At 62.6% G+C, this 110,964-nt stretch carries 113 protein-coding genes, 4 tRNA genes, 1 other RNA gene and 1 pseudogene (1 of these 119 only partly in view); 68 read left to right on the forward strand and 51 right to left on the reverse strand.

The features are described 5' to 3' along the window. Positions 1-1,235 (forward strand): sensor histidine kinase (locus ACJ0G7_RS02655; protein WP_407395110.1); only part of this gene is annotated, 1,235 nt, incomplete at its 5' end. Here ACJ0G7_RS02655 and ACJ0G7_RS02660 read toward each other — a convergent pair. Together ACJ0G7_RS02660 and ACJ0G7_RS02665 are read right to left on the reverse strand one after the other, a co-directional pair. Then, positions 1,184-1,315 (reverse strand): hypothetical protein, encoded by a 132-nt coding sequence (locus ACJ0G7_RS02660; RefSeq protein WP_256381020.1) that lies wholly within the window; start codon positions 1,313-1,315, stop codon positions 1,184-1,186. The genes ACJ0G7_RS02655 and ACJ0G7_RS02660 overlap by 52 nt on opposite strands. An 89-nt stretch (positions 1,316-1,404) precedes the next feature. Continuing rightward, complete coding sequence (locus tag ACJ0G7_RS02665; protein WP_407395111.1) at positions 1,405-2,127, reverse strand: response regulator transcription factor; 723 nt, start codon at positions 2,125-2,127, stop codon at positions 1,405-1,407. A gap of 125 nt (positions 2,128-2,252) precedes the next feature. On the opposite strand from ACJ0G7_RS02665, the gene ACJ0G7_RS02670 reads away from it, so the two are divergent. From ACJ0G7_RS02670 to ACJ0G7_RS02685, 4 genes are read left to right on the forward strand one after another with little or no spacing between them, the layout of a single operon-like run. Then, on the forward strand, positions 2,253-2,648 hold the full coding sequence (locus ACJ0G7_RS02670) for a hypothetical protein (protein ID WP_407395112.1): 396 nt from the start codon (positions 2,253-2,255) through the stop codon (positions 2,646-2,648). Continuing rightward, positions 2,648-3,043, forward strand: coding sequence for a hypothetical protein (locus tag ACJ0G7_RS02675; protein ID WP_407395113.1), 396 nt, complete (start codon positions 2,648-2,650; stop codon positions 3,041-3,043). The genes ACJ0G7_RS02670 and ACJ0G7_RS02675 overlap by 1 nt, the downstream gene beginning before the upstream one ends. Beyond that, positions 3,040-3,495 carry a Tfp pilus assembly protein FimT/FimU gene (locus ACJ0G7_RS02680; RefSeq protein ID WP_407395114.1) on the forward strand — a complete coding sequence of 152 codons (456 nt, stop codon included), beginning with the start codon at positions 3,040-3,042 and terminating at the stop codon, positions 3,493-3,495. Before ACJ0G7_RS02675 ends, ACJ0G7_RS02680 begins: the two co-directional genes overlap by 4 nt. A 35-nt stretch (positions 3,496-3,530) precedes the next feature. Beyond that, positions 3,531-4,079 (forward strand): prepilin-type cleavage/methylation domain-containing protein, encoded by a 549-nt coding sequence (locus ACJ0G7_RS02685; protein WP_407395115.1) that lies wholly within the window; start codon positions 3,531-3,533, stop codon positions 4,077-4,079. Here the strand turns inward: ACJ0G7_RS02685 and ACJ0G7_RS02690 are convergent. The 3 genes from ACJ0G7_RS02690 to ACJ0G7_RS02700 are packed head-to-tail and all read right to left on the reverse strand — an operon-like array spanning position 4,049 to position 5,929. Next, complete coding sequence (locus ACJ0G7_RS02690) at positions 4,049-4,405, reverse strand: hypothetical protein (protein ID WP_407395116.1); 357 nt, start codon at positions 4,403-4,405, stop codon at positions 4,049-4,051. The two genes, ACJ0G7_RS02685 and ACJ0G7_RS02690, sit on opposite strands and share 31 nt — an antisense overlap. Further along, positions 4,402-5,058, reverse strand: coding sequence for a sensor histidine kinase (locus ACJ0G7_RS02695; RefSeq protein ID WP_407395117.1), 657 nt, complete (start codon positions 5,056-5,058; stop codon positions 4,402-4,404). The genes ACJ0G7_RS02690 and ACJ0G7_RS02695 overlap by 4 nt, the downstream gene beginning before the upstream one ends. Beyond that, positions 5,039-5,929 carry a hypothetical protein gene (locus ACJ0G7_RS02700; protein WP_407395118.1) on the reverse strand — a complete coding sequence of 297 codons (891 nt, stop codon included), beginning with the start codon at positions 5,927-5,929 and terminating at the stop codon, positions 5,039-5,041. Before ACJ0G7_RS02700 ends, ACJ0G7_RS02695 begins: the two co-directional genes overlap by 20 nt. On the opposite strand from ACJ0G7_RS02700, the gene ACJ0G7_RS02705 reads away from it, so the two are divergent. Continuing rightward, positions 5,898-6,719 carry an ABC transporter permease gene (locus tag ACJ0G7_RS02705; protein WP_043695917.1) on the forward strand — a complete coding sequence of 274 codons (822 nt, stop codon included), beginning with the start codon at positions 5,898-5,900 and terminating at the stop codon, positions 6,717-6,719. The genes ACJ0G7_RS02700 and ACJ0G7_RS02705 overlap by 32 nt on opposite strands. 23 nt (positions 6,720-6,742) lie before the next feature. Continuing rightward, the gene (locus tag ACJ0G7_RS02710; RefSeq protein WP_052378258.1) at positions 6,743-7,003 is read left to right on the forward strand and encodes a hypothetical protein; all 261 of its coding nucleotides are present in this window, start codon (positions 6,743-6,745) and stop codon (positions 7,001-7,003) included. Between the two features lie 22 nt (positions 7,004-7,025). Here ACJ0G7_RS02710 and ACJ0G7_RS02715 read toward each other — a convergent pair whose 3' ends face one another. From ACJ0G7_RS02715 to ACJ0G7_RS02725, 3 genes are all read right to left on the reverse strand, one after another. After that, entirely contained in the window at positions 7,026-7,199 is a 174-nt protein-coding gene (locus tag ACJ0G7_RS02715; protein WP_173402154.1) for a hypothetical protein, read from the reverse strand. Between the two features lie 64 nt (positions 7,200-7,263). Then, complete coding sequence (trmH, locus tag ACJ0G7_RS02720) at positions 7,264-7,953, reverse strand: tRNA (guanosine(18)-2'-O)-methyltransferase TrmH (RefSeq protein ID WP_407395119.1); 690 nt, start codon at positions 7,951-7,953, stop codon at positions 7,264-7,266. A 58-nt stretch (positions 7,954-8,011) separates the two neighbouring features. Beyond that, positions 8,012-9,718 carry an alpha/beta hydrolase family esterase gene (locus tag ACJ0G7_RS02725; protein WP_407395120.1) on the reverse strand — a complete coding sequence of 569 codons (1,707 nt, stop codon included), beginning with the start codon at positions 9,716-9,718 and terminating at the stop codon, positions 8,012-8,014. Positions 9,719-9,939: 221 nt separating this feature from the next. Between ACJ0G7_RS02725 and ACJ0G7_RS02730 the strand changes: the two genes are divergently transcribed. Then, complete coding sequence (locus tag ACJ0G7_RS02730) at positions 9,940-10,302, forward strand: MGMT family protein (protein WP_407395121.1); 363 nt, start codon at positions 9,940-9,942, stop codon at positions 10,300-10,302. Positions 10,303-10,314: 12 nt separating this feature from the next. Further along, positions 10,315-11,643: a 16S rRNA (cytosine(967)-C(5))-methyltransferase gene (locus ACJ0G7_RS02735; RefSeq protein ID WP_407395122.1), complete on the forward strand. Its 1,329-nt coding sequence runs from the start codon at positions 10,315-10,317 to the stop codon at positions 11,641-11,643. Here ACJ0G7_RS02735 and ACJ0G7_RS02740 read toward each other — a convergent pair whose 3' ends face one another. From ACJ0G7_RS02740 to ACJ0G7_RS02750, 3 genes are read right to left on the reverse strand one after another with little or no spacing between them, the layout of a single operon-like run. After that, entirely contained in the window at positions 11,644-13,785 is a 2,142-nt protein-coding gene (locus ACJ0G7_RS02740) for a transglycosylase domain-containing protein (RefSeq protein WP_407395123.1), read from the reverse strand. Then, on the reverse strand, positions 13,782-14,735 hold the full coding sequence (gene chlG / locus ACJ0G7_RS02745) for a chlorophyll synthase ChlG (protein WP_043695934.1): 954 nt from the start codon (positions 14,733-14,735) through the stop codon (positions 13,782-13,784). Before chlG ends, ACJ0G7_RS02740 begins: the two co-directional genes overlap by 4 nt. Before the next feature lie 11 nt (positions 14,736-14,746). Next, positions 14,747-14,962, reverse strand: coding sequence for a DUF2862 domain-containing protein (locus tag ACJ0G7_RS02750; RefSeq protein WP_043697518.1), 216 nt, complete (start codon positions 14,960-14,962; stop codon positions 14,747-14,749). A 56-nt stretch (positions 14,963-15,018) separates the two neighbouring features. On the opposite strand from ACJ0G7_RS02750, the gene hisF reads away from it, so the two are divergent. From hisF to glyQ, 6 genes are all read left to right on the forward strand, one after another. Continuing rightward, positions 15,019-15,789, forward strand: coding sequence for an imidazole glycerol phosphate synthase subunit HisF (gene hisF, locus ACJ0G7_RS02755; RefSeq protein ID WP_043695937.1), 771 nt, complete (start codon positions 15,019-15,021; stop codon positions 15,787-15,789). Positions 15,790-15,815: 26 nt separating this feature from the next. Further along, positions 15,816-16,037, forward strand: a complete 222-nt coding sequence (locus tag ACJ0G7_RS02760) for a hypothetical protein (protein ID WP_043695940.1) — start codon at positions 15,816-15,818, stop codon at positions 16,035-16,037. Continuing rightward, positions 16,034-16,735: a bifunctional demethylmenaquinone methyltransferase/2-methoxy-6-polyprenyl-1,4-benzoquinol methylase UbiE gene (gene ubiE, locus ACJ0G7_RS02765; protein WP_043695942.1), complete on the forward strand. Its 702-nt coding sequence runs from the start codon at positions 16,034-16,036 to the stop codon at positions 16,733-16,735. The genes ACJ0G7_RS02760 and ubiE overlap by 4 nt, the downstream gene beginning before the upstream one ends. A gap of 83 nt (positions 16,736-16,818) precedes the next feature. Continuing rightward, positions 16,819-17,169 (forward strand): hypothetical protein, encoded by a 351-nt coding sequence (locus ACJ0G7_RS02770; protein ID WP_043695945.1) that lies wholly within the window; start codon positions 16,819-16,821, stop codon positions 17,167-17,169. Between the two features lie 152 nt (positions 17,170-17,321). Continuing rightward, positions 17,322-19,961, forward strand: coding sequence for an Ig-like domain-containing protein (locus tag ACJ0G7_RS02775; RefSeq protein WP_407395124.1), 2,640 nt, complete (start codon positions 17,322-17,324; stop codon positions 19,959-19,961). A gap of 69 nt (positions 19,962-20,030) precedes the next feature. Continuing rightward, on the forward strand, positions 20,031-20,939 hold the full coding sequence (gene glyQ, locus ACJ0G7_RS02780; protein WP_407395190.1) for a glycine--tRNA ligase subunit alpha: 909 nt from the start codon (positions 20,031-20,033) through the stop codon (positions 20,937-20,939). On the opposite strand, the gene ACJ0G7_RS02785 is transcribed toward glyQ, so the two are convergent. Beyond that, positions 20,899-21,852: a hypothetical protein gene (locus ACJ0G7_RS02785; protein ID WP_407395125.1), complete on the reverse strand. Its 954-nt coding sequence runs from the start codon at positions 21,850-21,852 to the stop codon at positions 20,899-20,901. The two genes, glyQ and ACJ0G7_RS02785, sit on opposite strands and share 41 nt — an antisense overlap. A 46-nt stretch (positions 21,853-21,898) precedes the next feature. Between ACJ0G7_RS02785 and ACJ0G7_RS02790 the strand changes: the two genes are divergently transcribed. Next, positions 21,899-23,788, forward strand: coding sequence for a ComEC/Rec2 family competence protein (locus ACJ0G7_RS02790; RefSeq protein WP_407395191.1), 1,890 nt, complete (start codon positions 21,899-21,901; stop codon positions 23,786-23,788). A gap of 25 nt (positions 23,789-23,813) precedes the next feature. Next, positions 23,814-23,900 (forward strand) — tRNA-Ser (locus ACJ0G7_RS02795). A 6-nt stretch (positions 23,901-23,906) separates the two neighbouring features. On the opposite strand, the gene ACJ0G7_RS02800 is transcribed toward ACJ0G7_RS02795, so the two are convergent. Continuing rightward, positions 23,907-24,176: a hypothetical protein gene (locus ACJ0G7_RS02800; RefSeq protein WP_043697541.1), complete on the reverse strand. Its 270-nt coding sequence runs from the start codon at positions 24,174-24,176 to the stop codon at positions 23,907-23,909. A gap of 62 nt (positions 24,177-24,238) precedes the next feature. Between ACJ0G7_RS02800 and ACJ0G7_RS02805 the strand changes: the two genes are divergently transcribed. Both ACJ0G7_RS02805 and ACJ0G7_RS02810 read left to right on the forward strand, forming a co-directional pair. Beyond that, a complete protein-coding gene (locus ACJ0G7_RS02805) occupies positions 24,239-25,468 on the forward strand; it encodes a glycosyltransferase (RefSeq protein ID WP_407395126.1) in 1,230 nt (409 codons plus the stop codon). A gap of 30 nt (positions 25,469-25,498) precedes the next feature. Next, on the forward strand, positions 25,499-26,257 hold the full coding sequence (locus ACJ0G7_RS02810) for a sugar transferase (protein WP_043696086.1): 759 nt from the start codon (positions 25,499-25,501) through the stop codon (positions 26,255-26,257). On the opposite strand, the gene cbiB is transcribed toward ACJ0G7_RS02810, so the two are convergent. From cbiB to ACJ0G7_RS02835, 5 genes are read right to left on the reverse strand one after another with little or no spacing between them, the layout of a single operon-like run. Next, the gene (cbiB, locus tag ACJ0G7_RS02815) at positions 26,251-27,258 is read right to left on the reverse strand and encodes an adenosylcobinamide-phosphate synthase CbiB (protein ID WP_407395127.1); all 1,008 of its coding nucleotides are present in this window, start codon (positions 27,256-27,258) and stop codon (positions 26,251-26,253) included. The two genes, ACJ0G7_RS02810 and cbiB, sit on opposite strands and share 7 nt — an antisense overlap. A gap of 4 nt (positions 27,259-27,262) precedes the next feature. Then, a complete protein-coding gene (ilvC, locus tag ACJ0G7_RS02820) occupies positions 27,263-28,258 on the reverse strand; it encodes a ketol-acid reductoisomerase (protein WP_043696093.1) in 996 nt (331 codons plus the stop codon). Positions 28,259-28,294: 36 nt separating this feature from the next. Next, positions 28,295-28,897 (reverse strand): ATP-dependent Clp protease proteolytic subunit, encoded by a 603-nt coding sequence (locus tag ACJ0G7_RS02825; RefSeq protein ID WP_407395128.1) that lies wholly within the window; start codon positions 28,895-28,897, stop codon positions 28,295-28,297. A 41-nt stretch (positions 28,898-28,938) separates the two neighbouring features. Continuing rightward, a complete protein-coding gene (locus ACJ0G7_RS02830; protein ID WP_043696100.1) occupies positions 28,939-29,607 on the reverse strand; it encodes an ATP-dependent Clp protease proteolytic subunit in 669 nt (222 codons plus the stop codon). A gap of 31 nt (positions 29,608-29,638) precedes the next feature. Further along, the gene (locus ACJ0G7_RS02835) at positions 29,639-30,787 is read right to left on the reverse strand and encodes a PIN/TRAM domain-containing protein (protein ID WP_043696104.1); all 1,149 of its coding nucleotides are present in this window, start codon (positions 30,785-30,787) and stop codon (positions 29,639-29,641) included. A gap of 39 nt (positions 30,788-30,826) precedes the next feature. Between ACJ0G7_RS02835 and hemW the strand changes: the two are divergent. Continuing rightward, a pseudogene (hemW, locus tag ACJ0G7_RS02840) lies at positions 30,827-32,059 on the forward strand (radical SAM family heme chaperone HemW); the annotation flags it as partial. Here the strand turns inward: hemW and panB are convergent. Then, positions 31,956-32,771, reverse strand: coding sequence for a 3-methyl-2-oxobutanoate hydroxymethyltransferase (gene panB / locus ACJ0G7_RS02845; RefSeq protein ID WP_071839751.1), 816 nt, complete (start codon positions 32,769-32,771; stop codon positions 31,956-31,958). The pseudogene hemW and the gene panB overlap by 104 nt on opposite strands. A 43-nt stretch (positions 32,772-32,814) precedes the next feature. Here panB and ffs point away from each other — a divergent pair. After that, positions 32,815-32,911: signal recognition particle sRNA small type (gene ffs, locus ACJ0G7_RS02850), an RNA gene on the forward strand. Positions 32,912-32,916: 5 nt separating this feature from the next. On the opposite strand, the gene ftsZ is transcribed toward ffs, so the two are convergent. The 5 genes from ftsZ to miaB form a co-directional block, all read right to left on the reverse strand. After that, positions 32,917-34,035 carry a cell division protein FtsZ gene (gene ftsZ / locus ACJ0G7_RS02855; protein WP_255475575.1) on the reverse strand — a complete coding sequence of 373 codons (1,119 nt, stop codon included), beginning with the start codon at positions 34,033-34,035 and terminating at the stop codon, positions 32,917-32,919. 113 nt (positions 34,036-34,148) lie between these two features. Further along, on the reverse strand, positions 34,149-35,009 hold the full coding sequence (locus tag ACJ0G7_RS02860; protein ID WP_407395129.1) for a cell division protein FtsQ/DivIB: 861 nt from the start codon (positions 35,007-35,009) through the stop codon (positions 34,149-34,151). Further along, positions 34,997-35,407 carry a hypothetical protein gene (locus tag ACJ0G7_RS02865; RefSeq protein WP_043696115.1) on the reverse strand — a complete coding sequence of 137 codons (411 nt, stop codon included), beginning with the start codon at positions 35,405-35,407 and terminating at the stop codon, positions 34,997-34,999. The genes ACJ0G7_RS02860 and ACJ0G7_RS02865 overlap by 13 nt, the downstream gene beginning before the upstream one ends. A 32-nt stretch (positions 35,408-35,439) precedes the next feature. Continuing rightward, positions 35,440-36,498 carry a D-alanine--D-alanine ligase family protein gene (locus ACJ0G7_RS02870; protein WP_043696118.1) on the reverse strand — a complete coding sequence of 353 codons (1,059 nt, stop codon included), beginning with the start codon at positions 36,496-36,498 and terminating at the stop codon, positions 35,440-35,442. Positions 36,499-36,535: 37 nt separating this feature from the next. Beyond that, on the reverse strand, positions 36,536-37,939 hold the full coding sequence (gene miaB, locus ACJ0G7_RS02875; protein WP_407395130.1) for a tRNA (N6-isopentenyl adenosine(37)-C2)-methylthiotransferase MiaB: 1,404 nt from the start codon (positions 37,937-37,939) through the stop codon (positions 36,536-36,538). An 83-nt stretch (positions 37,940-38,022) separates the two neighbouring features. On the opposite strand from miaB, the gene ACJ0G7_RS02880 reads away from it, so the two are divergent. Further along, positions 38,023-39,099, forward strand: a complete 1,077-nt coding sequence (locus ACJ0G7_RS02880; protein WP_407395131.1) for a dipeptide epimerase — start codon at positions 38,023-38,025, stop codon at positions 39,097-39,099. After that, positions 39,099-40,169 (forward strand): DUF1611 domain-containing protein, encoded by a 1,071-nt coding sequence (locus tag ACJ0G7_RS02885; protein WP_407395132.1) that lies wholly within the window; start codon positions 39,099-39,101, stop codon positions 40,167-40,169. The genes ACJ0G7_RS02880 and ACJ0G7_RS02885 overlap by 1 nt, the downstream gene beginning before the upstream one ends. 4 nt (positions 40,170-40,173) lie before the next feature. Here ACJ0G7_RS02885 and ACJ0G7_RS02890 read toward each other — a convergent pair. Further along, positions 40,174-40,246: transfer RNA gene (locus ACJ0G7_RS02890), tRNA-His, on the reverse strand. Positions 40,247-40,288: 42 nt separating this feature from the next. Between ACJ0G7_RS02890 and ACJ0G7_RS02895 the strand changes: the two genes are divergently transcribed. The 3 genes from ACJ0G7_RS02895 to ACJ0G7_RS02905 are packed head-to-tail and all read left to right on the forward strand — an operon-like array spanning position 40,289 to position 43,345. Beyond that, complete coding sequence (locus ACJ0G7_RS02895; RefSeq protein ID WP_407395133.1) at positions 40,289-40,720, forward strand: DUF4359 domain-containing protein; 432 nt, start codon at positions 40,289-40,291, stop codon at positions 40,718-40,720. After that, positions 40,717-41,970: an amidohydrolase family protein gene (locus ACJ0G7_RS02900; RefSeq protein ID WP_407395134.1), complete on the forward strand. Its 1,254-nt coding sequence runs from the start codon at positions 40,717-40,719 to the stop codon at positions 41,968-41,970. The genes ACJ0G7_RS02895 and ACJ0G7_RS02900 overlap by 4 nt, the downstream gene beginning before the upstream one ends. A 25-nt stretch (positions 41,971-41,995) precedes the next feature. Continuing rightward, positions 41,996-43,345, forward strand: coding sequence for an FAD-binding oxidoreductase (locus ACJ0G7_RS02905; protein WP_407395135.1), 1,350 nt, complete (start codon positions 41,996-41,998; stop codon positions 43,343-43,345). A gap of 35 nt (positions 43,346-43,380) precedes the next feature. Here the strand turns inward: ACJ0G7_RS02905 and ACJ0G7_RS02910 are convergent, their stop codons facing one another. From ACJ0G7_RS02910 to murA, 5 genes are all read right to left on the reverse strand, one after another. Then, positions 43,381-43,875, reverse strand: a complete 495-nt coding sequence (locus tag ACJ0G7_RS02910) for a pentapeptide repeat-containing protein (RefSeq protein WP_253912880.1) — start codon at positions 43,873-43,875, stop codon at positions 43,381-43,383. A 44-nt stretch (positions 43,876-43,919) separates the two neighbouring features. Then, entirely contained in the window at positions 43,920-45,143 is a 1,224-nt protein-coding gene (locus tag ACJ0G7_RS02915; RefSeq protein WP_407395136.1) for a bifunctional folylpolyglutamate synthase/dihydrofolate synthase, read from the reverse strand. A gap of 16 nt (positions 45,144-45,159) precedes the next feature. Continuing rightward, the gene (locus ACJ0G7_RS02920) at positions 45,160-46,341 is read right to left on the reverse strand and encodes an aspartate aminotransferase family protein (protein ID WP_043696139.1); all 1,182 of its coding nucleotides are present in this window, start codon (positions 46,339-46,341) and stop codon (positions 45,160-45,162) included. Positions 46,342-46,354: 13 nt separating this feature from the next. Beyond that, positions 46,355-46,437, reverse strand: a tRNA-Leu gene (locus ACJ0G7_RS02925). Positions 46,438-46,480: 43 nt separating this feature from the next. Next, positions 46,481-47,782, reverse strand: coding sequence for a UDP-N-acetylglucosamine 1-carboxyvinyltransferase (murA, locus tag ACJ0G7_RS02930; protein WP_407395137.1), 1,302 nt, complete (start codon positions 47,780-47,782; stop codon positions 46,481-46,483). A gap of 159 nt (positions 47,783-47,941) precedes the next feature. Here murA and ACJ0G7_RS02935 point away from each other — a divergent pair. The 6 genes from ACJ0G7_RS02935 to ACJ0G7_RS02960 all read left to right on the forward strand — a co-directional run bounded on the left by ACJ0G7_RS02935 (position 47,942) and on the right by ACJ0G7_RS02960 (position 52,254). Next, positions 47,942-48,025 (forward strand) — tRNA-Leu (locus tag ACJ0G7_RS02935). Positions 48,026-48,059: 34 nt separating this feature from the next. Further along, the gene (locus ACJ0G7_RS02940) at positions 48,060-48,308 is read left to right on the forward strand and encodes a hypothetical protein (RefSeq protein WP_043696145.1); all 249 of its coding nucleotides are present in this window, start codon (positions 48,060-48,062) and stop codon (positions 48,306-48,308) included. Between the two features lie 74 nt (positions 48,309-48,382). Then, entirely contained in the window at positions 48,383-49,195 is an 813-nt protein-coding gene (locus tag ACJ0G7_RS02945) for a TrmH family RNA methyltransferase (RefSeq protein WP_407395138.1), read from the forward strand. Then, entirely contained in the window at positions 49,192-50,634 is a 1,443-nt protein-coding gene (gene lpdA / locus ACJ0G7_RS02950) for a dihydrolipoyl dehydrogenase (protein WP_407395139.1), read from the forward strand. Before ACJ0G7_RS02945 ends, lpdA begins: the two co-directional genes overlap by 4 nt. A 24-nt stretch (positions 50,635-50,658) precedes the next feature. Beyond that, positions 50,659-51,543 (forward strand): indole-3-glycerol phosphate synthase TrpC, encoded by an 885-nt coding sequence (gene trpC / locus ACJ0G7_RS02955; RefSeq protein ID WP_186485165.1) that lies wholly within the window; start codon positions 50,659-50,661, stop codon positions 51,541-51,543. Between the two features lie 42 nt (positions 51,544-51,585). Beyond that, positions 51,586-52,254: a hypothetical protein gene (locus ACJ0G7_RS02960; RefSeq protein ID WP_043696153.1), complete on the forward strand. Its 669-nt coding sequence runs from the start codon at positions 51,586-51,588 to the stop codon at positions 52,252-52,254. 24 nt (positions 52,255-52,278) lie between these two features. Here ACJ0G7_RS02960 and sodX read toward each other — a convergent pair whose 3' ends face one another. Genes sodX through ACJ0G7_RS02980 form a run of 4 tightly spaced genes read right to left on the reverse strand, consistent with a single transcriptional unit; the run spans position 52,279 to position 54,137 of the window. Further along, positions 52,279-52,668 carry a nickel-type superoxide dismutase maturation protease gene (sodX, locus tag ACJ0G7_RS02965; protein WP_407395140.1) on the reverse strand — a complete coding sequence of 130 codons (390 nt, stop codon included), beginning with the start codon at positions 52,666-52,668 and terminating at the stop codon, positions 52,279-52,281. Then, entirely contained in the window at positions 52,646-53,119 is a 474-nt protein-coding gene (sodN, locus tag ACJ0G7_RS02970) for a superoxide dismutase, Ni (protein ID WP_043696156.1), read from the reverse strand. Before sodN ends, sodX begins: the two co-directional genes overlap by 23 nt. A 42-nt stretch (positions 53,120-53,161) precedes the next feature. Further along, complete coding sequence (locus ACJ0G7_RS02975) at positions 53,162-53,770, reverse strand: FKBP-type peptidyl-prolyl cis-trans isomerase (RefSeq protein ID WP_407395141.1); 609 nt, start codon at positions 53,768-53,770, stop codon at positions 53,162-53,164. Between the two features lie 37 nt (positions 53,771-53,807). After that, positions 53,808-54,137: a phasin family protein gene (locus tag ACJ0G7_RS02980; protein WP_407395142.1), complete on the reverse strand. Its 330-nt coding sequence runs from the start codon at positions 54,135-54,137 to the stop codon at positions 53,808-53,810. A 53-nt stretch (positions 54,138-54,190) separates the two neighbouring features. On the opposite strand from ACJ0G7_RS02980, the gene ACJ0G7_RS02985 reads away from it, so the two are divergent. Continuing rightward, a complete protein-coding gene (locus ACJ0G7_RS02985) occupies positions 54,191-55,627 on the forward strand; it encodes a nitrilase-related carbon-nitrogen hydrolase (protein ID WP_407395143.1) in 1,437 nt (478 codons plus the stop codon). On the opposite strand, the gene mnmA is transcribed toward ACJ0G7_RS02985, so the two are convergent. Beyond that, positions 55,552-56,766 (reverse strand): tRNA 2-thiouridine(34) synthase MnmA, encoded by a 1,215-nt coding sequence (gene mnmA / locus ACJ0G7_RS02990; RefSeq protein ID WP_407395144.1) that lies wholly within the window; start codon positions 56,764-56,766, stop codon positions 55,552-55,554. The two genes, ACJ0G7_RS02985 and mnmA, sit on opposite strands and share 76 nt — an antisense overlap. Before the next feature lie 327 nt (positions 56,767-57,093). Here mnmA and ACJ0G7_RS02995 point away from each other — a divergent pair, with 327 nt between their 5' ends. Further along, the gene (locus ACJ0G7_RS02995; protein WP_043696170.1) at positions 57,094-58,035 is read left to right on the forward strand and encodes an RpoD/SigA family RNA polymerase sigma factor; all 942 of its coding nucleotides are present in this window, start codon (positions 57,094-57,096) and stop codon (positions 58,033-58,035) included. 30 nt (positions 58,036-58,065) lie between these two features. On the opposite strand, the gene pdhA is transcribed toward ACJ0G7_RS02995, so the two are convergent. After that, positions 58,066-59,151: a pyruvate dehydrogenase (acetyl-transferring) E1 component subunit alpha gene (gene pdhA, locus ACJ0G7_RS03000; RefSeq protein WP_043696173.1), complete on the reverse strand. Its 1,086-nt coding sequence runs from the start codon at positions 59,149-59,151 to the stop codon at positions 58,066-58,068. Between the two features lie 101 nt (positions 59,152-59,252). Between pdhA and ACJ0G7_RS03005 the strand changes: the two genes are divergently transcribed. The 5 genes from ACJ0G7_RS03005 (at position 59,253) to ACJ0G7_RS03025 (ending at position 65,047) form a co-directional block, all read left to right on the forward strand. Continuing rightward, the gene (locus ACJ0G7_RS03005; protein WP_407395145.1) at positions 59,253-61,196 is read left to right on the forward strand and encodes an IMS domain-containing protein; all 1,944 of its coding nucleotides are present in this window, start codon (positions 59,253-59,255) and stop codon (positions 61,194-61,196) included. 54 nt (positions 61,197-61,250) lie between these two features. Then, the gene (ffh, locus tag ACJ0G7_RS03010; protein ID WP_407395146.1) at positions 61,251-62,753 is read left to right on the forward strand and encodes a signal recognition particle protein; all 1,503 of its coding nucleotides are present in this window, start codon (positions 61,251-61,253) and stop codon (positions 62,751-62,753) included. An 81-nt stretch (positions 62,754-62,834) separates the two neighbouring features. After that, the gene (rpsP, locus tag ACJ0G7_RS03015) at positions 62,835-63,245 is read left to right on the forward strand and encodes a 30S ribosomal protein S16 (RefSeq protein WP_043697562.1); all 411 of its coding nucleotides are present in this window, start codon (positions 62,835-62,837) and stop codon (positions 63,243-63,245) included. 7 nt (positions 63,246-63,252) lie between these two features. Further along, positions 63,253-64,248, forward strand: a complete 996-nt coding sequence (locus tag ACJ0G7_RS03020) for a PhoH family protein (protein WP_043696179.1) — start codon at positions 63,253-63,255, stop codon at positions 64,246-64,248. Positions 64,249-64,315: 67 nt separating this feature from the next. Then, on the forward strand, positions 64,316-65,047 hold the full coding sequence (locus ACJ0G7_RS03025) for a Bax inhibitor-1 family protein (RefSeq protein WP_043696182.1): 732 nt from the start codon (positions 64,316-64,318) through the stop codon (positions 65,045-65,047). Between the two features lie 57 nt (positions 65,048-65,104). Here ACJ0G7_RS03025 and ACJ0G7_RS03030 read toward each other — a convergent pair whose 3' ends face one another. Further along, positions 65,105-65,626 (reverse strand): hypothetical protein, encoded by a 522-nt coding sequence (locus ACJ0G7_RS03030; RefSeq protein ID WP_043696185.1) that lies wholly within the window; start codon positions 65,624-65,626, stop codon positions 65,105-65,107. Positions 65,627-65,683: 57 nt separating this feature from the next. On the opposite strand from ACJ0G7_RS03030, the gene era reads away from it, so the two are divergent. The 6 genes from era to larB are packed head-to-tail and all read left to right on the forward strand — an operon-like array spanning position 65,684 to position 70,330. Further along, a complete protein-coding gene (era, locus tag ACJ0G7_RS03035) occupies positions 65,684-66,619 on the forward strand; it encodes a GTPase Era (protein ID WP_043696187.1) in 936 nt (311 codons plus the stop codon). Between the two features lie 31 nt (positions 66,620-66,650). Continuing rightward, entirely contained in the window at positions 66,651-67,553 is a 903-nt protein-coding gene (locus tag ACJ0G7_RS03040) for a phytanoyl-CoA dioxygenase family protein (protein WP_407395147.1), read from the forward strand. 22 nt (positions 67,554-67,575) lie between these two features. Further along, positions 67,576-68,037, forward strand: coding sequence for a phycobiliprotein lyase (locus ACJ0G7_RS03045; RefSeq protein WP_043696194.1), 462 nt, complete (start codon positions 67,576-67,578; stop codon positions 68,035-68,037). A 6-nt stretch (positions 68,038-68,043) separates the two neighbouring features. Continuing rightward, positions 68,044-69,249, forward strand: a complete 1,206-nt coding sequence (gene trmD / locus ACJ0G7_RS03050; protein ID WP_084188053.1) for a tRNA (guanosine(37)-N1)-methyltransferase TrmD — start codon at positions 68,044-68,046, stop codon at positions 69,247-69,249. Beyond that, a complete protein-coding gene (locus ACJ0G7_RS03055; protein WP_253912772.1) occupies positions 69,246-69,659 on the forward strand; it encodes a TIGR03792 family protein in 414 nt (137 codons plus the stop codon). Before trmD ends, ACJ0G7_RS03055 begins: the two co-directional genes overlap by 4 nt. Beyond that, positions 69,656-70,330, forward strand: a complete 675-nt coding sequence (gene larB, locus ACJ0G7_RS03060; protein WP_407395148.1) for a nickel pincer cofactor biosynthesis protein LarB — start codon at positions 69,656-69,658, stop codon at positions 70,328-70,330. Before ACJ0G7_RS03055 ends, larB begins: the two co-directional genes overlap by 4 nt. Here the strand turns inward: larB and ACJ0G7_RS03065 are convergent. The 5 genes from ACJ0G7_RS03065 to ACJ0G7_RS03085 all read right to left on the reverse strand — a co-directional run bounded on the left by ACJ0G7_RS03065 (position 70,303) and on the right by ACJ0G7_RS03085 (position 73,888). Then, positions 70,303-70,440, reverse strand: coding sequence for a hypothetical protein (locus tag ACJ0G7_RS03065; protein ID WP_407395149.1), 138 nt, complete (start codon positions 70,438-70,440; stop codon positions 70,303-70,305). The genes larB and ACJ0G7_RS03065 overlap by 28 nt on opposite strands. A 119-nt stretch (positions 70,441-70,559) precedes the next feature. Next, positions 70,560-71,438: a DUF1517 domain-containing protein gene (locus ACJ0G7_RS03070; protein WP_407395192.1), complete on the reverse strand. Its 879-nt coding sequence runs from the start codon at positions 71,436-71,438 to the stop codon at positions 70,560-70,562. A gap of 98 nt (positions 71,439-71,536) precedes the next feature. Continuing rightward, the gene (thiS, locus tag ACJ0G7_RS03075) at positions 71,537-71,755 is read right to left on the reverse strand and encodes a sulfur carrier protein ThiS (protein WP_043696206.1); all 219 of its coding nucleotides are present in this window, start codon (positions 71,753-71,755) and stop codon (positions 71,537-71,539) included. A gap of 4 nt (positions 71,756-71,759) precedes the next feature. Further along, complete coding sequence (locus tag ACJ0G7_RS03080; protein WP_407395150.1) at positions 71,760-72,809, reverse strand: thiamine phosphate synthase; 1,050 nt, start codon at positions 72,807-72,809, stop codon at positions 71,760-71,762. Between the two features lie 143 nt (positions 72,810-72,952). Beyond that, entirely contained in the window at positions 72,953-73,888 is a 936-nt protein-coding gene (locus ACJ0G7_RS03085) for a bifunctional riboflavin kinase/FAD synthetase (protein ID WP_043696218.1), read from the reverse strand. 56 nt (positions 73,889-73,944) lie between these two features. On the opposite strand from ACJ0G7_RS03085, the gene ACJ0G7_RS03090 reads away from it, so the two are divergent. Next, a complete protein-coding gene (locus ACJ0G7_RS03090) occupies positions 73,945-74,505 on the forward strand; it encodes a DUF3611 family protein (RefSeq protein WP_043696222.1) in 561 nt (186 codons plus the stop codon). Here the strand turns inward: ACJ0G7_RS03090 and surE are convergent. Continuing rightward, on the reverse strand, positions 74,490-75,299 hold the full coding sequence (surE, locus tag ACJ0G7_RS03095) for a 5'/3'-nucleotidase SurE (protein WP_407395151.1): 810 nt from the start codon (positions 75,297-75,299) through the stop codon (positions 74,490-74,492). The genes ACJ0G7_RS03090 and surE overlap by 16 nt on opposite strands. A 72-nt stretch (positions 75,300-75,371) precedes the next feature. On the opposite strand from surE, the gene pheS reads away from it, so the two are divergent. The 3 genes from pheS (at position 75,372) to ACJ0G7_RS03110 (ending at position 79,756) form a co-directional block, all read left to right on the forward strand. Further along, on the forward strand, positions 75,372-76,379 hold the full coding sequence (gene pheS / locus ACJ0G7_RS03100; RefSeq protein ID WP_043696230.1) for a phenylalanine--tRNA ligase subunit alpha: 1,008 nt from the start codon (positions 75,372-75,374) through the stop codon (positions 76,377-76,379). Positions 76,380-76,496: 117 nt separating this feature from the next. Then, positions 76,497-78,899 (forward strand): arylsulfatase, encoded by a 2,403-nt coding sequence (locus ACJ0G7_RS03105; protein WP_407395152.1) that lies wholly within the window; start codon positions 76,497-76,499, stop codon positions 78,897-78,899. Between the two features lie 29 nt (positions 78,900-78,928). Further along, positions 78,929-79,756 carry a formylglycine-generating enzyme family protein gene (locus ACJ0G7_RS03110; protein WP_407395153.1) on the forward strand — a complete coding sequence of 276 codons (828 nt, stop codon included), beginning with the start codon at positions 78,929-78,931 and terminating at the stop codon, positions 79,754-79,756. On the opposite strand, the gene ACJ0G7_RS03115 is transcribed toward ACJ0G7_RS03110, so the two are convergent. The 3 genes from ACJ0G7_RS03115 to ACJ0G7_RS03125 form a co-directional block, all read right to left on the reverse strand. After that, positions 79,720-80,115, reverse strand: a complete 396-nt coding sequence (locus ACJ0G7_RS03115; RefSeq protein WP_407395154.1) for a hypothetical protein — start codon at positions 80,113-80,115, stop codon at positions 79,720-79,722. The two genes, ACJ0G7_RS03110 and ACJ0G7_RS03115, sit on opposite strands and share 37 nt — an antisense overlap. A gap of 8 nt (positions 80,116-80,123) precedes the next feature. Further along, positions 80,124-81,242 (reverse strand): hypothetical protein, encoded by a 1,119-nt coding sequence (locus ACJ0G7_RS03120; RefSeq protein WP_407395155.1) that lies wholly within the window; start codon positions 81,240-81,242, stop codon positions 80,124-80,126. 329 nt (positions 81,243-81,571) lie between these two features. Beyond that, the gene (locus tag ACJ0G7_RS03125; RefSeq protein WP_407395156.1) at positions 81,572-81,964 is read right to left on the reverse strand and encodes a hypothetical protein; all 393 of its coding nucleotides are present in this window, start codon (positions 81,962-81,964) and stop codon (positions 81,572-81,574) included. A 115-nt stretch (positions 81,965-82,079) separates the two neighbouring features. Between ACJ0G7_RS03125 and ACJ0G7_RS03130 the strand changes: the two genes are divergently transcribed. The 6 genes from ACJ0G7_RS03130 to ACJ0G7_RS03155 all read left to right on the forward strand — a co-directional run bounded on the left by ACJ0G7_RS03130 (position 82,080) and on the right by ACJ0G7_RS03155 (position 89,680). Further along, the gene (locus ACJ0G7_RS03130) at positions 82,080-82,397 is read left to right on the forward strand and encodes a hypothetical protein (protein ID WP_407395157.1); all 318 of its coding nucleotides are present in this window, start codon (positions 82,080-82,082) and stop codon (positions 82,395-82,397) included. A 109-nt stretch (positions 82,398-82,506) separates the two neighbouring features. Further along, positions 82,507-83,742, forward strand: a complete 1,236-nt coding sequence (locus ACJ0G7_RS03135) for a DUF1254 domain-containing protein (RefSeq protein ID WP_407395158.1) — start codon at positions 82,507-82,509, stop codon at positions 83,740-83,742. Between the two features lie 127 nt (positions 83,743-83,869). Continuing rightward, the gene (locus ACJ0G7_RS03140) at positions 83,870-84,916 is read left to right on the forward strand and encodes a DUF1254 domain-containing protein (RefSeq protein ID WP_407395193.1); all 1,047 of its coding nucleotides are present in this window, start codon (positions 83,870-83,872) and stop codon (positions 84,914-84,916) included. Between the two features lie 182 nt (positions 84,917-85,098). Beyond that, complete coding sequence (locus tag ACJ0G7_RS03145) at positions 85,099-86,691, forward strand: DUF1254 domain-containing protein (RefSeq protein WP_407395159.1); 1,593 nt, start codon at positions 85,099-85,101, stop codon at positions 86,689-86,691. A gap of 41 nt (positions 86,692-86,732) precedes the next feature. Beyond that, complete coding sequence (locus tag ACJ0G7_RS03150) at positions 86,733-88,286, forward strand: DUF1254 domain-containing protein (RefSeq protein ID WP_407395160.1); 1,554 nt, start codon at positions 86,733-86,735, stop codon at positions 88,284-88,286. Between the two features lie 86 nt (positions 88,287-88,372). Beyond that, positions 88,373-89,680, forward strand: a complete 1,308-nt coding sequence (locus tag ACJ0G7_RS03155) for a flavin monoamine oxidase family protein (protein ID WP_407395161.1) — start codon at positions 88,373-88,375, stop codon at positions 89,678-89,680. A 5-nt stretch (positions 89,681-89,685) separates the two neighbouring features. Here the strand turns inward: ACJ0G7_RS03155 and ACJ0G7_RS03160 are convergent, their stop codons facing one another. After that, positions 89,686-90,654, reverse strand: a complete 969-nt coding sequence (locus ACJ0G7_RS03160; RefSeq protein ID WP_407395162.1) for a hypothetical protein — start codon at positions 90,652-90,654, stop codon at positions 89,686-89,688. A 41-nt stretch (positions 90,655-90,695) separates the two neighbouring features. Next, the gene (locus tag ACJ0G7_RS03165) at positions 90,696-92,441 is read right to left on the reverse strand and encodes a hypothetical protein (RefSeq protein WP_407395163.1); all 1,746 of its coding nucleotides are present in this window, start codon (positions 92,439-92,441) and stop codon (positions 90,696-90,698) included. A gap of 31 nt (positions 92,442-92,472) precedes the next feature. On the opposite strand from ACJ0G7_RS03165, the gene ACJ0G7_RS03170 reads away from it, so the two are divergent. The 4 genes from ACJ0G7_RS03170 (at position 92,473) to ACJ0G7_RS03185 (ending at position 94,840) form a co-directional block, all read left to right on the forward strand. Continuing rightward, positions 92,473-92,622, forward strand: coding sequence for a hypothetical protein (locus tag ACJ0G7_RS03170; RefSeq protein WP_407395164.1), 150 nt, complete (start codon positions 92,473-92,475; stop codon positions 92,620-92,622). Between the two features lie 222 nt (positions 92,623-92,844). Further along, positions 92,845-93,753, forward strand: a complete 909-nt coding sequence (locus ACJ0G7_RS03175; protein ID WP_407395165.1) for an NAD(+) kinase — start codon at positions 92,845-92,847, stop codon at positions 93,751-93,753. Beyond that, a complete protein-coding gene (locus tag ACJ0G7_RS03180) occupies positions 93,750-94,430 on the forward strand; it encodes a winged helix-turn-helix domain-containing protein (protein ID WP_407395166.1) in 681 nt (226 codons plus the stop codon). The genes ACJ0G7_RS03175 and ACJ0G7_RS03180 overlap by 4 nt, the downstream gene beginning before the upstream one ends. After that, positions 94,427-94,840: a DUF192 domain-containing protein gene (locus ACJ0G7_RS03185; protein WP_407395194.1), complete on the forward strand. Its 414-nt coding sequence runs from the start codon at positions 94,427-94,429 to the stop codon at positions 94,838-94,840. The genes ACJ0G7_RS03180 and ACJ0G7_RS03185 overlap by 4 nt, the downstream gene beginning before the upstream one ends. A gap of 13 nt (positions 94,841-94,853) precedes the next feature. Here the strand turns inward: ACJ0G7_RS03185 and cbiE are convergent, their stop codons facing one another. Continuing rightward, positions 94,854-96,140 carry a precorrin-6y C5,15-methyltransferase (decarboxylating) subunit CbiE gene (gene cbiE / locus ACJ0G7_RS03190; protein WP_407395167.1) on the reverse strand — a complete coding sequence of 429 codons (1,287 nt, stop codon included), beginning with the start codon at positions 96,138-96,140 and terminating at the stop codon, positions 94,854-94,856. A 56-nt stretch (positions 96,141-96,196) separates the two neighbouring features. On the opposite strand from cbiE, the gene ACJ0G7_RS03195 reads away from it, so the two are divergent. The 3 genes from ACJ0G7_RS03195 to ACJ0G7_RS03205 are packed head-to-tail and all read left to right on the forward strand — an operon-like array spanning position 96,197 to position 100,041. After that, positions 96,197-97,276, forward strand: coding sequence for a sulfotransferase family protein (locus ACJ0G7_RS03195; protein ID WP_407395168.1), 1,080 nt, complete (start codon positions 96,197-96,199; stop codon positions 97,274-97,276). After that, positions 97,273-97,497, forward strand: coding sequence for a hypothetical protein (locus ACJ0G7_RS03200; protein WP_407395169.1), 225 nt, complete (start codon positions 97,273-97,275; stop codon positions 97,495-97,497). The genes ACJ0G7_RS03195 and ACJ0G7_RS03200 overlap by 4 nt, the downstream gene beginning before the upstream one ends. Before the next feature lie 42 nt (positions 97,498-97,539). Beyond that, entirely contained in the window at positions 97,540-100,041 is a 2,502-nt protein-coding gene (locus tag ACJ0G7_RS03205; RefSeq protein WP_407395170.1) for a GH116 family glycosyl hydrolase, read from the forward strand. Here ACJ0G7_RS03205 and ACJ0G7_RS03210 read toward each other — a convergent pair. After that, the gene (locus ACJ0G7_RS03210; protein WP_407395171.1) at positions 100,038-100,760 is read right to left on the reverse strand and encodes a helix-turn-helix transcriptional regulator; all 723 of its coding nucleotides are present in this window, start codon (positions 100,758-100,760) and stop codon (positions 100,038-100,040) included. The genes ACJ0G7_RS03205 and ACJ0G7_RS03210 overlap by 4 nt on opposite strands. Before the next feature lie 347 nt (positions 100,761-101,107). Here ACJ0G7_RS03210 and ACJ0G7_RS03215 point away from each other — a divergent pair, with 347 nt between their 5' ends. Together ACJ0G7_RS03215 and ribD are read left to right on the forward strand one after the other, a co-directional pair. Continuing rightward, a complete protein-coding gene (locus tag ACJ0G7_RS03215) occupies positions 101,108-101,596 on the forward strand; it encodes a DUF3122 domain-containing protein (protein ID WP_043696270.1) in 489 nt (162 codons plus the stop codon). 14 nt (positions 101,597-101,610) lie between these two features. Continuing rightward, positions 101,611-102,657: a bifunctional diaminohydroxyphosphoribosylaminopyrimidine deaminase/5-amino-6-(5-phosphoribosylamino)uracil reductase RibD gene (ribD, locus tag ACJ0G7_RS03220; RefSeq protein WP_407395172.1), complete on the forward strand. Its 1,047-nt coding sequence runs from the start codon at positions 101,611-101,613 to the stop codon at positions 102,655-102,657. A 9-nt stretch (positions 102,658-102,666) separates the two neighbouring features. Here ribD and ACJ0G7_RS03225 read toward each other — a convergent pair whose 3' ends face one another. Beyond that, complete coding sequence (locus tag ACJ0G7_RS03225; RefSeq protein ID WP_407395173.1) at positions 102,667-106,509, reverse strand: tandem-95 repeat protein; 3,843 nt, start codon at positions 106,507-106,509, stop codon at positions 102,667-102,669. 291 nt (positions 106,510-106,800) lie between these two features. Here ACJ0G7_RS03225 and ACJ0G7_RS03230 point away from each other — a divergent pair, with 291 nt between their 5' ends. The 4 genes from ACJ0G7_RS03230 to ACJ0G7_RS03245 form a co-directional block, all read left to right on the forward strand. Then, positions 106,801-108,588 carry a glycosyltransferase family 9 protein gene (locus tag ACJ0G7_RS03230; RefSeq protein ID WP_407395174.1) on the forward strand — a complete coding sequence of 596 codons (1,788 nt, stop codon included), beginning with the start codon at positions 106,801-106,803 and terminating at the stop codon, positions 108,586-108,588. A 606-nt stretch (positions 108,589-109,194) separates the two neighbouring features. After that, positions 109,195-109,911: a hypothetical protein gene (locus ACJ0G7_RS03235; protein WP_052378269.1), complete on the forward strand. Its 717-nt coding sequence runs from the start codon at positions 109,195-109,197 to the stop codon at positions 109,909-109,911. Positions 109,912-109,935: 24 nt separating this feature from the next. Next, the gene (locus ACJ0G7_RS03240; protein ID WP_407395175.1) at positions 109,936-110,436 is read left to right on the forward strand and encodes a hypothetical protein; all 501 of its coding nucleotides are present in this window, start codon (positions 109,936-109,938) and stop codon (positions 110,434-110,436) included. Positions 110,437-110,603: 167 nt separating this feature from the next. Then, positions 110,604-110,964, forward strand: the 5' portion of a protein-coding gene (locus tag ACJ0G7_RS03245) for a hypothetical protein (protein WP_407395176.1). 281 nt of this gene lie beyond the right edge of the window; 361 of the gene's 642 nt are visible here — the first part of the coding sequence; its start codon is at positions 110,604-110,606; its stop codon lies beyond the right edge, outside the window.

Raw genomic sequence — 110,964 nt, forward strand, 5'->3', positions numbered from 1 at the left:
GCCTCTTGTTTGTGGTGAGCAGCAACCTGCGTCAGGAGCGGCGACTGCAGGCCCATCAGCAACAAGCCGATGCGTTGATTGAACAACAGCGTCTGATTTCTTCTACAGAGCCTGAACTCTCTGGCCTCGATCTTCAGCTGACGCTGCTGGACAGCGGCACGGAGTCAGCTCCTCAGCTGAAGTTGGATGCGGACGGTTCCGCTTGGATGGTCAGTCGTCAGTGGCTCAACAGGCCTGGTCGTTCTCCCCTGGTGGAGGTGCGCCAGAACATCACAGAGCAGTGGCGACAGGATCGTACGGATCAGTTGCTGTTGGTGGCGGCGGCCGGTGGATCGATGTTGTTCACGGCGCTGTTGCTGCGGCTGGTGTTGCAGCGGGGCTTGATGGTTCCTCTTGCTGCACTGCGCGAACAACTCAACCGGCTGGAGGCGGATTCGTTGAATCAGGCCCCGATCGCCTTGAGCCATCAGCCCCGCGAATTGCAACCGATTGCCGAGGCCTTCAATGCGTTGCAATCACGCCTGGCGAAGGCCTGGCAGCAGGAGCGCTTCTTTGTGGATGGGGTGGCCCATGAACTGCGCACGCCGATCAGTGTGATCTCCGGCCATGCCCAGCAGTTGAGCGACCAGCCCTTGCCGCCCACTCTGCAGCCACCGGTCGCCCTGATCGAAGCAGAAGCCCGGCGCATGGGGCAGCTCCTGCGGGTGTTGCTGGAACTGGCGCGCAACGACAGCGGTCGTCTCAGCCTGGCGATGCAAAAGCTGGATCCGGAGGATCTGCTTTTAGTGGCCTATGAGCGTCTGCTGCCGTTGGCTCCGGATCGTTTACAGCTGGCGGCTCCTTCACCAACGGCGCTGATGCCGATTGATGCCGACCCCGATCGACTGCAGCAATGTCTGGCGGCCTTGGTGGAGAACGCCATCGCCTACGCCTCAGGCCCAATTCAGTTGTTCGTCACCGCGCAGCCTGAGCGGATCGTGCTGCATGTGCAGGATCAGGGGGCTGGAATCTCTGATCAGGAGAAAGCCAAGGTGCTGGAGCGCTTCACCCGCGGCAGCACCGCCACGGGCACCCGCGGCAGTGGCCTGGGTCTATCGCTGGTGCAGCAGTTGATCAGCCTGATGGGAGCCGATCTGGTGATTGCTGATGCGCCGGCAGGTGGCGCTGATGTGCAGCTTCGGTTTCAGCGGCTGGAGACGACAGCCGGAACAGCCATCGCCGCGGGCTCGTCGTAGGGGGGCAGCACCGCCACGGTGAACAACACCACGGCCGGCAGCACCACACCCAGAAGCATGGAGGGGATCAGATCGCGCATCGCGCTGGTTGGTCTTGTTTCACCCTTAGCCATCGTCTACCCCGTTGGCTGGTGGATCAGCTTGGATGTCGATGAGGATTCGCTGATGATCAGACGTTGGCGTCGCCGTTTCGCGCCATGAAGCCAACGCCACGGACGGTGTGCAGCAGCTGCGGCTGCCCCGGTTCTTCGATCTTGCGGCGCAAGTAGCCCATGTACACATCCAGGGTGTTGGGATCGCCCACGAAGGGGCTGCCCCACACCCCCTCGAGAATCGCCTGGCGGCTGTGCACGCACTCCGTCTCCTGCACCAGGAAGCAGAGCAGCTCGAACTCCCGCTGCGACAGGTTCACCTCCCGCTCACCGCGGCGCACGCTGCGGCTGAACAGATCGATGCTCAGATCACCGAGGGTCAGATCGGCCGGCCGGCGGGCATCGGCCTCATAGCGGCGCCGGCGCAGCTGGGCGCGCACCCGGGCGTTCAGCTCCTGCAGCTCGAACGGTTTGGTCAGGTAGTCATCAGCGCCGGCATCCAGCGCCGCGATCCGCTCCTCCAGGGAATCGCGGGCGGTGAGCATCAGCACCGGTGTGTTCAGCGCCGTGCGGCGCATCCGCCGCAGCACCTCCACCCCTTCCAGATCCGGCAGGGTCCAGTCCAGCAGCACCAGTTCGAACTCCCGCTGGCGCAGATGCAGCAGTGCCTGCTGCCCGTCGGCGGCTGGTGTGCACTGGTGCCCCGCCTGCTGCAGCGTGTCGATCAGCAGCTTCAGCAGCTCCGGATCGTCATCGACGATCAGCACCCGATCGGGTTGGTCGTTCAGGGGAGCCGCCATGGCGCGCAGGGTAGAGCTGCCACCGGGGAATGCTCTGAAGCCGTTGACGTTCACCGCTGCCATGGCGCTGCCCACTGCTTCTCCGTACTGCTCGCCCGCCCTGTTGCCGTGGCTTTGTGCTGCCGTTGGCCCTCAGCGGCTCCGCCCTGCTGCTGCTCTCCAGCCTGTCGCTGCAGACCCTGGCGATGCACCAGCTGCAGCGCAGCCGCCACCGCCTCGAGCGGGTCTCCCGCGCAGATGCCTTCCTCTCGGCTGCCATGCAGTTCGCCCAGCGCAGCGGCGCCGCCCAGGCCTGCCTGTTGCCGTGGCCCTCCCAGCAGTGGGATCAGCCGTTGCTCTGCCCCGGCGCGGATCCCCGGCTGCTGCAGGCCGGCAGCGCCGAGGGGCTGCAGTGGAGCCTGGAGGCCTGGCAGCCCCAGGGCCATCGCGGCCAGCTCACCCTGCGCCTGCCGCAGCGGGGTGTCGCAACGCTCCCGTTGGCGATCACGGCCGCAGGCGCGCAGCTGCAGGAGGCCGTCTGATGACCCTCAGCGAAGTGCTTGTGTCTGCGGTGATCCTGGCGATCAGCACCCACACCTCCCTGCACAGCTGGGCGCGCATCACGGCCACCACGCAGCGCCAGACCGCTCTGGAGCAGGCCCTGCAGCAGGCCGATCAGCAGCTGCTGGCGGCGCGCCGGTTGCTGCGCCGCAGCCCTGCGGCTGGCTGTGCCCTCTCACCGGCCCATCTCGACCAGCAGCTCGCTCCACTGCTGCCGCAGACCCCGGGGCTTCAGCGCAGCTGGCAGCAGGATCCGCTCGCCGGCGGCCTCTGGCTTCGGGTGGCTGTGGAGGCCGGCGCTGATCAACCCCCGCTGCAGCGGCGTCTGTTGCTCACCGCCGCCGGGCTTGGTCTCTGTTCGCCGGCGCAGGCATGAATCGAGGCTTCACGCTGGTGGAACTGCTGGTGACCATTGCGGTGCTGGGCCTGCTGGCCGGCACGGCCGTGGCGGGATCCGGCCGCGATCAGGCCCATCTGGAGCTCGAGGTGGCCCTGCGGCGGCTGCGGATCGGCTTGGATCGGGGCCGTTTGGCGGCGGAGCGGCAGCAGCAGCCCTGCGGGCTCCAGCTCAGTGCCCGCGGTTGGCAGGCGCCTGCAGATGCCGCGCTTCCGGCCTGCCCAGCGGTCACCCCTCTTGCCGAGACCGGAGCGTCCGCCATCAGCCTGCACAGCAACCTGCCGCCCCCTGGTGCGTTTCACCGCCAATGGCCTGCTGCTCGATGGCGGCGTGGTGGTGCTGGCCCATCCCCGCCTGCCGCAGCGCCCCTGCCTGGTGATCGGGCTGCCGCTCGGCATCACCCGCAGCGGCACCTATCAGGCGCCACTTGAGGAGCGTCTGAGTGCGACCCATTGCCGCCCGGCCGATGCGGCCTGAGCCTTCCGCCACCGGATTCACCCTGGTGGAACTGCTGCTGGCCGCCGCCCTCGGGGTGCTGGTGTGCGGTGTGGCGTTGCAGCTGCTGATCGGTGATGCCGCCCGCAGCGGGGCCCTGGCCGAAACGCTGCGGCTGCGGCGTCTGCAGGGCCGCACGCTGGCGCTGTTGCAGCTGGATCTGGCCCAGGCCGGCTCCTGGCAGGTGGCTCCCGTTGTTGATCCGGCCTGGCCCTGCTCGATCGGCACACGGCAACCTCTGATCGCCATCACGCCGCAGAACGGCACCGATCCGGTGGTGTACAGCCTTGGAACGGCCCCCTCCGGCCTCTGGCGCGGCCGCGTGCTGATGCGCTGCGGGCCGGCCTTCGATCTGCAGGGACAACCGAGCAGTCACGGGGCCTATCTGAACCGGGTGGTGCTGGATCGCGTTGAGGCCTTTCGGATCGAGCAGGATCCGCAGCTGCCGCTTCTGCACCTGGAACTGGAGCAACGCGGCCGCGGTCGCGATCAGCTGGTGCGGTCTTCCGCGGTGGGCTGAGGTTCCAGCAGGAAGAAGGCCACCACGCTCAGCTCCGACACCGCCAGCAGCACGTGATCGAGCCAGCCGAATTCCACCCCCATGCCCATGGCGGTGATCCAGCTGTTCACCACCACCAGCACCACCGCGAACACCGCCAGCAGCACCGCCGGCAGTTTCACCAGTTGCTGCCGGTCTCCCCACAGCGTCGTCAGCAGCGGAATCAGCAGCACGGTGGAGATGCCGTGCAGGATCCGCATCGAGAGATCGCTGTGCATGTGAGGGGTGATCGCCGCCCAGAGATTCACTGGAATCAACAGGGAGCAGAACACCAAGTAGCTGATCATCGCGGCAGTTGAACGGTGAAACGACTGCCTTCGCCGAGGCGGCTGCAGACGCTGATGCTGCCGCCCATTCCTTCCACCAGCAGCTTCACAACGGACAGTCCCAAGCCTGATCCGGTGCGTTCCGGGGCATTGCTGGCCCTGTGGAAGCGATCGAAGACCGTGTCCAGCTCGTCCTCCGGGATGCCGATGCCCTGATCGATCACATCGATGGCATGGGCTTCCGGCTCCTCGCGCATCACCAGCCGGATCGGTCGATCCGCCGGGGAATACTTGTCGGCGTTCTCGATCAGATCCAGCAGCACCTGACGCAGCCGACCCGGATCGGCCTGGGCGATGGCGTCCCGCTGCTCCACAGCCGCTGGCAGCTCCAGATGCAGCGGCCGCTGAAGCGTGCTGCGGGCCAGATCGGCCACCTGTTCCAGCTGATCCGCCAGCCGCACCGGTTCGCTCTGGATGCTCAATTTGCCGGAGTCACCCCTGGAGAGGTCCAGCAGGTCGTCCATCAGCCTGCGCATGCGGATGCTTTCCTCCTCGGCGGTGCGCAGTCCCCGCACCTGGGCCTCGGTGAGGTTGTCGCCCCGCTTCACCGTGCGGTTCAGGTAGCCCTGCACGATCGTCAGCGGCGTGCGCAGTTCATGGCTCACGGCGCTCACGAACTGCCGCTGCTGGCTCCACGACTGCGACAGACCGCTCCAGCAGGGCGTTGTAGGTGCGGCCCAGCTGCATCACCTCCACCGGACCACGCTCCAGCGGCAGCCGCGCCGAGGCCAGCGTTTCGGCGGTCACCTGAGCGGTGGCGGCATTGAGCTGTTCCAGGGGCTGCACGATCCGTCGCACCAGACTGCTCACCGCCATCAGGGTGATCACCAGGCAGCCGCTCCAGATCAGGATCATCAGGGCCAGGTAGTCGTTCAGGGCCCGCTGGTTCGTGCTCACCTCCTGGCTGATCCACAAACGCGCTCCGTTGGAGAAGCGCTGCACCAGTTCGCTCAGATACAGCTGTTCGCCGAGGCGGATCAGTTCCTGGCGACCCACCACCCGATCCGGGTTGGCGGCCATCGACGACTGGATGGCCTCATCGGAGATCTCCAGGTGGTCGCTCTGGGGCAGCACCAGGGACGCGTCGGAGTTCTCCACCCAGAGGCTGGTGCGCATGCTCGAGTGCAGCAGCAGTTCCTGCTGCACGAAGTCGCGGTCGTCGGCGCCTCCTTTGCGCATGCAGGCCTGGATGGCCTCGGCGCTGCGGCGCAGTTCCTTGGCGTTGTTCTGGATCAGATTGCGCTGGCCGATCCACAGCCCCACCGACGACGCCCCGGTGAAGCCGAGAAACACCGCGAGATAGGTGGCCAGCTGAAGTTGACCCTGAAGACTGCCGAGCAGCTTGGTGCGCCAAGAAGGGGAGAGGGCCATGGCGGCATTCTCCTGGCATTCGGGAGACAATGCAGCGAGCCGCGGCGGGTTCGCCCCCTTGAGCATCAGTCTTTCCACACGCATGGCCCGCTGGGGCCTGGTGATCGTGGCCATCTACGCCCTGGTGGCGCTGCTGACGCCGTTGCTGGTGTCGCTCGGGGTGCTGCCGGATGTGAACACCGGTCTCAGCAACCCGATCTACGACCCTCCCACCTGGAGCCACTGGTGCGGCACCGATCGCCTCGGCCGGGATGTCTGCGTGCGCACCATGGCCGGCAGTGGCGTCGCTCTGCAGGTGGTGCTGCTGGCGGTCGGTGTGGCCCTGCTGGTGGGTGTGCCGCTGGGCATGGTGAGCGGATACCTCGGGGGTGCCGTCGACCGGGTGCTGGTGCTGCTGATGGACACCCTCTACACCCTGCCGGTGCTCCTGCTCTCGGTGGTGCTCGCGTTCCTGCTGGGCAAGGGCATCCCCAATGCCGCCGCCGCCCTCTGCGTTGTGTACGTGCCGCAGTACTTCCGGGTGGTGCGCAACCAGACGGCGCAGGTGAAGAGCGAGCTGTTCATCGAGGCGGCGAAGTCGCTGGGGGCCGGTCCTCTGTGGATCCTGCGCCGTTATCTGTTCCGCAATGTGATCACCTCGGTGCCGGTGCTGCTCACCCTCAACGCCGCCGATGCCGTGCTGGTGCTGGGGGGTCTGGGATTTCTCGGCCTCGGACTGCCGGAGACCGTGCCCGAGTGGGGCGGCGATCTGAACCTCGCCCTGGCGGCCGTGCCCACCGGCGTCTGGTGGACGGCGCTCTATCCCGGCCTGGCGATGTTCATCCTGGTGCTCGGCCTCTCCTTCCTCGGTGAGGGGATCGAAGCCTGGGTCAGCGGCGGTGACGGCCGGCCGGCGTCAGACTGAATCCACTGACGACGACAACGCCCGTGCCCTGGTGGACCAGCTTCAGCCTGATCGGCGTGGCCTGCCTGCTGTGGTTGTCGGGCCGCCGCAATCCCGATGATGTGATCGGCCTGCTGGAGAAGCTGCTGGCCGTCGTCTTCGGGATCGTGGTGGTGCTGGTGAGCCGCAACTACCTGCTGGAGGCTCTCGGGCTGATCCTGGCGTTGCTGCTGGTTCCAGGCGATCGCCGGCGCAGCCTGATCTCGCCCCACGAGGATGACCTCGGGGGGGGCGATCGGTACTGAGTGCAGCCGGTTGCCGCAGCCGTCAGCGGCCGGGGCTGTTCTTCACCTCCCGGATGGAGATCCGGCAGGAGCTCGGGAAGATCGCATGGGCCGCCTCGACGGCATGGCCGAGATCGACGGACTGGAGAATCTCCTCACCCCATTCCTCGCCGCAGTGATAGGTCACCGCGTACTGGTGCAGAGTCGGGTCGTCCATGGCGTCCGCGTCGCTGACGTTGTTATGGCCCAGCGTTCGCTGGGATACAACACTTCGCCGCTGTTCAGCAGCGCAGCTTCACGTTGCGGGGCAACTCCTCCAGCAGTTCCCCCTCCTCACTGAGGGCTGGGTAGGGGCGACCTTCCCGTTGGCACCAGGCCGCCACCTGCGGATAGGACCACTCGAACAGCAGTTGCCGGTAGTGCTCCGGTGTCAGTCCTTCTCCCTGGGTCGGGGCCAGACCGGCCGCCTGGCGCTGGCGCAGGGCCTCGAACAGCAGGGTCGCTGTGGCCACCGAGACGTTCAGGGACTGCACCATGCCTCGCATCGGAATGAACAGGGCTTCATCCATGCCGTCGCGGGCGGCATCCGTCAGTCCCCACTTCTCAGCCCCCAGCACGAAGGCGGTGGGGCCGGTGAAGTCGCAGTCGCGGTAGTCGCGGGCATCGACCCCGAGGTGGGTTCCGTACAGACGGAACCCGCGGTCCTTCAGCTGGCGGATCGCCGTGCCGATGTCGGGGTGATCATGCAGGGCGACCCATTTCTGGCTGCCCTGAGCGGTGCTGTTGAACGTGCGGGGTCGTCCCTGCAGGCTCACCGCATGGGCCTCAAGAGCCCCCACCGCATCGCAGCTGCGCAGGATGGCGGAGAGGTTGTGGGGTTTCTCCACATGCTCGAGCAGCACCGTCAGGTCCGCCATGCGCTGGTTCAGAACGGTTTTCAGCCGCTCGAATCGTCGCGGCAGCAGGGGCATGGGCGATCGCAACTCCTTGAACTCGAGGGTATGGGATGCCCTGGTTCCGCCTCAGGCCTCAGAACCAGCCGGCCGCGTCGATCGCGTCCTGTTGAGCGGCGCTGCTGAGGTTCACGATGCTGGAGGGCTGCGAGAGCGACGCCGCCATCCGATCGCTTGGCAGCGTCTGCCCGGGGAAGGTCCCGAGGGAATCGCGCAACACGGTTTTGGCGTCCTGGATGTCGAGCATGCCGTTGCTGTTGCTGTCCAGTGCCGCGTCCCCGATCCTGCGCTTGATCTGCTCGCGAATGTCGGAGGAGCGCGTGCGTCGTCCGGCGGGATTGATCACGGCATCGATCAAGCGCGGATTGAATCGTGCAGGCTTTTCGATCAGGCCGGCAGCCATTTCAACGGCCATGGACGAGGCCGCAATCAGCAGGCCATCCCGGAAGGGATGCACCCGATCATCGCCATCGAGATCGGAGGGGTCAGTTGGCCTGCTGCCGTTGGGCGTGTGGAAGACTCCGAGACCATCAAATCGCAGCGCCTCACTGCTGCCATCACCGGCCGCATCAGCCAGTTTCTTGGTGCCGTAGAGAGGCGAGGAGCCATCAATCGAAAACGGCTGGGGGATGGTGCTCCAGTCGATGGCGAATCCGCCCATGGGAGCCATCCACGTGTCCCGGGTCACGGGATGGATGAAGGATTCCAGGGCCTGGGTGTACATCCCGTCCGGTCGACGGTTGTCCTTCATCCAGCTCGGCATGTCCTGCGGTGACGTCCAGCCAGGGGTTGAACGATGGATCAACCGTTCCCCATCGCGTGAGACGTCCGACAGGAAAGACCAGATGAGCTGATCCAGGTTCTTTCCATCCACCGAAAGGTCAAACCAGTCGTGACCACCACCGTGGATCACATAACTCTGAACCGGTGTTTCGCCCGTTTCCAACGCATAATCCGATCGTTCGATGGTCAGACCGGATCTCTGCTCGAGGTTCACCGTTTCAGCAAGATCAGCCTCATTCACGTCAGACCAGTAGGCCAGCATGTCGTCCACTGATGCGAGATGGCCATCGACGCCGTCCATGCTTCGCTCGGCGTCTTCCGTGCCGTTGAAATGAATCAGGGCCACGGGATGTCCATCCGAATCTGACCGTGCCAGGTCCTCCGACATCAGGCCGGAAACCGGAGCAATGGCAGCAAATCGTTCGTCCAGGTGGTGGGCCAGGCCGTAGGCCATCCCGGCTCCATTGGAATAGCCAGTGGCGTAAACACGATCGTTGTCCACGGCATACCGCTCGGATAAGTCGTCGATCAAGCTGCTGATGAAGCCAAGGTCATCGCTGCTGCTTTTGTTGTCTGCCGATGCCGGATGAGGATTCCAATGGGGGCTGCCGCTCTCCAGCTCTGAGCCCTGCGGATAAACAACGATGACCCCGTCTTTCTCTGCGATCCGGCGCCAGTCGGAGGTCAGAAGTTGCCCCTCAGCACTGCCTCCGAAACCGTGGAAGTTGAACACCAGAGGCGCTCTGGTGTCACGTTGATAACTCGTCGGTATGTAGAGCAGGTATTCGCGCTGCGCTCCGGCATGGATGAGCGTTTCCCGTGTCAGTTGCTCGTCCTGCTCGACAACCTTCTGGTCGGCCTTGTTGCCGTCAGCACCATCGTCTTTGTCTTTCTCTCCCCAATCAGCTTCTTTGTCTTTCTCGCCCCAATCAGCGTCCTTGTCCCAGGCCCACCAGGCCCAGTCGTCATCCTTTTCGCCCCAGTCTTTGTCGTTGGCCATTGGTATCTCCTACTCCTCAGCGGCTGCTGCGGCAAGATCCGATGTGCTCCCACGAACCTCGGTAGCGCCTCTGTCCGGTTCAAGAGGAAAGACCGCGACCGCTGGTGTGAGACGGTCGCGCTCAGGAGCCAAGATCCCTCAACCCCTGGAGGCTTCTTAACCGAATTTTTACCAGCCGTACTGTGATATCGATCACTTCTCAAGCTGTTTTCCCTGCTCCGATGTGCGCTGTCCCGGACTCCAGGGCCCAAGCCAGAGCTGGGTTCGATCGAAGGGTGTGGGAGCAGGTCAGCCGCATTCCCTGCGGACAGCTGGCGACCTATGGCCAGATCGCTGATCTGATCGGTGCTTACGGCTGTGCCCGACAGGTGGGCTGGGCCCTGCGGCGTCTGAAGTTGCCGTCGCAGGTGCCCTGGCATCGGGTGGTGAATGCTCAGGGGCGCATCGCCATGAGCCTCAGTCGCGAGGGCAGCGACTGGATCCAGCGGGAGCTGCTGATCGCCGAGGGCATTCCTGTGGATGCGGAGGGGCGTCTGCCGCTGCGTCAGTTCCTCTGGCGACCGGGCGCTATGTCTGGTGAATGACGAGAGCGGTGTTTGAGCCAGTCCACAACCACCGGTCTTCCGTCGCGACGCCTGGCCTGGGAGGTGCTGCAGGCGGTGGCGGCGGGAGCCTATGCCGATGTCGCCCTGGAGCGGGCGCTGCGGGATCGGCCTCTGCAGGGGCCTGACCGCGGCCTGGCCACCGAGCTGGCCTATGGCGCCATCCGTCAACGGCGTCGGCTGGACGGCTGGCTCGATCGGGTCGGACGGGTGCCGGCGCAGAAGCAGCCCCCCAAGCTGCGCTGGCTGCTGCACGTGGGGCTGTATCAGCTGTTCTGGATGGAACGGGTTCCCGACTCCGCGGCCGTGAACACCTGCGTCGAGCTGGCGAAAACCCATGGGTTGGCACGGCTGGCGCCGGTGGTGAACGGCATGCTGCGGGCCGCCCTGCGGGCGCGCGATCAGGGCGAGAGCCCGTCCTGCTCCGGGGATGCGGCGGTGCAGTTGGCCTTCGAGCATTCACTGCCCGACTGGTTGGCAGAGCTCTTGCTGCAGTGGCGCGATCAGGAGGGGGCAACGGCGGTGGCCGCCGCCTGCAATCAGGTGCCGCCCCTGGATCTGCGGGTCAATCGTCTGCGGGCGACGCCGGCGGGCGTGGCGGAAGCGCTCGCGGAGGCCGGCCATGCCACGGCACCGATCCCCGGTTGTCCCGATGGACTCACCCTGCTCGGCTCCAGTGGTGATCTGCGCCGTTGGCCCGGATACGACGACGGCCATTGGTGTGTGCAGGACAGGGCGGCTCAGTGGGTGTCCCCGCTGTTGGCCGCACAGCCCGGTGAGCGCATCCTCGATGCCTGCGCAGCGCCGGGCGGCAAGGCCACCCATCTGGCGGAACTGCTGGGGGGTGATGCCGAAATCTGGGCCGTGGACCGTTCGCCGGGACGCCTGAAGCGGGTGGCGGCCAATGCCTCGCGGCTGGGGGTGGATTGTCTGCAGGCTCTTGCCGCGGACGCCACCGATCTGTTGCGCGAGCGCCCGCACTGGAGCGGATATTTCCAGCGCATCCTGATCGATGCCCCTTGCTCCGGCCTGGGAACCCTGGCGCGCCATCCCGATGCCCGCTGGCGCGTCAGCCCAGCGTCCATTCAGGAGCTGTTGCCGCTTCAGCAGGCCTTGCTCGATGGTCTGTTGCCGTTGCTGGCGCCCCATGGGCGGCTCGTCTACGCCACCTGCACGATCCATCCGGCCGAGAACGGCGATCAGATCGCGGCGTTTCTGGAGCGGCATCCGCAGATGACTCTGGTTCAGGAGCAGCAGCGCTGGCCCGATGATCCGCAGGGAGGGGACGGCTTCTATGCCGCGATCCTGCAGAGGCAGTCCTGATCAGCGGTTCTGGATCTGAGGTTTGAGCCAGTTGCGCGGACCCTCCTCGACCTCAGGTTCCGGGGCCGGTGCCGGGGTTGGTGGCGGCTCATCGATGGGTTGTGGTGCGGCCCATTCCGCTGGTGCCGGGTCGTTGTTGGGACGCGGAACGTCCTGACCCCGCTCCGGGCGGTAGGGCTCAGGCTCGAACCGCTGGGGTGGGTAGTAAGGCCGATCGTCCCAGGGTTGATCTCCGTTGTAGGGATCCGGGCGGTAGTCGTAGCCCTGATAGGGAGCTGATCGGGCCTTTTTCTTGGGTTTCTCCTTCCCGGGAGGCTTGAACTCCCGGTTCAGCACAGGCTTGGGTGGGAAGGTCTCCACCGGCAGCCCCCCTTTGATCTTGGTCATGTACTGGTTCCAGGCCCAGGCGGCCTGACCGGAATTGCTCTTCGTCTCGCGATTGTTGTCGTACCCGAACCAGATACCCGTGGTCAGCTGCGGAATCGAGCCGATGAACCAGAGATCACGCGCACCTTCCGACGTCCCTGTTTTGCCGGCGACCGGGCGATCCGCAAGTTTGGCTGCGATCCCCGTACCACCATCAACCACCCGTTGCAGCATCCAGTTCATGGCATCGGCCACATCGCTGTCGAGGGCGCGACGCCCTCGATCACCATCCACTCTCCGGCTCCAGATCACCTCTCCTTCCGGCCCCAGGATTTCCTGGAAGGGAGTCGGTTTGACGTAGACGCCGCGGTTTGTCACAGCGGCATAGGCGGCTGTCATCTCCAGCACCGTCTGCTCGTAAGCACCGATGGCCATTGGATAGAACTTGCCAAGCGGACGTTTGGTTCCAATGTCGAAGCCATTGGCGGTTTCGATGATGGCGTCAAATCCCACCTTGTCCTGCAGCTGAACAGCAACGGTGTTCAGGGAGTTCTTCAGGGCATCAGCCAGTGAGATGGAACCGAAATACTTTCCTCCGAAGTTCTTGGGGCAGTAGCCCTTCCAGCACCGTTGCTTGTCGATGAACGTGTCCTCTGGCTTCACGCCCCGATCCACAGCAGCGGCGTAGGGAAACAGCTTGAACGTTGAGCCCGGAGAACGCAGCGCTTGGGTGCTTCGATTGAACTGACTTTTGTAAAAGTCCGTTCCACCGATCATCACCCGCACCAGACCGGTTCCCGGTTCGATCGACACGATGGAGCCTTCGAGATCCGCATAGGTGTTTGTTTTGATCACCTCGCGTGCCTCCCGCTGCCAGGCGAGATTGAGACTGGTGCGGATCTTCAGCCCGCCGACTTCCAGTTGTTCGGTGCTCAACAGCTTCGGGAGTTCCTGAGCGACCCAGTTGGTGAAGTACGGCGCCAGGCTCAGGAAATATTTGGGCGTCGACGGTTTCAGATTCAGCGGAACCTGTTTGGCGGTGTTGGCTTCGGCTGCGCTGATGAAACCTGACTGCTGCATGCGCTCCAGCACCACGGCGCGTCGCTGCCTGGCCAGCTCTGGATTCACCAGCGGTGAATACACCGACGGTGCAGGCGGCAGGCCGGCGATCAGGGCAGCCTGATCCAGGGTGAGCTCGTTGGGTGTCTTGGAGAAATAGATCCAGGCCGCATCAGCGATGCCGTAAGCGCCCGAACCCAGATACACGTAGTTGAGGTATTGCTCGAGAATCTGTTGCTTGCTCAACTGACGCTCAAGCTTCAAAGCCAGGGCTGCTTCCTTCAGCTTTCGCGTGATGGTGCGGTCCTGACTGAGAAACACGGTTCTCGCCAGTTGCTGCGTGATGGTGCTGGCCCCTTCACGCACTGAACCCTCGCGGATGTTGGTGATCAGGGCCCGGGCAACGCCCCAGCCGTCAACGCCGTCGTGCTGGAAGAACCGCCGGTCTTCCGCGGCGATGAAGGCACGCTGCACCAACAGCGGCATTTCACCGGCTTTCAGTTTCTCCCGGGTCGCCGGTCCAAGCTTCTGGATCACCTGGCCGTCGCTGGCCAGCAATGTGATCGTGCCGGGACGGTTGAAGTTGGAGATGCCTCGGGCGTCGGGCAGGGTGGCGTCCGCCAGATTGGTCAGGACACGCGTGCCGAGTGCCGCGCCTGCGCCGATCGCTGCTGCAGTGGCGCCGATCAGGACCCAACGCAGATGGGAGCGATTCACATCACCTGGGTGAGGGGACTGTGGCCGATGGCCAGAGCGGTCACCAACATGCCGAGAACGAGAAAGGGTTGCGCGCTGGCCTGGTACTTCACATCGAACGCCACGGGATCGCGCAGCAGCCAGATGTCCTGGAAGGTGATCTGGGGCACGATCAGGAGCACGAGAAGAACCGCAGCGAAATGCTGGCCGATGGCGATCAGCACGGCAACCATCGCCAGCTGAAACAGATCGATCATGCCGGCGCTGATCCAGCTCGCCCGTTCAATCCCGAACACGACGGGAAGCGATTGAAGCCCGAGCTCACGGTCGCCTTCCACGCTTTTGAAGTCGTTCACCACAGCGATGCCGAGTCCGGCGAGGCTGTAGGCCAGGGTCAGCAGCGCCGTGCTCCAGGTGAGGGTCCCGAACAGGGCCTGGCCGGCCCACCAGGGCAGGGCGATGTAGCTGGCACCGAGGGCATAGTTCCCCAGCCAGCCGTTCTGCTTGAGCTTCAACGGCGGTGCTGAGTAGATGAAGCTCACCAGAGAACCGCCGAGGGCGAGCAGCAGCAGCACCGGGGTGGTGTGACCGGCCCAAAGATCGAGTCCCCATGACACAGCCAGACCGGCGAGCAGCAGCACCCAGATCTGAACCTTCACCTGTCCGAGGGAGATGGCGCCGGAGGGAATCGGTCGATAAGGCTCGTTGATCGCGTCGATCTCGCGGTCGTAGTAGTCGTTGATCGTCTGCGTGTAGCCCGCCAGCAGCGGACCACTCATCAGCATGCAGGCGAAGGACGCCAGCACGTGGTCGGGTTTCCACTGGAAATTGCCACTGGCCGCGGCACCGCAGACAACACCCCAGATCAGCGGGATCCAGGTGACCGGCTTCATCAGCTGCAGTCGCAGCTTCCAGATGTTGGTGGTGCCGGAGGCACCTTTCATTCCGAGCAGCTGGCGGGCGTCGCTCACAGGGCGTGGCCTCAGGCGGGGGCGATTTCGTCTTCGAAGAACCAGCAGGTGGTGCCGTCGCTCAGCTCAACCACCACGCCGATGCCCTTTCCATCCACGGTGCGGAAGTCCTTCACGGTGCCGCTGGGGTTGGTCTTGAGCAGAGTCACCAGGGACTGAGGGATGCGATCGCGCACGCGGGTGACACGAATGTTCGATCCGATGGTGATCGCAGCAGCCTGGGACATGGCCTGCAAGGCTATGGAAGTGGCGCAACACTAACAGTCGCTTTTGCGCCGGATCGATGGTCGCTCTGCGTCTGATTCCCTGTCTGGATGTCGCCCGCGGTCGTGTGGTGAAAGGGGTGAATTTCGTCGGCCTGAGGGACGCCGGAGATCCTGTGGAGCTCGCCTGCCGCTACAGCGGTGCCGGGGCTGATGAACTGGTGTTTCTCGACATCGCCGCCAGCCATGAAGGTCGCGCCACGCTGGTGGATCTGGTGCGCCGCACGGCTGAGGCCGTGACCATTCCGTTCACGGTGGGCGGCGGTATCTCCACGGTGGAGGGCATCACCGAGCTGCTGCGGGCCGGGGCAGACAAGGTGAGCCTCAACTCCTCGGCCGTTCGCCGCCCGGAGCTGGTGCGTGAGGGTGCGGAGCGCTTCGGCTGTCAGTGCATCGTGGTGGCCATCGATGCCCGGCGACGGGATGCGGGTGGCTGGGACGTCTATGTGAAGGGCGGCCGTGAAAACACGGGCCTGGATGCGGTGGCGTGGGCCCAGCAGGTGGCTGAGCTCGGTGCGGGCGAGATCCTGCTCACCTCAATGGATGGGGATGGCACCCAGGCGGGCTACGACCTGCCACTGACCCGTGCCGTGGCCCAGGCCGTGCCAGTGCCGGTGATCGCCTCTGGAGGCGCCGGCTGTATCGATCACATCGCCCAGGCCCTCGATCACGGGCCTTCCGGCGGTCAGGCTTCTGCAGCCTTGCTGGCCTCGCTGCTGCATGACGGAGTCCTGACCGTGGAGCAGATCAAACGGGATCTGTTGGCCCGAGGACTGGGGATCAGGCCCTAGCTTTCAGGTGTCATCTCGCTTCGGTGATGCCCGTAGCGCACCCACTGCTGAACTCCACCTGGTCCGGACCTGTCGGTGTTCTGACGGTGAGCGTGATCATCGCTCTGGTGACCTGGGCGTTGAAGCTGATGCAGTCGGCTGCGGATCAGCAGGAGTTCTCCCTGATGCTGGCTGGCTGCATGGTGTGTTCAGCGGCTGTGGGTCTCGCCACGGTTCTGGTGATGACCCTTACAGGCATGCCGCTTTGAAACCGGGGGATCCCGCTGCGGTGGAGCAGCTTTTCGATGAGGTAGCGCCGCGTTACGACCAGCTCAATGACCTGCTGAGCTTCGGGCTTCATCGCCTCTGGAAACGTCAGTTGCTGCACTGGCTTCGGCCTGCTTCCGGTGAGATCTGGCTCGATCTGTGCAGCGGAACAGGCGATCTGGCTCTGGAGCTGGCCCGTTGTGTCCGGCCGGGTGGCCGGGTGACCGCTCTGGATGCTTCAGCAGCACCGCTGGCGCTGGCGGCTGGCCGTGCCCGCCGTCAGCCCTGGTTGAGCCTTGACCTGCTGCAGGGGGATGCTCTGGATACCGGGCTCCCCGAGGCGTCGTTTGATGGCGTTGTGATGGCCTACGGCTTGCGAAATCTCGCTGATCCGGCGCGCGGGCTGGTGGAGATCCGACGGCTGCTGAAGCCTGGGGGCCGCGCCGGGATTCTCGATTTCAACCGCGTGGATTCCACAGGAGTGGCCGGGCGGTTTCAGCGCTTCTACCTGCGTCGTCTGGTGGTCCCGGCAGCGGCAGCGGTCGGCCTGGAACAGCATTACGCCTATCTGGAGGCCAGTCTGAAGACCTTTCCGGATGGACCGTCCCAGGAGAGCCTTGCCCTGGCGGCCGGCTTTCAGGAGGCGGTTCATCGCCCCCTGGTGGCCCAGCAGATGGGAGCACTGCTGCTGAAGGCCTGAGGGTGTGAACGTTTGGGTGTGTCGCTTGCGACGGAATGACCTCGCGTCGTAGGACGTGAAGAGAAGATTAAGGATTGGGCCCCTTGGCGTTTCCTCTCCCCACCCTGCTTCCCACGATTGAGGAGCTGCTCCAGGAGGTGCAGTGGCTGGATGGCTTGATCCTGATCACCGATTCACAGCGGGCCACCTTCGTGTCGTTTTCGCAGGTGGATCCCCTGTTGCGTCGGCTGCGTCAGCGCCCCAAGGGACCGGAAGTGGCTGAAAAGCTCTGCATGTCGCTGCTCGAATCCCACGGAAAGGGGGCGGCGAAGCCTGTGCTGGTGTTCCAGGGGGATGGCAGCTTCTGGCTGGGGATGATGGGGCCTGCCGGCGCCAACCCCCATCGGCATCACGCCATTGCCCACCTGCATCGCTGCTTGGCGTTGAAGGACTGAGCTGGAAGGGTTGAACACGCGATCGAGTCGACGCAGCGATGGCCGTCTCCCCACGCATTCGTCTTGAAATCGCTATAAGTTACCTTTCTTAATACTTCACCATGACTGCCTTGGTCGATGAGACCCGGGGTGCCGATCTTGATCGGTCGAGCTTGACATCCGCCACCTCGGATGATCTTTCTGGTCGTGCGTATTACTACTACTCATCTAGCTCGTACGGTTCGAGTCAGACCTCGGATTCCGAATCGGAAACAACTGCATCGGAGGACGCTGAGTCGTCTGATGAGGCTGATGACGACACCATCAAGATCTACGTCAACTCAGGATCATTCCGGGCTCCATACTTCTCCTTCTTCACCGATTCAAGTCGATCGGTCTCGTTCGGAACGAACGAGCTCGATGTCAGTAAAACCTACGAGTTCATCGGAGCTAATTCCACCCACCCCTTCTACATCGGTGACAGCGGCTACCGGCAGGAGAGTTCGACAGCGCTGGTTCTGGATGGGGATGGATCAGCCTCCGGGGGAATCGGTCGTGACCAGTCGTTCACGCTCAGTTTCGCTGCTGATATTGATCTGTCGTTGATCGACAGCATTGATTATTTCTGTACGGCACATTCCTCGATGATCGGCTCCTTCCAGTTGGTGGGTGAGCCTCTGGGTCGTCAGGATGCCAATGACGAAGAGGCCGAGATCGTTGCCCCAACGATCTCGATTTCAACCGATGACACCAGTCTGACGTCGGGCGAGACAGCCCGGATCACGTTCACTCTCTCGGAAGGCTCCACGGATTTCACTGCTGATGACCTGACCGTTTCCGGGGGTGTTGTTTCGGATTTCGAGGCCATCAGTGCCACTGAGTACACGGTTGTGTTCACCCCGGATGTGGAGAGCACCGACAACGGCACGGTGACTGTTGCGGCAGGGAGTTTCTCCAATTCCGCTGGCACAACCAACGACAGCAGTGCATCCCTCTCCATGGGTGTTGACACCCGTGATCAGGTCTCCCCTGTGCTCGAGATCAGCGCGGACGATGAGGAGCTGACGGCGGGCGAAACGGCGACGATCCGGTTCACGTTGTCGGAGGCATCGAGCGATTTCACGGCGGAGGACGTGGAGGTGAGCGGCGGCGAGCTGAGCGGTTTCAGCGGCAGCGGAACGGACTACAGCGCCAGCTTCACGCCGGCGGAGAACAGCACCGATGAGGGTGTGATCACGGTGGTGCGTGGCGCCTTTCGTGATGCGGCCGGGAACATCAATGCGGAGCGGACGTCGATCAGCCTGGAGGTGAACACGGTGCCTCCGGACACCACAGCGCCTGCCCTGGAGATCAGCGCGGACGATGAGGAGCTGACGGCGGGCGAAACGGCGACGATCCGGTTCACGTTGTCGGAGGCATCGAGCGATTTCACGGCGGAGGACGTGGCGGTGAGCGGCGGCGAGCTGAGCGGTTTCAGCGGCAGCGGAACGGACTACAGCGCCAGCTTCACGCCGGCGGAGAACAGCACCGATGAGGGTGTGATCACGGTGGTGCGTGGCGCCTTCCGTGATGCGGCCGGGAACATCAATGCGGAGCGGACGTCGATCAGCCTGGAGGTGAACACGGTGCCTCCGGACACCACAGCGCCTGCCCTGGAGATCAGCGCGGACGATGAGGAGCTGACGGCGGGCGAAACGGCGACGATCCGGTTCACGTTGTCGGAGGCATCGAGCGATTTCACGGCGGAGGACGTGGCGGTGAGCGGCGGCGAGCTGAGCGGTTTCAGCGGCAGCGGAACGGACTACAGCGCCAGCTTCACGCCGGCGGAGAACAGCACCGATGAGGGTGTGATCACGGTGGTGCGTGGCGCCTTCCGTGATGCGGCCGGGAACATCAATGCGGAGCGGACGTCGATCAGCCTGGAGGTGAACACGGTGCCGCCGGTTTCGGTGGCAACGCCACAGAGTGAACCGCCTGTCGAGCTGTTCGTCAGTGCCGGATCATTCGCTGAGCCCTATTACACCTTCTACACCGATGCCGAGGGCAACGAACCTCTGGTGGATCCTGCATTGGATGTTGATTCAACGTATCTGTTCAGACGTCTGGATGATGTGTCGTCTCATCCCTTCTATGTCAGTGATCAGGGTCACAATCAAACCAGTTCATCGGCCCTGATCCTTCAGGGTGATGGCAGCGCCGAACGCGGTATCAAGGGAACAGAGTCTTTTCAGCTCAGTTTTTCGGAAGACATCGATCTCGATGTTGTTGAGACCGTTGACTATTACTGCTCGAGTCATCCTTCGATGATCAGCAGCTTTCGTTTGTTTCGGGGCTCCGATGAGATCCTGGAGTCTGCATCAGATGCCGAAACTGACGATGCCGACGCACCTCTGGGGTTCGCCTTCGCCAGTCAGGATGTCTCGGCCTCCAGCGAGGCAGAGGACGACAGTGATTCAACGGCTGATGTTGCCCTCTCAACGGTTGATGTGCTGACAGGCGATGTCAACAACAACGGCAGTCATGATGTCAGCGACGCGATCTCAGTCTTGAGGAACATCGTTGGTCTGGAGACTGATCTCTCCGAATTCCCGGGGGTTGATCCCGTCACGTTGATGGACATCGATGGCAGTGGCTCCATTGATGTCGGTGATGCGGTGGGCATCCTTCGAGCCATTGTCGGCCTCGAGTCGTTGACCTCGCTCGTGCAGGTTTCACTTCAGGCGCCAGCTGATTTGAGCAACGCCTTGCTGCTGGACCCGCAAGGGTTGCAGGCAGACCCGCTCGCACCCGATCCCTCGGCTCTGCTGCTCTGAATCCGGCGTCGGGCGGCGAGCGGCAGATCAACCTTTCGGCAGAATCCTCAGGCAGGCGCGCGGTTGACAGTGCACTTCCAGGACATCATCAGCACCCTCAACCGCTTCTGGGCAGACCAGGGCTGCCTGTTGCTGCAGCCCTATGACACGGAAAAGGGGGCGGGCACCATGAGTCCGCACACGGTGCTGAGGGCCATCGGTCCTGAACCCTGGGCCGTGGCCTACCCGGAGCCCTGCCGACGTCCCACCGACGGCCGCTACGGCGATAACCCCAACCGCGCCCAGCACTACTTCCAATACCAGGTGCTGATCAAGCCATCTCCCGATGGCATTCAGGAGACCTACCTCGCCTCCCTGGAGGCCCTTGGCATTCAGGCGGCCGATCACGACATTCGTTTCGTCGAGGACAACTGGGAATCCCCCACCCTCGGGGCCTGGGGTGTGGGGTGGGAGGTGTGGCTGGATGGCATGGAGGTCACCCAGTTCACCTATTTCCAGCAATGCGGCGGCATCGACTGCAAACCGGTGTCGATCGAAATCACCTACGGCCTCGAGCGGCTGGCGATGTACCTGCAGGACGTGGAAAGCATCTGGGATCTGAGCTGGAATGCCTCGCGCAGCTATGGCGACATCTGGCTGCCCTTCGAGAAAGGTCAGTGCCAATTCAATTTCGAGGGGTCTGACCCTGAACGGCTCAAGCAGCTCTTCGCCATCTATGAGGCCGAAGCCTCTGATCTGATCGAGCAGCAGCTGCCCGCACCGGCACTGGACTTCGTGCTCAAGTGCAGCCACACCTTCAACCTGCTCGAGGCCCGCGGCGTGATCTCGGTGACCGAACGCACGGCCACCATCGGTCGGATCCGCAACCTGGCACGCAAGGTGGCGGAAGCCTGGTTGGCGGAACGGGAAGCTCTCGGGTTCCCTCTGCTGAGCGAGGTCAAAGCGTCCGAGACGGTGCCTGTGGCCGGAGCGAGTTGAGAATTTGCTTCAGCTCCGAGGGGCTCCTCTGATGAGAGCTGCCCAGAAACAATTCCGACAGGGCTCGTTGATCGCGGCTGGGTTCGCTCCGTTCCACCTGGAAGTGCGACCGCAACCCATGCATTTCCTGATACGTCTGGACCTTCCAGGCAAAGCTCTGATGACGGATCACCCGCTGCACCGGCATCGGCAGGATCAGGGTTGGTATTCCCAGCAGGCAGGCATGGAAAACATGGCTGCTCACCCCTGTGCTGAGCACATAACGGTGCGATCGGAGCAGGTGCAGATGCCGCCAGATGAACAGAGGATCGCAGTGGGAGCCGGCCCCCACCACCTGGAATCCCTCGGCAAGAAAAGGTTCGTATTCGCCCAGATCCCAGTCTCTCCAGTAGGCGCAGATGTGGATCGGATGAAAGCGATCGGGTAGCCCACGGAGGTTTCGGATCAGCTGATCGTCATCCAGCTTCAGTTGGGTGACCCCTGTGGAGTGGCAGCGGAAGAACAGCGATCCTGCAGGCGGCTGAGCCGCTGGCTCGAGGCAGTGGATGGCGTACAGGCTGGCCAGCCCGATCGGAATCACCCGCTTCCCTCCCGTGTTGCGGAAGGCCTCGAGGCAGGCATCCGAACTGGCCAGAACAGTCGGAATCGCATCGATCCGTTCCTGCTCCGGAGCCTGACGCTGGCCATCGATCAGGGGGTAGTTGTGTCCGTGGGGAACGATGGCGTGAATGGATTCCTCCGGCGCGATACCGGCAAAACGCCTGAGGCAGGGCCCGAAGCCGTAGTTGTCGTTCGGTGGATAAACGCGATCGGGATGAGCCGGCCTCCGACGTTGAAACAGCTCCTCCAGATCCGTCTGGTCCGCCCAGGTCTGCGCCAGGGAGATCGGAGGTCCTGGAGTGGTCTCGGGCATCAGCGGCCTTTAGGGGGGAACTCTTCCTGCAGCCTGGCGAATTCTCCTGACCCGTTCATGGCCTGTCTGCAGCATCGCTCTGATGCTGTTTCTGCTGCTTCTGCTGCGCGGTCTGATCTGGGGAGCTCCGCAGCCCGGTGGACACGATCCCTCCGCGGTGATCCGCAGCGGCTCGCGTGAACCCCGGGTCCTCGTCGGGCGGGTGCTGGCGGATGCGCGGCAGTTCGATCCAGGCTGCTCCGTGCTGCTTCAGGTGCAGCGGCTCGATGGCCAGCGCCGGCATGGTCGCACCGAGCTGCAGTGGCGGCAGTGCGGGCTTTCTCTCCAGCAGGGTTGGCGCGTGCGTGCCGTCGGAGACTTGACGCCACCTGCTCCGGGGGCTCATCCCTTCCTCCCGGGAGCAGCGGAGCGGCTGGCATCCCGTGGCAGCTGGAGTCAGCTCAGGGTGTCTCAGCTGGAGGTTCTCGAGCGTCCGTGGACGCCACTGGCGGATGCCCGTCGCTCGATCGCGCGGGGGATGCAGCAGCTGGCCGGCCCCGAACGGGGCGGACTGCTGGCGGCGCTGGTGCTCGGGGGTGCTCAGGTGCAGCTGCCGGAATCCCTGCGTCAGTCCTTTCGGGTGGCTGGCCTGTCTCATGCCCTGGCCGCTTCTGGATTTCACCTGTCCGTTCTGCTCGGGGCAGCACTGTCGCTCGGTCGGTTGTTGCCGCGATCGGGTCGACTCGCTGTAGCGGCCCTGGCGCTGGCGGGCTTCCTGATGCTGGCCGGGCCTCAACCTTCGGTGGTCCGGGCGGTGCTGATGGGAGGGATCGCTCTGCTGATCCGGGAATCCGGGGAACGCAGCCGGGGCTTCGGGGTGCTGTTGCTCACGCTCAACGGGATGCTGCTGTTGCATCCGGCCTGGGCCCGCTCGATCGGCTTTCAGCTCAGTGCAGCGGCCACGGCCGGTCTGATGCTCACGGCGCCTCGACTGGAACAGGCTCTGGTGCGGCGGCTGCCACGGCGATGCCGCTGGCTGGCGCCGGCACTGTCCGTTCCTCTGGCGGCGATGGCCTGGACGCTGCCGCTGCAGTTGCTGCATTTCGGCTCGACCCCGCTGTATGCCCTGCCGGCCAATCTGCTGGCGGCACCATTGCTGGCTCCGCTGACGCTCTCCGCCATCGCCCTGGCCCTGGGAGTGCTGGTGCTTCCAACTGGCTTTCTGCAGCTGCTGTGCTGGCCGGTCCAGCAGCTCGCCGGAGTGCTGATCGTGCTGGTGAGCTGGATCAGCAGCTGGCCCGCCGCTCAGCTGCTCACCGGCCGGCCGCAGCTCTGGCCGGTGCTGCTGCTGGCCGCTGCCTTGCTGCCCTGGTTGATGCCGGCCCCGAACCGGGTCCGACTGGCTGCAGTGCTGCTGTTGCCCGTCGTTGTTGGTTTGCACGCCGGCATGCAGCTGGCGGATGGGCTGGTCTCTGTCCATCGCCATGGCCGGCACTGGCTGCTGGCCCGCCACCGCGGACGAGCTGCGCTGGTGGTCAGCCATGCAGACAAGTCCAGCTGCCGCATGGCCCGCCGCCTCATGGATGGTTACGGCCACCAACGGCTGGACTGGCTGCTTTTGCTGGATCCGGTTCCCTCCGCTGGGGTCAGCTGCTGGCAGGGCCTGGCCCGGCACGTTTCGGCCATGCAGCAGGGCCAGCCAGCTCTGGCTCCGGGGCAACGGCTCATCAGTGCAGGACTGTCGGTGGAGCTGCTCGCGCATCGCGGTGAGCCACTGCTGCTTCGGATCGGCCGTCAGCGCTGGCAGGTGCTGCTCCGCCCTCAGTCCCTCTGGTCGCTGCAGGACGCTGACGTCCTGAGCAGTGGCATCACCGGCACCTGGCTGGGATTCCGCCCTTCATCTCAGCAACGCCGCTGGCTGATGGCCCATGGAGGCAGCCTGAAGGTCGCCGACTAAAGTTCTGAAGCGCCGGATGGCGTCTGGAGAGGTGGCAGAGTCCGGTTGATTGCGCACGACTCGAAATCGTGTAGGGGTCACACCCTCGTGGGTTCGAATCCCACCCTCTCCGTTTTGTTCATGAATGAAACAGCAGCACTAGGCCCTGCTGCACCTGGTGGAATTCACGCTCTTCGCGGCTGAGGTCGAGTCCCACCTTGAGGCCTTCCTGCAACGCATCCTCAAACGGTGGAGTGAGCGGGGGATTGGCATCGATCCACAGGGCAGCGATGCCCACAGCAGTGGCGTGCCACCGGAACCGGCCCGTCGTGCCGATGTCCGGTTCGTTCAGGGCCTCCTCCAGGAGTGCGTTGATCGGCAGGGTTGAGCTGGCCATGACCACCAGCATCGAGACCTGATCCAGCCTCGGCAACGGGCTGAGAGACTTCGTATCGATCGGGTCCGTACACGATGCCGCCGGCTCCAGATGCCCTGCCCCGGCGCATTGCCCTGGTTCACGAGTGGTTCACGCCTCGTTCCAGTGGAGGAGCTGAGCTGGTGGTTCAGGCCATCGATGCTCTGCTCACGGCAGCGGATCGCCAGCCCCAGCTCGCTGCGCTGGTGGATGGCGAGAGCCGACGCCCCGGCAGCTGGCTCGAGCGCCGCTCCGTGCTCACCTCTCCGATCCAGCGGCTGCCCTGGGGCGTCAGCCATGTGCAGCAGTACCTGCCGTTGCTGCCGCTAGCGATCGAGCAGATCGATCTCGGCGCTGCCGATCTGGTGATCAGCAGCAGCCATCTGGTGGCCAAGGGGGTACTCACCGCTCCCGATCAGCTGCATATCAGTTATGTGCATACCCCGGTCCGCTACGCCTGGGACCAGATGCATGCCTATCTGCAGCGCTCAGCCCTGGCCCGGCGCGGTTTCGGCCCCCTGATCCGCTGGCAGCTGCATGCCCTGCGCCAATGGGATCAGCTCAGCGCCCAGCGAGTGGATCACCTGATCGCCAATTCGCGTTTCACCGCCCGCCGGATCCGTAAGTTCTGGGGGCGGCAGGCCGAGGTGATCCACCCACCCGTCGATGTGGGCCGATTTCGCTGGGATGCCCCCCGTGATGACGTCTACCTCTGCCTCTGTCGCCTGGTGCCCTACAAGCGGGTTGATCTGGTGGTGGAGGCCTTCAACCGTCTGAAGCTGCCCCTCGTGGTGGTCGGTGATGGTCCGGAGCGGGCACGGTTGCAGGCCCTGGCTGGTCCCACGGTGACCCTGCTGGGACGCCAGTCCCCTCAGCAGGTGGAAGCGTTGATGGCCCGCTGCCGGGCCTACGTGTATGCGGGGCTCGAGGATTTCGGCATCGCACCGGTGGAGGCGATGGCGTCCGGTGCACCGGTGATCGCTCTGGGCCGGGGCGGCCTGCTGGATACGGTGCGTTGCGCGTCCGCCGGCATGCCCAAGGCCACCGGGGTTCTGTTCCCCGATCAGACGCTGGAATCTCTGCAGCAGGCGGTGCAGTGGTTTGAGGAGCAGCGGCTCTGGCGTCAGCTGGATGCCGAGGTGATCCGGCGCTGGGCGGAACGGTTCGGGCCGGATGCTTTCGCTGCCCGGTTCGAGGCGGCGTTGCAGCGGGCCTGGGCGGCGCATCGCCGAAGCTGTGACGTTGCCGCGAGTGACCCTGCAAAGGTGCCAGGCCTGCTCTCGTGACGTTGAGTGTGGCGAGACGCAGTCTGAGCCTTGACGACGGCCACACGGCCTTCCTTGCGTCAGACCGCTCGTCTGGCCTTCGGTCGTGGTACCTATCGGCCTCACCTGGCGGTGACCACAGCCCCACCGGTCGCTGTGCCGACCGGTCTGCTGATCCGCCAGCAGAGTCGTACCGGCCGAGGCCTCAAGCGCGGCGGCGACATTGTTTTTTCCCTGGCGGTGCTCGGTCTTGGTGCTCCGGTGCTGCTCCTGCTGGCGGCCCTGGTGAAGCTGAGCTCGCCCGGGCCTGTGTTCTACGTGCAGCGCCGGGTCGGTCGCGATTACAGCCGTTTCGGTTGCATCAAGTTCCGCACCATGCGAGCCGATGCCGACGCTGTTCTGGCGCGTGTTCTGGATGAGGATCCTGGGCTGAGGAGTGAGTTCGAGCGGGATTTCAAACTCCGGCGCGATCCCCGCATCACCCGGGTCGGTCAGTTCCTGCGTCGTTCGAGCCTCGATGAGCTGCCCCAGTTCCTCAACGTGCTGCGGGGGGAGATGAGTGTGGTGGGACCAAGGCCGATCGTTGATCGGGAGCTCACCCGCTACGGCGACTACATGGATGAAGTGGCGGCGGTGCGCCCCGGTCTCACCGGTCTGTGGCAGGTGAGCGGACGCAACAACCTCAGCTACAAGAAGCGGGTGAAGCTGGATCTGGCCTATGCCCGCGGACGTTCCTTCAGCCTGGATCTGGCGATCATCCTGCGCACGTTCGGCGTGCTGCTTCTGCCCATGGATCGCGGCGCTTACTGACCTGCCATCAGCAGGGCGACCAGCAGAAACAGGAGCAGCCAAAGGCTTTCCAGCCGACTGGTCAGCACCAGGATCCGATTGACGGCGTTGCGGTCGGCTTGTGGCAGATCCGCTGCCAGCACAGGTTTGTCGATCCATCGCTCCCCATAACGGTTGCGTCCACCGAGCTGCACGCCGGCACAGTGGGCGTAGATCGCTTCGGAGCGGCCCGCATTGGGGGAGGGATCGGGAGCCCCATCCCGCTCGGCGGCGCGCACCAGGGCCGGCAGCTCCCGCCAGGGCTGGCTCACCAGCGGCAGCGTGATCATCACCAGCCGGCAGGGCAGCCAGGTGAGCAGGTCATCGAGCCGGGCTCCGGCGGTTCCGAGCCATCGCAGGCGTCCGCGCCGATAGCCGAGCATCGAGTCGAGGGTGCTGCTGGCCTTGAAGGCCCAGGCCAGGGCCAGCGGTCCCGGCAGCTGCGGTGAGAGCGTTTGAAGCACCACGCCGATGATCATCCAGAACAGCGGTGCGAACAGGCCGTCCACAGCATTTTCCGAGGCACTCTCGGCGGCCGCTCTCAAAATCTCCGGCTCCCTCAGCTGCTGCACATCGCGGCCGACGATCCAGCTCAGCCGTTCGCGTGCCGCCGTCAGATCCCCTTGCGGCTGATCCGGCAGAGCACTGAGGATGGCCGCCACGCTGTCGTGCAGGCTGCGGGCCGCCAGGGCGCTGGCCAGGCCGAGCACCAGCAGGGCTGAGCCAACCGGAGAGGCTCTGGCGAGCTGCTCCACCAGCCAGCCGCAGCTCCCGGCTCCCAGAACCAGCACAGCAGTGATCAGGCCACCGCCGAGGCGAAGGGCCTCAGGCCGGTCACCGCTCAGGCGCTCGACCCACAACCGCAGGCGGCTGATCAGCTTGCCCATCAGCACCACCGGGTGGGGGCACCAAAGCGGATCTCCGATCAGGGCATCCAGTCCGGCGGCAGCCAGGACCGCTGCGGCACCGGACTGGAACAGCAAGGGATCAGGCGTCCTTCAGCCAGCTGAACATCGAGCGAAGACCCTTGCCGACGCTTTCGATCGGCAACGCGGCGTCGCGATCCCGGATGCGCTTCATCTCGGGCTTGCCGGCATCGCATTCAGCCACGAACTTCCTGGCGAAGGTGCCGTCCTGGATGTCAGCCAGCACACGCTTCATCTCCGCCTTGGTGTCTGCGGTGATCAGGCGTGGGCCGCTCACGTAGTCGCCGTATTCAGCGGTGTTGGAGATGGAATCGCGCATGGCGGTGAGGCCGCCTTTCACCATCAGATCCACGATCAGCTTCACCTCGTGCAGGCACTCGAAGTAGGCCAGCTCGGGTTGATAGCCCGCTTCCACCAGAGTCTCGAACCCGGCCTTCACCAGCTCGGAGAGCCCGCCGCAGAGCACGGCCTGTTCACCGAACAGATCCGTTTCGGTCTCTTCCTTGAAGTTGGTCTCCAGGATGCCGGCACGGGTGCCGCCGATGCCCTTGGCGTAAGCCATCGCCAGAGCGCGGGCGTTGCCGGAGGCATCCTGTTCGATCGCGAACAGGGCCGGAACGCCCTGGCCGTTCTGATACTCCCAGCGCACGGTGTGGCCGGGACCCTTCGGAGCGATCATCACCACATCCACATCGGCCGGCGGCTTGATCAGCTCGAAACGGATGTTGAAGCCGTGGGCAAAGCTCAACACCTTGCCGGCGCTCAGGTTGGGCGCGATTTCCTTGTCGTAGACGTCCTTCTGGAATTCATCGGGCAACAGCACCATGATCCAGTCCGCTTTGGCAGCGGCATCGGCAACGCTCAGCACCTCAAGACCGTCAGCCTTGGCTTTCTCGGCGGAGCGGCTGCCGTCATAGAGGCCCACCACCACGTTGACACCGCTGTCCTTCAGGTTGAGGGCGTGGGCATGGCCCTGGGAGCCATAGCCGATGATTGCCACGGTCTTGCCGTTCAGCAGACCGAGATCGGCATCGGAGTCATAGAAGAGCTGGGCCATCCGGAGCGCGCTTGCGAGGCGGTGCAAGCAGCGAGCTTACGCTTCGCTGGGATGGGTGATGACCCGATCGATCAGCCCGTAGTCCTTGGCTTCCTCGGCGCTGAGGAAGTAGTCGCGGTCGGTGTCCTTTTCCAGCTTGTCGAAGTCCTGGCCGCTCATGTCTGCCAGGGAGCGGTTGAGCATCTCCTTCATGCGCAGGATCTCGCGGGCTTCGATCTCGATGTCGCTGGCCTGACGGCGGCTGGTGCCGCCGAGAGGCTGGTGGATCATGATCCGGCTGTGGGGCAAAGCCACCCGCTTGCCCTTGGTGCCGGCTGCCAGCAGAAAGGCGCCCATGGAGGCGGCGAGGCCGACGCAGATGGTCACCACATCGCTCTTCACGTACTTGATGGTGTCGTAGATGGCCAGACCGGCCGTCACGGATCCACCGGGGGAGTTGATGTAGAGATAGATCGGCTTGGTGCTGTCCTCGGAATCGAGATACAGCATCTGGGCCACAAGGCTGTTGGCGATGCCGTCATTCACCTCGGAGCCCAGGAAGAGGATGCGCTCCACTCCCAGACGGGTGTAGATGTCGACCCAGCGCTCCATCTGGCTGCCGGGCAGGCGGTAGGGAACGCTGGGGGTACCGATCGGCATGGGTCAGGACGTGAGAGGGCGAAAAAGGTGGAAATCTGGGATCAGTTGGCGCTGTTGCCGGGCAGCTCCTTGCGGCTGCTGAGCACCCGGTCGATCAGCCCGTACTCCATGGCCTGCTCCGGAGTGAGGTAGCTCATCCGGTCGGAGTCCTTGCTCAGTTCCTCGACGCTGCGGCCGGTGTTGCTGGAGAGGATTTCCAGCATGGCCCGCTTGTTGTGGAGCACTTCCTTGGCGCGGATCTGGATGTCGGTGGCCTGGCCCTGGGCCCCGCTGCGGGGCTGGTGCAGCACGATCGATGAATGAGGAAGAGCGGCGCGCTGGCCTTTCGTGCCCGCTGAAAGGATCACAGCAGCCGTTCCCATCGCCTGACCGATGCAGATGGTGTGCACCGGAGGCTTCACATAGCGGAGCGTGTCGCAGATGGCGAAGGCCTCGGTCTCGAAGCCGATCGCATCGCCCGAATACCAGCTGGTTCCGGTGGAGTTGATGTAGAAGTAAATCGGCTTGTCCGGATTGTCGAACTCCAAATAGAGCAGCTGGGCGATGATCAATTCCGTGACATCGATGCCCATCTGACGTTTGGCATCGTCATCGGAGAACAGAGGCAGGCCGAGATAGACGATCCGCTCCTTGAGCAGGAGTGAAGGCAGATCGGGAGGAGGAGTCCTCATCACGGCGCTGTCGCCGTAATAGGGGGCTGAGGTGGTCATCTACCGCGCACCATCACTGTGTGGCAGGAGCCTAGCGGGGGCTTTCAGGCTTGCGCTCGCTGGTGCGGGGCGGTTTGCCCTGCCCCTTGGATTTGGCCTGCGCTTTGGCTTTCCCTTCGGTCTCCAGCCGAGCGAACACCATCCGGCCGGTGGGGGTCTGCAGAGCTCCGGTGACCACCACCGGCTTCCTCTGGCCGATCAGGGAGCGGGCGTCATTGACCACCACCATCGTGCCGTCGTCGAGGTAGCCGACCCCCTGGCTCTCCTCCTTGCCTTCACGAACGATCTTGAGATTGAGCTCGTCGCCGGGTTGCACTTCCGGCCTCAGTGCAATCACCAGCTCGCTCAGATTCATCACCTTGAGCGCTTTCACCGAGGCCACCTGGGCCAGGTTGAAATCGGCCGTGACCAGCGTTCCGCCCGTGTCATCCGCCAGCTGCAGCAGGCGGTCGTCCGTGCCCTTCCCGTCGTAACGGGTGCTGTTGATCACGAGGCGACGGCCGTAGGTCTCGCGCAGGTCCTTGAGCAGCTTCAGGCCCCGCCGCCCCTTGGCACGTTTCTCGACGTTGGTGGAATCGGAGAGCTGCTGCATCTCATCAATCACCGACTCCGCCACGATCACCTGCCCTTCCAGCAGCCCGCAGGCGAGCATCCCGCGGATGCGGCCATCGATGATCACACTGGTGTCCAGGATCTTGGCGGTGGCTGGGGTCAGCACACCGTCGGCCACCAGCAGGGCTTCACTGCTGGCTGGATTGAGCAGGCGCAGCAGCGTGCGGCCGTGCACTTCGGCCAGATTGCTGCCCAGGATCCCGAAGAACACATTGCTCACCACCGCCAGCAGCGGTTTCAGCAGAACCACCCCACCGGAAAAGGGCAGGAGCAGCACCGGCAGCAGCAGCAGGTTGGCGACGAGCAGGCCCAGAATCAAGCCGATGGCGCGGCTCACCAGCAGGTCGGTGGGCATGGTGCGCACCTGCTGCATCAGGCGCAGCCGCAACCGTTTGAACACCAGTCCAGCGAGAAGCCCCACGCCGCCGCCGGAACCCGTGAGGATCAACCGCAGCTGTTCCGCATCGGTGGCGGGATTCACCAGTTCCGCGGGCAGCAGATGCACCCCCATCCAGCCGGCAGCACCACCGGAGCCGACGAACAGCATCAGGATGAGCAGATCAACCATGGGCTCAGGTCGTGGCAGCTCAATCCGAATGTGCGCAGCATGCCCTATCCCCCTCCTCCCCGCAGCGCCTACCTCCACATTCCGTTCTGCCATCGACGTTGTTACTACTGCGATTTCGCTGTGGTGCCGCTGGGGGATCGGGCCCACGCGGACGGGGGACCGGGAAGCGCCTCCATCCGCGATTACCTGTCCCTGCTGCATCGCGAGATCGCAGCTGCACCCTGGGGTCCGCCCCTGGCGACGGTGTACATCGGCGGTGGCACCCCATCGCTGCTGACGGCCGCTCAGATCCAGGCTCTGCTTGAGGCGCTGCAGGTCCGTTTCGGTCTTCAGCAGGGTGCGGAAATCACCCTCGAGATGGATCCCGCCAGCTTTGATCGGCAGCAGCTGGAGGCGGTGCTCCGGACCGGGGTCAACCGCATCAGCCTCGGTGGCCAGAGCTTTGACGATGACGTTCTCGCCGGGCTCGGCCGTCGTCACCGGCGCGCTGATCTGCTGGAGGCCTGCCGCTGGATGCGGGAGGCGCTGAGGCAGGGCGCGCTGAGGTCCTGGAGTCTTGATCTGATCCAGAACCTGCCGGGACAGACCCGCCTCGCCTGGGAGCAGCAGCTGGCGCAGGCCATCGCCATGGAGTCTCCCCATGTCTCGGTGTATGACCTGTCGGTGGAGCCAGGCACGGTGTTTGAGCGCCGTCAGCAGCGGGGTGAGCTGGATCTGCCGGAGGAGGAGCTGGCGGCGGAGCTGATGGCGCTCACCAGTGATCACCTCGGAGCCGCCGGGCTCGGTCGCTACGAGATCTCCAACCATGCCCGCCCCGGCCACGCCTCCCGCCACAACAGGGTGTACTGGAGTGGTGCCGGCTGGTGGGGATTCGGCATGGGCGCCACCTCAGCCCCGTGGGGAGAGCGCCAGGCCAGGCCCAGAACCCGGGACGCCTATCGCGTCTGGCTGGACCAGGAAGCCGCTGCAGTGCCGTGGCGAGGCACCGGCATGCCCCTGGATGATCTGCTGCTGGTGGGCCTGCGACGCAGGGAGGGGGTGGATCTGCAGGCTCTTGGATGCCCAGCGCCCGACCAACTGCTGAAGCGTTGGCAGCCGTTCATCGCCGAAGGGTTGCTGGTGGGCGAGGCCGGTCGCTGGCGGTTGTCCGATCCGGAGGGGATGGCTCTCAGCAACCGGGTTCTGGTGGAGGTTCTGCTGTGGTGGGAGTCGCTGTCTGACGTTGATCGAGCACCCAGCGCTCCAGAGCCTCCGCGCACAGCTGCCGTCCTGGCAGCAGAGCGGGGCTGAAGGGGGGCTGCTGAGCCGTGAGCCCCAGCAGATCAGCGGTCACCCGCACCTGTCCGTCGCAATCGGCCCCGGCACCGATGCCGATCACCGGAATCGCGAGCTGACGGCGCACCTGCCCGGCCAGCTGGTCCGGCACATGCTCGAGCACCAGCGCGAAGCATCCGGTGCTCTCGAGCTCACTGGCCTGGCTCATCAGTCGTTGCTGCGCCGGAGCATCCACCGCCTGACGCCGCAGGCCGAGGCGATGCACCGCCTGCGGCGTCAGCCCCAGGTGCCCCATCACCGGGATGCCCATGCGCACCAGCCGATCAATGACCCTCACCACCTCCGGTTCGGCGCCTTCCAGCTTCACGGCCGCGGCGCTGGATTCCTTCAGCAGCCTCCCGGCAGCGGCCACCGCTGCGTCCTCACCGCACTGATAGCTGAGAAACGGCAAGTCGGAGATGAGCAGGGGCTGCTGGGCCGGCATCGCCTGAAAGCCGCGCTCCACGGCCTGCGTGTGGTGCACCATCTGCTCGAGGGTGACCGGAAGGGTGGTGGCATGCCCGAGAGCCACCATTCCCAGCGAGTCACCCACCAGCACGGCATCGGCCCCGGCGAGCTCCACCAGGGCCGCAGACAGGCTGTCCCATGCGGTGAGCATCGTGATCGGTCGGCCGTCTTGCTTGAAGCGGATCAGATCGGCTGGACGCATGGAGTGGGCTGAGCCCTTGGTGGCTCCTTGCTAGCATCAATCCGACTCGGACCCATGCGGCTCGGACGCCTAAATCTGGTCAGGACCGGAAGGGAGCAGCCACACGGGATGCTCAGGGCAGGCGTGGAATCCGGGTCACCCCTCTTCAGCTGTCGCTTTGATGCTGGCGCTGACGCAGGAATTCGGGAATACGGGCGCCGTTGTCATCGATCTCGCGGCGGTCACCGCGCTGAGCCTGGGCCGTCAGGGGGCGGCTTGCAGATCGCTCGCTGCGGTAATGCTGACCGTTCTCGAAGCCGGTGGCGATCACGGTGACGTGGATCTCGCCCTCCAGGGCTTCATCCACCACAGCACCGACGATGATGTTCGCCTCGGGATCGACGACGTCGTAGATCACTTCCGACGCCGTGGTCATGTCCTCAAGGGTCATGTCCCGGCCTCCGCTGATGTTGATCACGCAGCCCTTGGCCCCGTCAATCCGCTCCGTCTCCAGCAGAGGGCTGCTGATGGCGGCCTGGGCGGCTTCCACAGCGCGGGAGCGGCCGGAGCCGATGCCGATTCCCAGCAGGGCGGTGCCGGCCTCGGTCATCACCGAGCGCACATCGGCGAAGTCGACATTGACCAGGCCGGGGCAGGTGATGATGTCGCTGATGCCCTTCACACCCATACGCAGCACGTCATCGGCACTGCGGAAGGCTTCCTGAAGCGGTGCGCTGCCGATCGCATCGCGCAAGCGGTCGTTGGGGATCACGATCAGGGTGTCCACATGCTCTGCAAGCCGTGTGATCCCTTCATCGGCCTGACGCATGCGCCTGCGGCCCTCGAAACCGAAAGGCTTGGTGACGATGCCCACCGTGAGGGCTCCGACCTCACGAGCGACCTCGGCCACCACCGGGGCCGCACCGGTTCCGGTTCCTCCACCCATGCCGGCGGCGATGAACACCAGATCCGCCCCCTGCAGTGCTTCGTGCAGGTCGGTGCGGGACTCTTCGGCGGCCTTCTGACCGATGGTGGGGTTGCCTCCGGCGCCCAGGCCGCGGGTAAGGGTCTGTCCCAGTTGCAGACGCGTCTGAGCCTGGGACTGAATCAGTGCCTGGGCGTCTGTGTTGAGAACGCGATAAGCGACACCTTCAAGATCGCTGAGGATCATGCGGTTGACGGCGTTGCTGCCACCGCCACCAACACCAATCACCTCGATGCGGGCGGACTGACTGGGTTGAATGCCGGCGGCATGCTGGGATGACGCACCGCTGACGATCTCCATCTTTTCGACCGATCCGTTCAGGTTTGGCTGCATTATGTCCCTGCGGCTCTGAACCGGGAAAGTTTGGATACGTTCCGTCCGGCGGAAAGGAACGGCAACACTTCGTCAGCGTTTCAAGCTCCTGGCGCCGCTTTCTCAGCGGGCTCGGGCTTCTTGGCGGGTCGCTCCAGTTCCGGTCGATCCGGATTGCTCAGATCAATGGAACCTTGTCCTTGATCGAGCAGATGGGGGGGCATCGTGCTGTTCAGTTGGACGATCGCGTCGATCTGCTGCACCAGTCGGTCGCTGTCGCGCCCCAGATCGATCAGTCCGAGGCTTCGGGTGCGGAGGCTGATGGCGCCATCGGGGTGGAGGACGATGGTCTGAAGACTGTCGCTGATCCGGCCGCGCTGTTCGAGAAGCTTGGCCAGCACAGCCCGTTTATCGGCGCTCCAGCCCTCAACGGTGATGGCCGTCGTCGGGGCCGGGCTGGGAGCTTTGGTGTTCGTCTGGATCCAGTGCCCTTCCCCGTCGACCATTCCCGTTTCCATGCCGCCGGCCAGGCGTCGGGTCGCCCGGGCAACGGGGATCTGACCCACCAGCTGCACGTCGAGTCGCGCTGGCAGCAGTCGGCGGTCCGCCTGGGCGGATTGCACTGGCAGCTCCTGTCGCAGTTGTGATTCCAGGGTCTTGAGGTTGATCTCCAGAAGCGGTTGCGGAAACGAAAACCCTCCGACTTTGGCGACCAGATCCGGTGAGATCCCGGTGTCGCCGCGCACGATCACCTGATTGGTGCCTTCCAGGGTCCAGCCATGGCGCAGCAGAATCCAGCCCAGCCCTGTGCTGAGCAGCAGAAGCACCAGCACGCGCCAGATCTGGATCAACAGCTGCGCACGCTGCTGACGCCGCAGAGCACGCCTGCGTTCCAGCTGCGGTGTCAGGGTCACTGGCTTGCGCTGTCGCTTCGCAGGCGCCTGCTTCGTCACAGATCGCACCGGGCCCGTGCCATCAGCTGATCGCCCCAGCGCCGGGCGCGGTCCGCATCAGCGAAGGGCACGTCCATCTGTTTGTCCTTGCCGACCAGGCGCAGGCGGCAGCGCCCCTGGGATTCGTCTGTCAGGGGGGCATCTCCTGAGGCCAGAGCCATCAGTTCCACCAGCTCCAGCCGGCAGACATCGAACTGCCCCTGATCCTGGAAACGTCCGGCTTCAAAGCTGCTCCAGATCAGATGGCCATCCTTCAGCCGCGCGCCGCCGCAGCCGTCCAGCTTCGCCAGCTCGGCACCCTCCGCCCAGTCGCGGAAGAGGTTCTGACGCCGGCGTTCCAGCCAGCCGAGGGCGGCGAGCAGCACGAAGGCCGCCAGCAGGGGTAACCAGAGCAGGCCGTGGCTCATGGATCAGGCGGGGGTCGACCGTGGGCGTTGCTTCATTCTCCAGCTGTTTCCACCAGTTCGTGCACCAGTTGATCGAGTGTTAAGCCGCTTGCTGCCCAAAGCATCGGGTACATGCTCTGGCTGGTGAATCCAGGAAGGGTGTTGATCTCATTGATCCAGATCGTTCCGGCTGCTTCGTCGTAGAAGAAATCCACACGGGCCATGCCCAGGACCCCGACCGCTTCGCAGGCCTGAAGAGCCTGCTGTCGGATCCGATCAGCGACGCCGTCTGGAAGCGGCGCCGGAATCAGTGTGGAGCTCAGTCCAGCGGTGTACTTGGTCTCGTAGTCGTACCAGTCGGCTTCGAAACGAACCTCCCCGACGACGGAGGCCCTCAGGTCGTTCCGCCCCAGCACGGCGCACTCCAGTTCCCGTGCCGTGACCCCCTGCTCCACCACCAGCCGCGGATCCAGGAGGGAAGCCTTGTGGAGGCCCTCAACCAGTTCCGCCCGGTTGCGCACCTTGCTGATCCCGACCGATGAACCGAGGTTGGCTGGCTTGACGAAGCAGGGATAACCGAGCTGTTCGATGCGCTTCAGAAGCGGGTTGAACGTGGTGTCGTCCTTCAGTTCGCTGGCCTGAACGCAGACGTAGGGCACCTGGGAGAGTCCGGCGGCCGCGAAGGCGGCCTTCATCGCCTGCTTGTCCATGCTCACGGCGGATCCGAGCACACCGGCTCCCACAAAGGGTTGGCGCATCAGGCGGAACAGCCCCTGCACGGTTCCGTCCTCGCCGTTGGGGCCGTGCAGCACGGGGTACCAGACGTCGATGGCCTCACAGTCCTGCGGCAGTCCCCGGAATCCTGCGGGCGGCAGGGGGTGGGGGAGCTGCTCGTCGGTGGCGGCTTCGCCCCTCTCCAGCACCGCGGCAGCGATCCCGGGTCCCCACCAGCGGCCTTCGCGGTCGATGTAGAGCACCGTCACGGCGTAACGCTCCGGATTGCTGCCGCTCGTCAATCCAGCCAGCACCGTGCTGGCTGAACGGATGGAAACCTCATGCTCACCGGAGACGCCACCGAACACGAGGCCGACATGCTTGCGCTGGCTGGTCATTTCGACGCGCTGTGCGGTCTGAGGCGCGCCAAAGGTATCAGCGTTGTTCCGCCACCGGCAGGGGGGTGGCGCTCAGGGAGAACGAACGCACCGCGTCGATCGTCACCCTCACGAGATCACCGGGATTCCAGTTGTGGCCATCCGGCCCTGTTGCGCTGAAGAACGTGAGCCGGTTGGTGCGGGTGCGCCCCATCAGCTGATGGGGATCCTTCGGGTTGATCCCTTCCGCCAGCACCTCCTCGATGCGGCCGGTGTAGCGGGCATTGCGGGTTCGCGCTGTGCGCTCCACCAGGGCATTCAGTTCCCGCAGTCGCTCCACCTTCACCGCTTCCGGCAGCTGGTTGTCCCAGGTCGCCGCCGGGGTGTTGGGACGTGGTGAATAGGCCGCGGTGTTCACCTGATCGAACCCGATCGATTCCACCAGCTCCAGAGTGCGGCGGTACTGGGCATCGGTCTCACCGGGGAAGGCGACGATCACATCAGCGCTCAGGGCGGCATCGGGCATCCGTTCGCGGATGCGGTCGATGATGCGCCGGTAGCGCTCCACGGTGTAGCCGCGGGCCATCGCCCTCAGCAGGTCGTTGTCGCCGCTCTGGAAGGGGATGTGGAAGTGCTCGCAGAGCTTGGGGAGATCAGCACAGGCGTCGATCAACCGTTCGGTGAAATACCGCGGATGGCTGGTGGCGAAGCGGATCCGTTCGATCCCTTCCACGTCATGAACCTGATGCAGCAGGTCGGTGAGCGTGTGCTGGCGGCGCCCCTCCGGCGTGATGCCCGGCAGGTCACGGCCGTAGGCGTCGATGTTCTGACCCAGCAGGGTGATCTCCTTGTACCCCTGGGCTGCCAGACCCTCCATCTCCAGCTTGATCGCTTCCGGGAGGCGCGACTGTTCCTTGCCGCGCACAGAGGGCACCACGCAGTAGGTGCAGCGTTCATTGCAGCCGTAGATCACGTTGACCCACCCGCAGATGCGGCTGTCACGCCGTGCAGTGGTGATGTCTTCGAGAATGTGGTGCTCCTCCGTGGCCACCACCTGCTGACCGCTGTCCACCTGCTGGAGCAGGGTCTCCAGGCGGTTCGCATGCTGGGGACCCATCACCAGATCAAGCTCCGGAACCCGGCGCAGCAGCGATTCCCCTTCCTGCTGTGCCACGCAGCCGGCCACCACCAGGGTGAGGTTTGGATTGGTCCGTTTCCGCTGAGCCTGTCGACCGAGGTAGCTGTAAACCTTCTGCTCGGCGTTGTCCCGGATGGTGCAGGTGTTGTAGAGCACCAGATCCGCCTCCAGTTCAGCGCTGGCTTCTCGGTAGCCCATCGCTTCGAGGATGCCGGCCATGCGCTCGGAATCCGCCTTGTTCATCTGGCAGCCGAAGGTGGTGATCCAGTAGCTGCCGCGCGCATCCGTGCCGATGCTGGTGCGGTCTGGAGCGGAGACGACCAAGGCGGGGGAGGAGAGAGGAGGGGCTGCTCTCAGTTTGAGTCACGACGGTGTTGTGTCAGTTTGGTGACTGGACACTGGCCGGCATGGGTTGGGGCCTCAGGCGTTTCTCCCTCACCAAGGCGGTACCTCTGGCCATCAGCCGCGGGACCACCTCGGCTGTGCAGCGTCTGGAGCTGAGCATCAGCCGGGATGGCATCACAGGCCGCGGCGAGACCGGTGGATTCGAGACCGGCCACCGGGGCTACTCCACAGACGCCGTGGAGCTCGAGCTGCAGACGCTGCTGCCACGGCTTGAGGGTTTGGATCCCTCTGTGCCGCAGGGTTTCGAGCCGCTGCTGGCGGACCTCACGCCACCGGCACGATGTGCCCTCGATCTCGCTCTCTGGGATTGGCGAGGCCGCCGTTTGCAGGCTCCGGTCTGGCAGCTCTGGGGGCTGGATGGGGCCCGTTCCGTGGCCACCAGCGTCACGCTTGGCCTCGCTGCGGTGGAGCAGGTGCTGCAGCGGTTGCAGCGTTGGCGTGCGCTGATGCCGGTCACCCGGGTGAAGCTCAAGCTGGGGAGCCCTGACGGGCTGGAGCACGACCGTGCGCTGCTCTCGGCGGTGGCGGATGCCATGGCCGGCGATGACCGTCGTCCTGCGGCGGAGCTCCAGGTGGATGCCAACGGTGGCTGGACCCTGGACCAGGCCCGCCGCATGCTGCCGCTTCTGCAGGAGCGGAGCGTTGTGCTGCTGGAGCAGCCGCTTGCTCCTCATCTGGATCCGGAGCGCGATTCCGCCGGTTTCGCGGCTCTGCATCCCGAATGCCCGATGTCGCTCGTGGCGGATGAAAGCTGCTGGGGGCTCGAGGATCTGCTGCGTCTTGCCCCCCACGTGGATGGGGTCAACCTGAAGTTGCTCAAGAGCGGTGGCCTCAGTCAGGCCTGGTTGATGGCGCGGGTGGCGCAACAGCTCGGCCTCGATCTGATGGTGGGCTGCTACTCCGACAGCCGGCTGCTGAATGGTGCGGCTGCTCAGTTGCTGCCGTTGATCCGCTGGCCGGATCTCGACAGCCATCTCAATCTCATCGATGACCCGTTCGACGGGCTGCCGCTGGAGGGAGACCGTCTGATGCCGTCCCGGTATCCAGGGCTGGGCATCGAGCGACGGGAGGCCTCCTGATGCTTGCGGCGGAGGACAGGGTCGTGCTGCTGCAGCACGGTGGGCTGGACAGTCTCACCGGCAAGACGGGGCTGGCGATGCTGCGCCATCGCTTCGGCCCGATCGTGGCTGTGATCGATCCCGTTCATGCCGGGGGGTCCCTGGAGGGGATCACCGGGATCCGGCGGGATGTGCCGATCGTCGCCTCGCTCGAGGAGGCGCTGCCGTTCGTGCCCGAGGTGGCCGTGGTCGGCCTGGCTCCTTCCGGAGGGCGTCTTCCGGATCCGGTTCGTCGGGATGCCCTGGCGGCATTGCGATCCGGCCTGAGTCTGGCCAGTGGCCTGCACACGCGTCTCGGGCAGGACCCGGAGCTGTGCTCGGCGCGGCAGCCCGGGCGCTGGATCTGGGATCTGCGTTGTGAACCGGAGGATGTGCGGGTGGGGCAGGCGCGGGCGGCTGCTCTGTCCTGCCGGCGATTGCTGGCGCTGGGCACGGACATGGCCGTCGGCAAGATGAGTGCCTGTCTGGCGCTGGTTGAGGCGGCAGGGCGTCGGCATCTCCCCTGTCGTTTCGTGGGCACCGGCCAGGCCGGAATCCTGATCGCCGGCGGCGGGGTCCCCCTTGATGCGGTCCGCGTCGATTACGCCGCCGGCGCCGTCGAAGCGGCGGTTCTGGAGGCAGCCGAGGCGCTTCCCGCCGACGGTCTTGTGCTGGTCGAGGGTCAGGGATCCCTGTGTCATCCGGGATCCACGGCAACGCTTCCGTTGCTGCGCGGCAGTCAGCCGACGGATCTGCTGCTGGTCCACCGGGCCGATCAGACCAGCATCGAGCGGCTGCCGCAGATTCCTCTGCCGGCGCTGCAGGAGCTGGTCAACCTCTGTGAGGCCCTCGCCGCCCTGGGCCGACCCCGTGCGGCTGGTGCGCCTCCGAGGGTGCGGGCCGTTGCGCTCAACACGGCACGTCTGGGGGAGCAGGATGCGCGATCAGCCGTTGCGTCGGTCTCCGATCAGCTCGGACTTCCCTGCACAGATCCGATCCGCTGGGGCGGAGAAAGGCTTCTGGACGCTGTGCTGAACAGCTGCGGTGAATGAAAAGGGCGAGCGAGGGGATTCGAACCCCCGAATAGCGGCGCCACAAGCCGCTGCCTTAACCACTTGGCGACGCCCGCCGCGTCGGTGAGAATCTACCAATCCGTGTCGCAGCCAACCCGGTGCAGCCCTCACAGTCCTCCCGGCGGCTGCCCCTCGCGGCGATCATCGCCGTCGTCATCGGGGCTGGAGGAGCCCTCGCTCTGGCTGGAACCAATCCCTCAATGAAGGAGTACGAGGCCCACGCCGGCCGGCAGCTCGTGACCCTGGCCACGCAAGAGCTGTGTGAGAACAGCGGTCTGCCGATGGTGCTGCGGTTGTGGATCCGGGACTGTCCGGGGCTGGTGGCCTCACAGCAGCCCACCCTTGCGGCGCTGGCGGGCCGTTTCACCACCCGACGCAATCTGCTCGTGGCCAGCATCTACACCACGCGGGTGGGCGGCCAGGAGCTGTTGCCCGGTCTGACGCTGCCGGGCGTCGAGGTGGTCACCCTTGCCGGTGCCGGCCGCTTTCTCACCCTTCACACGCAAACCAGCGACGGCGGGGCTGAGTGACGGCCGACCCGACGCCATGGCTCGATGCCTGGGTTCCGCGCAGCCTCCTGCAGCTCCCGGCCGCTGAACCCGTTCCAAGCGCCACTGCCGAGGGCCTTACACCGGTGCGGCTGCGCTGGCGGGACGGACGGCTGCTGATGCCCGAGCCCCTGCCGCAGCAGCAGGCTCCCCCATGCCAGCTGGTGCTGCCTCGGCTGGTGGATCCTCACGTTCATCTGGACAAGGCCTTCACCTGGTCCGCACATCCCAATCTCTCGGGCACCTACAGCGGTGCCCTGGCGGCCAATCTGGAGGAGCATCAGCAGCGGACGCAGACGGCTGTTCTCGAGCGGGCGGAACGGGCCCTGCAGCTGGGCTGTTCCAGGGGCCTGCGGGCGGTCCGCAGCCACATCGACAGCCTCGGCCCTGGAGCGGAGGCGAGCTGGCAGGCCCTCCTGGAGCTGCGGGATCGCTGGCGGGATCGGCTGACCCTGCAGCTGGTGGCCCTGGTGCCCATCGATCACTGGAGCACTCCGGACGGCGCGACGCTGGCTCGTCGCGTGGCGGCGGCCGGAGGTCTGCTCGGCGGGGTCCTGGTGCCCCCCTGCCGGGGAGCGACGGTGCGCCAGTCCCTGCGAGGGATGCTTCGCCTGGCGCAGCAGCTCGGTTGCGGGATCGACCTGCACATCGATGAGGCCGACCGAGCCCCCGCCGCTGGACTGCGGCAGCTGCTGCACGTGCTGGAGCGTGAGCGGCCGCCGCTGCCGATCACCTGCAGTCATGCCAGCAGCCTCGGCCTGCTTGCCGACAGGCCTCTGCAGCGGATCTGCCGGCGCATGGCCGCCTCCGATCTGCGGGTGGCGGCCCTGCCGCTGACCAACGGCTGGCTGCTGGCCCGTCGCCCCGGCCGCACCCCGGTGCTTCGCCCGCTGGCCCCCATCCATCAGTTGCAGCGGGCCGGCGTCTGCGTCGCCGTGGGTGGCGACAACGTCGCTGACCCCTGGTTCCCTGCCGGTGGCTTCGACCCGATCGCCTTGATGGCCTCCAGTCTGCCGTTGGCGCAACTGGCCCCCTGGCAGCGTCTCGGGCTGGCGCCCTTCACCACGGCGGCCGCAGCGTTGATGGATCTTGCCTGGGATGGCGTGATTCGTGAGGGTGCCCCGGCTGATCTGATGCTGCTGGAGGCCTCCAGCTGGTCCGAGGCGTTGATGAGCCCCCCGGCAAGACAGATCCTGATCGCGGGCCATTGGTGGCGGCCGCCCACCCGTTAGACCACAACAGCCCGGCCCTGCTGTGATGAGAGATGCCGCCGCCCTCGCCGCCGTCCGGCAGGTTCTGGAGCTGGATCCGGCCATGGATCTCCAGACGGACCCGATGGAGCTGGCACGCCTGTCCCGCGATGCCTACGACTATTCACCGGTGCTGACGGAGCGTCTGGCTGCCTGCCGGGCGCAGCTGGTGGTCTGTCCTGCCGATGTCGCTGCAGTGGAGAGGCTGGCGGCTGTCTGTGCGCAGCATGGCGTTCCGCTCACCGTGCGCGGAGCAGGCACCGGCAATTACGGCCAGTGCGTGCCGCTGGAGGGGGGCGTGGTGATGTTGAGCGGTGGCCTGCGGGCGATCCGGGAACTGGATCCGCTCACCGGGGTGGTGACGGTGGAACCCGGCTGCCCGATGCGGGAGCTGGATCAGCAGCTGCGCCGCGCCGGTCGCCAGCTGCGGCTGCTGCCCAGCACCTGGCGCAGCGCTTCCATCGGCGGATTCATCGCCGGTGGCTCCGGTGGCATCGGCTCGATCCGCTGGGGATTTCTGCGTGATCCCGGGCATCTGCTGGGCCTGGAGGCGGTCTCCATGGAGGTCCGTCCCCGGCGGTTCACGCTGTCGGGTGAGCAGGCGGAAGCCCTGAATCATGCCTATGGCACCAATGGCATCATCACGGCCCTGAAGCTGGCCACAGCCCCGGCAGTGGACTGGCACCAGCTCAGCCTCGACTGTGCTGATTGGAACGATGCCGTCGCCCTGCTGCAGGCCTGCTGCCGATCCGCGGTCAGCCTGCATCTCGCCACCCTGCTGGAACGGCCGGTGCTGCAGCAACTCCCCGACTGGAGCGGCCCCGGTGGCGAGCATCACCGGCTGCTGCTGCTGGTCTCACCGGATGGGATCAGCAGCGTGACGCGTCTGGCCCGCAGCTTCGGTGCTGCCGTGCATGACCTGGGCCCCGAGGAGCTCGGTGGCGGCCGTGGCCTGCGGGAGCTGAGCTGGAATCACACCACCCTGCACATGCGTGCCAGCGATCCGGGTTGGACCTATCTGCAGATGCTGCTGCCGCAGCCGGAGGCTGCGGCGATGGATGCCTTGCGGGCCAGCTGGGGAGAGAACCTTCTCTGGCATCTCGAGGCGGTGCGGCAGCAGGGCGCAACCCGACTGGCGGCGTTGCCGCTGGTGCGCTGGCAGGGGGCTGAGCGTCTGAATCAGCTGATGGAGGATTGCCGCGGCGTCGGCGCGGTGCTGTTCAACCCCCACGTGGTGACCGTGGAGGATGGGGGCCTGGGGGTCGTGGATGCCGATCAGGTGGCTGCCAAGCAGCGCTTCGATCCGGCGGGGCTGCTCAATCCAGGCAAGCTGCGTGGTTGGCAGGAGCGGAGTTGATTCAGCAGCCAGGCTGTTTCAGCAGCCAGGCTGTTTCAGCAGCCAAGGCTGTCCAGGGTTGCGACGCCGGTGGCTGGATTGATGCCGTCGGCCTCGCGACAGAGCCGTCGTTGGTCGTCGCGATCCAGCAGGGCATCGCTGAAGTCAGCGCCGTCGATCTGAGCACCGCTGAAGCTGCTTCCTGAGGCGATGATTCCGCTCAGAACAGCGTCCCGCAGATCGGCGCCCGAGAAATCGGCGCGGTCCATCAGGGCATCGGAGAGATCGGCGCCCCGGAAGTCGGCCTCGGCGAAAGCCCCCTGGGTGAGGATCGCTCCGTGCAGGTTCGCTCCACTGAAATCCGCGCGTCGGCCCACGGCCCCAGCGAATGAGGTGTTGGCCAGGTTCTGACCATGGAAATCGCCGCTGTCCTGGTTGGTGAGGGTGAAGTCCACGGTTTCCTGGAACAGCGCCCGGTCCTGCAGTCCCACCCCCGCTGACGTATCCAGGCCATGGGCCGCTGGTGTGAGCACCATCAGCAGCGTCAGCATCAGGGGAAGCAGCAGCTGTCGCATCGGGGGGCTGGTCGCAGGCATCACTCTGCCGTCACCACCGCCCTGGCGAACAGATCCCCAAGCAGATAAAGCGATCCAGCCACGACCGGCATCGGGCGGGGCCAGGCACCGCGCGCTTGGATCTCGAGCAGGGCGGCCTCACCACTGTCGGCCTCCAGCAGTTGGTTGTGCCATTGGGGACACTGCTCCGCCAGCCTGCTGCGCGTCCAGCTGTGATGGTCCGGCACCGGCACGATCCAGGCCCGGTCAGAGGGATCCAGCAGGTGCTCCAGCATCGCTGGGGCCTGCTTGTGGGCCTGCATCGCCAGGATCCAGCAGACCCCGGCGTCTTCACCGGGCCAGCGGCCACGCTCCAGGGCCAGCTGGGCGGCAGCGGGTGGGTTGTGGGCTCCATCCAGCAGCAACGGATGGTTCTGCCAGCGGGCGCTCTGCAGCCGTCCTGGCCAGCGTGCCTCCGCGAAGCCGCAGCGGATGGCGTTCTCGTCCACCGTCCACCCCAGCGGTGCCAGAGCTTGCAGGGCTGCGCGGGCAACCGCGGCATTGTGGCGCTGCATCACCCCGGCGAGGCCGAGCTGCCAGTCGTCCGGCAGGGGCGCAACCCAGTGGAGATCGGCTCCCTGCTGCCGGCAGGTCTCCTCGATCACGGCGGTCACCGCCGGCGGCTGCGCGGCGCTGATCACGGTGGCGCCCGGCGTGATCACGGCCGCCTTTTCCCGGGCAATCAACGTGAGCGTCTCCCCGAGATGTTCACAGTGGTCGAGACCGATGGCGGCGAGGGCGATCACCGGACGACAGCGATGAGCTGTGGTGGCATCCAGGCGCCCGCCGAGTCCCACCTCGAGCACCAGCAGCTCCACCTGCTCACGATGGAAATGGCTGAGGGCGACCGCCAGCAGTTGTTCGAAGGGCGTCAGCCGATGGTGATCACTGATGGGCCGCAGGGCGATCAGCGCGTCTCTCAGACAGTCGTGGGCGATCGGTCTGCCGTCGACGCAGATTCGTTCGCACCAGCTGATCAGATGGGGAGAGGTGGTGAGTCCGCAGCGGATCTCAGCCCGGTGAAGGGCTGAGGCGAGAAAGCTGGCGATCGACCCCTTGCCGTTTGTTCCGGCGACCTGAATCGCCGGGACCTCCTGGCAGGGGGAGCGCAGCGCTTCCAGGGCCGCCTGCATGCGATCCAGCTGCAGATCCATGCCGCGCAGATCGAAGCGGGGAATCAGATCCGACAGGTCGGTCGCGGTCATCGCCCCGGGGCTTCCCTCAGCCGGCCACGCGCAGCGTGGTTTCCAGTCGCTCAAGCAGCTGACGGACTTCGCGGGCGCTGATCACAAGGGGCGGCACCATGCGCAGCACCGATGGACCTGCTGCCACCAGTAGCAATCGCTGATCGATCGCCGCCTTGGCGAGCTGAGGGGCGGTGATGCCGCTGTCCTGACGGATCACCAGTCCCTGGATCAGGCCCCAGCCCCGCACACCCGAGAGCAGGTGGGGGTGTTGGAGCACCAGAGCTTCCAGCCCCTCCCGCAGCTGTCGGCCGCGCTGCTCCACCTGCAGCAGCAGGCCGCGGCGTTCGATCTCGCGGGCCACCGTCAGGCCTGCCCGGCAGGCGAAAGGATTGCCTCCGAAAGTGCTGGCGTGATCCCCGGGCTCAAAAACATCGGCCTGGGCGCGCACCAGCAGGGCCCCGATGGCATGCCCGCCACCAAGTCCCTTGGCGAGGGTGAACGCATCGGGTTCGATGCCCAGGTGTTCGTAGCCCCACCAACGGCCGCTCCGACCCATGCCCACCTGCACCTCATCGAGGATCAGAAGGATGTCGCGGGCTCTGCACAGCTCCTGCAGCTTCTGGAAATAGACCCGATCTCCAGGGTTCACGCCCCCTTCGCCCTGCAGCGGTTCAATCAGAACGGCAGCGACCGATGGTCCGGCCGCTTCATGGCGGTTCAGGCAGCTCTCGAAGGCTTCAAGGTCGTTGTAGGGGACGTAATCGAACCCATCGACGACCGGTTCAAACCCCTGGTGGTATTTCGGTTGCCCCGTGGCCGTCACCGCCGCCAGGGTGCGGCCGTGGAAGCTGGCCGTCGCCGTCAGGATCACCGGACGCTCGATGCCGCGTCGGGTGTGGCCATGTTTACGAGCCAGCTTGATGGCGGCCTCATTGGCTTCCGCGCCGGAATTGCAGAAGAAAACGCTGTCGGCACAGCTGTGGTCGACGAGCCAGGTGGCCAGCTCCTCCTGTTCCGGAATCCGATACAGGTTCGAGACATGCTGCAGCTGACGCAGCTGACGCCCCAGGTTGCGGCGCATGACCGGATCGCTGTGGCCGAGGCTGCAGGTGGCGATGCCGGCGACGGCATCCAGGTAGCGGGTCCCACGGTCATCCCACACCCAGCATCCGGCCCCACGCACCAGCGTGAGCGGAAACCGGCTGTAGGTGTTCATCACAGCCGATGAATGGGAGCCGGGGGACTTGAACCCCCAAGACCAGTGGCCGGCTGATTTTGAGTCAGCTGCGTCTACCAATTCCGCCAGGCTCCCCTGAGAGGAATTGTATGGACTGACTCAGCCTTGATCGATCAACTCAGGAGGCCTGGCGTGAAATGACAGCTCCGACCCCATTGAGCTTGGCTTCGATGTCGTCGTATCCGCGGTCCAGATGCTGAAGTCCGCTGACCTTGCTGGTGCCGTCGGCCGCGAGGCCGGCCAGCACCATGGCTGCTGAAGCTCTCAGATCGCTTCCCTTCACGGGAGCCGCACTCAACCTGAACACCCCCTCAACGATCGCGGTGTTGCCGTCCACCCGGATCGAGGCTCCCATCCGCTGCAGTTCCCCCACGTGTTGCATGCGGTTCTCGTAGATCCGCTCGGTGATCACGCTCGTTCCGCGAGCCGTCGTCATCAGGGCCATGAAGGGTGCCTGAAGATCGGTCGGGAAGCCGGGGAAGGGCTGTGTGGTGATGTCGACGGCCGTGATCTCCTTCGGCGTGATCGTGATCCCTGTGGCGTCGATGTCCAGATGACAGCCGCAGTCGCGAAGTTTCTGAAGAACAGCGTTCAGGTGCTCGGGAACCACAGGCTCGACCCGCAGCCTGGAACGGGTGATGGCGGCAGCCATCAGAAAGGTGCCGGCCTCGATGCGGTCAGGGATCACCGGGTAATCCAGGCAGCCGTGCAGCGACTCCACACCCTCCACCGTGATCACGGGGCTACCGGCGCCGCTGACCCTGGCGCCCATGCGATTGAGCAGGTTGGCCAGGTCCTGGACTTCAGGCTCTTGAGCCACGTTCTCGATCGTGCTGGTGCCCTCGGCCAGCACGGCGGCCATGAGGATGGTTTCTGTGGCGCCGACGCTTGGGCAGTCCAGGATGATCGAAGCGCCCTTGAGGCGTTTGTTCGGGCCGGGCACGTTGGCGTGAATGATCCCGTGCTCAACCTGGATCACGGCACCAAGAGCCTTCAGTCCCCGGATGTGCTCCACCACAGGACGGGCCCCGATGCGACAGCCTCCAGGCAGGGGCACCTTGGCGTGACCGAGGCGGCCCAGCAGGGGTCCGATGCTGAAGAAGCTGGCCCGGAGGCTGTTGACCAGTTCATAGGGGGGTTCGGAACTGGACAGAACGGCTGCGTTGAGTCGGACGCGATCGGCCTGACGCTCCACCTTCACCCCGAGGGACGCGAGGATCTCGCTCATCCCGCCGATATCCGTCAGATCCGGGACGTTGCACAGCTCAAGCGTGTCGGCGGTCAGAAGGCTGGCCGTCATCAGCACAAGGGCGGAATTCTTGGCTCCGCTGACCCGGATGGTTCCCCCTAAGGAATGTCCACCTGCAACAGTGAGATGCGGCTTGAGAATCTCTTGAGACGCGATTGCCGCAGCCGTCATCTCTAATGATTTCTTGATTACGGGCGCATTTTTGCAAGCACTCTTGAGACCGTCTAGACGGCCGGAGTTGAAACTGGTTGTTGCCTTCGCGCCTGTTGCTCAGGAGCCCTGATCGCCGATGCCGTATGTTCGTCTCTGTCGCCTGAGCGACACACGCCAGCGGATGTGGCGGAATTGGTAGACGCGCTAGTTTCAGGTACTAGTGGTGGCAACATCGTGGGAGTTCAAGTCTCCCCATCCGCACTAGCTTGTCGGTTATGAGACACCTACCGACTTCATGATTGTCCTGAAGATCTCCAACGCTTCCGAGGTCGTCGCTTCCAAGGTGGGTCGTTTCCTGGAACGCCTCACTCCCGATTCCATCGACAACGCCGCAGTCGAGGATCAGGTGATTCAGAAGCTGGTTGAGAATCTCGCTGCTGAAGGTCTCAAAGGCGAGATCGCTGCGATCAATGGGCTCGACCTCAGCGGCGACGATCTCTCCGTTCATAAAGGCCTGAAAGTGCGGAAGCACAGCAGCTTCTGACCAGGACCACGGTCATTCCATCCACCGTGTCCGGGGCATCCGTTTCCCTGATCAGCAGCCGCCGGAATCCGCTCGTGAAACGGCTCCGGAGCCTGACCACGCGTCAGGGGCGAGAGCAGCAGGGCCTGCTGTTGCTGGAAGGGACTCATCTGCTGCAGGAACTGCTTCGTCTTGGCCGCAGTCCGCTAGAGATCGTGGCCACGGAACGCTGGTGGGGGATCCACGCCGACCTGGAACAGCGCCTCGATCCCACCGTCCAGCGCCAGTGCGTCACGGAATCCGTCCTGCAGGCAGCCCTCACCACCGTGACTCCTGACGGGGTGGCCTGTCTGGCACCGCTCTCCATGCTCCCCCGGCCTCCCTCCGCCCCGGATCTGATGCTGGTGCTGGATCGGGTCCAGGATCCAGGCAATCTCGGAACGCTCCTGCGCACGGCGCTCGCCGCTGATGTACAGCTGGCATGGCTCGGCTCAGGTGTTGACCCCCTCAGCCCGAAGGTGCTGAGGGCTTCCGCAGGGGCTCTGCTGCAACTCCCTCACCATCGTTTCGGGCCCGATGAACAGGCTGCGCTGGATCAGCTCGAAGCACGGCTGATGCAGCTGGCCGAGGCCGGCATTCAGGTGGTGGCCACGCTGGTGCCGGATGCGGCAGGCACCAGTCGCCCCATCCCCTACTGGCAACTGGATTGGACCCGACCAACGGCGTTGGTGCTGGGAACGGAAGGAGCGGGCCTGCATCCAAGGCTTCAGGCCTGCTGCACCCATGCCGTCACCCTTCCCCACAGCGATCGGGTGGAGTCTCTGAATGTCGCCGCCGCCGCGGTCCCCCTGCTCCTGGAGCGCCGAAGGGCGACAATGACCGCCACAACATCGCAGCAGTCCGGGTGAGCGACGCCAGTTTCGATTTCGACGTCATCGTCATCGGCGCCGGCTACGGCGGCTTCGATGCTGCGAAGCATGCTGCGGAGCATGGCCTCAAGACCGCGATCATCGAATCGCGTGACATGGGCGGCACCTGCGTGAACCGGGGGTGTGTGCCCTCCAAGGCATTGCTGGCGGCCAGCGGCAAGGTGCGTGAACTGGCCGATGATCAGCATCTGGCGAGTTTCGGCATCCACGCCGCGCCGGTGCGCTTTGAGCGGCAGAAGATCGCTGACCATGCCAATCAGCTGGTGCAGACGATCCGCACCAACCTCACCAAGTCGCTGGAACGGGCGGGCGTCACGATCCTGCGCGGTCATGGTCGCCTGGAAGGATCCCAGCGGGTCGGTCTGCGCGAGCCGAGCGGCGTGGATCGGATGCTGCGAGCTCGCGACGTGATCCTGGCCACCGGCTCGGACCCCTTTGTCCCGCCCGGTATCGAGACCGATGGCCGCACGGTGTTCACCAGTGATGAGGCGATCAATCTGGAGTGGCTGCCGCGCTGGATCGCCATCATCGGCAGCGGCTACATCGGCCTGGAGTTCGCCGATGTGTACACCGCCCTCGGTTGCGAAGTGACGATGATCGAGGCTCTGGATCGGGTGATGCCCACCTTTGATCCGGACATCGCCAAGATCGCCGGTCGCCATCTGATCGATGGCCGCGACATCGATGCCCGATCCGGGGTCCTGGCGAGCAAGGTGACGCCGGGTTGTCCGGTGCGGATCGAACTGGCGGATTTCGCAAGTCGGGAGCTTGTGGAGACTCTTGAGGTGGATGCGGTTCTGGTGGCGACCGGACGGGTGCCGAGCAGCAAAGGGCTCAACCTCGAGTCTCTCGGCGTCGAGACCACCCGTGGTTTCGTGCCGATCGACGACGGAATGCGGGTGCTGGTGAACGATCAACCCGTTCCCCACCTCTGGGCTGTCGGCGACGTGACCGGCAAGTTGATGCTGGCGCACACGGCGGCTGCTCAGGGCACGGTCGCTGTGGACAACATCCTCGGCCACAGCCGCCACATCGATTACCGCAGCATTCCGGCGGCCACCTTCACCCATCCCGAGATCAGCTCGGTCGGCCTCACCGAAGCGGACGCCAAGGAGCTTGCGGCCAAGGAAGGCTTTCAGCTCGGAGCGGTGCGCAGCTACTTCAAGGCCAATTCCAAGGCTCTTGCTGAGCTGGAGAGTGATGGCCTGATGAAGCTTCTGTTCAACAAGGCCAGCGGCGAGGTGCTGGGGGCTCACATCTACGGTCTGCACGCCGCCGATCTGATTCAGGAAGTGGCCAATGCCGTGGCTCGTCGCCAGAGCGTGCGTCAGCTGTCCACCGAAGTGCACACCCACCCAACGCTCAGCGAGGTGGTGGAAGTGGCCTACAAGCAGGCCGCAGGTCAGCTCGTCTCCTGAATCGATCAACCCTTTACTTGAACCATGGAGATCCGTCGTCGTCCCCCCAATCCGAAGGTGCGCGTGGCGCATCTGGAATACGCCGTTCCGCACGATGAGCAGGAACCCAGGCACATCCTGGAGAAAATCGTCTGGGCCAAGGACCGTGAGGTCGATGCGGCGCGTGAGCGGGTCCCCCTGGAGAACCTCAAGCGCCAGATCGACGAGCTGCCTCCCACCCGGGACTTCATCGCTGCCCTGCGTTCCGCTCCGGTGCTGCCGGCCGTCATCGCTGAGGTGAAGAAGGCCAGTCCAAGCAAGGGAGTGATCAGGGAAAACTTCGACCCCGTGGCCATCGCCCGGGCCTACGCAGCCGGAGGTGCCAGCTGTCTTTCCGTGCTCACCGACAAGACGTTCTTCCAGGGCGGCTTTGATGTGCTGGTGGAGGTGCGACAGGCGGTGGATCTTCCCCTGCTCTGCAAGGAATTCGTGCTCAGTCCCTACCAGCTGTTCCAGGCCCGTGCGGCTGGCGCCGATGCCGTGCTGCTGATCGCCGCGATTCTCACGGACCAGGATCTGCGCTATCTGCGGAAAGCCGCCGCCAGTCTTGGCCTGGACGTTCTGGTGGAGGTTCACGACGCCGGCGAGCTGGAGAGGGTGCTGACCCTCGGTGAATTCCCGCTGATCGGAATCAACAACAGGGATCTCACCAGCTTCGAGACGGATCTGACGACCACAGAGCGACTGACCGAGGACTTTCGACCTCGTCTTCAGCAGCAGCAGGCTCTGCTGGTCAGTGAATCCGGCCTCTTCAGCCGCTCTGATCTCGATCGGGTCCAGGCAGCCGGTGCAGGAGCCGTGCTGGTGGGGGAGGCGTTGATGCGTCAGCAGGACGTGCAGATGGCCCTGACCACGCTGATCGGTGGATAGATCCGACCGGTCCTGCAGAATCAACGTCTTCGGAGCAGTGCAGTGCTGATCAGCGTCCTCACCGGTTTCGCCGCCGGTGCTGTTCACGTGGTCGGTGGAGCCGACCACCTCGTGGCCATGGCTCCGTTCTCCCTGCGGAAGCCCCTGCCGGCCTTGCGGGCCGGCCTGGCCTGGGGGGCCGGCCACTCCGTCGGAGTGGTGGTGCTGGCGCTGATCGCGATCGGAATCAAGGATCTGGCCCACGTGAAGGCGATGTCTGCCTGGGCGGAGTTCCTGGTGGGCGTGGCTCTGCTGGTGGTCGGTGGCCTGGCGGTGCGAACCGCCTTCGGTCTGGAACTGCACAGCCATGAACACCATCACGAAGGTGACGCAATCCACCAGCACCTGCACCTGCATGTCCGGGGTCAGAGCAACCACCGCCGGCATGCCCATGCCGCGTCGGGACTGGGGCTTCTGCACGGTCTGGCGGGGGCCAGTCATCTGCTGGCTGTGATTCCGGCTCTGGCCCTTCCACCTCTCGGTGCCGCGACCTATCTGCTGTCGTATCTCTGCGGCTCGATGGCAGCGATGCTCGCCGTCGTGGCTGTGGTCTCCTTCCTCACCCTGCGCAGCGGCGCCAGGCTGCTGCCCCTCCTGGTCGGAGGCACCGGTGCACTCTCCATCCTCACGGGTGTCTTCTGGTTGCACCGCACGTCAGCGGCGATGTTCTGAAGGCGGCGTTCCGAGCGGCGTCGCTCAGCGCACCACAGACGTCACCTCGCCGATCAGCAGCCGAGAGGGGACAACTCCGAACTGACGGCTGTCCGTGCTTGCCCCAGGGTTGTCACCGAGCAGAACAAGACCCCCGTCCTGGACGTCCGCCATCCGCTTGATGATCCGGGTCGCGGGTCGATCAGGATGGCGTGCCACAACGATCGAGCCGAGGGCTGGAAGCGTCGCCCGGGCCTGCCTCGGCGTGATCAGAACCAGGTCACCGGGTACCAGGGTCGGTGCCATGGAAAAGCCGTCGACACGCATGTGACGACGGCGAAACAGAAACAGGGCAAGCAGATCGCTGAGAGCTGCTTGCGGAGGAGGCTGGCCTATCTGAGGCTGAATGGGCTCAGGAGGCTGTGACCCAGGCATCGCTGCGGCCCTTGGACTGCCAGAACATGCCGTGGATTTTCTCCACAGCTGCCATCAGTTCCTCGGCTTTGGCCTGATCGATGTTCACCTTGCAGGCGCTGCAGAGCTTGGCTGCCTTCCAGAAGGTGTCGTGCAGGTCAGGGAAGGTGGCCAGGTGGTCGGGCTTGAAATAGTCCGTCCAGAGAATCAGCAGCTCCTTCTTGGTCTTCTGGGCCTCCTCTTCCTTGATGGCCACGTAACGACCGAAGGTGTTGTTGAACGCGGCCAGGGCGGCGGCGTCGCCGGCAGCGGGTGCCTCCAGGCCCTTCAGCTTCTTGGTCATGGACAGCACCGCTTCGGCTGCCACACGGGCAGAGGCGGGGTCGTAAACACCACAGGGGCCGTCGCAGTGAGCCTCGACAACAGGGGCGGGAAGGGCACTGACGAGGGCGGTGAGGGCCGAGCGCAGCATCGGATAAGAGTGGGTTTGGCTTGTCCCGAGCCTAACTGCCACTCACTTCCTCACGTCGAGCAGCTCGACCTCGAAGATCAGCGTCGCGTTGGGGGGAATCACGCCTCCGGCGCCGCGGCTCCCGTAGGCCAGATCAGGCGGAATCACGAGTTTGCGCTTGCCGCCAACCTTCATCCCGGCCACGCCTTCATCCCAGCCCTTGATCACCCTGCCGGCTCCCAGAGGAAAGCTGAAGGGGCCGCGCCCGTAGCTGCTGTCGAACTCCTTGCCGCTCTCCAGCGTGCCGCGGTAGTTGACGACCACTGTCTGTCCGGGAGCCGCCTCTGCGCCGCTCCCGATCTCCAGTTCGGTGATGCTCAGTCCGCTGGTGGTCAGGCGGGTGTCGGGGCTCTCCAGGGGACCACCCAGAGCGGAAGCGTCGGCGAGGGTGTCGTCGGGTGCCATGGCGAAAAGCGTCGGGTTGGGGTCGTCCGGATCGAGTTCGAAGCCTGGGCTGGTTCTGGCTTTGGCCGTGCTGGGCCCGGAACTGATCTCAGACGAAACAGCAGTGTTGACGGTTGCGTTGACGGTCGAGGGCGCCACCAGCTGGCTGACAAGGGCCAGCAGCAGACAGAGAACGCAGACGGTGGAACTGATCAGGATGTCGCGCACGGGAACCGGTTCGGACCGGCTGATTCTGCCCTCCGGTTCATTCCATCCGGTTCAGCTGACGCAGCTGCTGTTCGAGTCGATCGATGCGACCTCGCAGTTCATCGAGTTCCTTCTGGCTTGCCACACCGATGTCCTGGAGAAGGTTGTCGCGGTTGCGCTCCAGTTTGCGTTCCGCCTGCTCCTCCAATTCCGGCGTCTCGCCCCGCAGCGCCTTCATGACGTCGTCCACGAGGGCTGAGGCCTGGTTCGGATCCAGTCGACCGCTGCTGACCCAGGCCTGGCTGACCCCGCGCAGCCGATCAGCCACCAGGCTGGTGGTGCCGAGGCCACGGAGCAGCAGTTGCTGGAGCGGATTGGCAGCGTCCATCCGAGGGCGGTGAGACTCCAGGACAGGATGCCTCTGACCGGACGACCGTGACCATGGGAGATCACCGATCCCAGCCCTGGCTGCAGGCGCTCTCCGGTGGAGTTCTGGCCGGACTGGCTCCGGCTGGTCTGGGTCCCTTGCTGATGATCCCAGGCCTGGCGCTGCTCTGGTCCATCGCGGAGCGTCCTCGCCTGGCGGCCCTCTGGGGTGCTGTGGCGGTTCTGATCAGCCACCGCTGGCTGCTGTCCCTGCACCCGCTCACCTGGATGGGGGTGCCGTCTCTGCTCAGTCTTCCCGTTGCCGTGGCGATCTGGATGGTCTGTGCTGCCTCTGCGGCGGTGCTGGTGGGCCTCTGGTCGCTGCTGGCGCGCTGGTCCGGAACGCCGGTGCTGCTGCTCGCAGCGGTCTGGGGGGTCGCTGAGGTGATGCTGGCCGCTGGTCCACTGTTCTGGATCGGGGTCGGTGGCAGCACCCTGCCTTTGGATCGTCCTCTGGCGGGCCTCTCCCGTTGGATCGGAGCTGGCGGACTGGCGACCCTTCAGTTGCTCTGGGGATGGGCAGCCTGCAACCTGTGGCGCCGGCGTCCAGGACGGCGGCGTCTGGCTGTGATCACCGTCGCCAGCGTGCTGCTGGCCCATGGCCTCGGGGGCCTGCTGCTGAGGGGTGCCGCCACGGGACAACCGGCATCGGAGCCGGAGCTCCTGCGGCTGGCGGCCTGGCAGCCGGCCATCCCCACCCGAGAGAAGTTCACGCCGGAGCGCCGGCAGCAGTTTCCATCAGCACTGCAGCGAGCTCTGGCGGAGGCCGATGAGCTCGGTGCCGGACTGCTGGTGGCACCGGAAGGCACCCTTCCGGTGGGTTGGACGCTCCCCGATGCCGCTCCACTGCCGTTGCTGAGTGGTGGCTTCCGCTGGGAGTTGGGCCAGCAGCGCAGCAGCCTGCTGCTGCTGGAGCCAGGCGGCGGCGAACCCCTCCCCCTGCTCGACAAGCATCGGCTTGTTCCGCTGGGGGAATGGCTTCCACCATTGCCTCTGGGGCTCACCGCCGGACTCTCCGCGGTGGGCGGCCTGCATCCGGGAACACCATCCCGTGCCCTGGCGGGTTTGCAACCGGCTGGAGCGGCAGCGATCTGCTACGAGATCAGCGACGGTCGGGCGCTGGCGGCAGCCTCCGCGGAAGGGGCGCGCTGGCTGCTGGCAGTCGCCAATCTCGATCCCTATCCACAATTGCTGCAGCGCCAGTTCACGGCTCTCGGGCAGCTGCGGGCCCTTGAGAATGACCGAGATCTCCTGAGTGTTGCGAACACCGGTCCCACCGTTCTGATCAGGGCGGATGGCCGGGTCCATCCGCTGCTGCCTCCGCTTCAGGAAGGGGTGGCCCTGGCGGAGCTGCGGCCGCGTGCGTCAACGACCCTCTACGCCCGCTGGAGGGATGTGGTGCTGCTGCCGCTGTTGGTGGTCGGCATGCTGCGGCTGCTGGCATCACGCTGAATCAGTCCTCCGCCCAGCACCACGTCGCCGTCGTAGAAGACAGCGGCCTGGCCTGGGGTGATCGAGAACTGCGCCTCGCTGAACTCCACGGCGCAGCGATACGGACGGTCCCTGGCGTGGTCCGCATCGGTGGCCTCAAGCGGAGAGATCCGTGCCTGCACCGGCTCGCTGCGGTAGCGCACCTGAACCTCCACGTTGAGGGGGGCTGTCGGGGGATCGATCGACACCCAGTTCACCGCCCCGACCGGGCAGGAGCCACAACCGGCTTCCGCCCTGGGCGCCACCACGACGCGATTCATGGCCGGATCGAGTCGGATCACATGCAGGGGTTCCGACCAGGCAACTCCGAGGCCCTTGCGCTGGCCGATCGTGAAATGTTCGATCCCGTCGTGCTGGCCCACCACCGTGCCGTCGGCGAGAACGATCTCTCCGTCCCTTGGAGGCAGGTAGGCGTCGAGGAAAGCCCGCATGGAGCCGTGATGCTCCGCCAGGCAGAGGTCCTGACTTTCCGGCTTGTCAGCGGTGCGCAGTCCGAAGCGTGCCGCTTCCAGCCGTGTATCCGGCTTGGTCAGTTCCCCGAGCGGAAAGACGATGCGCCCGAGCATGTCCTGACTGAGGTCGTAGAGGAAGTAGCTCTGGTCCTTGTGAGAGTCGAGGCCGCGCAGCAGCTGGTGGCGTCCGCTCTCGCCACCGTGGCGGATTCGGGCGTAGTGCCCGGTGGCGATGCGCGGCAGCCCCCGTTCCTCGCGGGCCCACGCGAGCATCGGTCCGAATTTCACCGAGCGGTTGCACTGGGAGCAGGGCAGTGGCGTGATGCCGTCCCGGTAGCCGTCGACGAGGCGTCCGACGATCTCACGCTGAAATGTGTCGCGGCTGTCCACGACATGGTGTGGAATCCCGAGCTGGCTGCAGATGCCGGCGGCATCGACCAGGCCTTCCGCGCAGCACGATCCCTTGCCACTCATCAACCAGAGCGTCAGACCCTCCACGGTCCAACCGGCCTCCACCAGAAGGGCTGCAGTCAGTGAGCTGTCCACTCCTCCGGAGAGTCCAACGGCGACACGGTGATCACCCGGCCACTGCCGCAGACGCTCCAGGGCTGCCTGACCGGCAGGAGTGGAGCTGAGACCGGAGGACATCGGCGCGAGTGGGCGTGATTCCAGTCTGAACTGCCACCGGCAAGCCATCCATCCGGAGTGGTCATGAATTGCCTGCAGGTGAAAACGGTGAATGTCAGCAAAAGCAGATGTCAGGCGGGAGCGGTTCTGGACAGAGCTGTTTCACGTGAGACACCAGCATTACCAACGTTTTTTGGTTGGTACGAATCGAATGTTTTTTTCAATGTTCGTTTTCAAAGATTTTGAATGTTTCGATTTGCTGTTCCGAATCTGAAAGGTTGCTGAAATCACCGCGCCATTTGCTCTGCCCATAAGAAAGTCACTCCCAACACATCTCTGACGAGGGACATGGTTTCTACCGCCCCAAGGCCTGCAGAGACGCAGCGCCGTCGCAGCAGCGATCCGGTCAGTTGGTACCTGGCGACCATCGGTCGGATTCCTCTGCTCACCCCGGCTGAGGAGATCGAACTGGGCAACCAGGTTCAGAAAATGATGGAGCTCACGGAAGACGGTTCGAAGTCTTTCGACGAAAGCGCTCTCACCACTCAGCAGCGCCGAATGATCCGCATCGGTCGGCGGGCGAAGGAAAGAATGATGAAAGCCAATCTTCGGCTTGTTGTCAGCGTCGCGAAAAAATACCAAGGCAAAGGTCTTGAACTTCTTGACCTGATTCAGGAAGGATCTCTCGGCCTTGAGCGGGCGGTTGAGAAATTTGACCCCACCCGTGGGTACAAATTTTCCACCTATGCCTTCTGGTGGATCCGTCAGAGCATGACGCGCGCCATCGCCTGTCAGTCCAGAACGATCCGTCTGCCTGTCCACCTCAGCGAGCGCCTCACCACCATCCGCAAGGTCAGCCTTGACCTGGCTCACAAACTCGGCGCGATGCCCAGCCGGGTCGAGATCGCGGAAGCGATGGACATCCCTCTCGATGAGCTCGACTCCCTGCTTCGCCAGGCGCTCACCACCAGCAGCCTTGATGCCCCAGTGAACGGAGAGGAAGGTCGCAGCTTCCTCGGTGATCTGATCGCCGACTCCTCACTCGATGAGCCACTGGACATCGTTGAGCAGCGGATTCACCACGAGCAGCTGGGTCGCTGGCTCAGCCATCTCAGCGATCAGGAACAGCATGTTCTGCGACTTCGTTTCGGGCTCGAGGGCAATGAGCGCCACACGCTCGCCGAGATTGGCCGCTTGATGGAAGTGTCACGGGAGCGGGTGCGTCAGGTGGAGCTGAAAGCACTCCGCAAGCTCCGCAATCTCACCCGACGCCTGCCCAGCGGCATCTGATCAGGGTTGAGAACGTCTGGGCGGGACGTTTCAGTCCTCAGCCCAGATGTAACGGGTCAGTTCCGAGGGATCGGGCTCCGGAGCCGACAGGGCGAAGTCCACGCAGTCTTCGACCACAGCATCGATTTCTTTCTCGATCGCTCGCAGTTCATCGCTCTGGACCAGCCCAGCGCCGCTGAGGTCACGTTCCAGCGCTTTGAGCGGATCACGCTCGGCCCAGAACTGTTTCTCCTGCTCCGAACGCAGCTCGTCGGGGTCAGCCAGGGAGTGGCCACGGAATCGATAGGTGAGGCACTCGAGCAGCGTCGGTCCCTCGCCTGCGCGGGCTCGTTCGATGGCTCGCTGAGCTGCCGCTCGAACGGCCAGCACATCCATGCCGTCCACCTCTTCTCCAGCCATGCCGAAGGCTCCGGCCTTGCGCCAGATCTCAGGGTCACTGGTGGCCCGGTCATGCGCCATGCCGATCGCCCACTTGTTGTTCTCAACAACGAAAATGATCGGCAGCTTCCAGAGCTGGGCCATGTTCAGGCATTCGAAGAACTGGCCGTTGTTGCAGGTTCCGTCACCGAAAAATGCTGCGGTGACTGCGTTGCTTGAGGAGTCACCGAGGGCGTCGCGCCGGTAGCGACTGGTGAAGGCCGATCCGAGGGCAACCGGAATGCCTTCGGCGATGAAGGCGAAGCCTCCGAGCAGATGATGTTCCTTGGAGAACAGGTGCATCGAGCCTCCCCGGCCTTTGCTGCAACCCGTTTCCTTCCCGAACAGTTCACTCATCACCTGCCGTGCCGGCACTCCGGCGCTCAGGGCATGGACGTGATCCCGGTAGGTGCTGCAGAACCAGTCGTGCTGACGCTTCATCGCACCGATGACGCCGGTGCTGACAGCTTCCTGACCGTTGTAGAGATGCACGAACCCGAACATCTTGCCCCGGTAGTACATCTCGGCGCACTTGTCCTCGAAACGCCGACCGAGGGTCATGTCTCGATAAAGCGCCAGGCCGGTCTCACGGTCGACGCTGGCTCGCTGAGCCGTGACCAGTGAGGAGAGACGCTCGGCATGAGGACCGGCGGCCGCTGAGGTGATCGGAGCGGACTCGACCGCGAGGTCCTGACCCATGCCCTTCAAGACAACAGAGACCGACTGTAAGGGCCAACGGATGAGAAATAGGCAAAATCCCAGACACTGACTAAAGTTCGCAGCTATTGCGTGCGCTGGTGGTGGACCTGCCCATCGATCATTTCCGACTGCTGGGCGTCAGTCCTTCCTCGGATGCTCAGGCCATTCTTCGCAAGCTTCAGAGTCGTTGCGATCACCCGCCGGATCAGGGATTCACCCACGAGGTGCTGCAGCAGCGTCAGGTCCTGCTGCAGCGATCCGCGGACCTGCTGACGGATCAGGAGCGACGGGAGGAGTACGAAGCAGCGTTGCTGCAGCTCAGTGAGACGCACCCGGATGGAACCGTCGGTCTCGATCTGGCCTCCAGCAGTGAGGTGGCGGGACTGATCCTGCTGTGGGAAGCCCGGGCCTCCCATGAAGCCTTCCAGTTGGCGCGTCAGGGGCTGCAACCACCGCAGGCACCAGCGCTTGGCAGTGGGCGTGAAGCCGATCTCACCCTGCTGGCAGCTCTCGCCTGTTGTGATGCGGCGGCGGAAGACCGGGAGTTGCGCCGTTATGAGGTGGCCGCCGGGTTGCTGCAGGAGGGGATTGAGCTCCAGCAGCGGATGGGCAAGCTTCCTGATCAACAGGCCAAGCTCGAGCAGGCACTTCAGGCCCTGCATCCTTACCGGGTCCTTGACCTGCTCAGTCGTGATCTCAGCGATCAGCAGGCCCATCTGCGAGGTCTCGCTCTGCTCAATCAGCTGGTCAGCGAGCGGGGCGGTCTCGAGGGGGAAGCCGCGGATGCCGGCACGGCCCAGCTGGCCCAGTCGGATTTCGAGACCTTCTTCCAGCAGATCCGCCGCTTTCTGACGGTTCAGGAGCAGATTGATCTGTTCGGCAGCTGGTACGAACAGGGCTCCGAGGAGGCGGGATGTCTGGTGGTGTTCGCGTTGACGGCCGCAGGCTTCACCCGCCGCAAGCCCGAGCTGTTGGAGCAGGCCCGGGAACAGCTGGTGCTGCTGAAAACACCGGATCTCGATCCCATGCCGCTGCATGGCTGCATCGATCTGCTTCTGGGTGATGTGGCGGAGGCCGCTCTGCGCTTCGGCAGTTTGCGCGACCCCGACCTGAAGGACTGGTTCGCAGACCATCCCGGCGATGAGCTCGCTGCTCAGTGCGACTACTGCCGCGTCTGGCTGGAGCGGGACGTTCTTCCCGGTTACCGCGATGTGGAACCGGCCGGGGTTGACCTGGATGCCTGGTTCGCCGATCGCGATGTGCAGGCATATGTGGACCGATTGGATCGCCAGGCCGCCCGTCAGGAGGAGAGTCCCACCGGCTCCGGAATGCCTGACTGGCTGCCGCTGCTCGATCGTCCTGTCTCCGAGGAGCCGGAGGAGGACAGCGTCCCGGCCGGGGAGCCGGAGTCGGCGACACTTGCCTGGACCCGGCAGTTGCCCCTTGGGGCGATGTCACGCATCGCCGGTGCGGTGGTGGCCGCCCTGGTGACCGCTCTTGTGGTTCAGGCCCTGATGCGACAGCGAACCAGCAGTCCCAGCTCGGAACCCACGCCCATTCCTGTGATGCCGGCGGAACCTCAGGCTGAGCCCTCAGCACCGCAGGCGACCCTGAAGCCTGAGAAGGGGACCGTCTCCGCGCCTCAGCCGCTGACGGCTGATCAACCGACGAACGATCAACTTCAGGCCCTGGTGCAGGCCTGGCTGGATGGCAAGGCCAGCGCCCTGGCCGGCACCGGAGATCCTGCTCGCGATCTGGCGCCCATCGCCCGCGAACGTCTGGTGGAGCGGGTGCAGGCGGAACAGGCGGCTGATGCCGCGGCCGGCCGCAGCAAGCTGATCGAGGCCTCCGTGACCGCTGTGGGTCCGGTGAACCGTGCACCTCAGCGGATCGCCGTTGGGGCGCAGGTTGCCTACGCCGACAAGACCCTGGGTGGAGACGGTCAGGTGCTGGAGCAGACGGAGCCCGGAACTCTCTCCCTCACCTATGTCTTCGGAAGGGACGGCAAGGAGTGGAAACTGCACGAGTACATCCCCGGTCGCTGAACCGGGGAGCATCGCTTTTTACGATCACTGCACTGAGCCTGATGGCTGCCGAAGATGTTTGACGAGCTATCAGCCCGTTTTGAGGATGCGGTCAAGGGGCTGAAAGGCCAGGACAAGATCAGCGAAACCAACGTCGAAGGGGCGTTGAAAGACGTGCGTCGCGCCCTGCTGGAGGCGGATGTGAGCCTGCCGGTGGTGAAGGATTTCGTCGCTGAGGTGCGTGAGAGGGCTGTCGGCGCCGAGGTGGTGCGCGGCGTCAGCCCGGATCAGAAGTTCATCCAGGTGGTGCACGAACAGCTGGTGGAGGTGATGGGCGGCGATAACGCTCCGCTGGCGAAGGCGACTGAGGCACCGACGGTCGTGCTGATGGCAGGCCTGCAGGGGGCCGGCAAGACGACCGCCACCGCGAAGCTGGGCCTTCATCTCAAGGATCAGGGCCGTCGGGCCTTGATGGTGGGGGCTGATGTCTATCGACCTGCTGCCATCGACCAGCTGAAGACGCTGGGCGCACAGATCGATGTCGAGGTGTTCAGCCTCGGTTCGGATGCCAAGCCGGAAGACATTGCTGCCGCTGGTCTGGAGAAAGCGAGGCAGGAGGGCTTCGACACGTTGCTGGTCGACACCGCAGGTCGCCTGCAGATCGACACCGACATGATGGAAGAGATGGTGCGGATCCGCACCGCGGTGCAGCCGGATGAGGTGCTGCTGGTGGTCGACTCGATGATCGGCCAGGAGGCGGCCGAACTCACCCGATCGTTCCACGAGCAGGTGGGCATCACGGGAGCCGTGCTCACCAAGCTCGATGGTGATTCCCGCGGTGGAGCGGCGCTGTCGATCCGCAAGGTGAGCGGTCAGCCGATCAAGTTCATCGGCACCGGCGAGAAGGTGGAGGCCCTGCAGCCGTTCCATCCGGAACGGATGGCCAGCCGCATCCTCGGCATGGGCGATGTGCTCACGCTGGTGGAGAAGGCCCAGAAGGAGGTGGAGCTCGCTGATGTCGAGCAGATGCAGAAGAAGCTGCAGGAGGCGACGTTTGACTTCTCGGATTTCGTGAAGCAGATGCGCTTGATCAAGCGCATGGGATCGCTGGGTGGCCTGATGAAAATGATCCCGGGCATGAACAAGATCGATGACGGCATGCTCAAGCAGGGGGAGCAGCAGCTGAAGCGGATCGAGTCGATGATCGGTTCGATGACGCCGATGGAACGGCAGAACCCCGATCTTCTGGCCAGCCAGCCCTCCCGCCGCCGCCGCATCGCTGCCGGCAGTGGCCATCAATCGGCGGATGTGGACAAGGTGCTGGCGGATTTTCAGAAGATGCGCGGCTTCATGCAGCAGATGAGTCAGGGCAACATGCCCGGCATGGGTGGGATGCCTGGAATGGGCGGCATGCCCGGCATGGGCGGGATGCCTGGCATGGGCGGGATGCCAGGGATGGGTGGGATGCCTGGAATGGGCGGCATGCCCGGACAGGCCGGTGGCAGGCGCGGCAGGGGCGCTGCGGCTCCGAAGCGTCAGAAGCCCGTCAAGAAGAGAAAAGGCTTCGGAGCTCTCTGATCGGCCACCCGGTATGTTGGTTGTTTGGCAGGCGTTGCAGCGCTGCCTGAATCCACACCACTCCTCAACACCAGGGCCACGATGATCAAGCTCCGCCTGAAGCGGTTCGGCAAGAAGCGGGAAGCGAGCTTCCGCCTCGTGGCCTGCAACAGCACATCCCGCCGTGATGGCCGTCCGCTCGAGGAGCTCGGTTTCTACAACCCCCGCACCAAGGAAACACGCCTCGATACGGAAGCCATCCGCGAGCGTCTTGGCCAGGGAGCTCAGCCCACCGATGTGGTCCGCACCCTGCTGGAGCGCGGTGGTCTGATTGAGAAGTCCATTCGTCCGGCCGAGACCGTCGGCAAGGCCAAGCAGGCCGCTGCCCGGGATGCAGCTGTGAAGCAGGCCGCCAAGGAGGCTGCCGAGGCCAAGGCTGCTGCTGAAGCAGAGGCAGCCGCCGCTGCGTCCTCCGAGGGTGAATCCAGCGAAGGCGAGCCCACCGAAAGCTGATCCTCCGGTGACCGCCAGCGGCGAGCGCAGCCGTTTCATTCTGGATCTTCCCGATCCTGAAGCAGCCCTTGCCCTGGCGGGGGAGGCGGAATCAACCCTGCATCGCCTGGAGTCCCTCACTGGCGCATCCCTCGTTCTGCGCGGGTTGCAGCTGGTGATCACAGGACGCTCTGCGCAACTGGAGCGTGCCGCTGCCGTTGTCGAGCTGGTGCGGCCGATCTGGCAGCAGGGCCAGGCGGTTTCCTCGGTGGACCTGCAAGCGGCGCTCGGGGCTCTGGAGGCCGGCCGCGGCGATGACCATGCCGCCATGGGTGAGCAGGTGCTGGCCCGCAGTCAGACCGGCGGACTGCTCAGGCCTCGCACGCTTCGCCAGAAGCAGTACGTGGATGCGATGGAGCGCCACGATCTCACCTTTGCCCTTGGGCCCGCTGGCACCGGCAAGACCTTTCTGGCCGCGGTGCTCGCGGTGCGGATGCTCACGGAGCGCAGGGTGGAGCGCTTGGTGCTGACACGCCCAGCGGTGGAGGCGGGGGAACGCCTGGGATTTCTGCCTGGTGACCTGCAGCAGAAGGTGGATCCCTACCTGCGCCCGCTGTACGACGCTCTGCATTCCCTGCTTGGCCCCGAAAAGACAGCCACGCTTCTGGAGAAGGGAGTGATCGAGGTGGCCCCTCTGGCCTACATGCGGGGACGCACCCTCAGCGATGCCTTCGTCATTCTCGATGAGGCCCAGAACACGACACCGGCCCAGATGCGCATGGTGCTCACCCGGCTCGGTGAACGGTCCCGCATGGTGGTGACCGGGGACATCACCCAGGTCGATCTGCCGTCCGGTCAGCTCAGCGGACTGCTGGAGGCCTCTGAGGTTCTTGATGGCGTCGATGGGGTTGCCGTCTGCCGGCTCACGTCATCGGATGTGGTGCGCCACCCCCTGGTGCAGCGGGTTGTGGAGGCTTATGCCCGTCGTGATGTCGCCCCTGCGTCACGGCACGTGCATCGATAGGGGGATCCGCACCTCAGACCATTGCCAGCACTGTCAAAGTGATGGGAGTGATTGGTGTCCGGTCGACATGCCAGCCAGCAGCAATTTCCAGCAGGCCATCCGCGAGGCGCAGTCCAGCGCCCTGGTCGGCCCCAATGTCGTGAACAAGGCCCTCCCCTACGTCGGCGGAGGCATGGTGCTGACCTCCGTCGGAGTGATCGGCGGGTTATCGATGATGTCTTCGCCGATGTTCATGCCCCTCTTCTGGGTGGCGATCATCGGCAATCTGATCCTGTTCTTCGTCGCCCAGAACGTGGCGATGAAGGGCAACAACGCCACCGCGTTACCGCTGCTCTCGGTTTACAGCCTGATCACCGGTTTCACCCTCAGTGGACTGGTGGCGCTTGCGGGAGCCGTTGCCGGTGTCGGTGCCGTCGGAACCGCGGCGCTGGCCACCGGTATCACGTTCGTGATCGCGTCAATCGTCGGACGTCGCATGAGTGACAGCGTCGGTCAGGCGCTCTCCGGGGTGGTCGGCCTTGGCTTGATCGGTCTGATCCTGGCGATGGTGGTGCAGTTCATCGGAGGGATCTTTGCCCCTGAGATGTTCCATGGCACCAGCTTCGAACTGATGATCGCCGGCTTCGGCACGGTGCTGTTCGTCGGAGCCGCCTTCGTTGACTTCTACACGATGCCCCGCACCTACCGGGATGACCAATACCTGGCCGGTGCCCTGAGCATGTATCTGACTTACATCAACCTGTTCATCTTCATTCTGCGCCTGATCATCGTTCTCAACGGTGGCAGCCGTCGGGACTGACCATCCCCCGAAGCACAGGTCGTGAATCTCAGAAACCCCGGTTGATCCGGGGTTTTTTCATGGGTCGGCGACGTCGTACACGCTGGTGCTGATCGCTTGCCTCTGTTCGGCGTCGTAGCCCCACTTCTCCAGGAAGCTGACGTCATCCCCCCGGTTGTCGAGCGCGGCCTCAAGCAGCTGTTCGAGCCGTTCCTTCACGTCTGCCGGCTCCAGCTGCCGCAGCAGTTCGGTGCAGCGAGCCGTCACCCGCTCAGAACCCGCCTGCTGCGCTGCATCTCCCTGGCGTCGGTGATGCAGTGCCATGGCGCTGCTCATCGCCAGGTTGCGAACGGTCAGATCCACCACGCCGGCACCGCCGGCCCGCAGCTGCCCCACCACCGGATCGGGCAGCCGATCCATCAGGGCGCTGTCGCCGGCCAGGCTCACCACGAAAAACCCCCTGGCACCATCGCGGCTCGCGATGATCTCGCCGACGCGGTCCGCCAGCACTTCATCGCTGATTTCCTCGTTCTCCCACTGCTGCAGCCAGGTGGCGGTGATCTCCATCGCCTGCTGGAAGGTGGGTGCGGCGCTTGCCATGACCAGGTGACACTCCAGGGAGCAGGCTATGGGGTTCATCCCCGGCACCCCGACCGCATGACCCTCGCCACCCCGGAGGATTTCCGCTCAGGGTTCGTTGCACTCATCGGACGCCCCAACGTGGGCAAATCCACCTTGGTGAACCGGATGGTGGGGGAGAAGGTGGCGATCACCTCCCCCGTGGCGCAGACCACTCGCAACCGCCTGCGGGCGATCGTCACCACGGATGCTGCGCAGTTGGTGCTGGTGGACACCCCGGGCATTCACAAGCCGCATCATCTGCTCGGGGAGCGGCTGGTGCAGAGCGCCCGCAGTGCCATCGGTGAGGTGGACCTTGTGCTGCTGTTGCTGGAGGGGTGCGAACGGCCCGGTCGCGGCGACGCGTTCATCGTCAATCTGCTGCGTGAGCAGCGCTTGCCGGTGCTGGTGGCCCTCAACAAATGGGATCGGGTTCCCGATGGTCAGGAGGACTCAGCCGAGCAGACATACCGGGATCTGCTCACGGGCACCGACTGGCCGCTGCATCGCTGCAGCGCACTGGAGGGTGATGGCTGCGGGGATCTCGCGACGGCGATGGCGGGTTGTTTGCCGCAGGGTCCGCTGCTGTACCCGCCGGAGATGGTCTGTGATCAGCCGGAGCGGGTGCTGCTGGCGGAACTGATCCGCGAGCAGGTGTTGCTGCAGACCCGCGAGGAGGTGCCCCACAGTGTCGCCGTCATGATCGATCGGGTCGAGGAGATGCCTGCTCAGGGCAAGGGGCAGGGCCGAACGGCGGTGCTGGCCACGGTCCTGGTGGAGCGCAAGAGTCAGAAAGGCATCCTCATCGGTAAGGGGGGCTCCATGCTGAAGACCATCGGTCAGGGAGCCCGTCTGCAGATGCAGACGCTCATCGATGGTCCGGTGTATCTGGAGCTGTTCGTGAAGGTGGTGCCGGATTGGCGCAGCAAACCGCAACGGCTCAATGAGCTCGGCTACGGCGATCAGGGCAGCTGATCCGTTCTGGCGTCGACCTAGTCTCCGGCCCATGCTCACCTTGCTGACACGCACCAAGAGCTTTCGGGATCCCTGGGTGGGCAGTCCGGCTCTGAACAGGCACTGGCAGCTGCACCGCCGCCGGGTTCAGCTGGCGGAGTCCCTGTGCCGCTGGAGACGACTGTTGCGACCGGTTGAGGTCAGCGACCTGCAGCGCGATGGTGTGATCGCGATCCGGAACTGGCTGCCCGTCGACCGTTTCGAGGCACTTCGTGAGGAGGTGGAGCAGGCGGTCGCCGATGCGGAACGGCGGCACCCCATCACCCCTGGAGAGCAGGTCGGCTTCCAGCCCAAGCAGCCCTTCCCCGGAGGGTTTGATCGGTTTGACGGCGGCACCCTCAACCGCTTTCTGCATATCGATGCCGCAGCGCTGCCGCACGCAGCGGACTTCTCCGGCGATCCCCGCCTCTCGCGTTGCTCACGTCAGGTGATCGGTCTGCCGCAGCAGGCCCGCAAGCTCGATATCTATCTCACGGTTCATGGTGAGGAGTCACGCACTCCGGATCTGCAGAAGGAGCTGCATCGCGACACCTTTTTTCGTGCCTTGAAGTTCTGGTATTTCCTCTGGCCGGTTGAGCCCCAGGACGGCCCCTTTGAATACGTCCCCGGCAGTCACCGTCTCGGCGCTCGGCGGCTGCAGTGGGAGCAGCGCACAGCGGATGCTGCCATCCGTCATCAGCGTCAGCCGGATGTGTCCGGCTCCTTCCGGATTCACGAGGACGCTCTGGCCGAACTGGATCTGCCGGCGCCGAAGGCCTTCACCTGTCCGGCCAACACTCTGGTGCTGGCTGATGTCTTCGGTTTTCATCGCCGTGGATCGGCGCTGCCGGGGCGGCGACGCCTGTCTCTCTACGGCTGGAACCGGCCCTACCCCTTCCTGCCGATCACCTGGTGAGACCGACTGAGAAGATGGCGTGATGAGCGATCAAGCCTTCCCTCCCGCAGATCCTGCGTCGTTTCTGGCCCTCTGCGCTGGCGAGTGGATGAGTCTGCGCAGCAGCTTCGCCCTCTCCAACGGTGATGACGACTGGCACACCAGCGAACGCGGAGAGCTGACGGTTCGCTTCGAATCCGGCAGTGGAGAGCTGCTGGGTCGATTGCTGGTGGAGCCTCCCGGTGGACGCGGCCGCTCGCTCGGCTTCGTGGATGGTGGTGAGCTCACGGTCGATGAGGAGAGCCGCGGTGAATGGCGCTTCTGGCCGGATGGAAGTGTCGAACTCGATCTCCCGCAGCCCGATGGTTCGCTGGTGCAGGAACGCATCTGGTTCACCCGAGCCAACCTGCGACTGCGCAGCACCACCGCGGTGGATGCCGGGGGAAGTCCGCTTGAGGGAAGTTTCTGCACCGACATCCGTCGGGTCTCCAAACCAGCCGCCTGAGTGGCGATGTCGCCCTATCGCCTCGATGTGGTGAGCCTGGCGCCCCAGGCCTTCGCAACGCTGCTGGAGCTTGGGGTGATCGGTCGCGCCTTTGCCGCCGGCATCGCGGCAATGCATCTGCACAATCCGCGCGACTTCGCCACCGATCGCTACCGCAAGGTGGACGATGAGCCCTACGGCGGTGGTGCCGGCATGGTGCTCAAGCCGGAACCGGTGCACGCGGCGATGGAGTCCATTCCACGTGCCAGCCGCTCTCGCGTGCTGCTGATGACGCCCCAGGGCCGGCCGCTGCAGCAGGCCGATCTGCAGCGCTGGTCCAGCGCGTACGACCAGCTGGTGCTGCTCTGCGGCCACTACGAGGGATTTGATGAGCGCATCCGGTCCCTGGCGGATGAGGAGGTGTCCGTCGGGGATTTCGTGCTCACTGGAGGGGAGTTGCCTGCGATGACCGTGATCAACGGTGTTGTGCGCCTGCTTCCCGGCACCGTCGGAACGGCGGCTTCCCTGGTGGAGGAGAGCCACAGTGCCGTGCTGCTGGAGCATCCCCACTACACCCGTCCGGCGGAGTTTCGTGGTCAGCGGGTTCCGGATGTGCTGCGCAGCGGTGATCACGCTGCCATCGAGGCCTGGCGACAGCAGCAGCGTGAGCAGCGCACACGGGAGCGCCGCCCCGACCTCCACGCCCGTTGGCTGGCCGGGAGAATGGATCCCGCCTGTGAGGACGCCATGCAGCTGCGGATCGGCAACGGTTACGACATCCACCGTCTGGTGCCGGGACGGGCGCTGATTCTCGGGGGGATCAGCCTGGAGCATCCGGAGGGGCTGGGGCTGGATGGTCACAGTGACGCCGATGTCCTGGTGCACGCTGTGATGGATGCTCTGCTGGGAGCCCTTTCACTCGGTGATATCGGCAAGTATTTCCCTCCCACGGATCCCCGCTGGAAGGGGGCTGACAGCCTGCAGCTGCTCGAGCAGGTGGTGGCCCTGGTGAGCGAGCGGGGCTGGCAGGTGGTGAACGTGGATGCGGTGGTGATCGCCGAGCGCCCCAAGCTCAAACCCCATATCGAGGCGATGCGCTGCAACATCGCCGATCGCATCGGACTCGCCCCGGAGGCTGTGGGCGTCAAGGCCACCACCAATGAAAAGCTGGGTCCCGAGGGACGCGAGGAAGGCATCAGCTGTCAGGCGGTGACCCTGCTGCAAAAGCTGTGAGGCGCATCACGGCGCTGATGCTGGCGATGCTGGTGACACTGTTCACCCCTGCCGCTGACGCCATGACCGCAGACCCTGCCGTCGAGCTGCTCCGACTTGCGGTGCCGGCGCCGCAGCGGCAGCTGTGGCTGGAGGCGGAAGCCCGCACCTGGCAGCCCTGGCTGGAGCAGCAGACGGGGTTCCTCGGCCGTGATCTCTACTGGGACCCGGTCGGTGAACAGGGGGTGCTGTTGATCCGCTGGGCGAGCCGTGATCAGTGGAAAGCGATCCCCGCTGAGTCGGTCGAACGGGTGCAGGCAGACTTCGAGGCTTTCACCAACACGGCTCTGGGACGACCGCCCATGGCGACGGCAGTCTTTCCTCTCGTGGAGGAGCGCGAACTGCGACAACAGACCCTGCCGACCCCATGACCGATGCCCGTCTCGACCTGCAGCGGCGCGACCGTCTCGGCATGGTCGAGGCCGTCTGGGGGGAGCACAAGACCGTTGATCAGATCGCAGCGATCCTGCCCCGCTTCGCGGCGGCGGGGGAGCTGGCCCTGGTCACGCGTGTGAGCCCCGATAAGGCCGCGGCGGTGCTGGAGAGGATTCCTGAGGTCACGGTGCACGAGCAGGCCGCCGCGCTCACCCTCGGAACTCTTCCGTCAACGCCAAAGGGCGCGGCCGAGGTGGCGGTGCTCAGTGGCGGCAGCAGCGACCGTCGGGTCGTGGCGGAAGCCTGCCTGGCTCTGCGTTGCCATGGCGTCGGGGTGGATCCGGTCATGGACGTGGGGGTGGCTGGCCTGCATCGATTGCTGAATGCGCTGCCACGCCTGAACAGCGCCCGTGTGTTGATCGCGTGTGCCGGCATGGAAGGGGCCCTGCCGACCGTCCTGGCAGGACTGGTTCCCCAGCCGGTCATCGCTGTTCCGGTGTCCGTCGGCTACGGCGTCAGTGCCGGAGGTCGCGCCGCTCTTGACGGCATGCTCGCCAGCTGTGCCCCCGGGCTTGTTGTCGTCAACATCGACAACGGCTACGGAGCCGCCATGGCGGCTCTGAGAATGCTTCGATCCGCTCAGGCCGTCAGGCCGCGGTCCAGCTGACCGAGCCGCCCCAGTTCCTCGCTGGCATGGTCACCTTCCACCTGCTGGAGGGCGTTCACCAGGGCATGCAGATCGGTTCTGGCCAGTTCCCCGTCCTCTTGCCATTCCATTGCGCGGGGATCAGGAGCCAAGGACCGAACCGAAGATGTAAGTGATTCAAAACTAGGTGTTGATCCTGGTAAAAAATGCCTAGATGAAGGGCGTCAGGCGGAAGACTTTCTGAAGAAGGTCAGAGATGCTGGAGGTTCGGATAAGCGGTGATCAGTTCCTCGGCGCTGAGAACATCACCGCGACCTTCCGGTTGCCAGATCACCTCCAGCGCCAGCAGTTCGCTGGAGGCCGTTGAACCCAGAATCCGCAGGGTCTGGCGGAGGTCCTCACCGGTGTTGGCACCCTGCAACCTTGCGTTGGCCGTGGACGCCACCAGCAGGGTGACCACGATGAATTCGTTGGTCGCATCGGCTTCGCCGACGGCTGAGTCATCAAGACGACGACCACCGACGTTGCTGGTCAGCTCGGCGTCCAGCTTGCTGCGCTCGCTCATCGAGAGGCGATTGAAGGTGGATTCGGCTGAGCTGAAGGGGACCGTTCCGGTCTCGGCATTGGCGTAGACCCAGAGATCGGGCTGACGCAGCAGCGCAAGGGTTGTTTCCTGCAGCAGTCTCTGCAGGCCGCTGGAGCTGGAGGTGTCCGATGAGGCCGCCAGCGAGCGGAGATCGTCTTGAAGGCTCTTGGCACTCGCCAGCAGCCCCACCTGCACCTGAAGCATGTTCACCTTGCTCGGCACGGCCGGTGCCATGGCGCCGCCGCCACCGATCGCCGGGGCGCCGCCCCCGAGACCGCGCAGGGCATTGACCAGAACGCCAGCCACGGCCATCAGGATCAGCAGGCCGAACAGACCACCACCTCCGAAGCCGAAGATCGGGATCAGGAAGGGAAAGCCGATTCCACCGCCGCGATATCCCCCGCGGTATCCACCGCCGTAGCCACCACCGCCGAAGGAACGACCGCTGGAGCGGGGCATGGATGGGGCGCGGAAACTGCCACCACCCATGCGTCCGCCGCGGGCCGCGTCAGCCGGTTGAACCTGGATCAGAACCATCCCCATCAGCACCACGGGGAGCAGCAATCCAGCCAGCAGGCGACGTGTCCAGTTGGACGGAGGGAAGGCCACGGAGAAGCGTTCGGCGAAGCGGTTGGACGACTCTAGGAACCCCCTCCCACGATGGTGACAATCTCCAGATTGTCGCCGTTGAGAATGGTGCTGTCGGGCCATCGACGACGCGGAACGATCGTTCCGTTGTGCTCGACCACCACGAGTGCCGGGTTGTGCCCCAGGGCCTCGACCACCTGCAGGAGTCCGGGAGGGTCCGGTTGCGGATCAAGAGTGCGGGCTTCGCCGTTCACGGTGAGTTGCAGCGCCATCGCTTCAGGCCACGGGTTGGGAGAGGCTGTCGAGCAGGTCCCGGACGGCCTGCCCCGGATCGGCTGCCTCCATGATCGCTCCGATCACGGCCACATGCCGGCAGCCGCTCGCCGTCAGCGGGCCCAGATTGGAGACATGGATGCCTCCGATGGCGAACACCGGTTTTGAACTGAGCGTCAACGCCTCACCGACCAGCTCGATGCCGATCGGTGAACGCTCCGGTTTCACGGCGGTGTCGTGCACCGGTCCAAGACCCAGATAGTCGCAGTCTTCGCTGTTGGCTGTTCGCACCTGCTCGAGGCTGTGGGTGCTTCGGCCCAGCAGCCGCTCAGGCCCGAGCAGACGCCTGGCGATCGCGGTTGGGAGATCCTCCTGTCCCAGGTGCACGCCGTCGGCGTCCACCGCGAGGGCCAGATCGATCCGGTCGTTGACGATGAACAGGGCACCGTGCTGGCTGCAGAGCTGCCGCAGGGCCGTGGCCTGGGTCAGTCGGTCGTGATCGCTCCCGTCCTTGTGGCGGAACTGCACCATGGCGACGCCGTGGTGCAGAGCGATGGCAACGCGATCGAGCAGGTCCTCGCAGGGCGCGGTGATCAGGCACAGACGGCAGTCCTTCAGGCGACTGCGTCGCTGGCCTCCTTGCGTGGCCTCCAGGCAGCTCACTTCCAGGTCGTAGAGCCCGTAGCGGATCGTCGCTGCTTCGCCTGCCAACTCCGGGTCGACACTGCGCCCGAATTCCTCCAGCACCCGCAACGCCTCCTGCACCCGGGCGCAGTTCGCGGCCACCACCTGCCGGGGGCTGTGCCGATCCAGCTGTGCCGGATGCTCCAGGCCGGCGCCGCTGTCGGTGGCGGTGGAGCGGCTTCGTTTGTAGAGGTCGTGATGACGCCGCCCCAGCCGCTGGCGCCAGTCCTTGAGGGTCACCACCAGGTCCTCCCGCTCCAGCCCGAAGCGACACCAGTCCTCCACGACCCGCAGTCCCTCTCGGGCGCGGTCGAGGTTGGCATCGATCAGCCGCGCCACACGCGGATCCGAACACGACGGGCAGTCCATCATTTTCGTGGCACCCTGTGAAGGCTCGCATTCCCAGCGACCATGGAGAACGGCGGATCCGAGAGCACCATGCACGTGCTGGTCTGGGGCATCGTGCTTCTGGGAGGGATCGGAGTGTTCATCGTCTGGGGTCTGGCCAACGCCTATCCCACCGTCGCCTGAGACGAGGCGTACAGCAGGGTCCGGGCGCGATCGGCATCCCGGCCGATCTGGGCACTGAGGGCATCGAGCCCATCGAATTTCACCTGACCCCGCAGCCGCTCCACGGGCTCCACGAGCAGTTGCCTGCCCTCCAGTTCGATGCTGCGATCGAGCAGATGCACTTCCACCGCTGAGGGTGACGTGGGGTCGACGGTGGGCTGAGGCCCGAGGTTCATCACAGCGGCCAGCCGCTCCCCCTCGCCGTTCAGCTGGGCCCAGGCTGCGTAGACCCCCAGGGCAGGCAGGAACTTGCGGCCATCCACCTGCAGATTGGCGGTGGGCCAGCCCAGCTCACGGCCGAGACCGCGACCCCGCACCACCCGCCCCTGGAAGCGGTAGGGGCGCCCCAGCAGGCCCCGGGCGCTGTTGAGATCTCCGCTGTCGAGAGCCGCCCGGATCCTGCTGCTGCTCATGCGGCCGTTGCCGTCCTCCACGATCTCCACCACCTGCACGTGCACGCCGTGGGCGCCGGCCACCTGCTGCAGCAGGGCGGCGTCACCGGCCCGGTTGTGACCGAAGCGGAAATTGGCTCCAACGGCGATCCGTTCGGCCTGCAGGGTGTCCAGAAGGACCGATTCCACAAAGGCTTCCGGACTGAGGGCTGCCAGCTCCGTCGTGAAGGGCACCAGCACCAGCTGCCGGATGCCGAGCGGTTCCAGCAGGCTGAGTTTTTCGTTGGGCAGATCCAGTCGCAGCCTTGGTTCTCCATAGAGAACCTCGCGTGGGTGCGGCCAGAAGCTCACCACGCTGGGCACCGCCCGGGTGTCGGCGATGGCCTGACGGATCACCTGGCGATGGCCGACATGAAGGCCGTCGAAGCTGCCCAGTGCCAGGGCGGTTGGCCGTTGTGCCTCCTGGGGTGAGCAGAGGGGAATCAACGCGGGATGCGGGAGGAAGGCTTTGGTGGCAAGTTTGGACGACTGACGGGCTTGGCATGGCGGATCGCCTCGACTTCCAGCAGTTGTCCTTCGGACTGCGTCGCATGGGCTGGATCCGGTTCTGGATCCAGACGGTGCTCGGCATTGTGGTGGTCGGGGTGCTGCTGTTCAACAACGTGGGCAGCAGCCTGGCGCGCAATTCTGAACGTGCTCTCGGGCTCGGGCCTGGTCTTTCGCTCACCAGCCTGGCGTTTCTGGTGCTGTTGTTCAGTCTCTGGCAGGGCTGGCTGATCGTGCGCACCGGTCGCGCCATCGACAGCGCGGCCCGACCCAGTCGCGGTGAAACGGCTCGACTGCTCAAGCGAGGGCTGCTGGCGGACCTGCTCGGTCTCACCTTCGCGGCCATCGGTTATCAGGCTCTGGCCGGAAGTCTGTTCGTGCAGGCCTCGATGCAGACCCCCGGCATCGCCATCGGTGGTCGGGGGATGTCCGACAACCTGGCGATCACGTCGCTGGAGATGCTTTCCGTGCTCAGCAACACCCAGGTGCTCTTCGCACACCTGATCGGGCTGCTGTTCTCACTGTGGCTGCTGCAACGGATCTATCGCACCAGCTGACCGGCCAGACGCAGCTCCGGCAGACCGGACAGAGGACCACGCCAGAACAGATCCGGTTGAATCGGGGTGAGTGAGGGACTGTTGGCGTGGATCTGGGCCACATCGCTGGGCCAGTCCCGTGGACCTTCCCCCGCCGATTCGAGATCGTTCACCACCTCTCCGGCCAGCCAGTAGTAGGCACGGCCGCGGGGGTCGACGCGCGGGCTGAACTGTTCGTCGTAACGGCGGATCGACAGGCGGGTCCAGCGCAGTGGGCCCATGGCCTCCCGCTCACAGGGCGGAATGTTGAGGTTGAGCAACAGGTTCTCCGGCCACTGGTCAGCCAGGGCGTTTTCGGCCACGTCCACCGCCAGCTCTGCGGCGGCCTGAAACTGGCGCCACTGGAAGCAGGCGCTGCTGACAGCCAGGGAGGGAATCCCTTCGAGCGTGCCTTCCATGGCCGCGGCGACGGTTCCCGAGCAGAAGACGTCCGTGCCCAGATTGGGACCATGGTTGATGCCGGACAGCACGAGATCCGGCTTCTCCTTCACCAGCTCGAACAGGGCCAGTTTCATGCAGTCCGCTGGCGTGCCGCTGCAGGCCCAGGCGGTGACCCCCGGCACGAACAGCTCATCAGCCCGCTCCGCACGGATGGGGGTCTGCAGGGTGAGACCGTGACCCGTGGCTGAGCGTTCCTGGTCAGGGCAGACCACGGTCACCGTGTGGCCGCGGGCCACGGCTGCCGAGGCGAGGGTACGGATGCCGTCTGCGAACACCCCGTCGTCGTTGCTGATCAGGATCCGCAGCGGGGTCATGGGAACAGGATTCGGTGGGGGGAACCTAAGCGGCTTGGCTGCTTACAGTCAGCTGCCTTTGGATGCAGGCCGGTGAGCGCCCCCGTCACACTGCAGGACCTCACGGATCAGCTGGACGCTCTGGAGCAGCAGGCGGCCGCTGAGATTGCTGAGGCGCCGGATGCCGCTGCGCTCGAACAGCTGCGCGTGGGCCTGCTGGGCAAGAAGGGCCGTCTGTCCGGTGTGCTGGGGGCGATGGGCAAGCTTCCCGGCACGGAACGCCCTGTGGTGGGTCAGCGGGCGAATGTGCTCAAGACTCAGTTGCAGGCACTGCTGAGCGAGCGTCTTCAGGCGGTGAAGCAGGCGGCGATGGCGGAGCGGATCTCCCGGGAAAGCCTTGATGTCACCGCACCGCCCTCGGGAACGCCGATGGGTCATCGCCATCCCCTGATCAGCACCACCGAGGAGATCGTCGATCTGTTTCTCGGTCTCGGATACAACGTCACCGAAGGCCCTGAGGTGGAGCAGGACCACTACAACTTCACGGCCCTGAACATCCCCGAGGATCATCCGGCCCGGGACATGCAGGACACGTACTACCTGCAGAACGATCTGCTGCTGCGCACCCACACCTCACCGGTTCAGATCCGTTTTCTGGAGCAGACGCCGCCTCCGGTGCGCATCATTGCTCCGGGGCGTGTCTACCGCCGTGATGCTGCGGATGCCACCCATTCGGCGGTGTTCCATCAGGTGGAGGTGCTGGCCATCGATGAAGGCCTCGATTTCAGTCACCTGCGCGGCACGGTGATGGCTTTTCTCAAGGCGTTCTTCGGGGATGTTCCGGTGCGCTTCAGAGCCAGCTATTTCCCGTTCACCGAGCCCTCGGCCGAAGTGGATGTGCAGTGGCGTGGTCGCTGGCTTGAGGTGATGGGCTGCGGGATGGTGGATCCAGCCGTTCTGGAGGGTCTGGGGCTCGACCCGGAACGCTGGAGTGGCTTTGCGGCCGGTTTGGGAGTGGAGCGGTTCTGCATGGTGCGGCACGGCATCGATGACATTCGCCGCCTATACACCAGTGACCTTCGTTTTTTGGAACAGTTCTGACGCCAATCAGCTCGTCAAGCTTGCGTGTTGTTCCTTGATCTTGCGAACTGTTGTAACTGAGCTTTTCGAAGTTTGACTCGCTAAATCAGGGGGCGAGCAGGTCTCTCTCCGTTTTTCATGAAGCTGCGTCAAATCGCAATCAGCAGTGGTGTCGTCATCCTTGCTGCGATGACCACGTCGTGTTCGAGTTCGATTAAAAGCCAGTCGTCGAAGGCTGAATTCGATCGGACGGCACTCCCGATCGCGGAGCCGAAGCCTGAAAAGGTCACCAAGCTGCTGCCTTCGGAGGTGCCGCTGCCACCCCAGTGGGAAGTGAAAGCACCCGCTGATGCACCCAATGTGGTGATCATCCTGCTGGACGACGTGGGCTATGCAGCACCGTCCGCATTCGGTGGCGCTGTGAACATGCCGACGGCTGAGAAGCTCGCCAAAAACGGACTGCGTTACAACAAGTTCCACACCACAGCGCTCTGTGCGCCGACGCGCGCGGCGCTGAAATCCGGCCGCAATCACCACAAGGTGAACACGGGTTCGATTCCGGAGATCGCCACGGGCTATGCGGGCAACTCGACGGTCGTCCCGGATTACGCCGTTCCGGTTGCAGAGATCCTGCGCCTCAATGGCTACAACACGGCCGCCTTCGGCAAATGGCATGAAACACCAGGTCGTGAGACCACGGCAGCCGGCCCTCAGACCCGTTGGCCAACGCGTCAGGGCTTTGAGAAGTTCTACGGCTTCGTCGGCGCCGAAGACAACATGTGGGAACCCACCATTCACGATGGTGTGACCGTTGTGGATGCTCCGAAGAAGGATCGCTATCACTTCACCGAAGACATGACCGATCAGGCGATCGGTTGGATGCGGCAGCAAAAAGCGATCAAGCCAGATAAGCCATTTTTCATCTATTACTCCTCAGCCGGTGCCCACTCTCCGCATCATGTGGGCAAGGAATGGATTGACAAATACAAAGGAAAGTTTGATGAGGGCTGGGATGTTCTCAGGGAGCGCAATCTTCAGAACCAGATCAAGGCAGGGATTGTTCCTGAAGGCACGAAGATGGCCCAGGCACCGGACAGTATCCCCAAATGGGACAGCCTCACGCCACAGCAGCAGAAAATCTATGCGCGCCAGGCCGAGGTTTTTGCTGCCTTCACGGAGCATTCTGATTACGAAGCTGGACGTTTGATCCAGGCGATTGAAGATCTCGGCGAGCTTGATAACACCTTGGTGATCTACATCACTGGTGACAATGGCGCCAGTGTTGAGGGTGATAGGACCGGTCAGTGGAATTGGAACCACTACCTCAATGGCATTGAAGAGACGCCTGATGAACAGGAGGCCAAGCTTGATGAGTGGGGCGGACCGACGACTTATCCCATGTATCACATGGGTTGGGCGATCGCCTTCAACTCACCCTTTGCGCTCTCCAAGCAGGTGGCTGGTGATTTCGGTGGAACACGCAATGGCACGGTGATTCATTGGCCGAAACGCATCAAAAAAGGTGGTGGTGTACGGACTCAGTTCTCGCACGTGAATGATGTGGCCCCCACGATCCTTGAGGCGTCTAATCTGCCGATGCCCAATACAATCAACGGCATCCCGCAGATCCCTATGCAGGGAACCAGCCTGATGTATACCTTTGACAATCCGGATGCCAAGGAAAAGCACAACACGCAGTACTTCGAAATCATTGGCAACCGGGGCATCTATCACAACGGCTGGATGGCGCGGACCACAGTGATGTATCCCTGGATGGCGCCGGAACGAATGAATCCGGTTGCGGACGATTCTGGTTGGGAGCTGTACGACACCACTAAGGATTTCAGTCTCTCGACTGATCTTGCCGAGCAGGAGCCGGAACGCCTGAAGAAGATGAAGGAGAAGTTCCTGGAACAGGCGATTGAAAATCAGGTGTTGCCACTGGATGATCGACTTCTCGAGCGTCTGGTGCCGTCCGTTGCCGGACGGCCGACCCTGTTGGGTGATCGCACGTCCATGGATCTCTATCCCTATGCCTGGAATCTGGTCGAAGACTCGATCCTCAATGTGAAGAACGTATCGAACAGTGTGACCGCTTTTGTTGATAAGAAAGGCGACGATGAGGACGGCGTGATCTTCTCCCAGGGTGGTCGCTTTGGTGGTTGGTCGCTTTACGTTGAAAACAACAAGCCCTCCTACACCTACAACTACTTAGGACAGCTGTTCACGTTCACGAGCGACAAGCCATTACCGACTGGTAAGTCCGAGATTCGTTTCGAGCTCGACTACGACGGCGGTGGTACCGGTAAGGGTGCTGATGTTCGGATGAAACTCAACGGCGATGTGGTCGCTGAGGGTCGCCTGGAGAAGACGATTGCATCGCGTTTCTCCATTGATGAGGGTGCTGATGTTGGACTTGACCGTGGCTCTGCGGTCACCGTCAAGACCATTGGTCCCCGGCGTTACAGCGCCTATGGCGGCCAGATTGACAAGGTGACGATTCAGATCTATCCCAAGGACACAGATCAGAAGAAAGGTTGAGCGTGTCGCCATCGATCAGCCGGGATGACATGGCCGTCATCCCGGCCGGCCAATATCAACTTGGTTCCACCGATTTCTATCCGGAGGAATCTCCGATCCGAAGGGTCACGTTGCCGTCCTTCCGGATCGACGTTGCTCCTGTGACCAACGCTCAATTTGAGCGTTTCGTTCATGCCACGGGATACGTCACGGTGTCGGAGCAACCTCCCGACCCCGTGCTGTATCCGAATCTGGCTCCGGAAGAGCAGATTCCCGAGTCAGCTGTGTTTCTTCCGCCTCCGGCCAGTGTGGATCGCAGCCAGCCTCTGGCTTGGTGGGCGCTGATCGCCGGAGCTGACTGGAGGCATCCCCAGGGGCCTGAGACAAGCATCGAGGGGTTGATGGAGCATCCGGTCGTTCACGTCGCTTATGACGATGCGATCGCCTATGCCCAATGGGCCGGTAAGCGGCTTCCGACCGCAGACGAATGGGAGGTGGCGGCGCGAGGTGGACTGGTGGCTCAGGATTATGCCTGGGGTGCTGAGATGACACCGGAGGGCCGCTGGCTGGCGAACGTCTGGCAGGGGCCGTTCCCCTGGGTCAACGAGCAGACGGATGGATGGTTCTGGACATCCCCGGTGGGTCATTTTCCAGCCAACGGCTATGGGCTGGTCGACGTCTGCGGCAATGTCTGGGAGTGGACGTCAACGGTGTACCCCGTTCCGGAGGAAGAGCAGAAACGGCGGGTGATCAAAGGAGGGTCCTTCCTCTGCGCTGAGAACTACTGCCATCGCTTCCGGCCTGCGGCCCTGATGGGCCAGACCCTCGACACGGCCACCTGTCACATGGGTTTCCGCTGTGCCGCTGACCTGGATTGATCCAGCAGCATCAACAGCCCCAGCACGAGATGCAGCAAGCCAGCGGGGCCAACCATGGGGCCCTGCGCTGCGCCGGTGAAGGCAAAGCCGATCAGAAACAGGGCGGCTGCGAAGTTGTAAAGCATCAACCCAAGCCTGGCTGTGGATGGTTTGGCTTCTGGGTCGCCGGCAGACCAGCAGGAGATGCCCAGGCTGATCAGCGCCGCGCCGAACAGCTGGGCCAGCTGATCACCACCATCAGCTAGCGGTGATCCGAACAGAAGAGCCATCACGACGCTTGGAACCAGCACCAGGGGGACACCGGTGCTGAGTTCCACCAGGCAGGAGATCCGGGTGGCATGGCGAGTGAGTTTCACCATGTTTTGAATCAATCGAAGAACAGTCTCAGACCCAGGTTTACACCGTGCTGAGTCACGTCGTAGTGGTCATCGGATCCGTGACCGGCGAAATCAAGTCCCCAATATTTGTATCCAAGTGACAACTGGGTTGAATTACCGAGCGTGTAGGCGATTCCTGCCTGTGCCGTCCCGGAGAGATCACGACGGCCGCTGACTCCGAAACCAGCAGCATCGAGGTACAGGAATGCCTGCCACTGATCACTGAAGGCATAGGTGGTCTGCATCCCGATCAGCGGACTCACCCAGGTGTTGGACCATGACTCATCCCAGTCCCTCTCAAACTTTGCCTTGGCCTCTTTGGGAATCAGCACGCCAGGGCGGTTGCTGGTGGATTTGTACTCGACGTCGTTCTCAAACTCCACATCAACATCCATGGTGGCGTCAACGATGCGGGCCCCGATCAGTCCGACAAATGAGACGTCGCCGGCTTCCATCCGAGGTTTGGCGATGGCGCCAGCGCGGAAACGCGCCGCCAGATCGACGACCGTCTGATTGAAGGTGGTATCGAGATCAATTTTTCCTTTGGCGGTGACCCGTCGGTCCTTCACGATTCCAGGAAGGTCATTGTCGACCTGATCACGCAAAGCGTTATCCCCGCTCCAGCTGCCGACCGTCTCGGAGATCCAGGAGGAACCATGATTCACATGAGCCTGGAATCCGTAGCGCCCGTACTCCACCCCAACACGCCCGGTGAAGGCACCTGTGATCGGGGTGAGAACATCTTCCAGGTTCTGGGTCTGGCTGTTGGTATTACCCATCACCCTGATTTCGGTTGTCGTCTCCAGGGGAAGAAAACCGTAAAGATCGATGTACGTCCGCCAGTTCTTTTCGTCGTCTTCAGTCTTTTCCGTGGGTTCATCCTCCGCTGCCTGCGTGATCAGCACCGTCTGGCTTTGCTCAGCCACAGATTCGCTCTGCTCTGCCAAAGCTGCTGATGAAAGCCCGAAGGATGCAAGCATCGAAATCGGAATGATCAGGGATCGGAACATCCGCATGAGATTCAGCGAGTTTGTAAAGCAATCGCCCTGACCATACGGGGTTTTCCGATTGCGGCACAGGTCAGAGGTCAATTGCTTGAAGCTGGCCAAGCGCCCTGAAGGCATTGTCAATGCTGGTCCAGTAAGACACGCGCAATTCGTACCTTTTGCACACGGTTTTTCGGCATGCTGGGCACAACAAAAGTCCTTTCCTTGTGAAGCTTTCTACAGCTGCCGCTTTCCTGGCGCTTTCCCTGGCTCCCTTCACTTCCGGGCAGGCATCAGCAGAGGATGTTGATCGTTCGGCAGGATCGGACTTCGATCACACGCCTCTGACCTTTGATCAGGATCTGGCGCAGGCTGTGGATGCTTCGTCGGAGTCGACCATTGCCCAGGCTTCGGGGAGCTCGAAGACGTCCGGGGCTGCCGCTGCTGAGGCATCAGGCCCGAGCCAGGAAGCTCTGGCCAAAGCCGCCCAGAACCCGATCGCCAGCATGATCAGCATTCCGATCCAGTGGAATGCGACTCCGAATACCCAATGGGCTCCCAATGCCATTGATCCCGACGCCGATCACGACAAGGTTCTGAACGTTGTCAATGTCCAGCCAGTCTTCCCCTTCAAGCTGAGCGATGACTGGACGGTCGTCACCCGCACCATCGTTCCATTTCTGGGTGTTCCCTGGGCTGATCCGAAAATTGGTGTGACGGAGGCTGGTGATCCTTATCTCAAGCGCTGGGATCAGGAGCAGCGTGTTGGCATCGGAGATATCAACCCATCGGCCTTCTTTGTGCCGACCATGGAAGGTGATTTCACGATTCGGTTTCGGTCCCACCGTCGGGATCCCTGTTTCGGATGGTCCCCTCGGGTCGGGCAAGTGGACAGCCGGTCCTGCCGTTGTCGGTGTCTACACCAAGGGGCCTTGGGTTGTCGGTGGATTGGTGAACAACATGTGGTCGTTCGCCGGTGATGAAGATCGGGCTGATGTGAACAAGATGCTGTTTCAGCCTTTCATCAACTACAACCTGCCGAAGGGCTGGTATGTCTCCTTTTCACCAATCATCACGGCTGACTGGGAAAACGAAGACAATGGCTGGACGGTGCCTGTCGGCGCCGGTGTTGGCCGCGTGTTCAAGGTTGGGAAGCAACCGATCAACATGTCACTCCATGGTTATTACAACGTCGTCAAGCCTGAGATTGGCGGCGAAGAACTTCTTGGCGATTGGACCATCCGAACCCAGATTCAGTTCCTGATTCCGGCTGGCTGATCGATCTCTGTTTGTTTCTGAGGGATGTTTGGTTGGCCATGATTCAGTCCCTCAGAGATGGCTTCGTGTTTCAAATTTGACTTGAAGCTGTACTGACCATTCTTTGTGTTTGTACAAATCGAGCATTCATTTTGGTCAAGGTCTCAATCGTGGCATTCATATGTATGGTTCGCGGGCGTATCAATGGGTGTTTTTTGTGAAATTGCAGGGTGTTCGCCGATCTCTGTTCGCAACGCTTCCCTTTGCCGCAACCCTGGGTCTTTTGACCGCAACCTTCGGATCACCATTCAATCCAGCGGCTGCAAAAACCCTCCCGCAGCCAGCTGGTCTCACTGAGTCCGGTCCCAAGGATTGCCCGTCTCCAGCTGTGGCTATGAACAGCAACGAAGTAACTCCGGTCACCAAGGCCAACTATGCCGTGGCGGAAACGGAAGTGATCCTCGCGGACTATGTGCGCAAAATCGCCAAAGGCACCTGCGCGGATGGCATGGGTCTGTTCCTGCATCAGAAGGGTGCAATGGATCCGAAGGAACGCACTATTTTGCGACCGAATTTCGATACCCTCTATTCCTTTGCTGTTCTGGATCTCAATAGCCCCGCCACGGTCGTGCTCCCTGAGACCGACCGTTATCAGATCCTCGAAGTGGTGAACGAGGAACATTGGATTCCGCTGGAGAGTGCGAATCCCGGTGGATATCAACTCACCAAAGAGTCGATGGGAAGTCGTTATGTGTTGGTCCTTGTGCGCACTCGGGTGAACATGCAGGATCCTGAAGATCTTAAAAAAGCTGGGATAGTCCAGGATCAGATTGGCTTGGAGCAAGCGGAGAAGGGCGAATTTGTTGCAAAAAACAAATACGACATGGATGAAATCCTGGCGATGCGTGCTGATTACAACAAACGCTTGCAGCCTGAGGGTGTGACCTCCGAGATGGCCTTTGGTAAGAAGGGAGAGATCAGCGAGGAGATGCGTAATTTTGGTGTTGCTGTTGGTTGGGGTGGGCTCACCAAGCAGGGAGCGGTGTATCCCATTCCCAAAGTTGTGGATTCCACTGATCCTCAAACCCTTACCTTGAAAGATGTTCCCAGCGACCCACGAGCTTTCTGGTCGGTCACTGTCTATGACAAGCAAGGGTTTTCAGTGGGTGAAAAATACAATGTGAACAGCGCTTTCGCGAAGAAAAATGAAAAAGGTGAGTACGTAATTCACTTTGGAGGTGATAAGAGTAAGGACAACTATCTTGATATCTACCCTGGCTGGAATGTTGTGCTGCGAATTTACTCTCCAACCGAGGCTTATTTCAATGGCAGCTGGATCCCTCCGCAGTTTCAACCCGCGCAGTGATTCCTTGATCAGGTCAGCCCAAGGTCGACCTTTTTGAATTGTTCGGCATTTTCATTCCCCTTCAAACATGAATCGTTTCTCTCCTCGTTTTGTTTCTCTGATGGCGGCGGGTTTTGGTCTGGCAGTCATGTCTGCCGCAGACCTCTCCCTGCCGTTCATGCCATCGTTTCGTGCCCAGCAATGTCCAAAGCCTGCTTTGGTGATGGCCAGTGACGCACCTGCTCCGGTGACGAAGCTGAATTTTGCAGATGCTGAAACGCAGACGGTGTTCACCAAATACCTCGCCAAAGTTGCTGCAGCGACTTGCAGCAGTGGGCTGGGCGTGATCGCCCATGAAACCCAGCCTGCCGATCCAAAAGATCGTACGGTGATCCGAATCAACTTTGATACGCTCTATTCTTGGTTGATTCTCGATCTGACAAGTCCGGCAACATTCACTCTGCCGGAGACGGGGGGTCGTTATCAGAGCGCCATGGTTGTGAATGCACAGGGTTACACCTATGTGAACAAAAATCCTGGTGCCTACACCCTCACGCAGGACGATGTGGGCAGTCGCTACGCCATGGTGGCTTTTCGCACGGGCGTGAATATTCAGGATCCTGCTGATGTAGCCAAGGCGCAGGCCCTGCAGGCGAAGCTATCGGTGCAGCAGGCGGATTCTGGTGAAATGGCCTTGGCTCACCCATGGAACCAGGATCAGATGCTTGCCCTGCGAGCGGACTACAACAACGAACGTAATGAGAAAGGTGTGAAGTCGGAAGACCTGTTTGGCCGTAAGGGAGAGATCACCCCGGAGCAGAACAACATGGGTGTAGCTGTGGGGATCGGCGGATTGCCAAAGGAAGGGGCTGTTTATCTGTTCTACACACCATCATCATCTGAACCTCAATCGTTGATACTCAAAGATGTTCCGAATGGCGACAATGCTTTTTGGTCGCTCACGGTGTACGACAAAGATGGATTCCCGGTTGGGGAGAATTTCAATGTGAACAGTGCATTTGCCAAGGCCAACGCCCAGGGTGAAGTGACGCTTAATTTTGGTGGTGATAAGACGCAACCTAACTATTTGGAGATTTACCCGGGCTGGAATGCAACCTTCAGGATTTACAACCCGAAGCCTGCCTATTTTGATGGCAGCTGGGTGCGCCCCGAGTTGCAACCTGCGAAGGATTGAATCATCTCTGATGTGCTGGGAGCACTTTGAACGCAGGTAGGCTTCTGCGCCCAGCACAACGCAGATCAACGGATTGTTTTAATTTTTTGAAATGCGTACAAATTGGACCATCCGCGTTGCCTTCTTGACGGTCAGCTCGCGGCAGTATCTCTAATTTGCAATGGAATGAATCCTTTCTTCGGATGACCAAGACGCGTCGGTTCGGTCCGGTCTTCAAAGGACTCTCCACTGTCACGCTTGCAGCGATGCTTGCCGTTGGCTGTTCGAGCAAGCCTGATGCCGGAACGCAGGCCATGAACAAGGGCAGTGGTGATGTGCCTGAGGGGTACACCACGGCCATTCCGGACGAGCTGATGACGCCGGATTCGGTGGAGACCAGTGCCGGCACGTTCAACTTCTTTGACGGCATGCCCGATGCGGCCACCGCCGAGGCCAGTTTTGACAACCTCAAGTTCATCCGGGCTTATGAGACGTTTCTCACGATGATGCCTGCGGCCAGCATCGAGATGCTGCGCCACGGTCATGCCGAGATGGGCGTGGATGGGCACACCAAGGTCATGTTGATGTCGCCGCTGAACTCCAAGCCGTTGTTTCTCACGGGGAACACCGACACGGTTTACGGCTCCACCTTCTTCAATCTGAAAGAGACCGGTCCGCTGGTGATCGAAGTGCCGGCTGGTCTAGGACCCGGAACCATCAATGATGCCTACTTCCGCTTTGTGGCCGATACCGGAGCTCCCGGGCCGGACAAGGGAAAAGGCGGCAAGTATCTGATCCTCGGCCCTGACGATAAGGAGCCCGAGAACACCGATGGCTATTTCGTCTTCCGCTCTCCCACCTATTCCAACTGGCTGATCATGCGGGCCTTCCTCGATGAAGAGGGCAAGCCGGATAAGGCTGTGGCGAACTACAAACAAGGAGTCCGCCTCTACCCCCTGGCTCAGAAGGACAATCCTCCTGAGATGACTTTCGTCGAGGGCGGTGATGCGGTTTACAACACCGTTCATGCCAATAATTTCGAGTTCTTCAATGAGCTCAACCGCGTCATTCAGCGCGAACCGATCGATTTCCTCGACCCAGAGATCCGCGGCCTGGCGTCTGCCATTGGCATGGAAAAGGGTAAGCCGTTCAATCCCTCAGTGGCCGACAAGAAGCTCCTGGAGGAAGCAGTTCAGGTGGGTGTTGCCTACGTTCGCTCCGACATGGTGACGCCCCGCGGCGAAGACGCACTCATCTACGAAGGCAACCCGCAGTGGTTCTCAGCCTTTGCCGGTGGCAGTTACGAATGGCTGAAGGATGGGGGCAAAGGTGGGCGCAACCTTGATGCGCGCAACAACTTCTTCTGGGCCTACACGGTGAACACCCCGGCCATGGTGCTGGAGATGGTGGGTGTCGGTTCTCAGTACGCCATCGCCGGTACTGACAGTGAGGGCAACTATCTCGATGGCAGCAAGACCTACAAGCTGACCATCGATAAGAATCCGCCGGCGAAAGATTTCTGGTCGATCGTTGTCTACGACCCTCAGACCCGCTCTCAGCTGCAGACCGGCCAGCCGTTCCCAGCCAAGAACAGCCAGCGCAACAAAGACATGGTTGCGAATGACGATGGATCCGTCGACGTCTACTTCGGTCCGAAGGCTCCGGCCGGTCAGGAGGCCAATTGGATCGAGACGGTTCCCGGCAAGGGCTGGTTCATGGCCTTTCGCCTGTATGGCCCTTTGAAGCCCTGGTTTGATCAGAGCTGGAAGCTCAACAACATCGAGCAGGTCAAGTGAGCCCTGTCATGCCTGAAATCTCTCCCACCTTTCGCTCTCCCATGAAACGCTTCACCCGCCTTCAGCTTGTTCTCGCTTCCGCTCTGCTCGTAGTCGGAAGTGGAGTTGTTCTCAAAGCCGACAACCACATCCCCAAGGGCTACAACACGCCAATCCCTGTTGATGTGTTGACGCCCGATTCGGTTCAAACCCGAATCGGCACGTTCAATTATTTCGATGGTTTCCCCGATGACGAAACCATGCTCAAGGCCCGCCGTCAGGTGGATCTCGGCCGTGGCGTGCAGACATTCCTGAACTTCATGCCGGCTGCCTCGCTGGAGATGCTGTACGTGGGCCATCGCGATGGTTACGGCATGAAACCGAACCAGGACATCGGCATCTTTGATGATCTGATGAGCTCCACGTCGCTCTGGCTTACCGGCAACACGGACACCGTGTACGCCTCGGCGTTCATGGATCTGAGTGATGGGCCCATGGTGGTGGAAGTTCCCGCCGGTACAGGGCCTGGAACGGTCAATGATGCCTTCTTCCGCTTTGTGGTGGACATGGGTGGTCCTGGACCGGACAAAGGCAAGGGTGGCAAGTATCTGATTCTTGGCCCAGGTCAGGAGGCACCGGCAAGCACGGAGGGCTATTTCGTGGCCAAGACCCCGAGCAAGATCAACTGGCTGATCCTTCGCGGTTTCCTGGATCAGGAAGGCAAAACCGATACAGCCAAGAACGCGTTCAAAAACAGCCTCAAGGTTTATCCCTACGCCAAGAAGGACAACCCTCCGGCCAATACCTTCAAAAACCTCACTGACTGGTCGGTGAACACGATTCACGCCAACAACTTCAAGTTCTATGAGGAACTGGATGAAGTGATTCAACGGGAGCCCACTGAGATGTTCTCCCCGGAATTGCTCGGCATGGCATCCGCGATTGGGATTCAGAAGGGCAAGCCTTTCCAACCCTCTGAGGAGCAGAAGAAACTTCTCACCGAAGCGGTGCAGATCGGCAATGCTGCTGCCCGATCGATTCTGTTCGCACCAGTGGATCCCCGTTACTACCTCTATCCCGAAAAAGCGGGTTATTGGCAAACCGGATTCCCTGGCGGTAGCCACGAATGGCTCGTGAATGGCGGCAATGGTGGCCGTGACATGGACGGCCGCACCCTGTTCTTCTATCTGGCCACGGTGAACACGCCGGCGATGGCTTTGGAGCTCCCTGGAGTGGGCTCCCAGTACGCCTTCTCCTCCCGGGATGGCGACGGTGAGTATCTCGATGGCTCCAAGACCTACAAACTCACCATTCCTGCCAATGCACCAGCGAAGGATTTCTTCTCCTTTGTTGTGTACGACCCACAGACGCGTTCCATGCTTCAGAGCGAGGAGATGCCTTACCCGAGCAAGAACAACAAGCGCAACAAGGACATGGTGAAGAATGCTGATGGCAGCATTGATCTTTACTTTGGCCCCGAAGCACCAGCTGGTCAGGAGCAGAACTGGATCAAGACCGTGCCCGGCAAAGGCTGGTTCGGCATCTTCCGCCTGTATGGGCCTTTGGATCCCTGGTTCAAGCGCACCTGGAAGCTCGGATCGATCGAAAAGGTCTGATCAACCCGTGTAACCCATCCGGGTGGCTGATGTTGCCCGGATGAAGACTTCTGTTCACTCCAGACGTACCATTTTTCTCTCTAATCGTGGCATTCAATCGCTCTGTTGATGTTGTTGTGATCGGCGGTGGTTTCGCCGGGATCACGGCTGCTCGGGATCTTCAAAAGAGCGGACTCACCACCCTTGTTCTGGAAGCTCGCGATCGCCTCGGCGGTCGGACCTGGCACAAGGAGGTGAATGGTTTTGCGGTGGAACTCGGTGGAACCTGGATTCATTGGACCCAGCCATTCGTCTGGGCGGAAAAAGAACGCTATGGCCTTGAGATTCAGGAAACCCCCGGCTGTGCTGCAGAGCGGATTGCGATCAAGACCGGCGATCAGGTGCATGACCTGCGTGAAGACCAGCTGGCTGAATTTGTTGATGGATTTCATCAGTTTTTTGCAGCATCCAAGGCGGTGTGGGAGCTCCCTTACGACTCCCGTCACACGCGTGAGGCGATTGTCGAATGTGATGCTCAGACGGTGGCTGATCGGATGAATGCTCTGGAGCTCACTCCCCTGCAGCGGACTGCTGTCGGGGGCATGCTCGAGATTCTTTCGATGAATCAACCTGAGAATGCTTCCTATGTGGAGATGATGCGTTGCTGGTCGCTGACTGGCTGGAATTACGAACTGTTCAACGACACTGCTGCCCGTTACAAGTTCACGAACGGGACTGGCGCTCTCGTTTCTGCGATTGCAGAAGATGGTGCTTTTGAAGTGGCGCTGAACACGTCTGTGTCCTCTGTTCAGCACTCAGCGACCGGTGTGTCCGTGACAACCGTGAACGGTGAGGTTGTGACTGCCAAGCGTGCTGTGGTGACTGTGCCGCTCAATGTGTTGAACAGCGTTTCGTTTGATCCGCCGCTCTCGACGGTGAAGCAAGAGGCTTCGCAGCTGAAGCATGTCGGGGGCGGATACAAGGTGTTTTTCGAGGTGGAGGGTGACCCCGGAGCGGTGATGACCCTGTCCCGATCCACCGATTCACCCCTGATCGGCAGCTTCACCTACAAGCGCGGCGAGCAGCATTCGGTGTTGGCCGGATTCAGTCTCGAGCCCGGTGCCCTGGAGAAGCCGCTCTCTGAGTGGCAGACCGTTCTCGAGGAATTCATGCCTGGGGTCCGTCTGTTGTCCACGTTTGGTCACGACTGGGGTGATGACGCCCTTTCCAACGGCAGCTGGTGCACCTACCGACCCGGTTGCTTCGGACGCTTCGCCGATGAGCTTCCGCGTCACGAAGGTCATCTGTACTTCGCCTCCGGTGACACCACCGAGGGGTGGCGGGGCTTCATTGAAGGTGCGATCAGCAGTGGATCGAAGGCCGCTGTGGCTGTTGCTCACAGTTTGGCCTCCTGATCGGATCACTCGAACAGGATGCGAAGTCCGACGTTCAGACCGTGCTGTTTGGCGTCGTATCCGTTGTCGCTGCCATCAGCGAGGTAATTGAGCCCGAAATATTTGTAGGAGAGAGATAACTGAGTTGAATTCCCGATTGTGTAGGCGATACCGGCCTGGGCGATTCCGCTCAGGTCCTCTCGTCCGGAGAGACCGAATCCAGCCGCGTCCAGGTAGAGGAAGGCCTGCCAGTCGTCACTCAACGTGTAGTTGGCATGCATGCCGATCAACGGCTGCACCCAGGTGTGCGACCAGGCTGAATCGAAGCTCTGCGTCTTGGACCGCTCGGACTCCAGAATCGGCCCCTCATAGCTGGATGCGAGTTTCACATCCACATCACCACTGATGGTGCCTCCCACAATCCGCGCACCGGCGAAACCGACAAATGTCGCCTCACCAGGTTCCATGCGGGGCCGTTGCACAGCTCCGGCTCTGTAGCGGAGAGCCACGTCGACCATCGCCTGCTCCAGTTGAAAGTCGCCATCGAGATCCCCGCGAAGGGTGAGCCGTCGGTTCACCTCATTTCCGGTGAGCCGACGGTTGCGGGAGCGATCCAGGGACGTCCACGATGAGCCACCGAAATCACCCGCAAACCGGCTGTAATTCAGAGCCGTTTGCAGTCCCCAGCGTCCTTTCTCGAGTCCCGCTCGAACGGTCATCAGGCCGGTCAGATGATCGAGAACATCGCGAAGGTCCCAGGAGAGGGTGTCGCTGTTTCCATTCAGGGTCACATCGGTGTCTGCCGACAGCGGTGCGAAGCCGTAAAGATCCAGGTTCAGTCGCCAGTTGTTGTCTTCTTCCGCATCCGTCGTGTCTGTCGGAACTGCATCTTGCTGAGCAACACGCAGAGGTGGAGCAGGGGCTGCGAAACTTGCCGGACTGGCAAAACTCGCCAGTCCGATGATGATTGGAGCGATGAAATGATGTCGAATCATCTGATGAACAGCGGTGGCTTCTGGTTGATGTTGAGACAGCCTCAACTTTGCTTGCGCACAGGACCCATCAGCGGGTTTTGGACCGGGCCAGCAACGCCATAGGTCACAACAAATCCCTGTCCCCCTCCAAATGTGGAGGTGCGGCCCCTGTAGGTGGGGTTGATGACGACTTCACCATCAAACCAGTTGTTGGCGCTCCAGAGGTTTCCAGCGTCATCAACGATCACATCGGTTGTCATTTGAATGACGCCGCTTTGGTAGTTGTGAATCACATCCCCAGTGGTTTTTCCGGCGGGGCAATTGGCGGGATTGACGCCGCAGATGTGAGTCAAGCTTTGGCCATAGAGATTGCCGACCCAGACGTTGTCATTCCCGTCGATTGACACACCCCAGGGGATATAAGCGGTGCCTTTGGCGATGTCTGGCTTGACGACTTCCATGTCGGGTGAGATCAAGCCAACCATGCCAGTCTGTGTGATGGTGGGGTTGGTCAAAAGGTATTCAGCACCGGCTTCAAACTCCTCCATGATGGTTTTGGGTTGTGGCGCATTGGCGGGGATGTTGGGCGGCATTTTCGCACCTGGAGGTAGTGCTCCCTGAGGGGAATTGGATTGCTGGGCAATCCATATGTGCCCTGTTGAGTCAACAGCGATTCCACGTCCCCCAAGGTTCACTTCGATCGTTTTGGCTTGATCAGGAGCATCTCCTGGAAATACGGTGAGTTTGTTGTTGTAACTGCTGCTCACCCACACTCTGTTCTGCGCGTCAACAGCGACACCGAAGGGAGCTTGAAGTCCAACAATGGTGTGGCGCTTCCCCTTGGTGTAATCACCACCGGGAAACTGAATCATGTGGTTGGCCGTGTTATCAGCAATCCACACATCTCCATTGGCGGCTGTGGCGACGCCCTGAAGCTGACCAACTTCCCCATCAATCGTGGCTGGCCCGAGGGCCTTGCCGTCTTTGAGGTCGAACACCCCGACCATGTTGTTGAACGCACCAACCCAGGCATATTTTTCTGAGACGCCGGTCCCCCAGCCCACACCATTAATGCCTTGGCCGTTGTAACCGCTAATCGCTGGTGAGAGCGGTGTGCCACCTGGGCCAAAGTGGGTGACGCCTCCGCCGATGTTGTTGACCACGCCGGATTGAGAGCCCGGCATCCAGTTGGTTCCACTCCACATGCTTCCTTTTCCGTCAAACATCAATTTCCCGAGTCCCAAAGCACCGCCTCCGTTGAAAACCAGGGACAGTGAAAAGCTTTTGGGTTCGAACAGCAGGTAGGGCAGGGTTGCCGTGGTGCGCAGCTCAGTGGTCTTGTCGATCGGATAGCTCTGGTCGAAGAGCTTGTAGAGCTGACTGACGTTCTTCCAGGGTTGACGCGCAATGGAGGTGAGCGCTGAGAGGGTGTTCTCGCTGCCCGTCAGGCTGAGCAGTTCATCGCAGGCCTGCGTGTTCTCGGCCCCTGCACAGAGGCCCAGCAGGTTGGAGAGCACGTTCATGCGAACCGTGGTCTCGGAATTGAGCAGGTTCGAACTGCGCAGCAGCGTCTCTCCGTAGCTGCCGTTGCCGGGATTCACCAGATTGCGAACCTGGCCGGAACCGATCGCCAGAGCACTGGCACTGCCTGTGAGCGCGTCGCCTTCAAGCAGCTGGGCATTGGGCCAGATCGATCCCACCGTGGTCAGCTCGTTCACCACGACCGATTCCGCCACCTCGTCGTCCAGCACGCTGAGCATCGACAGCCGTTTCGCCTCCTCACCGTTCACACGGCCGCCTGTCGCCACCAGGTAATGGACGGCGCCTTCCTCCGGGCTTATGGAGATCGAGAAGGCACCGTCCTTGCCGGAACTGAGCGTCTTCAGTTGCTTCGGCTCCTTGCCCCCACTGGCCTGCCAGAGGGTGATGGCGGCACCGTCCACCGGCTTGCCCATCAGCGAGACGCTGCCTTTGAGGCTCGAGGAGTGATCACCCGTTGCGTTGCCAACTCCAGTGCAGGCGGCCACCCCAAGAGAGAGCACCGACAGCAGCAGCGATTCAATGATCAGGCGTGAGCGGTTCATCGGAGCCAAAAACCTGTCGGCGTCCTAGCTGTGCCTGGTTCCTCAGGCAGGGTGTTCGCTCCGATCCCGTACGCACCGGCTCCGGAGGGTTCTCATAAGCTGATCAGGTTGTCTGCCGTCGCGATCGGTGCCCCGCATCGGACTGATCGTCAACGATGGGAAGGCCCTAGCGGTCGATACCGCTGACACGATTCAGAACAGGCTTGAACACGCGGGGCACAGCGTCGTGCGGGCCAGCAGCTCCGGTGGGATGGTCGGATTCGCCAATCCTGACCAGCACTTGCGTCTGCTCGGTTACAGCGCCTGTGTCCCGGACGGGTTCGACAACACCATGGCCCTCGCCATCGTGCTGGGGGGGGATGGCACGGTGTTGTCGGCGGCGCGCCAGACCGCACCGGTGGGGGTGCCGATCCTCACCATCAACACCGGTCATCTCGGTTTTCTTGCAGAGGCCTATCTCGGGGATCTGGATCGCGCTCTGGAGGTGGTGCTGACCCAGCAATGGACGATCGAGGAACGCAGCAATCTGGTGGTGAGCGTGATGCGGGGTGATCAGCGGCGCTGGGAGGCGTTGTCGCTCAACGAGATGGCGCTGCATCGGGAACCGCTCACCAGCATGTGTCACTTCGAGATCGCCATCGGGCGTCATGCCCCGGTGGACATTGCTGCCGATGGGGTGATCCTGTCGACGCCCACCGGATCAACGGCCTATGCCCTCAGTGCTGGCGGCCCGGTGATCTCTCCGGACTGCCCGGTGCTGCAGCTCACGCCGATCGCCCCCCACTCGCTGGCGTCGCGGGCTCTTGTGTTCAGTGACCGGGAGCCAGTGACTGTGTTCCCGGCCACACCGGAACGTCTGATGATGGTGGTGGACGGCAGTGCCGGTTGCTATGTCTGGCCGGAGGATCGCGTGTTGATCCGTCGCAGTGATCATCCGGTGCGTTTCGTTCGGCTCGTGGACCATGAATTTTTCCAGGTGCTGCGCAACAAACTCGGCTGGGGGTTGCCCCACATCGCCAAGCCTGACAAGGCATGAGCGCTGATCCATTGCTGCTGCTGGCAGGACCGGCGGCGGTGGCCCTGGCCCCGCGGCTCACGGCATCCGGTTACACGACGGTGGACTGGCTGAGTGCCGGGGTGGCCTCCAGTCGCGCCCAGGCAGGACAGGAGCCTGTGGCTGCAGTGCTGGCGGCCGATCAGCGACCGCTGATCTCCGATCTGCGTTTGCGCTTCGGGGGCATGCCGATCCTGCTGGACCTGGAGCAGGACAGTGTCGAGGCTCGTGCTGCCTGCCTCTGTTCCGGGGCGGACGACTTCTGGCTGTCCAGTGTCGGTCCCAGCGACCTGCTGCTGCGACTGCGTCTGCATCGCACGATCCAGTCCCGTGACGAGCAGCGACCGTCGTTGCTGCAGGTGGGCGATCTCAGTGTCGACACCAGCCTGAGGCAGGTGCGGCGCGGTGGGCGACCGGTGGCGCTGACCGCCAGGGAGTACGCGTTGCTGCTGGCACTGTTGAAGCATCCCGGTCGCGCCTTCAGTCGCGAGGAACTTCTGGAGCAGGTCTGGCAGGACGAGCGGGCCGGCAGCAGCAACGTCGTTGAGGTGTACATCCGCTACCTGCGACAGAAACTGGAGGAAAAGGGAGAGCCCAGGCTGGTGCACACCGTGCGCGGCCGTGGGTACCGTGTTGGCCCTTCCGCCGACGGTGCCTGAACCGCGTGGATCATCCGTCCCCGCCGCAGCAGTTACCGATCGCAGCCCGATGGTGCCTGGCGTCGCAGCGCTGCATCGATCTGGAGGTGGCACGCACTCCCGAACAGCAGCGCATCGGCCTGATGCAGCGGTCCCGGCTGCCGGCCCTGCGGGGGATGTGGTTTCCCTTTGACCAGCCCAGGCCTCTCAGTTTCTGGATGTTCAACACCATCGCCCCCCTTGACATGCTGTTTCTGCGGGGCGGCACAGTGATCGCCATCGCCAAGGACGTACCGGTCTGTCCGGCGTTGCCCTGCCCCAGCTACGGGCCGGATCAGCCGTCGGATGGGGTGGTGGAACTGGCGGCGGGAGAAGCCGACCGACTGGGCATCAAGCCCGGCGATCCGGCGAAGATTGAGACGATAAAGTAACGATATCGTGTATTTATTGATGTGATTTCGTGCCTTGAAGGATCAGTGTCGGGTTCATCGGCGCCAGCCGGGTGCCGTCTCCCAGCGGCAGGCCCCTCCAGGCCTGAAGCTGGCTGATCCTGCTGATCAGTCCGGCCTTGTCCAGGACCGGCCGCAGGTCTGCGAGCGCCTCCAGCGTGGCCAGCGGGATCACCACGATCCCCCCGTCATTCAGTCGTGGAAGCAGCATCTGCAGCAGAGCGACCCGGTCGCGGCCTCCTCCCCCGAGCAGAACCCGGTCGGGGCAGGCCAGTGACGGGGGCAGATCCGTGCTCAGTGCCGTCAGGGCATCCGTCTCCAGGACGGCAGCCGGTTGCACCCCCAGCCGCTTGGCGTTGGCTTCAATCAGGGCGGCTCCGCCTCCGCGGCGTTCGATGGCCAGCAGCTGCAGCCTGGGCCTCAGCCTCAGCGCCTCCAGTCCGACACTCCCGGTGCCGGCTCCGAGATCCCAGAGCACCCCGTCGGCGGGCAGCTCCAGGTCTGCCAGCAGTTGCAGGCGCACCTCCCGCTTGGTCATCAGTCCAGGACGGTCCGAATGCTGCAGAAACACGCCATCCTCGAGGCCGAACAGGGGCAGTCGCTCCGGCAGCGGCGGGTCCTCGGCGATCAGCAGCACCAGCAGCAGGGGCTGCAGATCCGGCGGCAGCGGTGCATTGCTCGCGAGCCGCATCACCCGTTCATCGCGGTGGCCGAGGTTTTCGCACACCCACACGGCATAGGACGCCTCCAGTCCGCTGCTGCGCAGGATCTGCCGCACCGGTGCGGCACCACCCTGTCCGGGGTCGGTGAGCACCGCCAGAGCTGCCGGTCTGTTCTGCAGGGCGCTGGCCAGTGCTTCCGGGCTGCGTCCATGCAGGCTCACCCAGGTGGCGTCCTGCCAGGGGCGGCCGATCCGTGCGAACGCCAGCTGCATCGAGCATGGCGCCGGGTGAAAGTGCAGCGTCTCCGCCGGAAACGCCTGCAGCAGGCGGCGGCCGATGCCGAACCAGAGCGGATCGCCGCTGGCCAGGATCACCACCGGTGCGTTCTGAGAGCGCAGCCAGCCGATCAGTGCATCCGGGCGGTCACTGGCTTGTAGCTGCGGCAGGGGGCGATCGCCATGCTGCTGGTCGCTCCACCACTGAGGCAGGCTGTCCAGCAGGCGCTGTGGCGCTGCGATCGCTTCCGCGTTGCACAGCAGTCGCACAGCCGCAGGGGGCAGGCTCGCCAGGCCGCCGGCATCGGTTCCGATGACCTGAAAAGGGTGGGGAAGACCGGGCATGACTGTGATCATGGCCCGATGGGTGGTACAAACGCTTCTGACCGCTCGTGCACTGCGTGCTGCCCCGTTCGCCTGCGACCGTCTCTGATTTCATCGTCGCCGGGGCGTTTCCCAGGCCATCGGTGCTGATTAGTGGTCTTCAGCACGGTCGGCCGTCGCTGTCGCAGCTGCACAAGCTCCTGGCGCTCACATGCACCGGCCTGGCCGCCGAACCGCTGAGCTGGCTGCAGCAGCTGATCTACAGCCAACGGCTGCAGCAGCAGCAGCTTCCTGATGATCCAGTGGTGGTGATCGGTCACTGGCGCAGCGGCACCACCTATCTGCACCAGCTGATGGGATCCGACCCCTGCGCAGCCACGGCATCCAACAGCCTCACCGTGGCTCCCCAGGTGGCTCTGCTGCTCAAGCCCCTGTTGCAGCCCCTGCTGCACAGGACGATGACGCCGATCCGTCCGATCGATGCCGTGCCCTGGGGCGCGGATGATCCGCAGGAGGACGAAGTGGGCCTCTCCCGTCTGACCATGGACAGCCACATGGCGGGAATCGCCTTTCCCCGCGACTATCTCCACCACCTGAAGCGCACGGTTCTGCGCACAACTACCGCCTATGAACGCGCTCTGGTGATGTTCTGCAGGCTCACCTGGCTGCATGCGGGCTTCGGCAAGCATCATCTGTTGATCAAGAATCCAGCCCATTCGGCCCGGGTGCCGCTGCTGCTGCGTTTGTTTCCCCGCTGCCGCTTCATTCTTCTTAAGCGCCGACCGATCGATGCGGTGCGTTCGCTGGTGCTGGTCAAGCAACGACTGGCCTCCCTGGTGGGTCTGCAGGACCCACCCGATCAGATCACCCAGGTGGAGGAGACGGTGGCAGCCCATCGCCTGCTGATGGAGGCTTTTGAGGCATCCCGTCAGCTGATCCCCGCCGGCCAGCTCACGGAGGTGGCCTTTGACGATCTGCGGGACGCCCCCGTGGCCACGGTGGAGCGCATCTACACCGATCTGGCCATCGACAGCTGGGCTCAGGCCAAGGCGCCGATCGCGCGTCGTGCGGCACAGTCCAGTCGCTACCGGCCGTTGCCGGTGACGCTGGAGCCGGCGGCTGAGCAGCGTCTGATCACCTTGCTCGGTCACGGATGAACTCTGAGCGGCGCCAACGCCTGCATGACCTGCTGCTGGCCCTGATCGGTCGGGAGGAGGGGTTGCCGTTGATGGATCAGACCTTGCCGGAGGAGGGAAGCGCGGCGGAACCGGCTCGTTGGTTGGATCAGAACCGGCGCACGCTGCAGCGCTACCAGGCGTTGGTGCGCACGGCCGTCACGCTCGACGCCCTGATGGATGCCGAGGAGAACGCTGGCTGAACCGTTCAGGTCTGGCAGTCTGGGGCGACTGTCAGCCGACCCATGGCTCCTCTGGGACTGTCCGCTCTGAGCAGCATGCTGCGCCGCAGACCCCGCCCCGAGTCCTGGTCGACTCCGCAGGCGAGCTGGAGCCGTGCCTTCGGTCTGGGCTGGCGGGACCCCTACAGCGTCCGCTACGCCAGCAACCTCGACGATGGCCCCTGGCATGGCATGCCCCTCGGTGGCTTCGGTGCGGGCTGCATCGGTCGCAGCTCTCGTGGAGACTTCAATCTCTGGCATCTCGATGGCGGCGAGCACTGGTATGGCACGATCCCCGATTGCCAGTTCGCCATCTGGGAGAGCGACGGCACCAGCACCAGGGCCCATGCCCTGGCAACGGCTCCGGATCGAGACGACAGCCGAGTGGATGGCGACGATCCCCTTGCGGCCTGGCAGTGGTATCCAGCCAGCACCAACGACAGCACCACCGGAACCTATGCCGCCCGCTACCCCCTGAGCTGGACCCGCTACAGCGGGGTGTTCGCGGCCGAAGTGAGCTGTGAGGCCTTCAGTCCGATTCTCCCCGGCGACTATCAGCGCAGCAGCTACCCCGTGGCTGTCTTCCGCTGGACCCTGCGCAATCCCACCAACCGTCCGCTGCAGCTCTCCCTGCTGCTGAGCTGGCGCAACACCGTCGGTTGGTTCACCAACACCGATCCATCCGCCGAAGTGCATTTCCGAGACGACGGCAGCCCTGAGCACAACTACGCCCCTGCGATCGGTGCCGGTGAGGGGCAGAGCAACCGCTGGGTGGATCAGCCGGGCCTCAAGGGCGTGCTGCTGGATGGGCGTCGGTCCCAGCCGCTTGCGGAGGGGGAGGGGCAGTGGTGCCTGGCATTGCCGGACAACCTCGAGGATGTGGAGGTGATGCGCTGCAGTCGCTGGGATCCCACCGGCGATGGGGCGGAACTGTGGCAGTCCTTCGCCGCTGAAGGACGCATTCCCAACAGCAACAACGATCGGGCCAGTCGCGCCGGGGAACAGGCCAGTGCTGCGCTGGCGGTGAAGGTCAGCCTCGATCCGGGGCAATGCCTCGAGATTCCGGTCGTGATCAGCTGGGATCTGCCGGTGACCGCCTTCGCCACCGGAGTCAGCGACTGGCGCCGCTACACGGACTTCCATGGCCGGCAGGGCACGGCGGCGGCGGCGATCGCTGCCGAGGCGCTGAGGGACTGGCGCAGCTGGCGTGACCAGATCGATCGCTGGCAGGAGCCTGTTCTGGCTCGAACCGAGCTGCCGGAGCCGTTGCGCATGGCCCTGTTCAACGAGCTCTACGACCTCGCCAGCGGTGGAAGCCTCTGGACGGCCGCCAGAGCTGGCGATCCCGTGGGCCGCTTCGGCGTTCTGGAGTGCCTCGACTACGCCTGGTACGAAAGTCTTGATGTGAGGCTGTACGGGTCTTTGGCGTTGGTTCAGCTCTGGCCTGAGCTGGACAAGGCCGTGTTGCGCAGCTTCGCCCGGGCCATTCCGGCGATGGATGCCAGCCAGCGGCCGATCGGCTGGTATTTCACCCAGGGCAGGGGACGGGTGGAAGCCGACCGCAAGGTGGAGGGAGCGACCCCCCACGATCTGGGTGCTCCCAACGAGGCGCCGTTCGACGCCACCAATTACACGGCGTATCAGGACTGCAATCTCTGGAAGGATCTGGCCAGCGACTTCGTGCTGCAGGTCTGGCGCACATTCCGGTTCGCACCGACCGGCGAAGACCTGACCTTTCTTGCCGAGTGCTGGCCTGCAGCGGTTCAGGCTCTTCGTTATCTCAAACGCTTCGACGTCAATGAGGACGGCTTGCCGGACAACGGCGGAGCACCGGACCAGACCTTTGATGACTGGCCGTTGCAGGGAGTGAGCGCCTATTGCGGTGCTCTCTGGATCGCAGCCCTCGAGGCGGCTCTGGCGATGGCTCAGCGGCTTCAGCTGGACCTGGGCCTGGAGACGGGGTCGGAGCAGCGGGAATTCGGGGAATGGCTGGAGCAATCACGCGCCAATTTCGATCGACTGCTTTGGAACGGGGAGTTTTATCGCATCGACGCCGAGAGCGGTACGCCGGTGGTGATGGCGGATCAGCTCTGCGGTGATTTCTACGCGCGGCTGCTGGGCCTGCCGCCGGTGGTGAGCGATGCCAACAGCCAGAGCACGCTCAAGGCCGTGCGCGAGGCCTGTTTTGAGCGGTTTGACGGTGGACGTCTCGGCGTGGCGAATGGTCTGCGGCGGGATGGCACCCCTCTCGACCCGGATGGCACCCATCCGTTGGAGGTCTGGACAGGGATCAATTTCGGTCTGGCCTCCTACTACCGGCTCATGGGAGACAAGACGACAGCCGAAGCGATTTGCACGGCGGTGGTCGACCAGGTGTACCGGGGAGGTCTTCAGTTCCGAACACCGGAAGCGATCACCGCCGTGAACACCTTTCGGGCCTGCCACTACCTGCGGGCCATGGCGATCTGGGGGCTTTGGGCCACCGAGACCGACTGGGCGCTGATCCCTGGCGCTGACCGCTCCTAGGCCGCGCTGCGGGCCAGGGTCTGTCGAGGGGCTTCCCCAAACAGATTGCGGTAATCACGGGCGAAATGATTGCGGCTGTGAAATCCGAAGTGATGGGCCACCTCCTGCACGGTGTTGCAGGCCAGCACTCGCCGTTGGTCCCGATGACGCAGAGCGTGTTGCACCTGTTGCAGGCGGATCTGTTTCAGCAGGGCCATCGGTCCGATTCCGACCTGTTCACGACAGCTCTGACTGATGGTTGATCGGGAGGCGAAGATCGTACGACCAAGATCATCCAAGGAAATGGGTTGGCGGTTGTTTTCGATGCCCCAACGCACCACATCCCGCACAATGCCGCAGCGGTAGGTCATCGATCGAAGAGGTGAGAGTTCGTCGAGGCCAGGGGGCTCGAAGCTTTCCAGCAGCAAGGCATTCCATTGATCCGTATCGATGCCGCCTGACGCAGGCTCGTTGAGCAGGTTGTCCACCAGCTGGATCCAGGTCTGGAACATCGCCTGGCTGAGCTGAACGTTGTTGCTGATGCTGATGGAATCCATCAGCGTGCCTGCCGGATCGAGCGCCCCAAGCTGTTGGATGCGGGTTCGTGGGATCAGAATGATGCTGAAGTGGGCGCCGGCTTCGGTCTGAAAGAAGACATCACTGAGGTTGAGGTGAAAGCCGTATAACCCACAGGGAATCAGCGGCTCTCCTCGAACGCGATGCTGAAAGGCATGATTCATCTCCAGACAGAACGGAACGTAGGCGCAATTGCGTCCTCCGTGAAACAACATGGAGCGATTGCATCGCACGGAGAGACAAACCATCTCGTTGGATCGCCTGATCTTCAGCACTCCGTTCAGCGGGCCTGCTGACAGTTGAACGATCTCCCACAGAAATCCGAGGCTAAGAAATAATTCAGCCGCTTCAATCGCGCTGTGAAATCGATGGATCTTGAGTTGCGACGCGTTTGACGCCATTTCGGATCGTTCAGGCCTCTGCGAATTCTTTGGGGAGAAGTTAGGTGGGTCGTTCGTAATTGGCGCGTTTTGTTGCATACCCTGAGTCCTGAAGTCCCCGGATCCGGCACATGCGTCGCTTGCTCTGCAGTGTTTTGGCTGCACTGCTGCTTGTTCTGCTGACTCCCGGGCTCGCCTGGGCGCAGGTTCATCAGCACGAGAACGAAAACGGCGTCGCCATGGTTCGCAGTCTGGAAAGTCTCCGGGACCTTGATTACGTCAGCTGGCAGGCCGTGGCCTACAGGGAAGGAGCCGCCGGCGGGCCGGTGGTGTTGCGCATCGTCGGCTACCCCGGAAAACTCAGGCTTGACCATCCCATCGATCTGCAGGTGTTCGCAGGCCGGCGTGAGTGGTCTCTGCCGGACATCACGCTGAAGAATCCAGCCCTCGCTCAGGACGGACGGGATGCTGCCGCTGAATTCGCGCTGGATCCTCTGCTGGCAGATCTGAGCAACAATCGCCCTTTGCGGCTCGTGCTGCCGGGAGTGTTCACGGAGTTGCCGGTGCCCCCTTACGTGGTGGGTGAGTGGCGATCGCTGCAGGAGTTGCCCCTGAGCTGATGTGGGAACCGTTGATGCATCGGGCTCTCGCCCTGGCGGCTTTGGCACAGGGGTGCACCAGTCCGAATCCACTGGTCGGGGCGCTGGTTCTCGATGCCAGCGGTCGTTTGATCGGAGAGGGTTACCACGCCCGTGCCGGACGGCCCCACGCCGAGGTGGGTGCCCTGGCCCAGGCCGGTGAGGCCGCACGAGGCGGAACCCTGATCGTCACCCTTGAGCCCTGCTGCCATCACGGCCGCACTCCCCCCTGCACAGATGCCGTGATCGCAGCTGGACTTGAGCGGGTGGTGGTGGCGCTTGAGGATCCCGATCCCAGGGTGGCTGGCGGAGGCGTCAGCCGGCTGCGATCCGCCGGTCTGGAGGTGATCACCGGTGTGCTGAGGGAGCAGGCGGCTCAACAGAACAGGGCTTTTGTGCATCGGGTGCGCACCGGACGTCCCTGGGGAGTGCTCAAGTGGGCCATGAGTCTTGATGGCCGAACCGCCCTGCCCAATGGCGAGAGCCAGTGGATCAGCGGTTCGGAGGCGCGGAGCTGGGTGCATCAGTTGCGGGCGTGCTGCGATGCGGTGATCGTGGGCGGAGGCACGTTGCGGGCGGATGATCCCCTGCTCACCAGCCGTGGCCGGCGCGACCCCGAGCCGCTGCGGGTGGTGCTCAGTCGCAGCATGCAGATCCCTGCTCGGGCACAGCTCTGGAACACTGACGTGGCTCCAACCCTGCTGGCTCACGGCCCGCAGGTCCGTGATGTTCCGGCTCCCAGCGGACCTGAGCGGCTGTCCTTGCCGGTCTGTGATCCGGAGCATTTGATGCGTGCGCTTGCCTCTCGCGGCTGCAATCAGGTGCTCTGGGAATGCGGTCCTGAGCTCGCTGCTTCAGCGGTTCAGCAGCAGTGCGTCCAGGAGCTCGCGGTGGTGGTGGCACCCAAGCTTCTGGGTGGCCATGCATCGCGAACCCCGCTGGGTGATCTGGGTCTGATCAGCCTGGATCAGGCCAAGCAGCTGACCATGGAGCAGACCATCAGCCTTGGCGATGATCGACTCCTGGTGAGCTTGGTGTATTAATCGGGAGGATCAGAGGAAGTCGAATCCGTTGCTGGCAATCACGCTTGTGAGGTCAGAACTGTCGTTGTTGTTGCTGGATCCATTCGTGGTGGCATCCAGGAAACGGACGCGAATCTTGCCGATGCGTTGATCTTCGTCTTCGATGGCGGACTTGTTGTAGGTTTCGCCGTCAATCACCAGCTTGTCTTTTTGACCAAAGCTCTTGATGACAAGTTTTTTGGTGATCAGATCAAGTGAGTCGACAAAAACTTTGTCTTTCTGGTTGTCATCTCCAAGGTCAATCTGGGCCTTCTTGACCTCGCCTTGGATGGTCAGCTTGTCCTTGCCACTCCCAAGATCCACCATGGTCTTGTTGGTCAGCGTCGCATCCTCACCAATCAAGATGTCATCTTTTCCGCCTCCGGCTTCGATGGTTGATTTCTTGATCACGCCGGAATTGAATGTGGCCTTGTCTTTGCCCTCGGTCATCACGAAGGAGGTTTTTTTGACCAACTCAGCTGTGCTGACCAAGTCGGCTATCAGTCCTTCCTCAAAACGCACAGTGGAGGATTTGAGTTTGCGTCCTCCAAAAACAACATTGGAGGAGCGCGATGTGAGGTCGAGATCAATGAGAGTATCGGTCAGCTCAATTTCAATGCCATCATCAGCTGATTCGAGAACCTTCAGTTTTTCCGTTTGGGAGGAGGGGATGGAAACGTCTCCACGCGGGGCCTGCGCGAGGATCCTGTCCCCACTTTGTGACTTCTCAAAGCCAGCAGATGTCTCAAGAGGGATGGCTTCAAACGAAGGTGCTGACCCGTTAGCAGCACCACCTGAGGAAGGGCTTGAAGCAGGTTGCGAAGGTGTGGCTGCAAAAGTAGGTGTTTGATCAGTGTTCTGTGGAGCAGATTGGCCCAGATCATCTCTGGTGAGTGCAATCAGCTGCTCAGCTGCATTGCCGGCGGCGTCGGTTGCCACGACCGTGAGGGCGTAGGCAGTCTTAACTTCGATCGGTTTTTGGGAATTCAGACGGATGTCGCCAGAGTCGGGATTGATCGTGAAGGAGGCTGCATCATCGTCGTTGTCAGGTTTCAAGCTGAACTTCAACGGCAACGGCGATGCGTCGTTAGCGACTGTTTTGTAGATGATTGATTGGCTACCGGCGTTGTCATCGCCTCCTGTTGGAGTCGCTCCTGATGTGATCACCGGAGACGTTGTGTCCACCGTGATAGTGAGAGGATCCGAAGTGGCAGTTTCACCATCGATCGTGGATGTTGCCGTGACAGTGTAGGTTCCATCTGTGAGGGCGACGTCATCGCCGAGGGTCAGATTCCAGACGCCAAGAGAATTAGCAACCCCCACCAGACTGAAGGTGCTTGTCGAGGTGTTCGGATTGCCGCTGGTGGTGATCCGGACTTCGACATCCGCACCTGAATCAGCGGTTCCGCTGAAACTGGGGTTGTTGGCATTGGTGATGTTGTCTGTTGATGAACGTCCACTGTCGTTTGTGAGATCTGGAGTGGAAACGGGGTCAATCACCCCACCAATTGTGATGGAGATGGCCTGATCCGTCGTACCACCCTGGTCATCGGTGACGCTGACGGTGAAGGTATCTGTGCCACTGAAGTCGGCCTTGGGGGTGTAGCTCCAGGTTCCAGTAGAAGCATCGATGGACGCATCCCCGTTGCTGGCCGCACGGCTGATCGAGAAGATGTTTTCGCTCGTCAGACCTTCGACATCCAGGGCAGTCAGTGTTCCTGTGATCGGGGTTGTGGAGTCTTCCTCACCTTGTCCACTGATATCACCTCCGATCGCAGCAGACTCGTTCGTCGCAGGGTCATCAACGCTGATCAGAATTGTCTGCTCAGTCGTGCTTCCAGTTGCATCCGTGATCTGGACAGCGAAAGTATCCGGGCCTCGATAGTCTTTTTTAGGGAAATAACTCCAGTAACCCGTCTCCTCGCTAATGGCTGCAGCCCCGCCTGTCGAGGTCGGTGAGCTTCCCTCTACGAGCTTAAAGCTGGACGAAGTCCCGATCCGATTATCAGGATCCGTGACTTCGATTGTGCCTCGGATCGGCTGATCTTTCTCTGGATCACCGATGAAGGGGAGACCAGTACCAGACAGGTCACCGCTGATTACTGGAGCATCGGGTGTGGGATTAATGCTGATGGAGATCAGTTGTGATGTCGTGCCTCCGCCATCATCTGTGACTGTTACTGTGAAATCGTCCGAACCGTGAAAGTTGGCTGAGGGTGAATAAACCCAAGAACCACTCTCACGATTGATGGATGCTGTTCCGTTATCAGGAGAATTATTTGTTGCAATGGAGAAGTAGCTGCCGTCACTGAGTCCTTCTGGGTCTGTTGCTGAAATCTTCCCTGTGACGGAGGTGTCTTCATCGGTGGAGGCGGTGAGATTGCCAGTGATGGCTGCAGCTTCATCAACGTTATTGATCGTGAGGGCCACTGCCTTTTCGCTGTTACCCTCTTCACCATTCAGCGTGACAGTGAAGTTGTAGGAATTTTTGGTTTCAAAATCAGGAAATTCAGTCGACTTAAGGGAAACGATGCCAGTGGATACGTCAATCGTGAAACTCTCGCTGTCATTAACATTCTTCAAGCCGTACATCATTGGGTATGGATAATCTTCTATTTGTGTGGTGTAAATTGGCTGAGGGGCTCCTGTATTCTCATTGATGCTCACTCTGCTCGGCGATGTGGCGATAGGAGCCAATTGAATATCTTGAACTTCCAGCGAAACTCGCTTTTCTGCTGTGTTGCCTGCTTGGTCGGTGGCGACGACAACAAAACCGTAGATATTGTCGGCTATATCTGGATTGCTGCCTGCATCCTTCGGGTTTTCGAAGTCTGGGTCAAAAGTCAGACGCACGTCGCCCGTCAGTTCGTCGATGCTGAATAGTTCGCTGTCGTTTTGGGCATTGAAATCCTCTTCTTTGAGGGAAAATGTTATGTTTGCTGACGAAGGAGTTAAGATCTGGTCGCTTGTATCTGTTGCTGTCGCGCGGTAGATGATTTCGTTGTGATGCGAATTCTCTTGGATGAAGCCATCTTCTCCAGCTTTATCACCGGAAGTGATCACTGGGTCAATGCTGTCTGGATCATCTGTCGTCAGAGTGACATCAATGCTGGATTGCTCTGCTGGAATTTCAGAGGGCGAACCGTTTGCTGTTGATGCTTCTGATAGTGCCAGGCGAAAGATCTCATTGGCTTCATATGTTTTGTCCTGAGAGATATTAACGATGATCGTCTGATCTGTTTGATTTTCGGCGAAGTTAACAACTCCTCCAGGGAGTTGTGTTGCTTCGGGTGAGAAGTCCGATGCATCCGCCAGCGCTACTGTTGTTGAAACGCTGTCATCTGCAATAACATTCCAGTTTACGGAGCCGGCTGCTCTTGTATCGCCGGACCGACTGATCTTGAATGTGATTGGATTTGCAGAATCTTCAGTTCCTTCTTCCAGTGTTATGGCGTCAGACGTCCCTTCTGAATTGCTCAGGGCATAGATTGTTTTTGTGATAATACTAACTGGGGCCAATGCATCTCTGTTTTCCCAGCCTTCACCTGAGACTGTTCTAACAGAATTGAAAGCAATGAAGACATTGCCACTGGCGATCAGGTTCTCGGTTGGAGTGAACGTCGCAGTGTATATGGTTGGATCGGCTTCGCTCTGTTGAAGGTCAGTAAAATTACCTAGGCTGATGCCATCATCAGTTTTTGCTGAAATATCTGAGCTTGTAAAAGCACTTGTTTCGTTTAATACAAGCTCCTCGCTGAAGTTAAAGGTGAAGGTCGCGGTTTCACCATTCAGCAATTCGCTAGCGCTGCTTGTGATTTCGAGGGTGAGGGCCATGACCTGATGGGCACTAATTTGGAAGCTAACCGCGAGGCTGGGCGATTGCTATCCATGACTATAAAATCTTAGAGTTTGGTGAGCTTTAGTCAACACAGGAAGCAGTCTTTGCATAAAAGGTTGCTGCGTTTGTCATTCCTCACAAACCCATCAGCCCAAGCTTCTGACAACCGCTTGGAGTGTGCCGACTTGTCGATCGTCACAGTCTTTGCTCTGTTTGGGCCTGTTCGGACTCAATAGAGATGTCTATGACAGCTTTTTACCTAGACTCGGAAAACAATCATTCTCCAAATGGGCCGCCCTGGCATTGCCAAAGGCTTTGGTAGGTCTGAAAAACAGGGCGTTCCCGAGCACGCGGGCAACCCTCATGGCATCGATGCCGATGAAGCGTCTGCTTCCCGATCGCATCAGTCTCTTTATTTGCAGCATGTTCTCCCCTGTCTGGCACGGGGAAATCTGAGCCAGGCAGAGCCCATCCTCAAGCTCCTGGCTCAATCAAAAACTGATGTAGCCGAGGTCTATCGGGATCTGGCCAATCTCTGTGAGTCTCAGCAGAGACTGGAAGAGTCGCTTGTCTACCGCGACCTTTGGCTCGACCACCCATCGGCAGACGAAACAGAACTGCTCAGGCAGTCAGAGACAGCCGATCACCTCGGGCGGAAGCAAACGGCAGCAAAGCTGTTTGAGGTGTTGCTCAAGCGTGGGCCGAAGTCGCAGTCTTCCCGCATCGCTGTCCTCCGACAGCTGATGCTTCAGGAGTGCTTTCTGGAAGCTCGTTCACATATTGAATCCTGGTTCGGCCAGACCTGTGATTCGGAAGTCCTTGAGTTGCTGTCCATCTGTGCCGTTGAGCTGAAGGAGTCTGAGCTCGCCTGCTGTTTAGCTCAGTCCTGTCTTCAGGAGCGCTCTTCAGCCATTGCCCACGCCGTTCTTGCTGCTGCCTTGCAACGCCAGTTTCGGGAACGTGAGGCCTATGAGCATCTGAAAACTTCGATCGCTCTCAGCTCTGATCCGCAGGCCTTGCCTTGGCCTGTCGCCCGATTGCTGGCAGGGGTCTGCCTCGATCAGAACCGTCTTGACATGGCTGACGAGCTGCTCCAGAAGGCTCGATTGGATCAGCCCGCATCGCGCCAGCTTCTCGCGCAGTGGGGTGAGTTGCAGTTGTTGTGTGGGAACTGGACCAATGGGTTTCGGTTTTGCTCAGCGAGCCGCAGGGCGGATCTGTCGCTGCCATCCGCGGATGCTTTCGAGCTCCGTGGGATCGCTGATACTGCCTCAGAGGTGCCTCCACTGATCTTGGCGTCGGATGGAACTCTGGGCGACTCACTGTTGTTCAGTCGTTATGCACCTTGGATTACGACAGCACTCAGTCGACCTGTTCATTTGTATGTTCAGCCTCCGGTGCTGCGCCTTCTCAGAGACAGCTTCCAGGCACCGATCGAGGTTCATCCGATCGGAGAGCTCACCTCTCCACCTTCCGAGTGGATTCTTCCGTTGCAGGATGCCCCTGCTGTTTTTGGCGCCTGTGACCAACAGCCTGATCTTGCTGCCCCCTGTTTAAGAGCTGACCCTGCTCTGGTTGAGGTCTGGCGGAAGAGACTTGATCTCGGGAGTGGTGAACGCTTGATCGGTATCAACTGGAATGGTTCCGCGTTACAAGCCTCTCGCGAAAGAGTTTCTTCAGACATTCCACTCAATGCGTTTGCAGCCATCGCACAGCGACCTGGTGTGCGTCTCGTATCCCTGCAAAAGGGATTCGGTGCTGAACAACTTCGTCACTGCCGTTTTGCTGACCGCTTTGTCTCGTGCCAAAACGAGGTGTCCCATGAAGTGCGCCTGGAGCACATGGCAGCCTTGATCACCCTCTGTGACTGGGTGATCTGCGATGACAGTGGCCCAGCACATCTGGCTGGAAGCTTGAGCAGTCCAACCATTCTTCTGCTTCCCGAACGTGCTGGCTGGAGATGGGGCGGTTTTTGCAGTCGATCTCCTTGGTACCCAACGCTTCATCTGCTCAGGAGATCTGAGTCAAAGGGTTGGGATGACCTGATGTCTGAAGCGTGTGAACGAATGAATTGACCAGGCCAAGGCGACCTAAAAGTGAAGAAAACCTTGAGATTCAATGTCAATAAAGCATGATCTGCATACGCATTCTGATGTTCCGGTTAGCGTGAGTCGGATCTTCCGGAGAGCATCGATGGCGATCTTTAGCAGCCGGTTGTGCCGTGGTGCATCCCTGATTTGTGCTGCTTCTGCATTATTTGCAAATCCATCTCCTGTCAGTGCACAGTGCGGTCCTACTGGATGTACGACTGCTGCTCCACAGGTTGGCTTGCCTGCCATCACGCGTCCAACCGCTGCACAATCTGTGGCAATGGCTTCAAGGATTGCAGCACTCGAAGCACGAATGAATCAAATGACTGCTGTCAGTTCTCCGAGTGGCAGTCCAACATTTCGCGACGATACTTCAACTAAGTCTGCTTCAAAGGCGTTTCTTGCGGCGATGAATACAAGAACCTGGATAAATGGTGAAGGTCTCTGGCAGATGTCACCCAGCGGTGCCACATGCCAACTATCCTCCGGTGTGTCGACCCTGAATAGCTCCCCCTGCTCTAGTTCTTTCTGAACTGGTTATAGGGTCTGAGGGCTTTCGGATCTCTTCAATCTCATTTGAGACTTAGGACGATGTTCGCAATCTCAGGCCTCAAGATTTCTGGTGTGGTTGCAGCTTCTGTTGCCTCAGCACTCTTTGCTTCAGCCCTTTCTCCTGCTCAGGCTCAGATCACCCAGGCAGGAATCACTGTCACTGCTCCCGAGAAGGGAACGACACAGAATCTTTCCGTGACGAACGGAAGTAGAACATCACTGGCGGTTGGCAACACAACCAGTTTCGGTGCTGCTTCCAATCTCACTCTTTCGAAGGGTCTGACGGGTGTCAGTCGCACAGTTCTGATTCCATCGTCTGTCGCGATCAATAGCGACATCGGTGATAATGCTCTTGGTCAAACCACCATCAACATCAGTAATCTGGCCGCCAACGGCGATGATGGAAGCATTACCCCTGATGGCGATTCTGGTGTCAGTGGCGGCACGATTGAGTTGCAGGAAGGAACTCAGTACGCCTCAGGCAATGCCGATATCATCGGTATGGGCGCAGCGGTGCTCTTGAACATTGATCCAGGCAGTGCAACAGCCCCAGGCGAAGCCAGCTTCTTTGCCACAGTGTTCCCGAACATCAACGGTCTTGAAGCTTGTCAGCCGACTCATGACAAGGCTTGTCCTTACGTGACCAATGATGATCTGGTGAGTGGCAATACAGGTGCTAACGCAAGCCTTTCCACCACCACCAACATTGATATCAACGCGAATTCCTTCGTCAACACGTTTGCTCAGAGCTTCTGAGTTCTCATGTTGGTTAGAAGAATCATGCTTCGCTTCACTTTTGTTCTTGCTGTTTCTGTCTTAGGAGCTGCGGCTTCAGAAGCTCAGATTCTTGAAAGAACGTCGACCAATTCAGGTACGAATCGCGTTTTTCAATACGCGATTCAATCCACATACGGAACCCAGACATCTGCTGATGCAACCCCGAACTTAAGGGTTGAGACAGAGGCAGTTCTGAATCTGAAGGAAGATAGCTTCTTAACCAACACAGCTGGTGATGTCGGTGGTAGCACAAGTGCTGTGTTTACCACGACGCCCACAGGCTCCAATGTCGTTCTGAGTGGAATTACTGCCAACAACCAGTTTCTTCTGGATACTGGCACAAGTTTCCGTTCTGCACTGACTACAACGGAGCCTGACGGTCAACCCAGTATTGGCACAGCGTCTGCGACAGCGACCCATACCATGACCATCACGGTGAGTGACGGCACCAGTTCTTTCCTGAACACCCTGCGGGAAAACTTTGAATCTCCAGAACCTCAGTGATTCAATCTGACTGGTTGAGCAATCCTATTGTGACCTAGCATGACACTTGCTTCTTTGCAGTGCGCTGGCCGTCAGTCATTGGTGACGGCGATACATTCCATGAACTCTTAGCAGTGCAAGAACTGTTTTCCCTTCTATAATCAAAACTGTTGGACACCCAGTCTGTCATGACCAGCGACCGGCGAGTCGGCCTACTTATCGCAGTCTCTGCCACACTGACTATCCTGGCACCACTGTCTGTGAAGCCAATTCTTGCTCAGCAGACAAACAACAGTTCGTCGCTGACCAACTCTGCGGCACCTTCAGCATCTTCAACAACGACTGGCGGTACCAATATCAATTATCAAACCAATAACGCTTACCAGAATGAAGTTGGGTTTGGCCCTGGAATTTTTTGCCGAACGCCAACTCTCTTCCTGGGTGGGAACTATGGAGAAAATGAACTTGATTCCTTTGATGCCATTTCAACAAGTGGCAATGAAGCTAACAACTATTCGATCAATGCTGGTTTGGTCTTCCCATTCGGTT

The sequence above is a fragment of the Parasynechococcus sp. genome (assembly GCF_045559935.1).
In the GTDB taxonomy this organism is placed as follows: domain Bacteria; phylum Cyanobacteriota; class Cyanobacteriia; order PCC-6307; family Cyanobiaceae; genus Parasynechococcus.

Coding starts and splice junctions, on each gene's coding strand:
- ACJ0G7_RS03205 (WP_407395170.1), top strand. CDS start 97,540: ATGGCTCCTCTGGGACTGTCCGCTCTGAGCAGCATGCTGCGCCGCAGA.
- trmD (WP_084188053.1), top strand. CDS start 68,044: ATGTCGCCCTATCGCCTCGATGTGGTGAGCCTGGCGCCCCAGGCCTTC.
- ACJ0G7_RS02980 (WP_407395142.1), bottom strand. CDS start 54,137: ATGGACGCTGCCAATCCGCTCCAGCAACTGCTGCTCCGTGGCCTCGGC.
- ACJ0G7_RS02685 (WP_407395115.1), top strand. CDS start 3,531: ATGCGGCCTGAGCCTTCCGCCACCGGATTCACCCTGGTGGAACTGCTG.
- ACJ0G7_RS03105 (WP_407395152.1), top strand. CDS start 76,497: ATGAAGCTGCGTCAAATCGCAATCAGCAGTGGTGTCGTCATCCTTGCT.
- thiS (WP_043696206.1), bottom strand. CDS start 71,755: ATGGCGCTGCAACTCACCGTGAACGGCGAAGCCCGCACTCTTGATCCG.
- rpsP (WP_043697562.1), top strand. CDS start 62,835: ATGATCAAGCTCCGCCTGAAGCGGTTCGGCAAGAAGCGGGAAGCGAGC.
- ACJ0G7_RS02880 (WP_407395131.1), top strand. CDS start 38,023: ATGGGTTGGGGCCTCAGGCGTTTCTCCCTCACCAAGGCGGTACCTCTG.
- ACJ0G7_RS02675 (WP_407395113.1), top strand. CDS start 2,648: ATGACCCTCAGCGAAGTGCTTGTGTCTGCGGTGATCCTGGCGATCAGC.
- ACJ0G7_RS02760 (WP_043695940.1), top strand. CDS start 15,816: ATGCCCGTAGCGCACCCACTGCTGAACTCCACCTGGTCCGGACCTGTC.
- ACJ0G7_RS03145 (WP_407395159.1), top strand. CDS start 85,099: ATGACCAAGACGCGTCGGTTCGGTCCGGTCTTCAAAGGACTCTCCACT.
- ACJ0G7_RS03170 (WP_407395164.1), top strand. CDS start 92,473: ATGGAGATCGAGAAGGCACCGTCCTTGCCGGAACTGAGCGTCTTCAGT.
- murA (WP_407395137.1), bottom strand. CDS start 47,782: ATGACGGCTGCGGCAATCGCGTCTCAAGAGATTCTCAAGCCGCATCTC.
- ACJ0G7_RS03225 (WP_407395173.1), bottom strand. CDS start 106,509: ATGGCCCTCACCCTCGAAATCACAAGCAGCGCTAGCGAATTGCTGAAT.
- ACJ0G7_RS02725 (WP_407395120.1), bottom strand. CDS start 9,718: ATGGCCAACGACAAAGACTGGGGCGAAAAGGATGACGACTGGGCCTGG.
- ACJ0G7_RS03180 (WP_407395166.1), top strand. CDS start 93,750: ATGAGCGCTGATCCATTGCTGCTGCTGGCAGGACCGGCGGCGGTGGCC.
- ACJ0G7_RS02985 (WP_407395143.1), top strand. CDS start 54,191: ATGGGAGATCACCGATCCCAGCCCTGGCTGCAGGCGCTCTCCGGTGGA.
- ACJ0G7_RS03045 (WP_043696194.1), top strand. CDS start 67,576: ATGAGCGATCAAGCCTTCCCTCCCGCAGATCCTGCGTCGTTTCTGGCC.
- ACJ0G7_RS02920 (WP_043696139.1), bottom strand. CDS start 46,341: ATGAACACCTACAGCCGGTTTCCGCTCACGCTGGTGCGTGGGGCCGGA.
- ACJ0G7_RS02905 (WP_407395135.1), top strand. CDS start 41,996: ATGAGAGATGCCGCCGCCCTCGCCGCCGTCCGGCAGGTTCTGGAGCTG.
- era (WP_043696187.1), top strand. CDS start 65,684: ATGACCCTCGCCACCCCGGAGGATTTCCGCTCAGGGTTCGTTGCACTC.
- trpC (WP_186485165.1), top strand. CDS start 50,659: ATGGAGATCCGTCGTCGTCCCCCCAATCCGAAGGTGCGCGTGGCGCAT.
- sodX (WP_407395140.1), bottom strand. CDS start 52,668: ATGCCTGGGTCACAGCCTCCTGAGCCCATTCAGCCTCAGATAGGCCAG.
- ffh (WP_407395146.1), top strand. CDS start 61,251: ATGTTTGACGAGCTATCAGCCCGTTTTGAGGATGCGGTCAAGGGGCTG.
- ACJ0G7_RS02715 (WP_173402154.1), bottom strand. CDS start 7,199: ATGGACGACCCGACTCTGCACCAGTACGCGGTGACCTATCACTGCGGC.
- ACJ0G7_RS03115 (WP_407395154.1), bottom strand. CDS start 80,115: ATGGTGAAACTCACTCGCCATGCCACCCGGATCTCCTGCCTGGTGGAA.
- ftsZ (WP_255475575.1), bottom strand. CDS start 34,035: ATGGAGATCGTCAGCGGTGCGTCATCCCAGCATGCCGCCGGCATTCAA.
- larB (WP_407395148.1), top strand. CDS start 69,656: ATGACCGATGCCCGTCTCGACCTGCAGCGGCGCGACCGTCTCGGCATG.
- ACJ0G7_RS03130 (WP_407395157.1), top strand. CDS start 82,080: ATGTGGTCGTTCGCCGGTGATGAAGATCGGGCTGATGTGAACAAGATG.
- ACJ0G7_RS02800 (WP_043697541.1), bottom strand. CDS start 24,176: ATGCTGGTGGTCATGGCCAGCTCAACCCTGCCGATCAACGCACTCCTG.
- ACJ0G7_RS03210 (WP_407395171.1), bottom strand. CDS start 100,760: ATGAATCATGCCTTTCAGCATCGCGTTCGAGGAGAGCCGCTGATTCCC.
- ACJ0G7_RS02885 (WP_407395132.1), top strand. CDS start 39,099: ATGCTTGCGGCGGAGGACAGGGTCGTGCTGCTGCAGCACGGTGGGCTG.
- ACJ0G7_RS02805 (WP_407395126.1), top strand. CDS start 24,239: ATGCCGCCGGCTCCAGATGCCCTGCCCCGGCGCATTGCCCTGGTTCAC.
- panB (WP_071839751.1), bottom strand. CDS start 32,771: ATGCGTCCAGCCGATCTGATCCGCTTCAAGCAAGACGGCCGACCGATC.
- ACJ0G7_RS02915 (WP_407395136.1), bottom strand. CDS start 45,143: ATGACCGCGACCGACCTGTCGGATCTGATTCCCCGCTTCGATCTGCGC.
- ACJ0G7_RS03150 (WP_407395160.1), top strand. CDS start 86,733: ATGAAACGCTTCACCCGCCTTCAGCTTGTTCTCGCTTCCGCTCTGCTC.
- ribD (WP_407395172.1), top strand. CDS start 101,611: ATGCATCGGGCTCTCGCCCTGGCGGCTTTGGCACAGGGGTGCACCAGT.
- ACJ0G7_RS03110 (WP_407395153.1), top strand. CDS start 78,929: ATGGCCGTCATCCCGGCCGGCCAATATCAACTTGGTTCCACCGATTTC.
- ACJ0G7_RS03200 (WP_407395169.1), top strand. CDS start 97,273: ATGAACTCTGAGCGGCGCCAACGCCTGCATGACCTGCTGCTGGCCCTG.
- ACJ0G7_RS03065 (WP_407395149.1), bottom strand. CDS start 70,440: ATGGAATGGCAAGAGGACGGGGAACTGGCCAGAACCGATCTGCATGCC.
- ACJ0G7_RS02870 (WP_043696118.1), bottom strand. CDS start 36,498: ATGACCAGCCAGCGCAAGCATGTCGGCCTCGTGTTCGGTGGCGTCTCC.
- ACJ0G7_RS02995 (WP_043696170.1), top strand. CDS start 57,094: ATGGTTTCTACCGCCCCAAGGCCTGCAGAGACGCAGCGCCGTCGCAGC.
- ACJ0G7_RS02665 (WP_407395111.1), bottom strand. CDS start 2,127: ATGGCGGCTCCCCTGAACGACCAACCCGATCGGGTGCTGATCGTCGAT.
- ACJ0G7_RS02910 (WP_253912880.1), bottom strand. CDS start 43,875: ATGCTGACGCTGCTGATGGTGCTCACACCAGCGGCCCATGGCCTGGAT.
- ACJ0G7_RS03230 (WP_407395174.1), top strand. CDS start 106,801: ATGGGCCGCCCTGGCATTGCCAAAGGCTTTGGTAGGTCTGAAAAACAG.
- ACJ0G7_RS02830 (WP_043696100.1), bottom strand. CDS start 29,607: ATGACCACCTCAGCCCCCTATTACGGCGACAGCGCCGTGATGAGGACT.
- ACJ0G7_RS02730 (WP_407395121.1), top strand. CDS start 9,940: ATGTGCGCTGTCCCGGACTCCAGGGCCCAAGCCAGAGCTGGGTTCGAT.
- ACJ0G7_RS02680 (WP_407395114.1), top strand. CDS start 3,040: ATGAATCGAGGCTTCACGCTGGTGGAACTGCTGGTGACCATTGCGGTG.
- trmH (WP_407395119.1), bottom strand. CDS start 7,953: ATGCCCCTGCTGCCGCGACGATTCGAGCGGCTGAAAACCGTTCTGAAC.
- pdhA (WP_043696173.1), bottom strand. CDS start 59,151: ATGGGTCAGGACCTCGCGGTCGAGTCCGCTCCGATCACCTCAGCGGCC.
- ACJ0G7_RS02940 (WP_043696145.1), top strand. CDS start 48,060: ATGATTGTCCTGAAGATCTCCAACGCTTCCGAGGTCGTCGCTTCCAAG.
- ACJ0G7_RS02700 (WP_407395118.1), bottom strand. CDS start 5,929: ATGGCCACGATCACCAGGCCCCAGCGGGCCATGCGTGTGGAAAGACTG.
- ACJ0G7_RS02865 (WP_043696115.1), bottom strand. CDS start 35,407: ATGAGCCACGGCCTGCTCTGGTTACCCCTGCTGGCGGCCTTCGTGCTG.
- surE (WP_407395151.1), bottom strand. CDS start 75,299: ATGACCCCGCTGCGGATCCTGATCAGCAACGACGACGGGGTGTTCGCA.
- ACJ0G7_RS02705 (WP_043695917.1), top strand. CDS start 5,898: ATGGCCCGCTGGGGCCTGGTGATCGTGGCCATCTACGCCCTGGTGGCG.
- ACJ0G7_RS03140 (WP_407395193.1), top strand. CDS start 83,870: ATGTCTGCCGCAGACCTCTCCCTGCCGTTCATGCCATCGTTTCGTGCC.
- ACJ0G7_RS02660 (WP_256381020.1), bottom strand. CDS start 1,315: ATGCGCGATCTGATCCCCTCCATGCTTCTGGGTGTGGTGCTGCCGGCC.
- hisF (WP_043695937.1), top strand. CDS start 15,019: ATGGTCGCTCTGCGTCTGATTCCCTGTCTGGATGTCGCCCGCGGTCGT.
- ACJ0G7_RS03240 (WP_407395175.1), top strand. CDS start 109,936: ATGCTTCGCTTCACTTTTGTTCTTGCTGTTTCTGTCTTAGGAGCTGCG.
- ACJ0G7_RS03090 (WP_043696222.1), top strand. CDS start 73,945: ATGGCGGATCGCCTCGACTTCCAGCAGTTGTCCTTCGGACTGCGTCGC.
- ACJ0G7_RS03040 (WP_407395147.1), top strand. CDS start 66,651: ATGCTCACCTTGCTGACACGCACCAAGAGCTTTCGGGATCCCTGGGTG.
- ACJ0G7_RS02835 (WP_043696104.1), bottom strand. CDS start 30,787: ATGGTTGATCTGCTCATCCTGATGCTGTTCGTCGGCTCCGGTGGTGCT.
- ACJ0G7_RS03070 (WP_407395192.1), bottom strand. CDS start 71,438: ATGGGGATGGTTCTGATCCAGGTTCAACCGGCTGACGCGGCCCGCGGC.
- ilvC (WP_043696093.1), bottom strand. CDS start 28,258: ATGGCCCAGCTCTTCTATGACTCCGATGCCGATCTCGGTCTGCTGAAC.
- ACJ0G7_RS02690 (WP_407395116.1), bottom strand. CDS start 4,405: ATGATCAGCTACTTGGTGTTCTGCTCCCTGTTGATTCCAGTGAATCTC.
- ACJ0G7_RS03235 (WP_052378269.1), top strand. CDS start 109,195: ATGTTCGCAATCTCAGGCCTCAAGATTTCTGGTGTGGTTGCAGCTTCT.
- cbiE (WP_407395167.1), bottom strand. CDS start 96,140: ATGCCCGGTCTTCCCCACCCTTTTCAGGTCATCGGAACCGATGCCGGC.
- ACJ0G7_RS02785 (WP_407395125.1), bottom strand. CDS start 21,852: ATGCCCGAGACCACTCCAGGACCTCCGATCTCCCTGGCGCAGACCTGG.
- ACJ0G7_RS03030 (WP_043696185.1), bottom strand. CDS start 65,626: ATGGCAAGCGCCGCACCCACCTTCCAGCAGGCGATGGAGATCACCGCC.
- ACJ0G7_RS02750 (WP_043697518.1), bottom strand. CDS start 14,962: ATGTCCCAGGCTGCTGCGATCACCATCGGATCGAACATTCGTGTCACC.
- ACJ0G7_RS02825 (WP_407395128.1), bottom strand. CDS start 28,897: ATGCCGATCGGTACCCCCAGCGTTCCCTACCGCCTGCCCGGCAGCCAG.
- ACJ0G7_RS03025 (WP_043696182.1), top strand. CDS start 64,316: ATGCCAGCCAGCAGCAATTTCCAGCAGGCCATCCGCGAGGCGCAGTCC.
- ACJ0G7_RS03160 (WP_407395162.1), bottom strand. CDS start 90,654: ATGATTCGACATCATTTCATCGCTCCAATCATCATCGGACTGGCGAGT.
- sodN (WP_043696156.1), bottom strand. CDS start 53,119: ATGCTGCGCTCGGCCCTCACCGCCCTCGTCAGTGCCCTTCCCGCCCCT.
- mnmA (WP_407395144.1), bottom strand. CDS start 56,766: ATGTCCTCCGGTCTCAGCTCCACTCCTGCCGGTCAGGCAGCCCTGGAG.
- ACJ0G7_RS03215 (WP_043696270.1), top strand. CDS start 101,108: ATGCGTCGCTTGCTCTGCAGTGTTTTGGCTGCACTGCTGCTTGTTCTG.
- ACJ0G7_RS03080 (WP_407395150.1), bottom strand. CDS start 72,809: ATGGACTGCCCGTCGTGTTCGGATCCGCGTGTGGCGCGGCTGATCGAT.